Origin of the sequence: Rhodothermus bifroesti, assembly GCF_017908595.1 — a bacterium.
Lineage (GTDB): Bacteria > Bacteroidota > Rhodothermia > Rhodothermales > Rhodothermaceae > Rhodothermus > Rhodothermus bifroesti.
In genome coordinates, this window is sequence record NZ_JAGKTL010000001.1 from 1 (window position 1) to 115,343 (window position 115,343).

Below are 115,343 nucleotides of genomic sequence, written 5' to 3' on the forward strand. Positions count from 1 at the left end.
GGGCTTCGGGGTTTGGTGGTTGGGGGGTTGTTGTCGGCGTTGATGTCGTCGTTGTCGTCGTTGTTTAATTCGTGTGCGACGCTGTTCACGGTGGATGTTTACGAGAAGCTGCGGCCGGGTCGACCGGAGCGGGAGTTGGTGCGGGTAGGTCGTTTGGCCACGGCGGTGGTGGTGGCTTTGGGTTTGCTTTGGATTCCGATCATGAAGGTGATGGCCGAGTCGAAGGCGGGATTGTACGATTATTTGCAGAACGTGCAGGGTTTTTTGGCGCCGCCGATCACGGCGGTGTTTTTGTTGGGATTGGCAAGTCGGCGTATTAATGCGCAGGGAGCGGTTTGGGGGTTGGCGGTAGGGTTTGTGTTGGGGATGGGGAAGTTGACCTTGCAGTCGATGGTGCAAAGTGGGGCTTTGTCGGCTGCGACGTTTTTGGGGGCTATTGGGGCGTTTAATGGGTATTATTTTTCGGGGTTGTTGTTTTTGGTGAGTGTGTTGGTGATTGTGGGGGTGTCGCTGCGCACAGCGCCGCCGCCGGAAGAGAAGATTCGGGGCTTGACGTTTGGTTCGGTTGCTGCTCAGGACCGGGCCGATAGTCGGCGCACTTGGGACTGGCGGGACGTTGTGCTCACCACCATCGTGCTAGGCCTGGTCCTGGCCATCTACCTCTACTTCTCCTTCTGGGTATAAACTAAGGTCGCATGTAAAAACCCTTGGGGTGCCAGGCACCCCAAGGGTTTTTAGTTAACTGCTACTGTGCGCACCTGAAACGTCCACTGCACGCTTCCCTGGAAAGGATCTGCTTGCAGCACAGGCTTTTTTTCCTCAAACCTTACCGTCAGGGCCTGGGCTTCTTGGCCGGGCAGTGCAACCCACCCTGTTGCTGGTGCGCCATCGGTGCTGAACACCTGCAGTTCCAATCGGCGCCAATTCATTGCTGAGGTTGACTGTGCTAGCTCAATATGGGGCAGCACGGTATGATCCCGCACCAGCACTATGATGGGCACAGCTCCAGCCTCGATCGTATGCCAGCGCGCACCTTCATAGACTTGACCGCTTTGGTAATCGATCCAGGTGCCTGGGGGTAAGTATACCTGACGCGCTCGGGCGTTGTCTGCAAACAGTGGAGCTACCAGTAGCGCTTCGCCAAGCATGTATTGATCCTCAATGAGCCAGGAGGTAGGATCGTCGGGAAACTCAAAAAAGAGCGTTCGGAGCATGGGATGCCCTTCTGCTGAAGACCGCACCGCCTGGGCATAAAGGTAGGGCATCAGGCGGTACCGAAGCTCGACCGTCCGACGAAAGTCAGCCATAAAAGCGTCGCCATAAGCCCAGGGCTCTCGAGGCGGTGCGCCGTGGCAGCGCACATGCGAGCTCAGCACCCCAAAGGCCAGCCAGCGGCGATACAGATCGGCTGACGGCTGTGCGACAAAGCCACCTACGTCGTGGCTCCAGTACGTAAATCCCGAAAGGCCAAACGACAGTCCGCCCCGCAGCGTAGCTGCCATGGCCGAGTTGGTGTTCTCGGCATCGCCGCCCCAGTGCAGCGGATAGCGCTGGCTGCCAGCCCAAGCGCTGCGGGCCCAAATGAGGTGAGCTCCGGTGATACGTGTGGTAATCTCAGCAGCTGCTTGGTTATAGCGCAGCGGATATAGGTTATGCTCGTACCAGCCGGTTCGCCCCGAGGCATAGATCCCATTTACCGGTGCATCTTCGCCAAAATCCACCTTGATGGCCCCCACGCCCATGCGAAGCAAGGCGGCCAGCTTTTCCTGATACCAGGCTACAGCTTCTGGATTGGAAAAGTCCAAAACAGCGTCTTCAAAAGGCAAGCGTCCATTCTCGCTGCGCACATGCAGCCCTTTCTCTACAATCTCTGCATAGAGCGGATTTTTGGAAGAGAAATAGGGTAATTGCCAAAGGGAAATGTAAAATCCTTGCGCCTTTAGGTCCGCTATCATTCGGGCGGGATCTGTAAAACGAGAGGTTGAAAACCGATAATCGTTGCGCCAGTCGGTTTCAAACCATCCCGTATCTAGATGGATGACATCGGACGGAATGCGATGCTGCCGCAGCTTGGCGGCTACCTCGCGCACTTGTTGCTCCGAATCGTAGGTAATGCGGCTCATCCACAGGCCAAAGGACCAAAGCGGAGGCACAGGACTCCGCCCTGTTAAAGCAGTGTACTCTGAGAGGATCTGCTTTGGCGTGCCAAAAAAGAAAAACAAATCGAGCGTCTCATCGCCGGTATAGATCGTATTGAACTGGTCGAAGGTGTAGCCAAAGTCGAACGTGACGGGCGTGCTGGTGTGAACAAAAACGCCATATCCCTGGCTGCTTAGGAAGAACGGGATAGGCTTATACATGCGTTGACTCTGAGCGCCCATGCCATCGCGCAAAAAGGCCACAACTTTTTGACCGCGTTTGTTAAGGCGCGTAAACGATTCGCCTGTGCCGAAGAGCTTCTCTTCAGGGGCAAGTTCGAAGGTAGCGGCCGTCCAATGGCTTAGGTCTTCAGAGCGGCGAATGTAGCAAAACGGCACGCGGTCGAAGGCAAACGTGGCTGGCTCCTGAAGCGTCATCGTACGCGTAAGCAGGCGTCCGTCGGGTGCATAAAACGCAATGCGCCAAGGATCCCGGTAAAGCCATACCTGATAGCCTGCTGGACTGGTGAGCGTGATCAGGCTATCGGTCTGATGCACCTGCCAACGCGTGTCGCGGGGTACTGGTCCGGCAAGCATAAGCGACGGTGCATCGTCAGCCTGAGCTGCTCGCGTTAGCAAACGCAGTCGTACACTTTGCGCAGAGACCGGCTCGATGCTGAAAGGCAGCACAGGATCCTGGTCGTACTCGGTAGCTGGGAATTCGGTCGACTGGGCACGCACTAGGGGCCGGTCGATCTTACCAAACGAAAGGCTAGGCTGCCGCTCGTAGCGCTGCCAGCGCAGCTGGCCCTGCCCCGTCGCTGGATCAAAAGCTTCTGTACGTGCCGGAATGAAATAAACGGGGTCAAGCCGTTGAAAAGCCTCGCTAACGTCGACCAAATCGCCGCGCATGTTTTGTCCCATTCCCGGAAGGACTACCCCCAGCCCAAAACTTAGTACACACAGAATACGTCGCATGGTTCTAATGCATCAGGTTATGGGTTTAAGAGGTTTTTTTCCCTGCAAATAAAGACACATCGGTTGCTGGCGGTACCTATACCTCATGGAAACTACCAGCAACTGCCCGTATCTTAATTGCTGCAGGTGCAGCGCAAGTTAAGGCAGACAACATCAGCGTATGTCTACAGAACCTCTAATTTTGCATCGCGGTGGCCCAGTAGGCTGGATTGAAGTCATCTGCGGCTCGATGTTCAGCGGTAAAACCGAAGAGCTCATTCGGCGGCTGCGCCGGGCGCAGATTGCCCGTCAGCGGGTGGAGGTCTTCAAGCCGTGTATGGACCGCCGTTACAGCGAGACCGACGTGGTCTCGCACGACGAGAATGCCCTACGTTCAACGCCCGTGGAAACAGCTGAGCAAATTTTACTGCTGGCGGCTTCCGCCGATGTTGTAGGTATCGATGAAGCGCAGTTTTTCGACATGACCTTGGTCGACGTATGCCAGCAGCTGGCCAACGAGGGCAAGCGGGTGATTGTGGCTGGCTTAGACCAAGATTACCTAGGTCGACCGTTTGAGCCGATACCCCAGCTTATGGCCGTAGCTGAGTACGTCACCAAGCTGCACGCCATCTGTGCTGTCTGTGGTGCCCCGGCCAACCATTCGCAGCGCTTAACGAACGAAACGGGGCGTGTGCTTCTTGGCGCCGCCGATCGGTACGAGCCGCGCTGCCGCCGCTGCTTTCAGCCGCCCGACCGATCGGCTACGCCTGCAGCCGCCCCTTTGAGCACGCATGTGCCACCAACCCCTCCGATGGAGCCCTAATGTAGGGGCAGACATACGTGCAGATGCGCTCTACCCGAACAAGAGCGATTATATTCACAGCGTCAAAAGGCACCGCTGGCTGCCATTCCGCGCTCGGTTATGTCGTACGCCGCATCCGCCAACGCGTCGCCAACAATTTCTTGCGGTCCGCGCCGAAGCAGACAACCTCACCCCGATGGCGAACAGCCCTTCTGGCATAGAACCAAACGATAAGCAAAAGCGCCCGTATGATGCATCCGACTCCCGGCAGTATCGTTCGATGCCGTAACCGTGAATGGGTGCTGCTGCCCTCAGACAACCCAGAGGTATGGCTTCTGCGCCCACTCACAGGTACCGAAGAGGACGTGGTGGTGGTCCACAAGGGCCTGGTGAACCTCGTCGGCTACAGCCTTCCTTTTGAGCGCGTTGAGCCTGCGACCTTTCCCTTGCCAAAGGCCGAGGACGTATCGGACGCCCAAAGCGTGCATCTCCTCTGGCAGGCGGCGCGGCTCACCTTGCGCGAAGGTGCCACGCCATTCCGATCGCTCGGTCGCATTTCGATCCGCCCGCGGACTTACCAGTTTGTGCCGCTTTTGATGGCGCTGCGGCTGGATCCAGTCCGGCTGTTTATCGCGGATGATGTTGGTGTCGGCAAGACGATCGAGGCACTGCTCATCGCCCGAGAGCTGTACGACCGCGGCGAAATTCGGCGCTTCTGCGTGCTATGCCCGCCGTATCTGTGTGACCAGTGGGCCGTGGAGATAGCGCAAAAGTTCAACCTCGATCCGGTGGTCATCCGTTCGGGCACCGTAAGCCAACTCGAGCGCCAAGTGCCGACAGGAAAAAGCATCTACGAGTACTTCCCGGTCCAGGTGGCGAGCATTGATTTCGTCAAGACCGACCGCAACCGACACCAGTTTCTTCAGTTTTGCCCCGAGCTCGTGATCGTCGATGAAGCCCACGGCGCGGCTGACGCCCAAGGGCGCACCCAGCAAGAACGCCATGCCCTCCTTCGGGACGTAGCCAGGAACCCCGAGCGCCACCTCATCCTGCTCACGGCTACCCCGCATTCCGGCAAAGAAGACGCTTTCCGCTCGCTCTTGGGCCTCTTGTGCCCGGAATCGGCCCAATGGAACATCGCCAAGCTGGATGAACAACAGCGAGATATCCTCGCCAAGCACTTCGTGCAGCGCACGCGGGCCGACATCCTGTCCACCTGGGAACCTGTAGCCCCCTTCCCCCAACGCGAGCCGATGGACGAGACCTACGAGCTTTCGGACCGGTACCGTGAGCTCTTCGATCGCACCTACGCGTTTTGCTCCGAGATCGTGCGCACTGGCGAACGGCTCGAGGAGCGCAAACGGCGGGTCCGCTACTGGGGGGCGCTGGCGCTGTTGCGCTGTGTGATGTCCAGCCCGGCGGCAGCCGTGGCCACGCTGGCCGCTCGGACTGGCATGGCTGTGGAAGGCGACGAAGAGCCCGAGTTTTCCTCCTATGTGCTCGAGTCGACGGAGAATCGCACCGACGACGAGACACCCACCCTGCCGGTGGAAGCAACCGAGGCGACCCTAGCCGACACCGACCGACGCCGGCTCCGGGAGCTGGCTCGCCTGGCCGAGCAACTCCGCGGACCTGACCAGGACAGCAAACTTCGCCGGGCCATCGAAATCGTGCAATCCCTCTTGCAGGAGGGCTTTCATCCCATTCTCTGGTGCCGCTATGTGGCTACCGCAGAGTATGTGAAGGAACATCTGAAGCAGGCTCTTGGCCCCAATGTTCAGGTGGTATGCATCACCGGCCGCGTGCCCTACGATGAGCGGCAGATCAAGATCGCGGAGATCGACGCCGACCGACCGCGGGTCCTAGTTGCCACCGACTGCCTTTCCGAGGGGATCAACCTCCAGGAAAAGTTCAACGCAGCGGTCCATTACGACTTGCCGTGGAACCCGAACCGCCTTGAACAACGCGAAGGCCGGGTGGACCGCTTCGGCCAGCCGGCTAAGCGCGTGAAGGTGGTGCGCTTCTTCGGCAGGGATAACCCCGTAGACGGCGCGGTCATTCAGGTGCTTCTTGAAAAGGCGTGGCTCATCCACCAGACGCTAGGCACTCATGTGCCCGTGCCCCAGGAGGGCGAAAGCGTCCTTCAGGCCGTCCTCGAAGCCTTGTTTCTTCGGTCGCGGCGGCAGACCTCTCGGCAGTTGGCCCTGGACTTGGGCTTGCCTGAAGTGGAAGCCTTGCATCGCCGATGGGACCAGGATGTGGAGCGCGAGCGAATTAACCGCACCCGCTTCGCCCAGCGTGCCCTCAAGCCCGAAGAGGTGCAGCGGGAGCTGGAAGCCACCGATGCGGTGCTCGGCGACCCGGCGGCAGTGCGCGAGTTTGTGCTCGCAGCCGCCCAGCGGTTGGGCCTTTCGGTTACACCCGATCGCCGCTTGGGGGTTTTTCGGGTGGCTGTGTCGAAAGAAGCAATCGCAACTCTTCCCGAGGCGATTCGGTTGGCCCTACCCTCCGCCAGGACTGGCTACTGGCTCGTTTCGTTCGAGTCCCCAACCCCCGAGGGCGCCGAGTATCTGGGCCGCAACCACCGCTTCGTGACCGCCCTGGCGCGCTTCCTCTTAGAGGATGCGCTCGCCGGTCGGGAAAAGCTCACCGTTTCCCGTTGCGGCGCCATTCGCACCCGGGCCGTGAGCGCGTTGACCACGCTGGCGCTGCTGCGGGTGCGCTACCTCCTCCAGCTGCCCGAGAGAGCCCCTCTTTTATCCGAAGAGGTGCTGGTGGTCGGCTGGCGAGGAGGCGGAAATAGCCCTCTCCAATGGCTCGAGGACGACGAGGCGTTGTGCCTTCTTGCCAAAGGGAAGCCGGATGCCAACATCCCGCTGGCGGAAAAGCGCGAGCTGGTGCAACGGGCGCTGGAGCAGGTTGGCGAATGGCGAGGCACGAGTAGCGAGTGGGGCAGAGATAATGCTTTCCAAAAGGGGGTGCGAGAGCGGATTGACCGACGCGCTGGGCAACTGCTTGAGAGCCACAAACGGATCCGACAGGCGGTGTCCATGCGCGTGCGGGAGCTTGAAGTGAAGCCTCAGCTTCCGCCAGACCTTTTGGGCATTCTTGTCCTGCAACCGATGCTGCAGCCATGAGTACGTTTCCAGCCATTCATATCGAAGGCGGCCTGTTGGGGCCGGACATCCTCGATCAGCTCTTTTACGGCGAGCTTCCCGGGCAAAAGCTCCAGTACTTTGAGGTGGACGGCCGGCGGAGCCTGACGGACAAAATCGCCGAAGTTTTTGCCGATGCCCGCGCCCAGTGGGAGAAGTTCCACCGCCGGCTTGAGCATTTGCCGGAAAACGACCTGGCGACGTCCGTCACCCGAGACGCCTGGATGATCCCCTTCTTCAGCCTCCTGGACTACGAACTCCGGTACAACCCTCGCGCTTACGACGTAGACGGAGCAAGCTTTGCCATTTCCCACCGCGCCGGAGAAAACGAGGACGCCCCACCGGTGCACATCGTGGGTGCCCGGCAGGAGTTGGGACGGGTCGCTGCCACGGGCCGCCCTCGCCTCGCACCGCACTCTTTGGTGCAGGAGTTCTTGAACCGCACTGAGCAGCTTTGGGGCATTGTCACCAACGGTGTGACCCTGCGCCTCCTGCGCGACAGCACCTACATCCGCCGCCAAGCCTATGTGGAGTTTGACCTCGCGCAGATCATGGAGGAGCAGCGGTTCAAAGACTTTGTGGTGCTCTACCGGCTCCTGCATCGCACCCGCCTCCCGCAAGGTGTTGCGGACGCCGGCGAATGCTGGCTCGAAAAGTACTATCAGCATTCGCTGGAGCAGGGCGGGCGCGTGCGCGAACGCCTGCGCGACGGAGTTGAAGCATGCCTCAAGCGGCTCGCCAATGGCTTCCTCGCCCATCCAGCCAATGGAGAACTCCGGCAGCGCATCCTGGCGCCTGCCGATGCTACCCATCGTCTTTCCCCCGAGGAGCTTTACCGCCAACTCCTGCGGTTGGTCTACCGTTTTTTGTTCCTGCTCGTCTCCGAAGACCGCGGCCTGATCAGCACCAACCCTATCTACCGTGAGCACTACGGTGTGGGCCGGCTGCGCCGGTTCCTTGACCGCCGCAGCGCCTACACCGATCACGACGACCTCTGGTGCAGCCTCAAGGTCCTCTGGAAGGTGCTGGCAAACGAACAACTTGCTTCTATGCTTGGCGTCGCGCCGCTTAACGGCGAACTTTTCGAGACTCTCGATCTAGATGACTACACAATCAGCAATCGTGATCTTCTGGAAGCATTCTGGCATCTGGCGTATTACCGGGAACGCGAATCGCAGCCGTGGCGGCGGGTCAACTATGCCGCGCTCGACGTCGAAGAACTCGGCTCGGTCTACGAAAGCCTGCTGGATTACCACCCGCAGATCGACACCTCCGGCAGCGTGCCCCGTTTTGAGCTGGCCTACGGTTCAGAGCGCAAGTCCACCGGGTCCTACTACACGCCGCCGGAGCTCGTTCAAGAGCTCATCCGCTCGGCGCTAGAGCCGGTGCTGGCGGAACGCTTGAAGTCCACCAAAACTCTCCAAGAGAAAGAACGTGCCATCCTCTCCATCCGTGTGCTCGACCCCGCTTGCGGCTCTGGTCACTTCCTCCTCGCCGCCGCCCGACGCCTGGGCAAAGAGCTCGCCCGCGTCCGGACCGAGGAGGAGGAGCCATCGCCGGAAGTCCTCCGCGAAGCCACTCGCGAGGTCATCGCCCACTGCATCTACGGCGTGGACAAAAACCCGCTGGCGGTGGAGCTATGCCGGGTGGCGCTGTGGCTGGAAAGCCACGCCAAGGGCAAGCCGCTCACGTTTCTAGACCACCGCATTCGGTGCGGCGACAGCCTGGTGGGGGTCCTGGATGTGGCTGCACTGAGAGAGGGGATTCCCGATGCTGCCTATCAACCGGTGGGGGGCGACGACCGAGCGGTGGCTCGCGCCCTCAAGCAGCGGAACGCCCAGGAGCGGTCCGGCCAGATGGGCCTCTTCGGGGGCTCCCTAGAGGATGCGCTGCTAAGTGGCGCGTTGGCGGCCCTGGATGTGGAAGCCATACCCGACGACACGCCACAGGAAATTGCCCGGAAGGCAGAACGCCACAGGCAGGTCCAACAGTCCTTGGATCCTATGCGGAAGGCCGCCAACCTCTGGACCGCTGCCTTCTTCCAGGAGATGAAGCCCGGAGGCCTGGCCATCACCACCGACACTGTGAGGAGGGCGCTGGCTGGCCAATCGTTGGACGGCAGGGTTGCAGGCGCTGCCGACAGCCTGGCCCAGCGCCTGCACTTCTTCCACTGGCCCCTCGAGTTTCCCGAGGTTTTCGCCGACGGCGGGTTCGACGTGGTGCTGGGGAATCCGCCGTGGGAGCGCATCAAGCTCCAAGAGCAGGAGTTTTTCTCGACCCGTGACCCCGAGATCGCCAACGCGCCCAACGCCGCCGAGCGGAAGAAGCGCATCGACCAGCTGCCGAAGACGAACCCGGAACTCTGGCGGGAGTACCAGCAAGCCCTGCACGCCGCGGAGAGCACCAGCCGCTTCCTGCGGGGGAGCGGCTTTTACCCTTTAACCGGGCGGGGCGACATTAACACATACTCGGTGTTTGCCGAGCGCATGCGGGCCGTGCTACGCCCCGGTGGACGCCTGGGCATCATCGTCCCTACCGGCATCGCCACCGACGACACCAACAAGCACTTCTTCGCCGAGGTGGTCACAAAGGGGGAACTGGTGAGCCTATATGACTTTGAGAACCGGAAGGGTATCTTCCCGGCGATTCACCGCAGCTACAAGTTCTGCCTCTTCGCCCTGCGCAAGGCCGACGAACGCTCACGGCCCGCTCCTTGTCCTGGGTCCGCTGCCGAGTTCGCTTTCTTCCTCCACGAGGCCAGGGACCTCTCCGACCCGGAGCGCCGCTTCACCCTCACGTCCGAAGACTTCCGCCTCTTAAACCCCAACACCCGCACCGCCCCCATCTTCCGCAGCCGCCGGGACGCCGAGCTCACCAAACACATCTACCGCCGGGTGCCGGTGCTGGTGGAAGAGGCCAAGGGGGAGACTGGGAATCCGTGGGGGGTGAGGTTCCTGGCCATGTTCCATATGGCCAACGACTCCCACCTCTTCCGCGCCCGCGCCGAGCTGGAGGCCGAGGGCTTTCGCCTGGACGGCAACGTCTTCGTGAGAGGGGCCGAGCGTTACCTGCCCCTGTACGAGGCCAAGATGGTGCACCAGTTTGACCACCGTTTCGGCGACTACGCCATGCAGCCGGAGGGCTCCGAGAGCACCCAACTGCCCGAGGTTCCCCTGGAACGCCTGGCCGACCCCAACTACCGCGTGCTGCCCCGCTACTGGGTGCCCGAAGAGGAGGTGGAAGAGCGCCTACAGACGAAGGGCTGGGACCGGGGCTGGCTTCTGGGGTGGCGGGATATTACCAACACCACCAACGAGCGCACCGTCATCGCCGCCGTCATCCCGAGGGTCGGGGTGGGGAATAACTACCCGCTCATCATAACGAAGTCGGCGGTATCTTCCTATATTGGCGTAGTGCTGTCATGTGTTGCATTGGATTTCGTGGCGCGCCAGAAGGTTGGGGGAACACACCTTAACTTTTTCATCTTCGAGCAACTCCCGGTCCTCCCGCCCTCTGCCTTCGAGCAGCCCCTGCCGTTCCCGTGGGAGCGGGAGCCCTCGCCGCTGCCCCCTCGGTCCCGGCCGCCCACCGTGGCCGACTTCGTGCGCCCGCGGGTGCTGGAGCTCACTTACACCGCCTGGGACCTCCAACCTTTCGCCGAGGACCTGGGCTACGACGGCCCACCTTTCCGCTACGATCCCGAGCGGCGCTTCTGGCTCAGGGCCGAGCTGGACGCGCTGTTCTTCCTGCTTTACCTGGGCACGCCCGAGGAGTGGGAGAAAGAGGCCAGCCCGGAGCTCCGGGCTCTTTTCCCCACGCCCCGCGAGGCCGTGGCCTACATCCTGGACCAGTTCCCCATCGTCCGCCGCAAGGACGAGGAGCGCTATGGCGAATATCGCACCAAGCGTATAATTTTGGAGATATACGATGCCATGGCCGAGGCTCGGCGCACCGGCCACCCGTGGCGCTCAACGCTGAACGCGGAGGCACGCGATGACACAGGCGAGCTACAATCCTATGCGTAGGAACTGACATGAGGTTTATTGCTCTTCCGGTTGGACAAGGCGATGCATTCTACGCGGAGTCGGATGCTGGTTTCAAAGTGCTCGTGGATGGGGGCCGTTCCAGAACCCAATTGCCTCAGTTGTTTCGGAGATACACCGGTTCCTCCGGGGTAGATGTTCTTGTGTGTACGCACAACGATGCGGACCACACCGAAGGGCTTATCGGTTTTCTCGAGAGCGAATTGCTTTGCAGAGAACTGTGGCTTCCTGGGACCTGGCTAGAAACGCTTCAAAATCTCCCCAACGATCCAGGGGAAACAATCTTATTTCTCCGGGAGCAGTTGCTCAAAGCGTTGAAGCAAGGCTCTCTACCGGAAGCCCGGGAGGGCCGAGATTTCCAAGAAATTGCCTGGCGTTACGCTTTTCCCGAGTTCATCGAGCGCCGACCGATCAGGGACGATAGCCAAGCGCACGAAACGACAGAAGGTCATGATGCGCTTCCCCTCGACGCCTACCTTGACGAGAGCAAGATAGAAGCCTTGGAGGCCCATTTAGAGTTATTTGTAGATCCCCCTCTTTGGTATTGGTGGTTGGAGTACCCGTACTGGCGTTTACCTTCTTCAGTTGCGAGGTCCTGTTCTACGGTGGCGAAGGATGTGCGACGGCTTCTTGAACTGGCGCGGCTCGCTCTGAATCGTGGAATACCAGTGCGGTGCTTCCAACATGATCCACTCAATGTTGGAAATGTTACGGTATTCCCTGGTTGCCCACTGCGGCCGCTGAGCGCCAAGCCGTCCCAATACGTGCGTCCTCCAAAAGCCGCCAATACGGCATACATGTTTCAATTGGCACGTCTGACCACGGAGAATAAAGAAAGCCTGGTATTTTTCCTTGATGTGGGGAATGGACAGCCAGGAGTGTTGTTTACGGCAGACTCGGATTTGAAAGACGTGAACGTAAGTGATGTCCCCGCGTATAGCATCGCAACTGTGCCACACCATGGATCGCACGACAACCGGTTGGCTTACAGCCGTATCAACAAGCCGATGGTGTGGGTACGGAGCGACTGCTACTGTAAGAATCGTCCCTGCGCGGAGTTCCTCCGCGCTCCTGGCCGGCGATTCTGCACTTTGTGTCCGAAAAGCGGAAAACCCAGGCAAGCAGTTCGCCTCTATCAGCGGAAAGGTGTATGGGTTAATCTAAAGACCCGCCCGTGCGCATGCTGTTGAAGTGGAAGGAGGGAAATAGCCCGCAAACTCATCGAAATCGTCCTGTAGCCCCGTAAATTCACGTTGCTTCAGCATACGACAAGAATACGGGGTCGGCAAGTGGTCACTTGGGTCTTCGGAGACCGCAGCCAGGCCCTATGCCAAAAGCCTGGGGAGAGCATCCCCCAAGCCTATCGGTCATATCAGAGCTCCAGCGACTTTGGAACGGCTGATGCCTCGGTCTTTCCCCTGGAGGCACATCTGCAGATAGATAAGCAGTCGAGGCAATTGGCCCATATCGAGCGCTGGCATAACCCGTTACGGTACAGGCTGGCCCGCTATGACCAGAAAACATTGACTTTCTCCAAGTCCGAAGCGATGCATGAAGGGGTCACTCGATGGTTTTTTTCCCTTACTTACAACCTGAGCCATCTGTCATAAGTAGATCACCACCCCTGCTTTCATAGGCTCCGTTCTGCGATGTATTATCAAACTTTTGAAGGTTGCTCCCAAAACTGGAGTTATTGGGGATAGACCGGAGGAGGTTACGCCATGCATCCGAACCAGACCATACTTCAAAGCGCCGAAGAAGTGTTTAAATTTCTTATCCAAGAGGGAGGGCTTGATCCCGAAGGTTATGATAGTGGGCTCGTAGAAGAGCTTTGTAGTAAATTGAAATTGGATATTCTAAAGCTCTGCAAAGCTCTCCTGCACGCCTTTCGTGAACGAAAGATTTCACGTGACCGATTCATTAACACTTTCTCGAATGCCATCCGTGCGCGAGGGGTTTCAATTGAGCGGTTCATCGGCGCTTTCTTTAAGGCCATAGAACCTTACGCCAGAATGATGAACGAGCTTTGTGTTTTCTTCGTCCGCCATGGAGCGAGACGAACTAACGAAGGAATGCGAATGCTGTTCGATTTTGGGAATGGGCCGGAAGAGTTAGGATTCGACCTCCGCCATTTTCGTGAATGGGCTCGGGAATGGCGGCGTATCACGCAGCAAGTTGAGGTCTATGGCTGGGATTCTAGAACACTTTGGGGGCTAGCACATATCTTCCGTGACCAACTTCCTGGCCCCCATACCTGGGAGAACTTCTATAGCCGACGACCCCAGGGAACACGGGAGTGGCTTGATGCCTATTCTCAAGCCTATTCCCGTTATGGGAGCGAGGGACAGTGGCTTTTCCCCCTTCCAGAACCTCTTCCAGAACCACCTCGGGTTGATGTCCCCGAAATAGACACGTGGCTTGAGCGAGCCTGGCGTGTTTGGGAAAGCGTAGTTCGTGCCTATTCCGCTTTCGGCCCATCTGACTTAGAAGAGCAGGAAGAGCTTCGCCGTACCCTGGAGCTTCCCGACTTTGATAATTGGGATCCCAAGATGCTGAGGGTATTGAATTCAGACCGTTGGCCTGAGGTAATGGCGATAGGCCTTTATGGCTGGGCCGAAGACCTTCGTCGATTCCCTCTTGAGGACCGGCTTAATCGTGCACGACCAGCTTTGAATAGGCTGAACGATTTGTTTTCTCGAATCCCCCGCCAGACAAGAACAGTGCAGCAGCTGACACAAGCCCTCATAGAACTGCTCCATCTCCCTATCTGGAGGCGGCGGCATGAGCTTTACCAGGTCTGGGTGCTTACCCAGATTGACGAGGCCCTTAAGCCCTATAGGCCTAAAGTCCATCATGTAGACGGAACTCTGCTATTCAGCTTTTCCGGTACGCATGTGGCGACTGCTGAGTGTGAAGAGGGGAACCTCCATGTCTGGAGTGAGCTCCGTACCCCCCTTAAGAACCCAATTGGAAGGGGTCGGAAAAAAGGGATTCAACCTGACTATACGATTGCCCTGGAGCCGATCACGAATCCGCTATCGACCCGAGTTGTGGTGGAGACGAAGCAGTACGCAAGGGCCAGCGTCAGGAACTTCGTGGAAGCCTTAATCGATTACGCACGTGGACGACCTAAGGCACGTGTGATCCTTGTGAACTATGGCGCAGCTCCAGAGTGGATATTGGATTATGTGCCTGATGAGCTGCGCCAGCGGACGGTACTGTTGGGATGTTTCCGGCCAGGAGAGCAGAAAGTACTTACAGATTTCCAGCACCTTGTTCGTGAGGTTCTTCCGTCACCCCACCTTGCGGGGGCTACGCCCGAACGAGTGTTTGACCTCATCGCTGTGGATATCTCCGGATCTATGGAAAAGCAACTCGAGAGGGCCGAGGTGCTTGAGATGCTGAGGTGGGCCATTCATAGCTCCCCGGGGGCTTGCCTTCTCGCAGTAGATACTGAAGTCCGGCTTAGATTAAACGCAAGCGACAAAGCCCTGAGGCAGCTTCTGGCGTTGCCTCATAATGGTGGAACGAACCTCCCTCAAGCCCTTTCAAAAGATGATTATCGACGGGGCCTTGTTATCACCGATCAAGATGGGTGGCAACAATTAGAGAACAGTGGCCTCAAGCCCAAAATGGTCCTTGTACTTGATCAAAAAGCCTTCGTTTATGTCAATGCTGAGTGAGATGTAGAGAGATACCTTTCGGAAATCGCTTCGGGTCCATGACACGCCATGGGATGATCGATGGGGTCGGGAACTGGACAATACGCCTTCCTTTTTGCTAATGAGCGTTATCTAACCAGCGCTTGCAATCGACACACTCCGCGTGCGGTTGTAGCGTGGTCCGTTAGCAAAGCAGTTCGGTTTATAGGGATCCTGATAGAGTCGTTTTTTTTCGAACCTCAGAGAAAGTTTAGCTGTGTTGATTGATGGTGGAGGTTCAGCCCATGGCTTTCTTACCCAGTTCCCGTGCTAGCCTTTTATTTGCTCAAGCACTGCTTGAGATTGATGGTAAAAGGGACTGAGCGATACAAAGTAGGTTCAAAGATGGCTTTTTGACGGGGAACCTATTGAGGGCGCTTAAGGCGATGGGCGTACCATTTGCCCTGTGCGGTAGCACAACTAGGGTGAGTGCAGTGTGGGTGGGGTAGAAAAAAAACAGGTGAAGACGGCTTAGAGGGTCATCCGTTCCTGAGGCGTTGAGGGATTTTTATAAGGCGGTTGCGAGAGGGAAACACTTCACACAGATTGTAGAGAGAGGATTGACAGGCACTCACAAGGATCAGTTGGTAAAGTACCTTCGGGGGCGCAAGACAGGAGGTTGGCTGAAGCAACTCGTTCCTGATGGTACGACGTGCTGTGGCACTACTCCGAGTCGATACGGTATCACCCATTAGTTCCCTCCCAAGTGAGTGTGCGGCGGCCGTTTCATTGGAATAGAACTATCCGATGGTTCACGTCTGTTGTGGTGAGCGGACTGTTGTTGATCGCGGCATGCCGTGGGGCACCGGTAAAGAAAGTGTGGGAGGCAAGAGCAAGCCGGCCGTTGTGGGAGAGACTCGGGGGGGCCAAGAGATTCGAGTGATGCTAGGCGCACGTGGGTGAGGGGTCTCGTGCTGGGCTGAAGGTGGAGTGAATAGAAGCGAGGATGGTGGCGATGAGCATTCTTAAATTGCACTCAAAGATCCTGGCTAACTACCATGACTTCGTCGGCTCGTTCATCCATATCGGCGACGAGCGGGTGCGGGAGTTCGTGAGGGCGATGCTCGAGGAGAAGCAGCGGCCGTGGCCGGAGCCGTTGGTGCAGCTGTCGCCAGCGTATCGGCGGGACGCCACCGTGGACGAGCTGGTGAACGAAGGGACGTCGCCTCCCTGTTCCGCCGGCGCAATGAAGAGCGCTATGGCGAATATCGCACCAAGCGTATAATTTTGGAGATATACGATGCCATGGCCGAGGCTCGGCGCACCGGCCACCCGTGGCGCTCAACGCTGAACGCGGAGGCACGCGATGAGCCATAAAGATTGGAAGCTTAAAGCCCTGACCGACATCTGGACCGGTGATGCCGATCGCCAAGGCGAACGCCTGGTCCCCACCGGCCTCATGGGTTCCCTCCGCTGGTGGTTCGAGGTGTTGGTACGGGGGCTGGACGGCAAAGCCTGCGATCCCACCACCTTGGTACGCTGCCCGGATCATGCCGTCAAAGACCCGACAAAGGCCAGCCACCACTGCGTGGTCTGTGAACTGTTTGGCTGCACCGGCTGGGCACGCAAGTTCCGGCTGGTGGTGCTGGACACCGGCGGAAACATCATTCAAAAACAGATTGCCGCGGGCACGGAGTTTACCCTGCGCTTTATTCCGCTCCGTCCCATATGCGACGAGGAGTGGTGCCTGCTCGACTGCACCCTGCGCATTATTGCCGAATATGGAGCCATCGGGGGGAAGACGGTGCTGAAGCCGAGCGATCAATGGGGGCTCGCTGATCTAGGAGAAGAAGATTTTGCTGAGAAGAACAGCTCGGTTTGGGTAGAAAACAGTAGAGGTGGACTCCCTTTGCAGAAAGGCGATGTCATTAAATCAGTTAACGGCAAAACTGTTGGATCGCTCTCTGAGCTGAGGTCTTTGCTTTTAGACAAACGGCATGGTGAGCTGGTAAAGGTTACCGTTTTGAGAAAAGGCAGGGAAGAAACGATGCACCTGTGGGCAGGGAAGAGGCATCACCAAGACTTTGGACTTGTGAGCTATGTAGAAAGCCCTTCCAATCTAAACCGCGAGATCACCCGCGAACATCTGGAAGCATATTTTTCAAACAACCGTTGGCGCCGCGAACATAACGATCAGGATTTCTCCTGGGCCTCGCTCCGATACTTCTGGTGCGTGAAGGGTCGCTATCTGGCGCGGACGGCTCCTGATAAAAGCACCTTTAATCTGGTGGTCGGTAGAGATCCAAGGAAGCACTGCCGGGATTGTGGGAATATTCATGACCCGCCCCAGAAGTGCCCACAGACTAGTAGGCACCCGCGGCGCTATAGCGAGGAAAATCCAAAGACTGAATGGGAAAGATGGCTTGCCGGCCGCCAGCAGGAAAGCAAGAAGGTGTTCAGCTTCAAGCATCCTCAGGAAGGCGGGCGCACGTTCGGGTTTGTCAAGCCGAGGACGGTGGAGGTTGACAAAATGAAACGAAGGCTTCAGCAAGCGTGGCCTGATCTTGCGGACGGCGAGTTTCTGACCGACGAAGAGATTCTAAAGAGCCTCTGTGGAGGAATAAGGCCATGAGCTTTGACCTTTACGCTGAATTAAGCTCGCTTCAAGCGTGCCCCATGGATCGTTCCCTACCGAGTGGGTTGGCGGCGGGCTTTGTAGATGGATGTAGCGTCGCTTTCCACGAGGCCGAGATTAGACGACTACAGGCCGAAGGAAGGAAACGCCAAGCTCAAAATGATAACCAGAAAAAAGAGGCGCAGGATAGAAAAAAAGCAGAGCAGGAGAAGAACCAAGCGCGTAGCTGTTACATGACTCAGGCCACAAGGGGAACACTCAACCTCCCGCCCGAACTCGCGCTTACCCCTTGGCCGCCTAATCTCTTGCACCAAAACTGGCTCGGCCTGCAGGTGGACTTTGAACTCCTCACCCCCTGGTACTCCAAAGACGACCGCGTCTTCCACGTGCTGGACAACCCGGTGCGCAAGGACCGGGTCTTCGGCGTGCCGTTTATGGCCGCAGCCAGTTGGAAAGGAATGCTCCGCTGGGCCTGTCGGATGCAGGCAGGCTTGCAAAAGCACCTGGAGGAAGGCAAACGGTTTGAAGATTGGAACGACCCGCTTTGGATTCTACACCTCTTCGGCAATGAGAAAGGCGAAGAGCGGGATTTCCATCAAGGTGCCTTAATCTTTTACCCTACGTGGTTTGACAGGATCGGCTTTGAGGTGATCAACCCCCACAGCCGCGAGCGGCGCGCTGGCACGCAGCCGATCTACTACGAAGTAGTACCCGGTCGCAGACCGAAACAGCAAGAACGCGGCCAGCAAGAGGATGACCAACAACACCAGAAGAACCAAGACCAATTCGAAGAAGGCGGCAAAGGGGCGCTACATCTCCTCTACGCCCCCTGGCCGGGGATGAAGTCGGTAGCCGATCCCCAAGAATTCATCCCCAAGCTGCTGAAAGCCATTGAAAATCTCCTCACCACCTACGGCATCTCGGCCAAACGCACCGTGGGCTGGGGTACGGCAGAGATCCAAAAGTGGCGGGCCTTTCGCAAGGGGCAGGAACCCGTCTCATCCGACAGCAAGGATGACCTCTGGAAGAAGATTCAGGGCTGGTTTCAGGGAGGGCCGCCATGAGCACCTTTGATCCTGCCGAGAAACTGCGCCAGCATCGTCCGGTGCTTTTAGCCTGCGAGGCCATCGGCTGGCTGCACATGGCCGGCAAGGCGCGCATGGAGTTCCTGCGTTACCACGGCGGAGATAACGTCCAGTACGACGACCTCAAGTGGCATGACGCCGAGCAGCCGCCCTTTCCTTGGGACGCTCTCTTGGGCTGGGTCAAAACGTTTTCCGGCAGCACCATACCCAATAACGCTTGGCCAAGTTCGATCAAGGAATTCACCGAAAAGCACCGTGATCGGAATCCGGGCGTACTGGGCCTGCTCCAGGCCGGGCACGGGATGGCCTCGGGGATTGAGAAGAATCTGCCCACAAAGACTTCCGAGTACCTCGGCCAGTCCCTCCCCCACCTGTGGCTTTCTTCGCCCTTTGGCCACCCCAAGCGGAACCTCTTCGCCGATCCGCCCGACATCCTCCGTCCCCGCGGCTGGCAGCAGTTGGTGGCCGAGATGCACCGGGTGCTGAGCAATTTGGCGGCTCAGCAGGCTGGCGATGTGGTTCATTGGCGACAATGGCGCGACCAGGCCATTGGACCCGGTTCCTATATCCGGGAAGCCTTTCTCTCCACCCTTGCCGAAACCCGCTTGCCGAACAACGACGTGACGCTCTGGGACCAGTCCTACGTGGCCGCGGCGTTGTTCAAAAGCGCGGTGGCAGGAGGAATCCTGCAGGCCTCATCTTTCCCGTGGAAAGACGACGCCATCAAACAGAAAACCCGCTGGCGCTTGCTCACGGTGGCCATCGGTGCCGATCACTACGAGGCGCGGGCGGTGAAGATCGGCGACTGGACAGGGGCGCAAGCGACGCTCGACGAGTTCTTCACGCAAGTCGCGCAATTGGTTGAGGTTGACCTCGCCGTGGGAACGCTGCTCTACCGCGACAGCAGCGTGGCGGTGTTTTCGTTCCCAGGCGAGCGGTTTGATGAGAGCGTGCCTGCTTCATGGCTCAACGGATGGGAGCAGTATCTGCAACAAGAGGTTGATCGCATTGCTGAGGCTCTCCATCTCGAAACCCCGCCGCTGGTGCGCATGAGCGCACCCACCCGGTCGCTGGTGCCGATGGTCCAGGAACGGAGGGAAGCGGTCAAGGTGTTGAGTATCCCGGTTCATCGTTCGTGGAACATATGCCACCGTGTTCCCCAAGAAAGTCAGGGGCATATTTGCCCAGTTTGCCGGGTGCGGCTCAATGGAGATTCCACTAACAAAGGCAGGCCCTGCAAGGTGTGTCGTGAGCGGCGTGCCCATCGCCTCAATGACTGGCTGCACGGACGAACGGCTTACGACACCATCTGGTTCGAGGAAGTGGCCGACGCCAATAACCGCATCGCATTGCTCACCCTTTCCCTTGACGTGGAGCCGTGGCTCAGCGGCGAGCGGGTGGATAGCCTGCGGGCGCAGGCGATACCGGAGTGGAGTCGGTATAACCCAGTGCTCTTCGAATTCTGGCAGCGCGACGAAAACAAAAGGCGCCAGGAGATCAACCCAGTTCGGCCCTTTGATCTCATGAACAAATTGGTAGAGGAAATCAGAAAGCGATTTTATGAAGATGCCGACCGACTTAAGTTTCGAGAAGACGATCTTCTCCTGGCCAACTTACAGGAAGGATATCGACACGTCAGAAGGGCGAATCCGAAGAATAAGTCCGAATCCGATCCTGAGTATGAGGAACGTCTCTATAAAATCTTTTTCCGGGACATCGTCGAGGATCGCTCCGACGCCCTGAATTGGGATTCGCTGAACGACGATGAGCGCGCCGCATGGCTCACGCACCAGCTCTTCCGCAAACTTCCCTCCCCTGGCCGGGTGTATCGCTTCTGGCGGGAAGCCCAGGAGTTCTTTGAAGAACTGCTCGGGGAGTTTCGCCAAATCGCAGCCCGCAGCGCCAACCCGTGGCGGGTGCGCCGGTTGCTCATTATGCCAGACCAGAACAAAAGCGATAGAGGCTGGGAAGGCGGCGTGCTCTATGATGGGCGCTGGCGCGATGTGCAGTTCAGCCTCGTCTACGTGCAGGCGCTCAACGGCTTCGTCACGGCCTCGAACCTGGCCCGGCTGCTCAAGCCGGAGGAGCACGGTTCTGTCCTCAGAGGCCAAACGGCCCTTGTGGAGGAAGAGGATACCTTCGGAAGGGCAAAGACGCTGGTGATCGGTGCAGTCCAAGAGATTCCTCCCCCTTACTCCCATTTAGGCGTATATCACCCGGTGATTCCCTTAGACGTCTCTCCGCTGCGCTTCCGCGTGGTCGTGCCGATGGAAGCCGCTTCGGAATGCGTGGACCTGGCCCTGAGCCTTTGGAAGGAGCGATTCGCTCGGGTGTGGGACCGCCTGCCCCTGCATGTGGGTGTGGTGGCCTTTGAGCGCGCGTTGTCCTTCCAAGCCGTCATAGAGGCAGCCCGCAGTCTAGAAGATGCACTGACCAGCCAGAAGGAAAAGCCTTGGGCTATGACAAGCAAGGAAGCGTATGGCGGCGTGCTTACGCTGCAACTGCGCCGCCAAGACAGCCAAATGACGGTCCGTATGATGCCGCTCAGAATGCCAGACGGGCGGGAAGATGTATTCTACCCTTACCTGCGAGTAGAAGACCAGCAGCTGCGTTCCCCCAGGGACTTCCGTCACCCTGATGGTGCCCTCTACCGATACGCCGCTGACTTGCAGATTGGAGACGGTGTCTTCGTGGCTCCCGCGCGGGTGGCCACGCTGTTTATGGACTCTGCGGCTGCGCGCTTTGAGAAGATTGAGCCTTTCTACGCTGAGGACTGGCAAAAAGCAAGGGCGCTCTGGCAGCTTCTGGTGCGCGTGGCGCCCAGCCAGACAGCCCTGCAGCGCTTCAGGAGTGCACTAAACCAACTGGACCAAGCGTGGCGTCAAGGACCGGACCAAGCATCCGCAGACCTCTGGCAAGCCACTGTGCATGCACTCTTGGTTGAGCACCTGGGGGCCAAAGGCGCGGCGCTGGAAGAACTTACGGAGGCCGCCGCCAAAGGCCTGCTCCAGCACGTCATCCAATGGCATCTGACGGTCTTGAAAGAGACCCTGTGAATAAAGGAGGGTAAGCCCATGAGCAGTTTCAAACCATTCGTTCAGATCGGGATCGCGCTCGACCCGATTCACGTCGGCACCGGCGGCGCGCGCATCGGTCGCGTGGACCTGACCATTGTGCGCGAGCCGGCCACCCGCCTGCCCAAAATTCCCGGCTCCAGCCTGGCCGGCGTGTATCGGACTTATGTGGCGATGGCCGAGACCGAGGCAAAACCCAACCGCCAAGTAGACGGAAATACCTGGCCTTACTACCCCCATTGTGCCGGGCTGGGCCAGGGCGGCGGTACTTACCTCGGGCATTGCGGTCAGCCAGACTGTCCGGTCTGCACCGTCTTTGGCTTTGCCCGCGGCAAAGACCAAGCGGGCGGCTTTGCCGGGCTGGCGGCCTTCAGCGACGCGCAGGTGCTGCTCTTTCCCGTGCCCACCCGGCGGGGGCCGTACTGGGTCACCTGCCCGATGGCGCTGCGGCAGATCGGGCTGGAGGTGAACGGTGTGAAAGAGAACGCGGTGTATTTGGGGAACGCGCAGCACGTGGCGCAACAGGGGCAGCAGCCTCAACAACAAGCAGCACGACCTTCACCCAACAAGCTGAATTTAGGCTGGCTATTTTTGGAGGTGCGGCGGTGCCAACAGTTCAGCAAAGTGACGGACAAGCTGAGATCCCTGCAGGTGCCCGACTACATTCTTGACCGCATCGCCCTTCTGACCGACCAGCTCTTCATCCATGTCGTCAACAGCAACCTCGAGGTGAGGACATCGGTCTCCATCAACCCCGAAACGGGCGCCGCCGAAGATAAATTCCTTTTCTCTTACGAAGCCATGCCGCGCGGCACAGTGCTGGCCTGGGAGATCATTGCCAAGAACCCCAAGCACTTTAAGGTGGGAGGTAAGGACGTGGAGGTAACCTTGGATAGCGGGAAGATGGACGATCCGGATAAGGTCCACCAAGTCGTCCAAAAGGCCCATCCGTACCTAGAGCATCTCGGCATCGGAGGCATGGGCACGCGCGGCATGGGGCGGTTGCGGGTTCTTTATGCCAACCAACACCATGTGCAGAGCGAAAAAGTGAGCTGTGGGGAAGAACGGCAAGCTGCCAGAGCCGGACAGCCTGAAGCGCAACCAAAGCAGGAGGCAAGCCATGCATCCGCAAGCTAATCCGATCACCAACCTGGACATCCGCTGCGCTGAGGTCGGGCGACAGTTGGCCGCGATTCAGAATATCGAGGAGAAAGTTCTCAACGAGGCGCTCTCCGTGCTGGAAGAGCAAGGCCCCTACGCCATGTTCCTGTACGTCAAGGCGCGGCACGACAAAGTGGCCAACGACTTTCAGAAACATTGTGTAGCGCTTTTGAAGCAAGTGTACGACGACAGGACCCCGGCCAATGGGGATGCGCTGGAGGTAGTCAAACAACTGGCCGAAAACTTAGACGATCTTCTCTTCGCCCGCGATCTTTTACGTAATGCGCTAGGATACGCCCGGTATCACCTGAAGGCGAAAGGGAGCTAGCCATGGCTTGGTCGCTCTACCGCTGGGTGTGGCAGGTGGAATCGCCGTTGCACATCGGAATGGCGCCTGCAGGCATGTTGAACCGCACCCGCCTCTACGTGCCAGCCCGCACGCTCTGGGGCGCCCTCACCGCCGAGCTGGCGCGGTCAAAGGCGACCTCTTTTCCTGATTACAAGGGGATCGGCGAGAGACTTAAGAAAGAAACCCGCTTTAGCTATCTGTACCCTGCTGAAGAGGTGGATGGGGAGTGGAAAGCGTGGCTGCCACGCTATCGAGAAGGCAAGGGACTGGTGTGGGAGCGAGAAGATAGGGCCAAATCCGAAAAGAATCGCGCGTTCCGTATGCGCCTCCTGAGCACGCGCCCCGGTACGGCCATTGCGCCCGAGTCGAATACGGCCCACGAGGGCACGTTGCGCGAGTTTGAGGTTGTCGGTCCATATTGGCGAGACGAGATGGGCGGGCGCCCTGTGGCCCTGGTCGGCTATGTGTTCGTGCAGTCTGGGACCGGTGCCGCCGAAGACAAGCTGCAGCTCTGCGGGTCCCCGGTTCCGGAGGTGCTTTGGTGCGGAGGCGACACGCGCTACGGGCTGGGCAAGATCCGGTGGGTGGCATGCAGGAAGGTTACGGACTTCTTCGGCTGTCCTGTAGAATACGACAAGGCAGACCCCGTGGTGCAGCAGTCTTGCCGCATCTTAGCCCACGTCCCCGCCAATTCAATGCACATGCAGGGGGAATACGAGCTTCTGATCGGTTGGGATGATGACAAACTTCAAGCAGGCCCTGAGCTTTACTGGCAGCCAGGTACGGTTAGTAATAAACCCCTGCCCTGGAAGGTTCTCGAAGATGGGTATTGGGAAAAGGATCAGCAATGAGTGACCATAGTAAACAGGCGACCATTTTCGATTTGCACCAGAGCGTCCTCGCCGACTACCAGGACTTTGTGCGCTCGTTCATTTTGATTGCCGATGAACGCGCGCGGGAGTTTGTGCACCAAGCGCTAAAAGAAGAAGCCCAGCTTTGGCCCGAGCCGCTCCTCCAGCTCAGCCCGACCTATGCTGCTGGGGCCAGCGTAGACACGTTGGCCCAGGAGGGCCTCATTGCTGCCGAGACGGCGCGGGTGTTCCGGCGCCCTGATGGTGCACCGTTCCGCCTTTATCGCCACCAGGAAGAGGCTATCCGTAAAGCACTGGCCAACGAAAGCTTCGTTATCACCAGCGGTACCGGCTCCGGCAAAAGCCTATGCTACTTTTTGCCCATCGTGGATAACCTGGTGCGCTACCCCGATACCGGCGGACGGGTAGCTGCGCTGGTCGTCTATCCCATGAACGCGCTGGTGAACTCCCAATTTCAGGCGCTGGTGAACCTCAAGGAGCACTATGAACGCCGCACCGGCAAGCCCTTTCCCGTGACCTTTGCTAAATACACGGGCGAAACTACTAACGACGAGCGAGAGCAGATACGACAACATCCCCCGCAACTTCTGCTGACCAACTATGTGATGGGCGAACTGCTTCTGGTGCGCCCGGAGGATCAGCGTCTTCTTGATCGCACAGGCGGCGGTCTGCGGTTTCTGGTCTTTGACGAGCTCCACACCTACCGGGGCCGGCAAGGAGCGGATGTGGCCATGCTGGTGCGGCGGCTCAAAGAGCGCTGCGCGGCACCGAAGCTTGTACAGATCGCCACCAGCGCCACCATGATCGCCAGCCGTGAAGCTACATCCGCGGAGCGAAAGCAAGCCGTAGCCGAATTCGCCGCGCGCTTCTTTGGGCACCCGTTCACGCCTGAGCAAGTCATTGAGGAAACGCTACAGCCTTTTACCGTAGGCGGACCACCTGCGGAGGTGGAGCTCCAGGAGGCGCTTTCGGCGCCGCTACCGGAGGATGAAGCAGGTTTCCAGCACCATCCGCTGGTGCGCTGGTTAGAGTACGAGCTAGGAATCGAGCCGGAGCCAGACGGCGGCTTCAAACGCCGCACACCCAGGCCACTTTCGGAGGTGGCTAAGCGCCTTGCCGACATCACCGGTGCTAAGCTGGAGGAATGCGTCCAACGGCTGCGGGAGGTGCTGGTGCACAGAGGTAGTATCTTCGCCTTCAAACTGCACCAGTTCATCAGCCAGGGCCGCGCGCTTTATGCTACAATGGAAAACCCCAAGAAGCGTGCGTTTTCCCTGGAAGGCCAACTTCAGGCCGGTAACGAGAAGCTCTATTTCCCGCTGAAGTTTTGCCGCCAATGCGGGCAGGATTACTACCATGTGCTGCGCAAAGACGAGCGCTTTCTGCCTCATCCTCTAGGCATCGAACTGGAAGAAGACCAAAGCGCCGGCTATCTCATGCTGGCCCGGCCGGAAGGCGACTGGTCAGAAGAGCAGCTGCCCGAAGAGTGGCTCAACGCCAACGGTAAGCTCAAGCCCACCTGGCGGAAGCGCGTGCCCCAAAAGGTTTGGGTGCAACCAGACGGCGCGTTCAGCATTGTACCCCAGCCGGGCGCGCACGCCATGTGGTGGCAGCCTGAACCCTTTTCGCTGTGCCTCACCTGCGGGGAGTTTTACACCGCGCGTGAACGGGAATTCGCCAAGCTGGCCTCGCTCTCTAGCGAAGGGCGCTCCAGCGCAACCACCATCTTGGCCACCTCCCTCCTTCGCCACGCCGCCCTCACCCAAGCGGCCCGTGACAAGCTCCTGACCTTCACAGATAACCGTCAGGATGCCTCGCTCCAGGCCGGGCATTTCAACGATTTCGTTCACGTGGCGCTATTGCGTGCGGCACTCTATTCGGCCCTTGCGAAAGAAAAGGAGCTCACCTTCGACCGCATCGCCAAAGCGGTGGTTGAGGCATCGGGACTCACGATCGCCGATATCGCCAAAAATGCGGAGCTGGACCCGGGCTCCGCTGCCGCCCAAGAAGTCTGGCGCGTCTTCACCGATCTTACAGAATACCGCCTCTACGAGGACTTACGCCGGAGCTGGCGGGTGATCCATCCGAACCTGGAACAGGTGGGGTTGCTGAAGATAGAGTACCGCGGTCTAGAAGGGCTCTGCCAGAGCCCGGATCTCGCGGCTGTGTGTCCTCGGCTTGCGGCCGCGTCGACTGAAGAGCGAAAGGCGTTGCTGCGAGCTATCCTTGACCAGTTTCGCAGGAAGCTGGCGATTCAGACCCGCGTTCTGAACGAAACATTCCAGCAGCAGCTACGCAAGCGCTCCGAGCAGTATTTGAATGAGTTCTGGGGACTAGACCCGGACTACGACGAACTGCGCCCCGCCAGTTGGTTTGTGCGTCCTGGCAAATCCAACCGCGATGCTGGGGGCTTCAGCCTGGGCGAGCGCAGCCTGATCGGCCGGTTCCTCAAAGAGCGACTCGGCGTGAGCGGAGATGCGTACTGGCCAACCCTGGACCACCTTCTCGACCTTTTGGTGCAGCATGGGCTGCTCGCTCGCCTCGAACCGATTGACGACCACCAGCGCTATCAACTGGACGCTGCTTGCCTTCGCTGGTGCCTGGGTGATGGTTCGGCGCCCCCTCCCGATCCCCTTTATTCTCGTCGCGCGTCGGGCGGAGCTTATGCAGAAATTGCTCGAACGGTAAACCCATTCTTCCAACGATTCTACCAGGTGCAGGCCGCAAGCCTTGCGGCCCTTGAGGCCCGAGAGCACACGGCTCAGGTGGTGCGGCCCGGCGAACGGGAGCGGCGCGAGCGGCGCTTCCGCTGGGATGTGCAAGACCGCCAATTGCAGGCCGAGCTCGGCCGTCGGCTTCCGTATCTGGTGTGCTCTCCGACCATGGAGCTGGGGGTGGACATCGCCGACTTAGAGCTGGTGCACCTGCGCAATGTACCGCCCACACCCGCCAATTATGCCCAGCGCAGTGGTCGCGCTGGCCGCCAAGGGCAACCCGGGCTTATCGTCACCTACTGCGGTGCGCTCAACAGCCACGATCAGTACTTTTTCCAACGCCGCGCCGAGATGGTGGCTGGCAGCGTACGCCCACCCCGGTTGGAACTTGCTAATGAGGCCTTGCTGCGGGCGCACATCCACGCCATGTGGCTGGCCGAAGTACGACTGCCTCTGGGTCGTTCCATCGAGGAGGTCATCGACATGGAACGGGAAGATCTGCCCTTGCGGGAGAACGTAGCCCAGCAGATCCAGCTGAGTACGCAGGTGAAAGAGGAGCTTAAAGCGCGGGTGCGGCGGCTGCTAGAGGCCGACCAAGGGCTGCTTGCGGCGGCCGGCTGGTTCAACGACCAATGGATCGAACGCGTGCTTGACGAAGTGCCAAAGGCGTTCGACCGCGCCTTCGATCGCTGGCGGGAACTCTACCGGGCTGCCAGAAAGCAACTAGAAGCCGCACAATCAGAGTTGGTCCGCACCCGCATCCGTGAAGAGCAGAATCGTGCTCGACTTAAGCAAGATGAGGCAATACGTCAGTTGAACCTGCTGCGGCAGGTGGATGTGGCCCGCGAGGAAGGGGATTTTTACCCCTACCGCTATCTGGCCAGTGAGGGGTTTCTCCCCGGCTACAACTTTCCTGCCTTGCCTGTGCGTGCCTGGGTTCCGCGCGGACAGGAGGGTGAGTTCATCGCGCGACCGCGCTTTTTGGCCATCCGTGAGTTCGCTCCCCAGAACTTCCTCTATCACGAGGGCGCTCAGTGGGAGAGCGTAGCCTTCCAAGCACCACCCGGAGGGTTAGAAGAAAGGAAGAGCCGAAAACGGTTCTGCTACACTTGCGGTGCCTTCACAGACCCCGACTCCGACGTCTGCCCAGTGTGCAAGAGCCGGTTTGATGGCGAAAATAGCCTCGTCACCACCATCCTCGATATGCCCAATGTGCGCATGCAGCGGCGGGCCCGGATCACCGCCGACGAGGAGGAACGCCGCCGTCGAGGCTACGAACTTCAGACGTTCATCCAGTTTGCGCCAGAAACCACCGGCTACCGCGTCCAGGAAGCCGACGTCGTGAGCCGGGGGACGCCCGTGCTGCGGCTCATCTACGCACCAGCGGCAACTTTACTTCGGGTCAACCACGGCTGGCGCGGCGCTACCACGCCTGGATTCCTCGTGGACTTTGAGAGCGGAGAGATCATCACCTCCGAGGAGGGCGAAGCCAAGCAACCCGCTCGCCAGCGTCGTCTGGAACGGGTGAGTCTGGCGGTACACACGACGCAAAATCTCCTCCTCATTCGCCTACTGGCCACAGAATGGCGTCAAGACGACACAGTCGCGACAACGCTACGCTACGCCTTAAAACGGGGAGTAGAAGAGGCTTTTCAGCTCGAAGAGACGGAGCTTGCCGCCGAGGCTGTGGGCAGGGGAGAACATCGCTCCATCCTACTTTATGAAGCCTCGGAGGGTGGCGCCGGGGTGCTCCAGAGGCTGGTGGAAGAGCCAGGCGCCTTGTCTGAGGTAGCGCGCACCGCCTTGGAAATTTGCCACTACAACCTATCTGGCGAAGACACGAAACCCGAGTGCCATGCAGCCTGCTACGAATGTCTGTTGAGCTTCGCAAATCAACTTGAAGCGCTATCGATCAACCGTCGCAAAGTACAACAGGTCCTTTTGGATTTGGCTGAAAGTCGCACTGAGCTGCGCGTGCAGGGCCGGTCGCGGCAGGAACACCTGGCGTGGCTACGGTCCCTTACGGACACTCGCTCCGAACTAGAGCGACGTTTCCTCGCCGTCCTGGCCGAGGGCGGCTACCGGCTGCCCGATGAAGCCCAGAAGTCCATCGCCGAGCCCCGATGCATCCCTGATTTCTTCTACGAGCCCAACATCTGCGTCTTTTGCGACGGGGCAGTGCACGATGACCCTGCGCAAAGGGCTCGGGATCGAGAAATCCGCGAAGAGCTCATCCGACGCGGCTATCGCGTGATTACCCTACGCTACGACCAAAATTTGCACGAACAGATCAAGCGCTATCCAGAAGTTTTTGGCAGCTAACCAAAGTTTTTTTGGCATAACCCCCAAATTTATCCTTGTTATAAGGCAGGCCTCGTCATTACCCATCGCACCGCCGTCTGGAACCCGATAAAACCCTACCGGTGGAAAGTTTTTTGCTAGATGGATTCGCCGCTTTCCCAATCGATCAGTTTGCATGCAACCAGCGCTGCATCGTGAGGCCTTTTTGGAACGGCTGCAGAAGCAAAAGGCCTGGGATGTCATTGTGATTGGTGGAGGAGCCACAGGGCTGGGGGTTGCTTTAGACGCTGCAGCGCGAGGTTTTCAGACGGTACTCTTCGAGCAGCACGACTTTGGCAAAGGGACCTCAAGCCGGAGCACCAAGCTAATTCACGGCGGCGTGCGGTACTTGCGCGAGGGGGACTTTCGGCTGGTGCGTGAGGCGCTGCAGGAACGCGGTCGGCTCCTGCGCAATGCCCCCCACCTCGTATGGCCACGCCTGTTTGTGGTGCCTTACGGCCAATGGTGGGAACGGCTGCTTTATGGGGCAGGTCTTTGGCTCTACGACCGCCTAGCCGGCCAAGAACAGTTAGGGACCTTACGCAGACTCAACCCTGCCGAAACGCACGCGCTTATTCCTACACTGCGAACAGAAGGCCTGCGCGGTGGACTGGCCTACGTCGATGGACAGTTTGACGACGCGCGTTTGCTGGTGCACCTGGCTTGGACAGCCGCTGAGCAGGGGGCTGTTGTGCTCAACTACATGCCTGTCGAAGCGCTTATCGGCACACGTCGACGCCTAGAAGGGGTTCTGGTACGCGATGCGGAAACCGGTGAGCACTTTGAACTGCGCGGCCGCGTCATCATCAACGCTACAGGTGCATTTGCCGATGCCGTGCGTCGCATGGACAATCCAGAAGCATCGCCGCTGCTTGCCCTTAGCCAGGGAGTGCACTTGGTGCTTCCTCGTCGGTTCCTACCTGGCGAAGCGGCCCTGCTTGTGCCCCGCACCGACGATGGCCGCGTGCTGTTTGCGATCCCCTGGCACGGCCAAGTGCTCCTGGGGACTACTGACGAACCCGTAGCCCAGGCGCAGCTAGAGCCGACGCCTACCGAAGATGAAATCACCTATTTGCTCACGCATGCTGGCCGCTACTTAACCCCGGCCCCAACACGCACCGACATCCGTGCAGTCTTTGCGGGACTTCGGCCCTTGGTGCGACAAAGTAGGCTGCAAAACGACACCGCACACCTTTCCCGAGAGCATGTGATCGTCGTATCGCGCCGCGGGCTGGTCACGGTTACCGGCGGTAAATGGACCACCTATCGGCGTATGGCCGAAGAAACGGTCGACCGTGCCCTGCAGGTGGCTGGCCTACCGCACCGACCTTCTCCTACCGCTATGCTGCGCCTGCATGGCGCTACACCTCGCCTTAACCCTACCAACCCTTGGTACCTTTATGGCACCGATAGCGCATTGCTACAAGCGCTTCTGACCGCCAGGCCTGAGTTGAACACGCTACTGCATCCACGTCTGCCTTATCGCATGGTCGAAGTGGTCTGGGCAGCCCGCTATGAAATGGCCCGCACGGTCGAAGACGTGCTGGCCCGCCGCACCCGCGCATTGTTCCTGGATGCGGCTGCGGCACTCGAAGCGGCACCGGCCGTAGCTCGCCAACTGGCCACCGAACTCGGCCGCGACAACCATTGGGAACAGGCCCAGCTTCAAGCCCTTGTGCAGCTAATGCCCCATTACCTCCCCGCCCTCACCGCTACCGAAGCTTAAAAGCGTGCGCCCACCTGCATTCCACCAACACGTCATCTAAAAAAGCGAGCCGCCCGAAGGCGGCTCACACGCGTTGCAGCGGCAGCTGCACGCTCAGCGAATGCGTACAACCTGTCGAGAGATGATTTGATCATCGGTTCGGGCAACCACCAAATACAATCCCGACGCAACCGCAGCACCCGTATCGTCCCGGCCATCCCAAGCAATCGTATGGGTCCCCGACGTTAGCTGTACCAATGGCCGCAACACACGCACGCGCTGTCCTAACGCATTATAAACCTCCAAGCTCACAACCTGCGGCTGCTCAAGCTTCATCGTCACTTGAAGCGTCTCACCAAACGGGTTAGGAAAAGCCTCTACAGCACGCAAGCTGGCCTTTTGTTCTTTAGGCAAAAGCTCGTTGCTGGTAAGGCTTACCTGCAAAAAATCTCGCATGATCGGAAACAGGTCCGTGTTATCGAGCAAGCCCTGACCTGTAAGGCGGCCGGCAAACTGGCCGTTCACGTTGTCGTCGGCACCTACCCATACGTCTTGGGGCGTGTGATTCCCTGGCGTTGTGCCGATGGTACCTCCATTGCCGTTGACCATAGGATTGGAGCCATAAGCAATCACGATGCGACGGGCAGTAGGACCCGCAGGCTCTGGCCACAGTTTGCCTTGGAATTCCACCAATCGATATTCCGGAAACCAGCCGCCAATTTCGTCATCGCCGCGATCGATGTTTTCTGGAACAGGTGTAAAGCGTCCATCGGTTTTTCGGGGCTCCCGAGCATAGGTACGTATCCGCGTGCCATTCTCTTGAGCATCCTGGGCATCATGCAGGCCAACCACCGTAAATCCACCACATTCGTGGTCTGAAGTCACCAAGATCAACGTCTGGCCAGCCGAAGCGTCCTGCATCAGCTTTAACCCCTCTGCAATTGCATAATCGAAATCCAGCACCTCCTTGATCATGTAGTCTGAGCCGTAAACCCCTGTCAAGCGGTTTGTCCCTCCGTTGTAGACTTCCTCAGCGACAATCGCCTCCACATCAGCCACCACGGTATAACGCCCCTCGGCATAGCCGATACCGCCAGCATTGGCATGTTCCAGGTGATCAATACGACCGCCTTCAACCATCAAGAAAAACCCCTTGTCGCTTTTACGCTTAAGCACCTCGATAGCCACCATGGTCATTTCCCAAAGGGACGGCTCCCAGGGATAAAGCCGCTGGCGCTCAGCCTCATAGCTGCGATGCGAGCTGTTGAAAAGCCCTAGTAACTTGACCTCATTATTGGGGGTAAATTCGCCTAAGCGGTCCAAAATACCCAGCAGAGCATCGCGACTATTTACATACACATAGCCCCGTTGCTTGGCCAACGCAATCAAATCGACGTTATCGGTTCGCCGGCCGCTTAGCAAAATAGGATTGCCTTGGGCGTCGACTATAGGTTGGCCATTACGGTCACGCACGGTTGCATGGCCATGCACATTCGGATTGGTGCGGGGCAGAAAATGCCGAGCCCCACCACCCAGAATGACATCGAGCTCCACGCCTATCTTGGGTTCAGGCAACACCCAGTCTCGGGCAGGGTCATACCCGGGACCAGCATTAAAAATGGCCTCGTATTCCTCTTGGGTTGCAGAAATGTACTGGGCCGCAATGTAGTCTTCGAGATCGCGGTTCCAAATGTGCGACGCAAATGCAGCTGGGGTAGCATGCGTCACCCGTGTAGTTGTTACCAAGCCTACAGCATAGCCCGCTTTTTTGGCCGCTTCTAGGATCGTCTCCAACGGCGCGTTCGTTTCGGGGTCAAGCGAAATGTATTCATTGTCGATCTTGCCGCGCCTGCCTACGGCGTAAACCGAAGCCCCAGGGGCTGAATCGGTAATCCAGGAATTGAGCGAATGCGTGGTCACCATAGCATGAAAGCGCAGCCGATCTTGGGCCAATAAGCGGAAGTTAGGTTCATCGCTGAATCGGCTTCCTGGGCGCCCCTGACCTAGCGCCATGCGCGTAGCCGTACGTGGCGCAATGCCATGCCCATCGCCAATGTATAGAATAACGTGCTTGCGTGGCTGGGCCATTAAGCTTAGCGGCACGCAAAGCAAAAGCAACAGGTGAAAAATGCGTTTCATGGCCGTTTTGCGTTTGATGGCGAGTCGTTTGCTCCGCCCAAGCTTACACGACAACCACAAATCCGGTGTTAGGAAACCATGAGGGATCTGTTAGCCGGATATGGTCAAATTGTTAAACCCATTTGCCCATCTTGTCCTGACCTTGGCCCAAGGCTAAACTGGAAGCCACAAAAGAGATGAACAGGCTTCTAGCATGCAACGTACGGCATGGCTTTTCTTACCGCTGCTGCTTTTAGGATGCCGATCAACGCAACCCGTTGCGGTCTCCTTGCCCGAGCGGCTTCCTGGACCACCGGCTTGCTTACTGCCCTGGTATGGGGGGTGGATCATCGGGAGCGGGAACATGCTATGGTGGATTCGCGGCAATCGACCAAGCCAGCGTTGGGTATTACCAGCTTCCGTTCGCACCGCTACAGTCGACGCTAAAGAAACACTTTGGCTAGGCACCGAAGCTGGGCTAATGCGCCTAGATGCGCCTAATGCGTCGCCCGAACGCGTACCGCTACCTGCACTAAACCGCTTTCCTGCAGTAAGCGCGCTGTCGCTGGACAAGCAGCATCGCCTTTGGGTAGGAACTGAACGCTACGGCGTTTTTGCGCAAACAGATACTAGCTGGCACCCCGTGTTGGCTGTCGCGCCTGTTTATGCCTTAAGCACTACCGCCGACGGCACAGTTTGGGTGGGAAGCGGTATTGGCCTATTTCGGCAGACAACCAGGGGATGGCAGATCTACTCTGAAGAAGGAACGGGCAACCACGGCCTGCCGGATAACCTTGTTGAAAACCTCATCCCACTACCCACAGGCCTTTGGGTTATCATGAGCGAATCCATTAGCTTTTTCCCTATCGATACTACAGCCCAGCCGGTTGAATTCGCCTATCTTGGTCATCCTGGCAATTATATCTACGATGCGATAGACCTCCCCAATGGGAAGTATTTGCTGGCTACCGAGGAAGGACTCGTGCTACTTCGCGAACTTCCCCGCTTCGAAGCGCACACCGGCCTGCAAGAGCTGCGCGTGCTAGAACACGCCCTAGCCCATCTGCTTTCACCGCAAATGCTCGGCTTGCCCAAAGTGCAGTTTACCCGTCTTTACCGCAAAAAGCAGATGCTTTACCTAGCCGGTCCTACTGGGCTTTATCGGGTGCCGCTTAAGAAGTTGCAAAGCCATACCGTAGCAGCCGCAGGCCATTAAGAGCAACCAGTACGGTAGAACCCTCGTGTCCAATCACAGCGAGCGGAAGTGGTAACCCCTGAAGAAAAATAGTGGTAATCATCAAGATTATCGCACTAAAAGCAATTGCAAAGTTTATGCTCAGCGTCCGTCGGGTTGCCCGACTAAGCGCCAAAGCATAAGGCAGCTGTCGCAGATCGTCGCTCATGAGCACTACGTCAGCTGCCTCTAAGGCCACGTCGGTACCGGTACGGCCCAGAGCAATTCCTACGGTAGATGCTGCTAACGCCGCTGCATCGTTAACGCCATCCCCTACCATGGCTACTGCACCGAACTGCTCTACCAAAGCTTGCACCTGCACTACCTTTTGGGCTGGTAGCAGCTCTGCGTGCACAGTATCAACCCCTACTTGTCGGCCAATAGCTTCAGCTACGTGGCGATTGTCCCCCGTAAGCAACACTATGGAGCTAATGCCCAAGCGCCGGAGCTGCTGTATCACTTCCATTGCTTCAGCACGCAACGCGTCCGCAAAAGCAAGCCAGCCAAGCACTTCACGCTGCCCTGTCTGCTCACGCACGACCAAGACCGCAGTTTTTCCTTGGCGTGCCAGCGTTTCTAGGACTGCTCGCCCTGCGGCCCAGCCTTTGATCAAACTGTTCTGCTCCCAGGCCTCAAAGTAGCGCAGATTACCGATATGTATGGTTGCTCCTTCCACCACCGCCCGCACTCCCTGTCCTATCACTGCCCGAAAGCCTTCTGCTTCCGGAACTGTGAGCCTGCGCTGGCGAGCAGCTTCGAGAGTAGCCCGGGCTAAGTGATGTTCTGAGTATTGCTGAACGGCTGCTGCCCACTGTAACAACGCATCTTCGGAAAGCCTTGCTTCTAAAACACCCACCTGCACTAAACGTACCCGCCCTTCAGTGAGCGTCCCTGTCTTGTCGAAAGCAACAGCCCGCACACGTGCCAAGGCTTCCAAATAAACACCTCCCTTAAAGAGCATCCCCCGTCGCGCACCGGCTGCAATAGCCGAAAGCACAGCCGCCGGCGTCGAGATCACCACCGCACAGGGTGAAGCAGCTACCATCAAAGTCATCGCACGATAAAAGGCCTGGGTGAAAGGCTCCTGGAAAAAAATCACAGGGATTGCTACAGCCAGCGCTGTCACGACCAATACACCCACAGCATAGGGCTGCTCCAATCTATCGATAAGGCGCTGCACAACAGCCTTTTCGGTTTGAGCCTGCTCGATAAGCGCAATCATGCGCACCAGCGTCGCGTCGGAAGCCAAGCGCGTTACGCGCACCTCCAAATTGCCCGTTGTGTTGATCGTCCCCGCATAAACTTCCTGGCCAGGACCTTTATCAACAGGTATCGACTCGCCCGTAAGCGTGGATTCGTCCAAAGCACTCTCCCCACGGACAATCACGCCATCGAGAGGCACACGGTCCCCCGGCTTCAGCACAAACACGTCCCCCACCCGCACGGCCTCGAGAGGAAGCTCAACTGCCAAACCGTCGCGCAACACACGGGCCCGATCGGGCCGAAGCTGCATCAGCGCCTGAATAGCCTGGCGAGAACGCCCAAAAGCATAATGCTGAAGCATATTTGAGAGCGAAAACAAAAAGAGCAGCATGGCCCCTTCGGCCAGCGCACCGATCACAAGTGCTCCCAGCGCAGCCAATACCATCAACAGGTCGATGTCCACCGTACGTTGCCTAAGGGCCTTGACCCCGTTACGCAGTCCATCCCATCCACCAAAAACATAGGCAAGACCATAGGCCATAGCTGCCACAAATGGCGGTCCCTGCAGCCAATCGGAGAGCCAACCGACAACAAGCCCAGACAGCGTCAGCGCCACAAAGAGCACCTGGCGATGCATGTCTTTAAGCCCCAAACGCCCAACCATGCGCTTCCACTCAGCAGGCACCTAGTACATCCGTCATTTGCAACACCCCAGAACGACCGCACTTGCCACAACACCAGCTATTACCAGCAACCAACGCTCCCATCCGCACGCTTCACAACACTGCACCAGCCGCCCAATTGCTAAATCAACCCCTACCTGAACCGACGAACCCCACACAGACTTTTGCTCGACGCTCCATTAAAAACCTCGCGGCATTCCTAACGCCACAACGCGTCTTAGGATGCTGAAATAGAAAAATTTAGAGGCGATCCAAGTTCAACTTAACCCTTCCTACTTGCATGTACTTTTAAAGCCAACCGCGCAACTTTAAAATCGCAATGTGCTATGCGTCACGCTCGTCTTTATCTGGCAAAGTAGCCTTGGCATTCCCTCTGCATGGGCACAAACCGTTCGGGACAGCAGCTTTCATATGCCAACCTGGCTAGCATGCCCTGCTGCCAGTATGAGTACGGCACTTTTAGGTCTTTTTTTCTACTCCTGTGGGCACACTCGGATGGGTAGCCTATTTGGGCAATGCTATCTTTAATCCCAAAATCACAGGATTAACGATTGCAGCATGTGTTTAAGGTTTTGGATTTCTTGGCATCAGCGTTTAATTGCTCGGGGGTGGTCTTTGCTGGGATTTGGGGTGCTGATTGGCTTTTTAGGCTTCACCCTATTTCTTCTTGGGCTGTCGCTTGCGCTGTTTCAGGGCATGCATCCTGAAAATCTCGGCAATGCCTTAACCTATAGCTGGGGGGCCCTGCTATTTGTGTTTTTGTTACTATACTACATGGCTTATCGGCTTTCTCGTAAAACAGATTGGCACCGGGCTGTTCTTTGGCGCTATGCTAATTTGCAGGGCTATGCGTTTGCTTTTTTTCTATTCGAGCCTGGAATCTTGGGAAGCATAGGTCTATACGCTATAGGACTTGGGATAGGTTTATTGATGGTTTTTCCCTTATCCAAAGGACTTGCAGCTTTAGGGCTCACGCTTTTGTTTCTCATTGGGGTCGTAGCACTTCTTTTTTCAGGATGGTTTCGATGGGGGTTAAAGGCTCACGGCCGGAGAGATCTGCCTGTCGCCTTTATTCCTGTTTTTTGGATTTTAGGTCTCGTTGTTGTTGCCAGTAATGCATCTTCTGCGATGCAAGCATGGATGGGCCACATGCTTGCGTACTTGCAGTATGTACCGCTTTTGGGGCCTTATGGCGAAGCGATGGCGGCAGCATTGAGCGGTGCGTCGGTATGCAAAGCTGTCGCGGGCTTAGCAACCCATGTTACGGCAGCAGTTCTGATTGCCTGGGCACTTACGCGCGGCTAACCCATGTGCACGCGCTTTAGGCTGCTTTATCGGTTGCATTGCCGCTATCAAAAGCTATGGCCATTCCTTTTGGCCCTTGGGCTTATGGCGTTGCTGTTGCAACAGATCGGCCGCTATGCTCCTAAAGCGCACGAAACGCTACGGTTGATCTATGTAGTAAGCAGTACATTCGTCCTTTTTACCCCTTTTTTTCAGTGGTTTGTCCGCGATCAGGAGTGGTGCTGCTACCGCGTATGGGGGAGCGATTTGGCTGATCTTTTGCGCACGAAAAGCTACGTGCTGCTGCTCCGCCAGGGCATAGGGGCATTGGGGTTAGTGGTTCTTTGGCTGATTGTGCATCCAGCCTATGGGCTGCGTGATCTGTTGCCTATGGCGGCCGCCTTGCTGTCGGGCATAGGCGTAGGACTAACTGTTGGGCTTGCCTACTACCCAACTTATCGCTACTGGCTAGCCCAGGGAGCTTTTACAGCAGAGCTCCTGGCAGGATGGGCACAACTGCTTACAATAGGCATGGCTTTGCTCAGCTACCTTTGGCCTGCCGTGGTCCTACTGGTCGTAGCACTTTGTTGGCTCTACCACGCGCGCCTATGTGCTCGCGCCGCCCGTAAACTCGACATCCAAGAATTATCCCTTGATGCCCATGGATATCCCCGCACTTGAAGTCCATCAGTGCTCTAAACGCTTCCGCAGTCGAAAAGGCACTGTGCAGGCCCTAAAGGAAGTGACATTTCACCTCCCTCCAGGGGCATGCTGTGGTCTAGTGGGGCCCAATGGCGCCGGCAAAACTACATTGCTTCGCATCCTAGCTAATGTGCTAAAAGCAGACGCGGGGCAAATCTTCATGTTCGGCCAGCAGATTCGATGGGGGCAGCACAGCTACAAACGCCAGGTGGGCTTCATGTTGGAAGATCTATGCTTGATGGAGCGCTTAACGGGTCGCGAGCAGCTCACCTTAGCAGCGCACCTCTACGGACTACCACCGGTGCAAGCACAGCGCGAAATTGAACGCCTAACAGCTTGCTTTGAAGTCCACACCGCACTGGACCGTTGGATTGAGACGTACTCGAGCGGTATGCGCCGGCAGCTAGCTTTTATTCTGGCTTTGCTACATCGACCCCGGCTCATCGTGCTCGACGAGCCGTTTGAAACCTTGGATGCCCAGGCCCTTCGCACCGCGGTGGCGCTCCTGCAGGAACGCCACCGCGAAGGCGCAACGCTGCTTATTAGCGCCCATCAGCTCGGTAGGCTCGAACAGCTGTGTGACTATCTGATCGTGCTGCAACGTGGACAGGTACGCTTTGCCGGACCTTTGGCCGACTTTCGAGCTCGCCTACCGCAAACCACTAGCCTAGAAGCTGCTTACCTAAGCTGGCTAGCCCAGTTTTAACCTCAAAGCGTGCCGTTCAAACTAGGACGCCCCCTTGCTTGGTAGCAGCAATCTGGGGTTAGTGCTCGACGTCGCCCACCTCGTCTGCCTCTGGGATCAAAGCGCGACCGGCTTCGCGCTGCACGGTATTTGTAATTTCTGGGTGGCTGATGCGTCCGCCCAAATTTGCTGCATAGCCAACCACCCCAAAAGTGACAACCGCCACTACAAACAAGGCAGTACGCCAAGCGGGGGCTATTGGCCGCCGACGGACTAACATGACAAGCGAGAGCACTGCCAAGGCGATTGTCAGATAAACTGCCAGATTGCCTGCCTCCTCATGGGCTTCAATGGCATCGTGCGAGCGGCCAAGGGCCTCAACCATTTCTTCGGCACCATGGCCAGTGAAATAGGCTGCAACAGCCCCTAAACCAGCCAGCACAAACAGCATGAGCGCCACGCGCACGATGGATTCCTCACGTCGCCAAGCGCCATAGAGGCCTACAAGCAGGCCCAGCAGCACGCCAAAAAGCGGCAAGTGGTTGACCATAAGGTGAAGATGAGCAGTATCCAAAGGCAGCACAGGTTGAAGGTGGGCAGCGTTCATGGTGCGTCCAGGTTGGATTAACGGGAGGTATACGTTAGCTCTTGATCCAAAAAAGGCTCTAATTCAATGAGCCGATGGTAGTATTCTCGAAGCGCTTCATAATAGCGCTGCTCGCTCTCTAAAACAAGGCGTTGTGCATCCAGCAGTTCGATCAGGCTAACTTCACCTATTCGGTAGCCCTGCTCGAGCCGTGCCAGAAGCTCGCGCGATCGGTCGCGCACTTGGCGGGCGTAGCGCTCCACAATGGTGCGAGCAGCATCGTAGCCATGCCAAGCGGCTTCAGCCCGCTGTTTGAGCCGCAGCTGGAGGTCGCGCCCTTCCCAGCGTCGCGCTTCATACTGTGCTCGGGCTTCGCGCACGCGTCCACTTGCGGATGGCAGAAACCCAAGGGGCAGCGAAAGCCCAACTTGAAAACCTAAAAATCGATATCCATCCCCATAGTCCTGTGGATACAGGTCGAGCTGCAGCTTGGGCAAGATCGACGTGCGCGCCTGTCGCAGGTGAAAACGGGCTGCCTCGACCGCTGCCTGTTGGCTTCGCATCTCGGGTAGCTGTGCCAGCCGTGCTAATACGGCTTCCTGTGAGATCGTCACTGGGATATAGACGAGGGTATCGGGAAAGACGACGTCGTAGCGCTGCGCCTCAGGATCTAGGCCGATGGCCCGAAACAGCTCATAGCGGGCCTGCACGAAGTCTCGAGCTGCAGCTTCTAGGCGCGACTGCGCATCGGCCAGCTGAATCTCGGTGCGCACCACTTCTAGTTCAGTGGCTAGCCCAGCAGCAAGGCGCGCTTGTGCAGCTTGACGTAGGCGCTCTAGCAAAACCACTTCTTCTTGGCGCAGATGAAGAAGCTCCTGGGCGTAAAGAACATCTGTATAGGCACGCTTAACCTCAGCGCGAATGCGTGCCTCTTCAGCCTCAAGCGCGGCCTGCCAGGCCTGCTGCTCACGCACTACTGTTTGCACGCGGTAGTATATCGTCAGGGGAAAGTCAAAGCGTTGCACGAGCGTCCACCGCTGCTCAGCAAAGTGCTGGCCGCTTCCGATGCCCTCACGAAAAAAGTAGAGCTCTGGACTTTCGATGCCGTAAGCTTGCAGCTTGCGTCCCGAGAGTACTTGCTTTTGGGCTCGCAAGGCTTCAAGCTGCGGATGTTGGGCAAGCGCCAAACTAAGGGCAGCCCGGATATCCAGCGTGTCCGGCACAGCGCTATAAGCGGCCGCATGGGCAACCGCGCTGAAAAGCATTCCAAGGCCAACGAACCAAACGCGCATCGTGCTTTTTAGGTTTGTGTACCCATTACGGTTGCGGCAGCTTGCCCGTCTCCTTCCCATTCGGGTTCTGGACCACGGGGCGGACGATCATCCCGCTCCAGCCAGTCGTACAGCACCGGAAGCACACGCAGTGTAAGTAGCGTAGCCGTAATCAGCCCTCCGATCACAACCGTGGCCAGCGGTCGCTGCACCTCAGCGCCCGGTCCGGTGCTCAGGGCCATAGGGACAAAACCCAGGCTGGCCACCAAGGCCGTCATCAGTACGGGACGCAGCCGGTCGGTGGCTCCCTGCACTACGGCCTCCCGCACCGACAAACCCTGCCTACGCAAGGCGTTCAGGTGTGCCACCAAGACCACGCCGTTAAGCACCGCTACGCCAAAAAGTGCAATAAAACCCACAGCAGCGGAAACAGACAGGTACATCCCCCGCAACCACAGCGCGAAAACACCCCCGGCCAGGGCCAACGGCAACACCGAGAGAATCATCATCGGATAGCGCATCTGGCCAAACATAAGGTAAAGCAACCCCACAATGATCAAAAGCGCCATCGGCACCGCAATGTAGAGGTGGCGCATCGCCCGTTGCTGGTTTTCAAACGCGCCACCATATTCTAGAAAAACGCCCGGCGGCAGCTGCACGTGCGTCTCAATAAGCTGCTGGAGACGCGACACGTACGTGCCAATGTCGATATCCTTGAGGTTAATCCCAATAACCAATCGACGCCAGCCATTTTCACGCGCAATTTCCCGCGGGCCCTCTTCAGCCCGAATGTGGGCTACGCGGTGCAAGGGGATTGTACCTCCACCCGGAAGGCTTACGGGCGCCTCCAAAATAGCGGCAAACGTGTTGCGATAGGCCTCTGGGAAGCGCACCACGATGTCAAACCGGCGCTGCCCCTCAAAAACCTGGCCCGCCGGCATGCCACCTAAGCCAGCCTCGATCACTTGCTGCACGTCTTCGACGTTGAGCCCAAAGGCTGCTATTGCCTCGCGATCGATCTCGATATTGAGGTAGGGCTGACCAGAGAACTTCTCGACGTAAAAGTTATCGGTACCAGGCAAGGAAGGCAGCTGGTGGGCGATGCGCGTGGCAATGGCCATCAACGTATCGAGGTTTTCGCCATAAAGCTTTACAGCGATGTCGCTCCGGATGCCCGAGGTCAGCTCATCAACGCGCATTGCAATCGGCTGCGTAAAGTTGTAGGCCAAACCGGGCTCTGTCTCTAAAAAGGGACGGATTTGCTCAATGATTTTCTCCTTGGTGATACCGGGCCGCCACTCCTGGCGCGGTTTTAGGATGATCCACACGTCGGTCTGATGCACCCCCATCCAGTCATTGGCCAGATCACTGCGGCCGGTTTTGGGAACTACCGTCTGAATTTCTGGGATATGACGCACAAGCACTCCGGCTAGCCAGTTGGCTTTTTCGACCGAGCTTTCCAGCGTCGTGCTAGGCATGCGCACCTGCTCAATTAAAATGGAACCCTCATCCAGCTCGGGCAAAAATTCGGTCCCTAAGAAAGGCAGCAGCACCAAAGCGGCACCAAAGACCAGCAGCGCTACTGCTAAAGTACTCTTGCGGCGCTGCAAGCTTTTTTCCAGGAAACGCTGGTAGCGTGGACGTAGCCATTCCATCACGTAATTGCGCCGCAGACGCACCCCACGCCGAAACACCAGCGCTGCTACAGCCGGTACATAAACCAGCGCCAAAAGCAACGATCCCAACACTGCCGCAGCTACCGTAATGGCCATGGGGCGATACAGGATGCCTTCCATGCCCCGGAAGGTGGCAATGGGCACGTAGACCATCAAAATGATGAGCACACCAAAAAAGATTGGCCGGGCTACCTCGTGCGCGGCCTGCCGGAGCACAGCCAGCCGGCTACGGCCTTTATGTTCTCCCTCCAAACGATGCACCATGTTTTCCACCATCACTACCGAGCCGTCGACGATCATGCCAAAGTCGATCGCCCCTAGGCTCATCAGGTTGGCAGCTAGGCCAAAGGCCTTCATGCCAATAAAGGCAAACAGCATCGAAAGCGGAATAACAGAGGCCACAATGAGCGCACCCTTGATTTCCCCAAGCAATAGCAACAGCACGGCAATGACCAGAAACCCTCCTTTGATCAGGTTGTCCCTTATGGTGCCTGTGGTGCGCGCAATCAGGTCTGATTGGTCGTAGAACTTCTCGATACGGACCCCCTGAGGAAGCCTAGGGTTGATTTCGGCAATCTTTTCTTCCACGCGCCGGATGACCTCACGCCCGCTTTCGCCGCGCAGCATCATCACAATGCCGGTCACGACTTCTCCGCGCCCATCTTGCGTTACAGCACCCTGCCGGATTTGCTGGCCCAAGCGCACCTGGGCCACATCCTGAAGATAAACGGGCCGATCACCCCGACGGGCTACAATGATGCGCTCCAGGTCTGCAATGGTACGGATTTGCCCAAACCCCCGAATGATGTATTGCTCTTCGTTGTGCTCCAGGTAGTTTCCCCCAGAAACGCTGTTGTTTTGCTCGATAGCCTCAATGATGTCCCGAAGGCTTAAGCGAAGCGCCCGCAACTGCTCAGGGTTAACGATGACTTCGTATTGTTTAACAAATCCGCCAAAGCTGTTTACCTCAGTTACGCCTGGCACAGCCCGCAGCTGAGGAGCAATGACCCAGTCCTGGATTTCGCGCAGCTCAGTAAGCGAGTAGCCTTCGCCTCGAACAACGTACTGATAGATTTCTCCCAAGGCCGTAGAAATAGGTCCCAACTGAGGCGGTGATACGTCTGGCGGTAGCTGCGCACGCACGTCTTGAAGCCGTTGGGCGACCAGTTGGCGGGCAAAGTAGATGTCGGTGCCTTCTTCGAATTCGACTGTTACAGCTGAGAGGCCAAACTGACTAATGGAACGCACTTCTTTTACGTGCGGCAGGCCCGTCATGGCCGTTTCAATAGGGAAGCTCACCAGCTGTTCTACATCGTAAGGCGAGTAACGCCCAGCTTTGGTAAGGATGAGGACCTGAACTGGGGTGACGTCTGGCAGGGAATTGATCGGGATGTGCTGCAAGGCCGTCAGCCCTCCAAAGGCCATGAGGCCTACCAGCGCTAGCACAACGAGTTTCTGTCGCAGGCTAAAATCGATCAGGCGGTGCAGCATGGCTATTCCTCGGCAAATTCGGCATAGCGCAGGAGTGCCTTAAGGCTAAAAACCGGCTCCACCACCACGGCTTCGCCTTGGCGGACCCCCGCTAAAAGAAGCACCTGGCGTTCGTCAATGCGCCACACGGTAACGGGTCGCACCTCATAGGTATCGGGCGTGTGCTGCACAAAAACAATCGCCTGCTGCCCGTCGTAAGCCAAAGCCTGCAGCGGCACCACATAGACCGGCTGAGGCGTTTGAAGCTGCAGCCGCAATCGCACGCTTTGTCCTGGCTTAGGCCATCCTTGCCGCGTGTCGGAGATAATATTGACCACAACGGCACGACTTTCGGGATCAAGTGCAGGGTTGATCGTATGCACCTGAGCCTGCAGCACTAGCGAATCGGGCATCTGCAAAACCAGCCTGACAGAGTCGCCTGGCTCCAGCCCAACAGCGTCTTCTGGCGCCAAGAAGCCGCGAATATGCACCCGCGTCGGATTCAAAATGCGCATGAGCTCCTGATGTGCGCTTACGGCCTGGCCCAGCTCGACTTGGCGCTGATCCACATAGCCATCGATCAGCGCGCGAATGGGCAAAAGCGGCCGCTCCTGTCGGCCCCACTGCTGCGCTTCTTCAGGGGTGATGCCTAGCGCACGCAGCCGCACCTCAGCAGCCATGCGCTGCGCCTGCGCACGCACGAAATCAGCTTCGGTCCGGTCCAGCGCGCTCTGCGGCGAGAGTGCTTGCGCTACCAGCTGCTTGAGCCGCGCAAGTTGGCGCTCTAGGTAGGCTTCTTCGGCCTGAGCTTCAAGGAAATCAGAAACCAGCTCAGCAAAAGAGAGGCTTTCGAGCTCCAAGAGCACCTGTCCCCGACGCACTGCTTCGCCTTCACGCACCTGGAGCCGTGCAACGCGGCCATCTATAGGACTGGCGACCTGAGCCATCAGGCCAGGTGCTGCATACACCTCCCCCGGAATAACCACCTCGTAATAGGCCCGCTGATAAACCACCGGCGCAACGCGCACCTGAAGCTGACGCTGCTGCTCAGCCGTAAGGCGCAAGACCCGTGGCGCAGCTGAATCGGCTACCGGGCGCACCGAAGCAGGCGCTTCTGTAGCTTTTGGCAATAATTGCTCAACCGGCGCCTGCTGACAAGCAGCTAAACTGACGAGTAGTATCCACCAACGCATCGTTCATAAACCTTATGGCCAAGATTGAATCGATCCCCCAACGACCTAAGTTCTAAGAAAATGATTAAAGCAGGCTTAGCTTTCATTTAGAGTAAGCAGCTTTAGCAGCGCTGGCGCGTAAAAACAAGCAAAACTACAGCCCATGGCTGCCCGTTTATTGGTCGTTGAAGATGAAGCCAAGCTGGCAAGTCTTCTCCGCCAAGGCCTAGAGGAAGAAGGGTATGCGGTCGACTGGGTGCTCACCGGCGAAGAAGCACTGGCACGTTTAGAACATTTCCCCCCAGCTTTAATGATCGTGGACGTACGTCTTCCTGGCATCGATGGGATTGAACTGTGCCGTCGCGTACGCAGCCGTTGGCCGGAGCTGCCCATCTTGGTGCTTACAGCACTCGACGGTGTAGAAGACCGCGTGCGCGGCCTGCGGGCTGGCGCCGATGATTACCTACCTAAGCCTTTTGCCTTCGAAGAGCTGCTGGCCCGCATCGAGGCCTTGCTGCGCCGCAGCCAGCGCCAAGCCCTACGCCAAGTGCTTCGCGACGGGCCTTTAACGCTCGATCTACAAGCCCGCACGGCAAGCTGCGGCACGCAGCCCTTGCATCTTACCCCTCGAGAATTTGACCTCCTAGCCTACTTGCTTCAGCACCCCCTCCAAGCACTAACGCGCGCGCAACTGTACCGCGAAGTCTGGCACGAAAACTTTGATCGGGGGACCAACCTGGTCGAAGTCTACATCAACTACTTACGGCAAAAGCTCAAAGCGGCAGGCTGCCCAGGACGTATCGCTACCGTCTGGGGCGTCGGGTACCGCTACGAACCGGGAGGGGCGACACGATGGAAACCCTAACCTATTTGCCTTCTTTTCGCAGGCGCTTGCTAAGAAAAAGCGGGGGCATCCTCGTTATGGCGCTGGGCCTGGCAGGACTAGCCGCTTGGCTCATGGCCTATGTCTGGATTAATCAGATGGCGCGCTTGCCCTTGCAAAACGAAGCCCAGCTGGTCGCCCACGCAATTGTACAGGGGGGCGAGCTGCAGATCGAGGCGTACTATTGGGATGAGCCCCACCATCGACTGCTTGAGCGGCATATCGATCCATTTTTTTTGCAGGTCTTTGACGCGAAGGGTCGGCTGCTCCGCCAATCGGACAATATTGCCCTTCTGGGTGCACCCTATCCCCAAACGCTGCTGCACCCGCCTGTTGCACAGGAGCCCTTCTGGCAGCCGCTACGGACTTTTCGCATCGGCAGCCACACGCTCTACTACGTAGTTTATCCGCTCTACGACGCTCAGCAGCGCTACCTGGGTGCCCTGCAACTGGCCCGATTGGAGCCCGGTTTTTTAGCCCTCTATCGCCAAACAGCCCTTGGCATTGGCTTGATCTGGGCAGTGCTGTCTGGATTGACCCTGTTGCTCTTAGCCCTAAGCAGCCAGCGCGTGCTGGGCCCCCTACATCAACTCACCCAAGCTACAGCTGCGCTTTCGGCCGATCGGCTCCACGAGCCAATTCGGATTCAAGGCCCCTTAGATCGAGAAACCGCTTTGCTACTTTCAGCCCTCAACGACCTATTGCGCCGTCTGCATGAGGCTTTCGACGAGCTTCGGCGCTTTACAGCCAATGCCTCCCATGAACTCAAAACCCCCCTGACTATTTTACGTGGACAAGCAGAGTTAGCCTTGCGACGCCCCCGCTCTGCAGAGCACTATCGCGAAACCCTTCACAACATACTGCGCCAAACGGAACACCTAACCACCCTTGTAGAGCACCTCCTACTGCTGAGTCGCCTAGACCAACCCGAAACACCATTTTCGTTTACGCCGGTTGACCTATCGGCACTCGTAGCGCAAGAGCTTGAGCCGTTTCGGGCACGCGCTGCCGCTCGGGGAATCGCGCTGACCGCTGCTTTAGATCCGAAAGCCCAAACGATGGGGGTAGCCACACTGCTCAAGGAAGTGGTACGCAACGTGCTGGATAACGCCCTCAAATACACGCCGAAAGGCGCCATAGAGGTCACCGTGATGCGGTCTGGAACGCAAGTAGTCCTAGAAGTGCGCGACACAGGCGTGGGCATTCCTCCTGAAGCGTTGCCACACATTACAGAGCGCTTTTACCGCGTGCCTTCAACAGCGGCGGGCGTTGAGGGACACGGACTAGGCCTAGCGCTGGTAGCCCGCATCGTCACGCTCCACAACGGCGTGCTTGGGTTTGCTTCCCAAGTTGGCCAAGGCACCACCGTTCGGGTAACGTTACCCGCTTTAGCGATTGCTATCCCAGACCCTCAGCCTATCGACACCTAACTTCCCTGATACACTACACGCCAGATGCGGCCGCGTACCGAGTCGCTAATATAGAGCGCACCGTCAGGTCCAACAGCCAACCCCATGGGCCGATGCCGCGCTTCCCCTGTGCTCTGAATAGGCGTAGCCCCAGCAAACCCATCAGCAAACACTTCCCATGCACCAGAGGGCGTACCGTCAGGGTTCATGGGCTGAAAGACTACGTTATAGCCTGCTTGCGGCAGCGGCGCGCGGTTCCAGGAGCCATGAAAGGCGATAAAGGCACCGCTGCGGTAGCGTTCGGGAAACTGCGTACCGTTGTAAAAGATCAGGTCGTTAGGCGCCCAATGGGCAGGATAAGCCACCAGAGGATCCTCAAACTGTGCGCACCGCCCAACCGTTTGGCCGTCGCCGCCATACTCAGGCGCCAATACCTTTTTGTTTTGGATAGGGTCGTAGTAGCAGTAAGGCCAGCCAAAGTCATCCCCTTCATCTACCCGGAAAAATTCCTCAGCAGGCAAGTTGGCATTGTCCTCAGCGTCAAAGTACTCTGGCCAAAGCGTATTGAGCTGATCTCGGCCATGCTGGACGACATAGAGGGCGTTGGCCCATGGATTCCAAGCAATGGCTACCGCGTTGCGAATGCCCGTAGCATAGCGAAGGCCGTCCTGCTGACGTTGGCCCGTCAGGTTAGCGCGAAAGCGCCAGATACCGCCGTACTGCTCAAGCAGTGGACAAGGATCCATGCCTGGAACCCCACGTTGGCGATCACGCGACTGGCAAGCATTCGAGGGAGCGCCAATGTTGACATACACATAGCCGGCCTGGTCAAAAGCAAAGGTTTTGGCCGCATGCTGTCCCCGCTCGGGCAATCCGCCAGCAACCAGTTCCGGCGGTCCTTGAGGCACCAGCTCGCCTTCAACAAGCCGATAGCGCAGCAACGCTGTATCTGGCGCAAAGTAGAGATACCCATTCCAAATGTCGATGCCGGTGCCTGGAACTTCACCAAAGTAAGCGATCACGTCGGCTCGACCATCACCCGTAGTATCGCGCAAGGCAGCAATGCCATGGCCATTTTTCAGCTCCATTAAGGCGACGTAAATGTCCCCATTGTCGCGCACAACAAGGTGCCGTGCCCGTCCTACCTCATCGGCCACAACTTGAGCGCAAAAACCGGCTGGCAGCGTAATACCTCCGTTGTCAGGATCACAGCCCAGAGCCTGATCATCAGCCGGAGCATGCTGCGCATTATGGCATCCCAAGAGGAGTCCTAAACATCCAGCAAGCAAAAAAACGCGGACCATTGCTCACTCCGTAAACTTACACTCCAGATGGCAGGTAAAAAAGTTTGCTTTTTGCCGCTCTAAAAAACGCATGGCTACGGAAATATACAACACAACGCGCTTTTTTCTAGTGCTCACGCTGCTCTTAGGGGGATTAAGCTGCCGTACGCTGCGCGAATGGCAAGCATTGCGCCAGGTAGACTTTTACCTAGATCGCATTGACGAGGTCTATCTTGCGGGCATTAACCTCAGTACCATCCAGCATTACGAGGATCTAGAGGCAAGTCAAATCGCACAGCTCAGCCTGGCCCTAGCACAAGGAACCCTGCCACTACGCTTTCGGCTGTACGTTGTGGCTGTAAACCCGCGCGAAAATCGCGTTACAGCCCGCTTGGAGCGGTTAGAATGGACGTTGCGCCTGGACGAACGCCCCCTCCTGAGCGGGCTTATTGATCGAACCTATCGCCTCCCTCCAGGTGAACCCCAAAGCATTCCGGTAGACATCGAGCTAGACCTGCTCGATTTCTTTGAAAAAAATCTGCGTGACCTGGTCGAGCTAGCCCTGGCGCTAAGCGGTACCGAGGGCGTAACCAAACGGGTTAGCTTAACCGCCAAACCTTTTGTGCAAACCCCATTTGGCCCCTTGTCGTATCCGCAACCGATGCTTATCCTAAGTCGAGACGTGGGGACTACGCCGTAAGACGTATACATGCTGGGCTTTAAGGCGCATATCATATTAGGCGCAGTCGTCCTGCTGTGCTGGAGCGGATGTCTGGCCGATCTGCCTCGCGACAACCCAATGGATCCGCGTTCAGATCAATATGCTCCCCAGGGTCGCGTCGAAGGCATTGTTACGCGCCAATATCCTCCTTACCCTCCTTTGGCAGGGGTTCTCGTCTACCTCTGGCCAGAAACGGACACCATAGCGCAAGGACGAACAGCGCGCAGCAACACCGCTGGTCGCTTTGTTTTCAGTGAGGTTCCCCCTGGGCGCTACCGGCTTTGGGTACAGGCTGCAGGATACCGAGCGCTCCAAGACACGCAATATGTTGAAGTTATTTCCAATCAGACACTTACGTTAAACGTACGCCTGAACGCCCTACCTTATTTTGCCACCTATATGCTCACTACGGTGCACATCAGCCGCTGGTGGCCCCAGTCCGATTTATATCGGTTAGAAGTTGAAGCGCAAGTGATCGATCCCGACGACTTGCGGGATGTAATGCGCGTATGGTTAGAAATTCCCGCGTTGCAATTTTCCGATACATTGCAATCCACGCAACCAGCAGGTCGGTTTTTTACCATCATACCCGCTGAAGCTTTGCCGCTACCTTCGCTGCATGCCTTAATAGGCTATGACCTGTACTTAGGCGCCCTGGATCGTAACGGCGACACGGTCCACACGTCGGCCTTACGCCTTAGCCGCATCATCGATGCCGTACCCACAGCGCTAGAACCACGCGGACTAGCAGTCGTGGATACCACCCAACCTTTGCTGCGCTGGGAGCGTCTCGATATGCCTTTTCCATTTACTTATCGTATTGATGTGGTGCGCCGGGAAGCCGACCTGGACATTCCTGTGGTCACCTTGGAAAACCTCAGCGCTACCCGTGATTCGGTACGTATACCACAACCCCTAGCTTCCGGCGTATATTATTGGACAGTTTCTCTGGTCGATGCATTTGGCAACCGCAGCCGCTCCAAAGAAGCTGGATTCCAAGTTCCATGAGTGCACCCCCTACGATGCGGACTTCGTTTGAAGCGCTGGCAGAAATTGCGCTGGTAATCAACACACTTCGGGACCCCGAGGTGCTGTTGGAAAAAGTGCTGGAAATTGCCATAGAAACGCTGGAAGCGGAACGGGGCTTTATTCTGCTTAAAGCGCCGCAGTATCCTGAAGGGTTTGCCATACGGGCGCAGCGCAACTTCACCGAGCAACAACTGGGTGAGATTGTACGCATCTCGACCAGTGTTGTGCATGAAGTGCTGCGCACCGGCCAACCCGTACTCCTGTACGAAGCGCAACAAGACGAACGCTATCGCAAGGCAGAAAGCATCGTCATCCAACGCATCCAGTCGATTGCCTGCGTGCCGCTGCGCATTAAGGAACGCCTGATCGGGGCCATCTACCTAGACAGCCTTTCGCGCCGCAGCCCTTTTACGCGCGAATGCTTGCCTTTTCTAGAAGCTTTTGCCCACCAGGCGGCTGTGGCCATCGAAAATGCCCAGCTCTACCAGTCGTTGCGGGAGGAAAACCGGCGGCTACGCAGCGAAATCCAGCGCCTTCATGGCTTTGAAGGCATCGTAGGGCAAAGCCCGGCCATGCGCGAAGTCTTCGATACGATGGCCCGCGTGCTCGACACCGACGCTACCGTCCTCATTGAAGGCGAAAGCGGAACCGGAAAAGAACTGATCGCCCGCGCTTTGCACTACAACGGCGAGCGCAAACACCAACCGTTTGTAGCCGTTTTCTGCGGATCCCTACCTGACGAACTGTTAGAAAGTGAGCTTTTTGGCCACAAAAAAGGCGCTTTTACCGGAGCGCTAAGCGACAAAAAAGGCCTGTTTGAAGTCGCTGACGGCGGTACCGTGTTTCTGGATGAGGTGGGCGACCTAAGCCCACGCATGCAGACGGCCCTTTTGCGGGTGCTCCAGGAAGGGGAAATTCGACGCGTGGGCGACACGCAGATCCGAAAAGTCGACGTGCGGGTTATTTCGGCCACCAACAAACCGCTACGTGAACTGGTACGCCAAGGCAAGTTTCGCGAAGACCTCTACTACCGACTGAACACGATCCAGATCACCGTCCCTCCCTTGCGCCAACGGCGCGGCGACATCCCCCTTCTAGCCCATCATTTTCTCGATAAGTACGCGGTCAAAAAGCGCGCGCATATCAAAGGCTTTACGCCTCAAGCCCTTGAGGCGCTTGAGCGTTACCACTGGCCTGGCAACGTGCGTGAACTGGAAAACACGATTGAGCGTGCTGTAGTGCTCGCGCGGGGTGAGTTTATTACGCCCGAAGACCTGCGCCTGCCCGAAACCGACGGCGCCGATCCGTTTGAGCCCGACCTGCCACTGCACGAAGTAGAACGACGCGTGGTGCTGCGTACGCTCAAGCGGCATGAGGGTAATATTTCGGAGACAGCACGCGTGCTGGGCGTTTCACGACGCTGGTTACACTATAAACTGAAAGAATGGCACGTCCAGGACGCATAGCCGACCTGCAACCGTTTGCGGAGCTGGCTAGCGGCCCTACTGCTACGGTCTACAAGGCCTATCAGGCCTCGCTGGATCGCTTTGTACTGCTTAAAGTCTTGCACGCCGACCTGGCCTGCGAACCGGACCTAGCCGAGCACTTTGAAGAAGAAGCCCGCCTAGCAGCGCGCGTGCAACACCCTAACGTCGTGGCCGTCTACGCCTTTGGGCGTACCGAAGACCAGCTCTATTTGGTAACCGAATTTGTCGAAGGATGCTCGCTGCGCGAGCTGCTTCGCCATGGTCCGCTGCCGCTTCCGATTGCCCTGTACATTGCCGCCGAAGTCACCCGCGGCCTAAAAGCAGCACACGAGAAAGGCATCTTACACCGCGATCTAAAGCCTTCTAACATCTTGATTTCCCTGGAAGGCCAGGTTAAGCTAACTGATTTTGGCATGGCAACTAGCCTTGCCAAGGCTACAGGTGACGCGCTGCGTGGCACACCCGCTTATTTGGCTCCTGAGCTTCTTTTAGGCGAAGCCCCTTCCCCACAGGCCGATCTGTTTGCCCTAGGGGCTACGCTGTTTGAAATGCTGACCGGCGTTCAGGCTTTCCCTGGGGAAACGACCGGCGAAATCTTTGATGCGCTGCTGCACCACGATCCTCTACCAAGGCTACGTACGCTGGCCCGTGCTCCCGAAGCCGTAGTGCAGCTTTGCGCCCGGCTTCTGGCTAAGCAACCAACAGCCCGCTACGCCACCGCCGATGAGGTCCTACAAGCCCTTGCGCAGGTGCAGCACCAAGAAGGTTTTTGGGCCACGGCCAAGGAGCTGTCGCTGTATTTGGAGCATCCCGCATCGTTTCAGGCAGCAGCTGCATCCCCCCCAACGCTCCCCCCAGCTCCTACAGCAACACCTTCCAGGCGCTTGCGACGCTCCTTGTGGCTTAGCATCAGCCTTGGACTGCTCGGGCTGTCTATCATCACGTTCTGGAGCTTACGTGTAGGCCCTGTCGACACCATGGTGTCCCCCCCTGCCGACACCACGCTTACCCTGACGCAGGACACTGTCCCTTCCGAAACGCTAAGCACCGCACCCTCCAACACGCCTCTTCAGTCTGCGCTTGAGCCCAACTTTCCCGCTAGCCGTTCACCCCAAGACACCGTTGAGCATAGCCTCCCCACGAGTCCTCCTCCCTCATCGCTTTCTGCCACTACAGCACCTGCAGCACACCCCCCCAAAGCACGCTTGCGCTTGCAGGTTACCCCTTGGGCTTACGTCTTTCTAGAAAATGCTGGACAACTCGACTCTATTGGCGTTACCCCGCTAGATACTCCGCTTGCACTGACACCTGGCACCTACACCCTCTACCTACGCAATCCCGAGTTTCCTCCCCACCGCTTTTCCGTCTCCCTGCACGCTGGTCAAGACACGCTCCTAAACGTGTCGCTATGGGCACAGGTAGGACGGCTGTGGCTGGCGATCCACCCTTGGGCTTATGTTTACCTCAACGACCGTTTTTATGACGTAATGCCTCCTCAAGAACAACCATTGATTGTCTCGCCGGGTACGCATCGTTTGCGACTAGTGCATCCCTCACTGGGCACCATCGATACCCTGGTGCACGTACAAGCGGGCACTGAGCAAACCATCCAAATTGATCTTATGCGCCGTCCCTAAGGGCTGGAACGTTAATTGTCTTGGCATGCGTTATGCGAGCTTACCGACGTAAGTTTGTGCAAGGCCTGCGCACGCGCAGGGCAAGCGGTGCGCATTGGAGAGGTATGCCATGGGCATTTTGATCGGGTTCATCCTGCTGTTTGTTGTGGCCACGAGCCAGGCTCAGCCAGCTTGGCGCGAGCTACCTCCTATGCCAACACCTCGCTATGCTGCTGCTGCGGCAACCCTGCACGGCCGCATCTATGTTATTGGCGGTATCGGACTAGACGGGAAACCGCTCACTACCGTTGAAGCCTATGATCCTGCACTCCAAGCGTGGATCCGTGAAGTGCCCCAACTTGAAGAGCCCGTAGCTTTCGCTGCTGCCGTTACGCTAGAAGACAACCTGTACCTCATTGGTGGCATGGACGAAAATGGCGAAACGACCGATGAGGTATGGATGCTCGACTGGACGCAACGCTGGCAGCGCGTAGCCTCGCTGCAGCAGGAGCGACAAGAGCTGGCTGCCATAGCTTTTGGCAGCCAGATTTATGCTATAGGGGGAAGATCCCTTGCTGAAGGACCCTCCTCCATTGGTCGCCAAGTCCAGCCACGATCACTAGCCAGCATCGAACGCTACGATCCCCAGAAAGACGCTTGGGAAGTGCTGCCCTTCCCTATCCAGCTCGTGCAGCCCGTCCACCTGGCAGCAGCAACCACTTGGGAAGACAAGATTTACATCATCGGCGGTCTGAGCAACAACTTGCCCATAGGCATCATCCAACAATTTCGGCCCCTAACGGGCGAGGTCGTCCTCGACCAAACGTTGCTGCTCCCTTATGAGTGGTGGGCCGGGGCTGCCTTAACCTACCGGAATGCAATTCTTCTGCTTGGCGGATTAAGTGGAAAAGAAACAGGCCTGACTGCCGTTCAGGCCCTGCGCTGGACCGACAACGGCTGGCAGCTTGAATCTTTACCCCCGCTACGCCAGGCCCGCTTTAGCTTTGCAGCTGTGCTGCACAACGATACCATCTTCGTATTTGGCGGACTAGAGCAGCGAGACGGCAAACCGCTCAATAATGCTGAGGCTACTTCAGCAGCCGTACTGACCAACCGCCAAACGGAGACACTCCCCCCTGACTTCTGGCTGCAGCCCCCCTATCCGCATCCGTTCCAAGAGCAGGTTACCTTTACCTTTTCTTTAAGCAGCCAGCAAGCCGACAAGCCAGTAACGCTAACGGTTTACGACCTTTTAGGACGCCCTGTTGCTCACTTACTCCAAGGCGCCGTAGCGCCCGGAAGCCATGTGCTCGTATGGGATGGGCGCACAATGCTGGGATCTTCGCTTCCGGCAGGCGTTTATATCGTACGCCTGGTACAAGGCGCTTTTCACCAAGAGCGACTGCTTATTCGAGCTCCCTAAACGGCATGCAATGCTGGAAGTTTTTCGGATTAGCTAGCCTATGGATGCTAGGGGCCTTTCCCCTTCAAGCCCAACCTACGCAACCCTCCCCCACCCAAGTGCTTCAAGAAATCTGGCAGGCCTATCAGCAGTTGGACTACGGCCGGGTTGAAACCCTCACGCGCCAGGCCCTGCTCCATTACCAACACTATACCCCAACGCAGCTTGTCGAGCTGCATACGGTTCTGGCTCTAGTGCTCATGGCACGCAATGAGCCTGCAGAAGCTCGGCAGCATTTTGAGGCCGCCCTTTCCCTCAACCCTCAGTTGGAGCTCGATCCCGTCTTAGCCTCACCTAAGGTGAGGGATTTTTTTGAACAAATTCGTCAGGAACGCGCCCATCAGTCGGCTACGGAAAACCCACTTTCCTGGCGTTATGTGGTGCAACCCGACCCACGTCCCATGGCGGCCTTACGCTCCCTCCTCTTCCCTGGCTGGGGCCAACGCTACAAAGGACAAACGCAAAAAGGATGGTTTTTAAGCACCATTTGGGGACTCTTGGTGGGCAGTAGCCTGATTGCACACTTGGAATACAAATGGGCCTGGTCAGCGTACCTGGAGGAAACCAATCCCTTCCGCATCGAAGACCACTACCGCACGGCAAACCATTGGTTTAAAACCCGAAACACTTTGCTTTTGGCCACCGGCGCGGTGTGGCTATACGGCTATTTAGATGCCCTCATTCTTCCTGCTACCTCTACCCAAAGACTGCAGCTTATTCCCCAGATCAACGGGATGGAAGTGCGCTGGTCGTTTTAAAAAAACAAGCGCCCTGCTTTAGAGGGCGCTTGTTTTCAGTTCGGTTGGTGTGCCGTTAGAATTCTGCTTTAATCCCCAGGAGGAATTGTCTCGGCAGCCCAGGACGTAAGCCCGCGGGACGCCGGGAAGCAATGTAAACGGTATTGGTCAGGTTACGTACGCTTGCAAACAACTTAACCTGAGGAGCCAACCGGTAGTCAGCAGCCACATCCAACACAAAGACAGGATCGGTACTCTGGCTAGGTAAGAAGGCACCTTGACCAGCTTGCGTGCGCATGCGGCTGACGTACCGTCCGGTGACGTGCACCTCGGTCCGCGTCCCAATAAGGTCTAACGAAGTCGCTAGCTGATGATGTGGCAAATACGGCAGTTCATCCCCTTTGGCCACCCGCCCCCAGGGCTCAAACTGGCTCTGGAAAGCGTGCTCAAACGTAGCCTGACTGAGGGTATAGCTAAAACTTACGGGCATGCTGCGCACCCACGAGCCTAAGGGACCCAAGTCATAATAGGCAGCAAGCTCCAAGCCATAGGCTCGCACAGCCCCACCGTTAAACAAATCTCCTGAACCGGTGCCACCAACAGCAGTCAGGTCAGCCCCCAAAAGGTTTCGATAATCATGGAAAAACACCACCCCGTCCAGCACAAGGCCCCGGCTTCGATAGCGCATACCCAGCTCATAGTTGATGCTTTCTTCCGGACGCGCCCCTGGCGTCGCGCCGGGCGGTGCAAACCCCTTATGCACCCCCGCAAAGATGTGCCAACCCGCACGCAGCGCATAATCCACGCCTATGCCGGGAATCCACACCGCTACCGTATTGCGCTGCTTTTGCAGGGCCACACCGGTACGCTGCGGATCGTTCCGGCCATAATCGCTACGCTTGAGCACGATGTGTTCATAGCGCAGGCCCGGCACTACCGTCCACCGCCCCACCTCGAGCCGATACTGGACATAGCTCGAGACAGCATTTGCTTGCTCAATACGATTGCTTTCTGTGCCTGGCGTGCCGGCTTCGGTGAGTTTCATCACCCCTTGATCCATGCGATAGTAATCGCTCCACTGAAAGCGATCAAGCTGATCCTCATGCACACGCACCCCTACCTCCAAGGCATGGGACAAGGCAGGGCCTTCATAAGACCATCCCACAATGGTCTCTATACCTTGCGCATAGTAGGTGCGGTTGTTGGCTTTGACCTCCAGCGCCTGATCGATTGGGCTGGTCTGCCCAGTTACGATAGCATACTCGGCCGCATAGGCCTGAGGATTGGCGAGCAAATCCGCAATCCTTACCCAGGAAGTGCTGCTTGAAGCCCGCACCCGGTCCAGCTTGTACCAGTTGCGATGAAAATCAGTGCGGTAAAGCGTGGTGACCACGTCTACATTTCGAAGCGGGCGCATGACGTGCCGCAGTATGTAGTGCTTATGCTCGGTCGTCATCACATCCTTCTGCGACCCAGCATAGCGTCGAAACGGCGTGCGGGCAAAGTCATCTTCCGTCAATCCCAAATAGGTTTCATGGGACGTTTCTAAGCGCTGAACAGCCTTGAACGTCAACGCATTGTAAAATTTTGCCTCCGGGCGGGTTTGCAGCCGTAGCTTTACCAGATAATCTTGAATTTCAAAACCTGTTGGACCACCGCCATCGAGTTTTTTAAAGCCATCGGTGCGGGTCTGGTAGGTTTCTACCACAAACCCCCCGTGTGTAAAGGAATCCCCTAGATGCGCATGGAAGGTCCGTTCCTGCCGCTCCCCAACCAACAAATCCAGCTTGCCCGAAAAGCTGGAAGGGATCGGCGTAGAAATTAAATTAAGCGCACCGCCAGTAGTGTAGGGACCGTATTTGATCTGCCCGGAACCTTTACGCACCTCAATGGCATGCATGCGCCCTACCGTGGGAAAATAGTAAGCAGCCGGTGCCGCATATGGCGCTGGTGCTATCAACACACCATCCTCCATCACGGTGATCTTAGAACTCCGCTCCGATCCACTTCCGCGAAGTCCAATATTGGGGCGCAATCCATACCCATCTTCTTCCTGGACATTCACCCCAGGCACGCTTTGCAGCACACGACCAATATCATTAAAGCGAAAGCGCTCCAGCTCGCGCAGCGTCAACAGCTGGACAGCCCCAGGAAGACCCAGCAACGTGCCGCGCCCTTCGCTCAAGGTGGTCCGGCGCACTACCACGGCATCTAGATCAATCGGGCGCTCTTTAAGAACAAAACGCAACGTTTCGGTTGCCCCCGCTGCCAACTGCACCCGTGCGCGTACCGTCTCATATCCTACACTGCGCGCCACTACCACATGCTCACCAGGAGCAATGCCTGCCAGCAAGAAACGTCCCTCAGCATCCGTCACGCTGCCTAGCGCAGTGCCCTCAAGGTAAACATGTGCACCGGACAAAGGCTCACCCGTCTCACGCTGAACAACACCCTGAAGCTTGCCTTGCTGCGCCGAAACGTCAATCGCAAGCCCCCAAAGCATCAGAAAGCCCAAGCCATAGCGTAGTCCCAAACGCATAACCTACGTACCAAATGGGTTGCAGAAAACTTTTTCTCAAATTTAGATCTTGTCTTAATAAATAAAATCAAAAACTCCATGAAAAGCCCCTGTGCAATTCGCTACACGTACTGAGCTTTTCTTGCACAGTTAGGAAGAGCTGCAGCCTCTGCGCACGTCGTCTAGGCGATATGTCGCCTGGCACGCGATTTGCTTTTCTTTGGGTAGGGGGTGATCGACCCGTCCCGTGCCGGAAGCCGGGATAAGGGAGCAGACGAAAGGGGATCCCGGGGGATCCCCTTTCGCTTTTTAAGGAGGTGCGCTTAGCCCTTGATGCATCCCAACGGTCGTAGCTGGGCCACCTTACGTGAAATGCCAGCCCGATGGCACACTTCGACCACTTCAGCTACGTCTTTATACGCCTCTGGGATTTCTTCGTTAATCGTACGTAGGCTAGCGCCGCGCACAACAATGCCTTGCTTGCGCAGCTCGTCGGCAATGCGCCGGGATCCAGCCACTTTTTTGGCTTTCGTCCGGCTTAGCTGGCGACCTGCGCCGTGGCAGGTGCTACCAAACGTCTCTTCCATGGCCTGTGCAGTACCCAGAAGCACATACGAGTAGCGTCCCATGTCGCCAGGAATCAACACGGGCTGTCCAATACTCCGATAGACTGCGGGGATTTGTGGATGTCCGGGTGGAAAAGCCCGCGTGGCGCCCTTACGATGCACGCATACCTGGCAGCGTTGGCCATCTACCGTATGCTCCTCAATCTTGGCAATATTGTGGGCAACCTCATAAACGGTACGCAAGCCAATCTCTTCTTCGCGCATGCCTAGCGCTTCTACAAAAGCTTTGCGGGTGTTATGAGCGATGATCTGCCGATTGGCAAAGGCAAAGTTGATCCCACAGCGCATCGCCGCTAGGTACTGCTGGCCTTCTGGCGAGCGCAGCGGTGCACAGGCCAGTTGGCGATCCGGTAGGCGAATGTGGTACTTGGCCAGCGCCCGGTCCATCACAGCCAGATAGTCGTCGCAAATCTGATAGCCAAAGCCCCGTGAACCGGTATGAATGATCACGGTTACCTGTCCCAAAAACAGTCCCATCGCCTGAGCCGCTGCATCATCGTAGATTTGCGCCACATAGCCCACCTCCAGGAAGTGGTTGCCTGAGCCCAACGTGCCCAGTTGCTCCGCACCGCGCTCGTAGGCGCGCTCCGAGACCGCTGCCGGATCAGCCCCTTCAATGCGCCCGTTTTCTTCAATGCATTCCAGGTCGCTTGCTGTACCAAAGCCCTGTCGCACCGCCCAATGCGCCCCTTCGACAGCCACGCGCCGGAGCTCTTGTCGCGACACTTTTAACGCACCCGAAGCCCCAACACCTGTGGGGACGCGTTGGAAAAGCACATCAATGAGCCGCTCCAGATGAGGTTCTACTTCTTGGTAAGACAATCGACTCGCCAGCAAACGCACACCACAATTAATATCGTAGCCTACGCCCCCAGGCGAGATCACCCCTTCCTCTAGGTCAAAAGCCGCCACGCCCCCAATCGGGAAGCCATAACCCCAATGAATGTCGGGCATCGCCAGCGCATATTTAACAATGCCCGGCAAGTGGGCCACATTGACAGCTTGCTGTGGCGCTTGGTCCTCTTGGAGCTCACGCAAAATTTTCTCGCTCGCATAGATACGCGCTGGGACCTGCATGCCGCCCGACTTAGGGATCTCCCACAAGTAGTCATGTATTTTCTCAAAGCGCAGTGTGGTCATAGCTCTGCTCACGTTTCAATGCCCCGTGCTGTTTGTTTATACAGCCAGGCCAACCTTTCCGTTCAAACCCTTTTTGTTACTGACTTGTTGAACTACGCAAGCTGAGCAATACTTAAATTTGGAACCTATCTTTTAGGATAAACCGTTTCTCTAGGGTAAACCGCCCCTGTTGGTTGTCCCGCCTGTTCAGTTCACCAACCGGAAGGGAGATACATGCGCATCGAAATTCCCCGTGAGGCAGAGCGCTTTGGTGCCAATCATATTTTTGGCGTTCAGAAAGTCTATGAACTGGATTCGGGTTTGCGCCAGGATGCACCGGCTGCCGAAAATAGCGTCATTCAAAACCTTCCTTATGAGACGCTCTATGAAATCGAGCGCGACATGGCCGTTGTGGTCCCCATCCGTGATGAGCGACTCAAACTGTTGGAAGGCGTGCTGTTTGGCATCCCGCACCAGTGCACGGTAATCGTCGTCTCCAATAGCCGACGCGCTCCGGTTGACCGCTTTAAAATGGAACGTGATGCAATCGAAACGTGGTCTCGCTTTACCCAAAAGCGTCTGCTCCTTATCCATCAGAAAGACCCTTTCTTAGCCCGCGCCTTGGCTGAAGCTGGTTATCCTTACATTCTTGATGAAACCGAGCGCATCGCCGATGGAAAGGCCGAGGGCATGATTGCAGCTACCCTACTGGCACGGCTGCTAGGAAAGCGCTACATCGGGTTCATTGACGCTGACAATTACTTTCCAGGGGCTGTTTACGAATACGTGCACGAGTATGCTGCGGGCTTTGCCCTGAGCAACTCGCCCTATACGATGGTGCGCATCGTCTGGCATAGCAAACCCAAAGTCGTGCAATCGCAACTTTTCTTTGCCAAGTACGGCCGCACCTCGGTGGTAACCAATCGCTTCCTGAACCAGCTCATCAGTTATTACACAGGCTTTGAAACCGAGGTGGTGCGAACAGGCAACGCCGGTGAGCATGCCATGACGATAGAGTTGGCCATGCTCCTGGACTATGCCACGGGCTACGCCATTGAACCCTACCATTACATCGATCTGCTAGAAAAATACGGAGGCGTGATCGAAAGTGCCCACCCTGAAGTGATGCAGCATCAGGTTAACCTTTTCCAGATCGAGTCGCGCAATCCCCACTTGCATGAATCCAAAGGCGAAGCCCACATCGACGAAATGATCTTTGCAGCGCTGCAAGTGATCTACCACTCCCGCATTTGCCCAGAGCCCATTAAACGTGAAGTGCTGCGCGAGCTCTGTCGGCGGGGCATTCTTGCCAAAGGTGAAGAGCCTCCCTCACCCCGCATTTACCCCTCGCTGCTCCACGTGGACTTAGAAGCTTTTCTCAACGCCCTGTGGCGCGCGCCTTATGCAGAACAGCTGGATGCGCTGATCCAAAGGCCAAGCCATCGCCGGCACTTACCCCAACCCCCTATGGCCTCTGCCGAGGGAGATGGATCGTCAACCATTGCCTCTCCACATGAAGACTGAACATCCCCTTCCGATTATTTTCTCGGACCTGGATGGAACGCTACTGGACCTGCACACCTACGACCCTGGTCCGGCAGCTAGCGTATTGCAAGCCTTGCAGCAACAAGGCATTCCAATCGTATTTTGCTCTTCGAAAACACGCGCAGAGCAGCGCTTCTACCAACGCCAGCTCTCTGTGCACGATCCGTTTATCGTGGAAAACGGCGCTGCCATTTATATCCCTATAGGTTACTTTAGCTTAACTCCCAAAGGACACCGTTTGCGGCACTTCGAGGTGATTCCCCTAGGTCGAACTGCAACTGAAATTCGCCGCGCTTTGCATAAAATCCGCCAGGAAACTGGGCTGTGCTTCCAAGGTTATGCCGACTTAACGCCAGAAGCGGTGGCACAGCTGACCGGATTGTCTATAGAGGCTGCCCGCCGCGCCATGCGTCGGGAGTACAGCGAGACCATCGTGGTACACTTCGATCCAAAGGACTGGCAACGCTTTAACGCTGCGCTGGCTGCCCATGGCTTAGTTTGCTTTGCCGGGGGCCGGCTGCACACCATCGTTGGTGCCGGAACCGACAAGGGGCAAGCTGTCCGCCTCCTTACGCAACTTTACCAAAGCCAATACGGGTCCGTAGTAACCATTGGCATTGGCGACAGCCCAAACGATGCCCCTATGCTCCGTGTCGTAGATCGGCCGTTTTTGGTACAGCAACCCGATGGCAGCTGGGCTACGCTCGACGTGCCTGGATTGGTACGCATCCCAGCTATTGGCCCTGAAGGCTGGGTGCAGGTAGTACGCATGCTGCTTCCTGAACCCATCGTCTAAAGTTTAACCCTCTAGATAGGCCTCCAGCTGCGCGCGCAGCTGGCGAAACGACTTGCCATTCAGCAGCGGCATCGTCTCCCATTCGGCTTGCCAGGGCGGCAAAAGCAGCCGCGCAGGAATGTACTTCAAACGCACACTAGGCAGCACAACGACACGTGCAGGAAAAAATCGATGGAAACGCCAAAATTCGGGAAACACTTGGCGAAGCACCCGTTCCTTTGGAATACCCCGCAACATCAACCCGTGGAGTAGGGCCGGCGCGCAAACTTCCTCAGGAACAACAGCCTCCGGCTGCGCACGCCGACTGAGCACAGCTGCAGGAATACGCCCCCCTTCATCACCCGGATAACGCTGCTGCCGCAGCGTCAAATCAATCACCCAAAACGGTGGTGCAACAACCCAAGCATGCGGCACCTCAACAGCCTGCATATCAAACACGTAAAAATAGCGGGGTCGAATATCCGCCGGAATAAACGTGATTACGCAACCACCAGCAACTATGTAATTCCAAATGCCTAGCTCATCCAACAGCCGACTCATTAACGCACTCACCAAGGCACACAATCCTAAACGCCCATCCGCAACAAGCTCCTGACTAAGCCACCGCGCCACCACTGGAATCTGTCGCAAACAACGCTCCTGATAGGCAGCTGCTTGCGGTCTTTCTTCAACGTGCCGCGCGTAAAGCTCCAGGACCTCCGGATACTTCGACAGTAGCTCCTGAAATAGCTCTGATCGGTAGCACCCAGGCGCCTCTAGCCGCATAGCCGACCTGCCTGAAGAAAAGGATTCCGAAAAGAACGGCATCATGACTTGCTGCTACGTTGCCGCCGGTGAGTATAAAATCGGCCTGGGAAAGCAAAAATTAAAGCGCGCTATGGCCGTTGTCTCTACCTCAGCTCATTTTCCCTGGACTCAAACCCCTACCAACCTCACACCTCTGTCCGCAATGCTTTAACATAATTGGTCATCGACAGCGCGTGTGGGCAAGACGATGCAATCGGCAAAGATACGATGTTTGCACGCTTTACCTTCCAACAAAAAAAACCGGGCACGCTCTCCGTTGAGCGTGCCCGGCGGCGTCCTTCTTCGCGTGCTTACTTGATCGGATAGAAGTCGCGCTCGCAGTCGAGTCGAACGACCGCTTGAATTTGTGTCAGCTCTCTACGCAGGACCAGCCAGCGGTACTCAATAGCTCCACTTTCTTCATCCACAGCTACAAGAATGTCGCTCAGCGGCTCGGGGAAAGCGTCACTTTCCTGCACCGCAATGGGGCAAATCGGGAGCAGTATGTTGTGCGGGACGAAGTGACCCGCTACATATGCCTTCCCGGTGCGTTCGACGATGATAGCACCCTCCTTCCCCGCATTATAGGCTATCTGACGCAGCGGCAGCCCACCCTGGAGAATTTCATCGGGAGGATTGAAGATTGTGTGCGGGACCGTCAGCGTATCGGACCGCTGCCGCCACCAGTACGGTTCCATCGGCGGCAACACTGTTTTTATCTTGACCTTCGACGTATCCTTAGGAGCTGGCTTGAGTATACTTACAAAGTCGGTAGTCGAACCCTCGGGAACTGGCACTCGAACGGGAGCTTGCTTTGAGATTATACTGTAGATGTCCGACTCGCGCATTATCAAATATTCCTTTGCATACCCCGCATACGTCGGTGGCTCGCCATTACCAGGGATGGTGTAGACAAAGAAGCCGCCAGTGTAGCGAGATCTCGTCTCCTGCTCCTTGTCCGTAACAAGCGTGTCGCCAGGCCCACCGTACAAATAGAAGCCGCCTGCGTAGTAAGATCTCTTCTCCTGCTCCTTGTCCGTGACAAGCGTATCGCCAGGCCCACCATACACATAGTAACCGCCAGTGTAGCGAGATCTCGTCTCCTGCTCCTTGTCCGTAACAAGCGTGTCGCCAGGCCCACCGTACAAATAGAAGCCGCCTGCGTAGTAAGATCTCTTCTCCTGCTCCTTGTCCGTGACAAGCGTGTCGCCAGGCCTACCGTACAAATAGAAGCCGCCTGCGTAGTAGTCGAGTGTATCACCAGGCGATGTGCGAAACTCCGGCAAGCCTACATCACTGGGCCGAATAGGGATTACGGGCCCGCGGCCTTGTCCCTGCGGCGGTGCCTGACGGGTAACAGCACCCAGCGTTTTGCCACTTGCCCGCCCTGCACCGGAGGCAACGGCTTGATTGAGAACGTAGCCAGTGTACCGTGCTGACGGTGAAGCGTTGCTCGTATCTTGAAGCAGCGCTAAGGTATCCTCAGTCAGTTTCTGCGGTACCCGCACGCGCACAATCATAATGAGCGTGTCGCCGACGTTGGCAGGCAGATCGTAGGTAAGCTCCGCACCACCATCTATGAGTGCAGTATACGGAAGCTCCCATATCAACCCAGCGTACGGCGGCTTGACGGGGTCAACAGCCATCGCCGGAACGGAGAACCCTTCGATCTGACTGAATCCTTGATTGTCACCGTAAGGTTGTCCATTGAGCAAAGCTTGCACATGCCAGACATGCCCAGCATAGTTAGGTGCTGCTGCATCGGCACCGAGTGCATTGGCTTCTGAAAGCGAGGTCTGGTAGCTTGTGCCAGGCACGTCCACCTGAAGGCTCACAGGGTTACTCGCCATTGCCTGGGTGGGCGACTGCCCTTGGTAGCGAGGCTTGACTGTTAGGCGGTAGACGAGACCCGGCGCGGATGGACTGCTTGGGGTCCACTCAAACTGCACTAAAGGGCTTGGAAGCTGCGCGCCTTGGATGGGACGGATCAATTGGGGAGGAACAGCAACCTGTGCTACTGTCCCGACAGCCCCGAAGAACCACAGAGCAAGCCATGTGATGAAATGACGCATCATAGGCATCCTCCAATAGTTCAAGTACATGAAACATAATGAATTGCATCACCTCTATCTTGTCCACAAAAATTATTCCTTATCAAGTCATCCTGGACTTTATCTCAACAAACACAAGTTGCGCTACCAAGGAGCGATCAGCAGGTCTTCGCGCGCAATCCACCGCCCTAAGGCGTTAATCGCTGTGGGAATCGGCTTAGGATGAAAGCTTTGCTACTGCTATTGGCAGCAGGAAAAACAAGGCGCCATGTTTGTGCAGTGGCAAGCGCTGCCGTAAAAAGAGCGTGCCCGGTGGTTTTGGATCTTAGCTGCATCAACCCTCCCTTGTAGCCCTCCCACCCAAGAAAAAACCCCAAAATAGCGGTCTGGCCGAATCCCCCAACCCCTATCCCCAACGGTCTCCCCGAAGCGGTGTTATGTCCAGCTCAGGTTGCTTTCCTGCAACCAAAGCCGCCACCAGCTCGCCCGTAACAGCGGCCAGGGAAATGCCAAGCATAGCGTGACCCGTGGCCAGCAACAGGTTACTGCTGCCAGGAACCCAATCCACTACCGGAAGGCCATCGGGCGTGCAAGGCCGAAGGCCACTCCATACTTTGGCAGTCTCAAGCACAGGCCATCGAAGCATGGGCAAATACTGTTGGGCTGCCCGATAGATGGCCTCGACGCGGTGGGGCCGAATGGTCTGCTCTATGCCTGCGAGCTCCAGCGTACCTGCCAAGCGCAGCGCGTCGGAGAACGGCGTTACGGCCACTTTCGCCTCGGTGAGCAGTAAAGGCCGCTGGGGCATGCCTTCTGGAGGTGGCGTAAATGTTAGGCTGTAGCCTTTAGCTGGCTGGAGCGGTAAACGATACCCCACCATCTGAGCCAGTTCTACCGACCAGGCGCCTGTAGCAAGCACGACCACGTCTGCTTCAAAGAAACCTGCAGTGGTTTTCAGGCCGCGTACCCGTCGCCCTTGTCGCACTATTTCAGTTACGGTAACTTCTGACTGGCAGCATACACCGTGCTGCGTAAGGAAGCTTGCAAGCGCTGCCGTAAAACGATCCGGTTGCAAATGAGCATCGCCCGGGAAAAACAGTCCACCCTGCGCCTGCACCCGCGTACCCGCAAGCTCGATGAGACGATCTTTGGTGACCCATTCGCAGCTCATCCCCAAACGCGCGGCCTCTTGGGCCAACGCAGCACATTCCGCATACCCTTCATCCTGAAACACCATCAATAGGCCATCGGACCGGTAACCAAAATCGCCAATCTTTTCCTGGAGCATAGCTGTCAACGTGCGACTCCGCTCTAAGAGCGCTTTGAGCACCGGGGCATTGCGCTGCACATGACGTGCTGTAGCCGAACGGCCAAAATGCCACAACCAGCGGAACAGGTCGAGATCCCAACGCGGCCGAATATAGAAAGGGCTCCTCGAATTTAAAAGCCAACGCAACCCTTTACGCATAACGCCCGGTGCAGCCAGTGGAATCACGTGGCTGGGACTCACCAAGCCCGCATTGCCATACGAACAACCGTTACCTATTGCCCCTCGCTCGAGCACCGTAATAGAGCCTACACCTGCCTGGTGCAAAAAAAAGGCAGAGGCTAACCCTATGGCTCCACCCCCGACAATGACGACCGAAGGCATAGGCACGCGTAAGCTTATCCTTTAAAAATAAAATACACTGCTCCTAGAAGGCAGAGCGCAGCCCAAAGGTAATTCAACCGGAGCGGTTGTTGCATGTAAAACACGGCAAACGGAATAAACACGCTTAGTGTAATCACTTCCTGCAAGATCTTCAGCTGGGCCAGGTTAAAAACCGTAAATCCAATGCGGTTGGCTGGGACTTGCAACATATATTCGAACAGCGCAATGCTCCAGCTGACCACTACAGCCACATACCAGGGCCGATCACCCAAATGCCGCAAATGCCCGTACCAGGCGAACGTCATAAACACGTTTGACAAAACCAACAACCCAATCGTTTGCAGTCCAGGATGCATGGCATGTCTTCGGTTAGTGCCCTACCACAAAATGCCAGTCAACAATGAGGCACCCAAGCCGTTTCCTCTTGGGCATCCCTTTCCAAGGCGATCGGCTAAACATTTAGGCTAAAGCAGACCTGCAACGACAATTTTCATGCAAGCTTAACACTCGTCTTTTGAAGGTCTCTGCACAAAAACATAGTTTATCGTTCAATTGGGATATATACCGGTTCAAGATAAATTAACTCGATCGAAGTGGCTTGCAGTCTAGAAAATTATCCGCACCGGAGGCGGAATCTGCTCACCGGTGAATGGGTGTTGGTATCCCCTCACCGGGCGCAGCGACCTTGGCAAGGCCAGCTTGAGTCCCTGCCGGTAGCGACACGTCCTGTTTATGACCCCCAATGTTACCTGTGCCCAGGGAACGAGCGTGCTGGTGGCCATCGCAATCCCCATTACACCGAAACGTTTGTCTTTGATAACGACTTTGCTGCGCTGCGCCTAGATGCTCCGGCAGCGCAGGAAACCTTTGGCGACCTGTTGGAAGCCCATGCAGAGCGTGGCCTTTGCCGCGTTGTGTGTTTTTCACCGCGGCATGACCTTACGCTCGCTGAGATGGATACCGACGCTATCCGAAGGGTTGTCGAGGTTTGGACGACGCAGCATGCCGAGCTAGGAAGCTTTCCGGAAATTCGCTACGTGCAGATTTTTGAAAACAAAGGGGAAGTGATGGGTTGCAGCAATCCCCATCCTCATGGTCAGATCTGGGCGCAGGAAACCATACCGAATGAGCCATGGAAAGAAACGCTGCAGCAGCAAGCCTACTATAACCGCACGGGAAACACGCTACTTGGCGACTATCTGGCGCTTGAACTGCGCTTGGGTCTGCGGATCGTCTGCGAAAACGCACACTTTGTCGCGCTGGTCCCCTATTGGGCTATCTGGCCTTTTGAAACCCTGGTGGTCAGTCGCCGCCCTGTCCCTAGCTTACTTGAGCTCACCGAAGCCGAACGCCAGGGCCTAGCCGATATCCTCAAGCGTCTGCTGGTACGTTACGATAATCTTTTTCAGGTGTCTTTTCCGTACTCAGCCGGTTTTCATCAGGCACCGACCGATGGGCAGCAGCATCCAGAGTGGCATCTGCATTTGCACGTCTATCCGCCGCTTTTGCGATCGGCCACCATCCGCAAGTTTATGGTAGGCTATGAAATGCTGGCTATGCCACAGCGGGACCTGACGCCTGAAGCCGCTGCCGCGCAGCTTCGCAGACTTTCAGAAATCCACTTTCGCACGGAACCATCTGTAACCGCTTAACGACGATGTTTATCTGGCTAGACTGGATTGCTTTTGCGCTGTTTACCGCCTTGGTCATTGGCATTTCGATCTATGCGTCGCGCAAAGAAGAAACCGGGGAAGATTACTTCTTGGCGGGTCGTAAGCTGACCTGGGGAATTATCGGCTTTTCGCTCATTGCCGCAAACATCTCCACGGAACACTTCGTGGGCATGGCGGGACGCGGCTTTGAGCTGGGCTTGGCCATTGCCAGCTACGAATGGATGGCTGCTGTCACGCTCGTGCTGGTCGCCTTTTTCTTTCTGCCCAAGTTCCTACAGGCTGGCATTTATACCATGCCTGAATATTTGGAATACCGCTACAACACTGCAGCCCGCACCGTGATGACGGTTTTTATGATGCTGGCGTATGTATTTGTGGCGTTGGCGACAGTGCTTTACTCAGGTGCCTTAGCGATAGAGGCCATCTTTGGCATTAGTACACCCAAAGGCATCTGGATTATCGGTTTACTAGCAGGAATATACACGGTCTATGGGGGCTTAAAAGCGGTCGCCTGGTCCGAAATGCTCCAATGCATTATGCTCCTGCTAGGAGGACTGCTGGTAACGGTGCTGGGCTTTCAGGCCCTTGGAGGCGTTGGGGTGTTTTTTGAGCAGGCAGGCGATAAGTTGCACACGGTGCTTCCTTGGGATCACCCTGAAATGCCTTGGGTAGCTGTTTTTATTGGGGGGCTCTGGATTCCTAACCTGTTTTATTGGGGGCTAAACCAGTTCATCACGCAGCGCACGCTAGGAGCGCGTAGCCTTAAGGAAGGTCAGAAAGGCATCCTGCTAGCTGCTTTGCTCAAGTTGCTTATCCCATTCATTATTGTATTTCCCGGCATTATGGCCGCGCTGCTTTATCCTAACAAGGTTGCCCAACCTGACCAAGCCTATCCCATCTTAATTCGGGAGCTTGTCCCTGTGGGCGTGCGCGGGTTCATGCTGGCTGCCTTGATGGGAGCCGTAATGAGTACCCTGGCCGCATTGCTCAACTCTGCAGCAACGATTTTCACCGTTGATCTCTACCAGCGGCACTGGAAGCGAGGTCAGGCTTCTCCCCGCCAGCTAGTAACGATAGGGCGCCTGGCTACCACGGCTTTTATGATCTTTGGCTGCCTATGGGCACCAGTGGTTGCCAAAACCGGCAGTGTTTTTCAGTATATCCAAATGTTTTGGGGCTTCATTTCGCCTGGCATTACCGCAGCCTTTCTTTTTGGGCTTTTCTCGAAGCGTACGCCACCCGAAGCCGCTATTGGGGCGATGTTTCTGGGTATTCCGGTCTATGGCCTGCTGCTCTGGAAGTTACCAGAAGTCGCCTTTTTGCATCACATGATGATCACGTTTCTCGTGCTGGCTGCCTTTATGCTGATCGTTACCAAGCTGCGGCCGCTTGCCGAACCGCCCCGCCTGCCCAACACCCCGCCCATTTCCATGGAGACCGATCCTCGACTCCGCTGGCTAGGACTGGGCATTGTAGCTCTGACCGCCTCGCTTTACCTCCTGTTTTGGTAATGTTTAGGATGTGGCCTATGACACGCTCGCTTTTAATGGAAACGGTCCTCAACCAGCTATTAACCGCCTTTCAGCATTTTTTTGGAGATACCCGTCAGGTGATGGTTGCACGCGCGCCAGGTCGCGTCAACTTAATCGGTGACCATACCGACTATAACGACGGTTTTGTATTGCCGATGACGCTTGCGCAGGCTGTTTACATGGCCTTGCGCCCCCGATCGGATCGCAACGTTCGGCTCTATTCCCTAAATTTTGCTGAATGGGCTACGTTTTCGCTGGATGCCCTGCCGGGCAAAGGCACGCGCTGGGTGCACTACATCGGAGGCGTTGTGGCCGAACTGCACCGCCGCTGCCTACTCCCCTCCGGATTTGAGGGAGTAGTCTATGGGGATGTGCCGCTAGGATCCGGTCTGAGCTCGTCGGCTGCGCTCGAAGTGGCCACGTTGGTCACGCTCCAGAACATGTTTGGCTTTGCGATGTCTGGCGAAGAGGCTGCCCGGCTGTGCCAGCATGTAGAGCACACGTACGTGGGCGTGCATTGCGGCATCATGGATCAGTTTGCTTCCCGGCTGGGACGTGCAGGGCATGCGCTGTTTTTAGACTGCCGTACTTTGGCCTATCGCCACGTACCGGTTCAGCTAACAGACTGGATGTTTGTGATCATCGACAGCCAAGCCCCTCGAGCCCTGGCCACGTCGGGCTATAACGAACGCCGGGCTGAATGTGAAGCTGGCGTAGCCTTTTTCCAAAGCATTGATCCTTCAATTCGCGCGCTGCGCGACGTTTCGCCTGAGCTGCTCTGGGCCTATCCTAACCACCCTTCACCGCTTATTTGGCGACGCTGCCGGCACGTTGTCGAAGAAAACCGCCGCGTGCTTGAGGCTGTAACCGACCTAGAGCAAGGACACCTTGAGGACTTTGGCCAGTGCATGAACGCCTCACACGACAGCCTGCGCGACCTCTACGAGGTCAGCGCTTTCCCTCTCGACCTCATCGTCAACGTAGCGCGAAGCGTCGAAGGCGTGCTGGGAGCGCGCCTTACTGGCGCCGGTTTTGGAGGATGCGTGGTCGTACTCGTCCACCGCGACGCGTGCTCAACCCTGGAAGCCTGCGTTCGCCAGGCTTATGAAAAGCACTTCGGCAAACAACCGGCCTTCTACCCCCTCGGTCACAATATCACTGCGGAGGTGCTTTGGCGTAGTGCTTCAACCGACAGCGATGGCTGCGCCTCCGCAATCCCTTAAGGGGTTAGCATCACAGGGCCTAGGGCAAAAGCAGCCTTGCCTGTAGGACGCACGACCACTTGAATCCCTGCTATACGCGCAGGGTCTACGTGGGGCTTACGTACCGTGGCCTCCAGAAAGTACGGCAAAAATTGCGGATAAGGCCGCGGCAGCAAAACCAAAGGAACGGGGCGCAGCGAACGGAGCGGCACGGTGTAGTCACGCCATTTGCTATCGAGGCGAAGCGTCGCAGCCCAGGCGACGCCTTCGTCGTCAACAAGTGCAAGCTCCAACACCTGCACCCCTTCCAAAGCTCGAGCACGCACCCGTAAGGCTGCGACCTGTTGCAACTGCGCAGCCATAGCCCGCTCGACGCGGAACGCAAACACACCCGATTCTGGATCCGGACCCGACGTGGTAACTTCAAGGGCCCATTGGCCCGGCACGTCCGTCGGCACCGCTTCAACCGAAAAACGGAAATCTCTTCGGAAACGCGGTAGCAGCAGCCTAGTGACATCCCGGGCTGCATCAAACAACACCCAGGGCGCCCCAGGTGCAACCAGTATGGTCTGCCAAAAAGTGCGGCCTGCGAAATCCCAGTCTATAGGTGCACGCGGCTCACCCCCGGGAAAGGTGTACGCGTTTCCTGCCTGATAAAGCGTCACAGCGTATTCCAGCTTACCCGGTCGCAGCACCGAAGCAGGCAACACTGCCCGATAGCGATCGCCCCCCAAAGCTTCCATGCGTACCCCTTGAAAACCACGCCATCCTGCACGCCGCACATAAAGCCACACCGAATCGACAGGCCAAGAGGCCACAAGCTGCACTTTGAGCTGCGCAGAAGTGTCCGCTACGAGCACCTCAGGAGGCGTATGCACTACGAGCGGTGGTGCTTCGGGAATGGGGGGCACGTAGAAAGGAGCCGGCCGCAGCGCTACCGCATCGACCGCAACATGGCGGGCACGCAGCACATATACGCCTGGACGTATGCCAAACGTACCCTCATGAACAGCCGGACGATGCGTATTGCCCGCATTGAGGGGCTCTACCGTAAAGTCCAATCCCAAATCTGGCAAACGCACGCGCATCCGGCGCTCACGTGCCACCAAACGCGCCACAGACCGATGAAGACCGGTGGCACCAAACGGATCGGTAATCCAGAACGCATCAGGATAAACTTCAAGCCGCCACAGACCAGGCTGCAATCGATCCAAAAAGTAAGCCCCGGTCCCTTCATAATCCACAACAGGCGAGCTGCCTACACCCGCGATATGCCGGAGCTGGGCCGGCTGCGGTGGCATTGCGCTTGTCGTATTGGTGTAGTAAAACACCGTATCCGCGGCCATCACGCTTACGTCCTGGGTTGCATCCACCCAAAACGGCCCAAAGCGCGCGCTTTCGGGATACGTTCCCGCTGAGACGCCCCGTGGAAGCTGGCGAAAAACCTCTCCGGCGATCATTAGGCTGACGGCTTTCGAAGGCGTATAAACCAGGTTTACATAGTGCGTAGGATATTCTGTATTGGCATCAGCAATAAAAAGAGGATCGTAGGCAAACTGCGTCGCCCACTGGAAGCCAGCTGCACGAAAGCTGCGCGCCATGGCCGGATACATGTACGAACCGCCCACATCAGCTGCATCAAACTCATAAACCATGCGGGTTTTGTTCTGGCAAGCTGGAAAAGCTGCCGGAGGCACGAGATAACGGTCGACGTTAGGCAGCATGTTGCTTTCCAGCATTCGGCCTCGGACCAGTCCGGTCGGATACCACTGGAACGTGATGCCCTGAACATCTGCCTCGCAAACAGCTTGCCCGTGTGCCTCATGATAACCTTCGCTGATGTTGTAAAAAATCGGTTTGTTTAGCCCAGCTTCCCGTAGTGCCGCTACCAGTGTATTGATATACAGGCGAGTGGTATCGGGTGCAGTTCGGTGACAGGGCTCGTTGAAGATTTCAATCGCCAAAATGTCTGGATCGTCCCGATAGGACAATCCAGTGTACGGGTTAACATGTTGAATAAACTGCTGCAGATAATTTGCCTGAATACGCCAAGCAAGCGTATCAGCCGTAAGCTGACACTTCGTGTAGTTGTCTGAAAAGCCTCCGGTTTTAGGATCAGGCTCTGGATAACCGGTGCCCCACCAGGCGATAGGAGTAAGCACAATGGCAATACCCTGGGCTTTGAGCCGAGCGATGAGGTAGTCCAGCAGGTCCAAGTGCTCGTTCTCAACAAGATTACCTCGATGATCCGTAATCTCTCGGTCCCACACATGAATCCGGAAGGCGTCTAGGCGCAGCCGGGCTAGATGCGCAACGTCGGCCTCAATGGCCCGCCGCAAATCCACACGCCGCCGCTGGTGGGCCCTATAGGCATGCGCAAAAGGAGTGGTGTAGTTGACGCCGAATAGGGCGACCTCGGCATCGGTAGCTACCCATCGCCAGACGCCTTGGCTATCGACATACGTCAGGGACGATGCCCTTTCCTGCGCATAGGCTGAAGCTATGCTCATGCAGAGCAGCAGTCCCTTGAACCAAGCACTGCGTGGAGCCATATCCCTGTTATGATGGATAAAGTATCGGTATAAAACAAAATAAACCGGTTTTAAAAGTCAACACAAAAATTTATATCATGACCATAATGTGTTGCTGTAGGGGGACTATCTACACCGATCCCAGTAGATCGTGTAGCGTTCGTGGTGGACCTCGTAGAAGGGCTTAAGCAGCACGTCGGCAGGCTGACCCGCGCCAACGGTATGAAAACGCAGCTCACCGCTTGTAGCTAGCGGTTTGACCCAGGTCTCCACACGGTTCAGATCGCCACATAGGCGTGGTACAGAAGGGGCTGGCCAGTTGAAAAAGTCCCATTGATTCCGCGCGTAGGCTCCCCCTTCAGGTAATCCCCGATTACCAAAAACGCCGGCCAGCACGATTGGGCCATACAAAATGGCAAATCGATCTGGATTGTCCGGCATTGTCTCGACGTGCAAGCGTAAGGGTAGGGTAAGCTCAAGCTGATCTCCTGGATGCCAAAGACGATCTAGGGTAAGATAGCTTCCTGGGTGGCTCGCTAGCTGCTGCACTTCACCGTTAAGGCGCACCTCCAGACTTCCTTGGGCCCACGAAGGATGGCGCACCCGCACCACCAGGCGTTGCGTCATTTCAGGATTGAATTTCAACCGCACCTGATTGCTTTCTGGGAAAGCCGTTTCCAGGCGCACGGTTAGTGCCCGTTCTTTCCACGTGAGCTCTGAAGGAATAAACAGGTTCACATAGAGCGTATCCCCATTGTAAAAGTAAATGAATTCATTGTATTTGACGTGGTTTTCCATGCCCGTTCCGACGCAGCACCAGAATGCGTCCTCTGGGGTTGAATAGGTTTTAAAATGGCCGGGCCGAAGAGATACAAAATAGGTAAACATACCTTTATGCGGCTCTTGCGAGGCCAGGATGTGGTTGTACAGGGCCCGTTCATAGTAGTCGACGTAGCGCACTTTTTCGGGGTTAAGCGCAAAAAGGTGGCGCGTTAGACGCAGCATGTTATAGGTGTTACAAGTTTCGGCCGTGCGCTCATCGAGTCGACGGCTTAGGCTGTCGCGTGGGCCAAAGTGTTCGTTTTGCGAATTGCCCCCGATTACATACGTATGATGCTGCACTACCTCTTCCCAGAAAAACTCGGCGATGGCCCGCAGCGAATCGCTTCCGATCAGTTCATACTGTCGCACGACTCCGATCACCTTGGGAATCTGCGTATTGGCGTGGAGGCCGGTCAGGTTTGGGACGCCTCGGGCCAGTGGTGAAAGCACGGTGGCATGATAGAACTTCTGGCTTAGCTCACGGTATCGCGGATTACCCGTTAGGCCATGCAAATGGGCCAGCACTTCATTCATACCCCCATGTTCGGTCTGCAGCATCTGCTGCCATTGCGCCGGGGTTAGGTTTTTTGTGGTTTCATAAACCCAATCGGCCAAGCCTATAGCGATTTGTAGCGCCTGTTGACTTGCTGCGTACCAGTAGGCATCCAGTAACCCGGCGAACAGCTTGTGCAGGGTATACCAAGGTACCCAGGCGCCGTTTAAGGAAAAGGGCTTCGTTTCCCAGAGTTCACCCCGTGCAATTTCGGACCACAAACGCTCGCCTTCTGGAATAGCGCCAACATAGCCGTTGCCATGGGCTTGCTGAACTTCGGCTAAGGCTTGCACGATGTACGCAATACGTGTCTTTGCAAGGCTATCCCGCGTAGCTGCATAGTACATAGACAGGGCAGAAAGATAATGCCCTAAGGTATGTCCGGAAATGCCCAGCGACTCCCAACCCCCATACTCTGGCGCCTTGGAAGCTAAGCCCGCAAAGCGGCGGAATCGGCTAAGCAATCGGTCAGGATCCAGCGAAAACAAATAGGCCGCATCCCGCTGCATAGCCGCTTTGAATGGACTGTCGAGCAGCTGCACCGCCTCGAACGGAAAGGCAAAGGCCCGTAGTCGCTCTTGGTAACGCGCGTCGGTTTCTTTGGTTAGGGGCTGAGCGCGCAACGTCCCGGATAAGCTGCTCCAAAGCGTTATGCCCACCAAAAGGCAAAAAAATGCCCGCATAATTATGGAACCCATTGTTGCACAGTTTTTCCCTGGGCGGCATGAAACGTCACTTGCTGCACTTTTTTAGAAACGCAAAGCGTAGCACTGCTCTGCGAAAGATACCCACTGCCCCAGTACCGCTCGCGTCGCTCTACGCGGCCGGCAGGCAGGTGAAGCTGCGCATAAACAGCCTCAGATGGCCATGGCCAGCAGCTTACAGGAGGAGCGCTCCGGTAGCCCAGAAGATGCAGTGGGCCTTGATTTTGTGCTACCAGGTAAGCGGGTTCATTTTTAACCTGAAGGCGCACCAGCGCCTTTGCGTCACCGTCCACAAAAAAGCCGCTTTCCCTATGAGATACAGGGTGCAAATTCCCTTTGCCGTCTCCGCGCAGCCACAGCCCGATAAACGCATCATAACGGCCAGTTAGCACATCCGTAGCATAGTCATTGCCCACGGCCAAAAGATCCAGTGAGCCATCGCCGTCCACATCTTCGGCCAGGAGCCCAAAAATAGGAGCTACTTGCGCTGCTAAGGGTAGCGGGCGCACCTCAAAGCGATCGCCCTGATTTTCCAGATAGCTACTGGCTAGCTGATACGCCACGGCCACATAGGCCCCTTTTAATTGCGTTTCGTAGACCAAGTCTCTTAAGTGCGACCGAGCGTAGGTAGCATATGAACTCACCTGCAGTGCTCGGGGTAGCAAGACCTGCATGAAAAGCTCATCCATGCGCGGAACCAGCACTTCCCGACCCTGCAGATAGAAAGTCATGATCGGATCAATAAGCCCGTTTCCATCAAAATCAGCTGCATAAACACGTATCGGCTCTTGCCTAGAAGCGCGAAAGCGCGAGTTTAGTCCTGTATTTCCCGCCACATAATCAATATCACCATCTTGATCGAAATCGCCGCCAGTAATGCTATTCCACCAACCGTGGGTATGGGCTAAACCTAATGCTGCCGTGACTTCACGAAAGCGTCCCTCCTGATTTTGCCATACCCGAACAGGCATAAACTCACCTACTACAATTAAGTCAGGCCAACCATCGTTGTTGTAATCACTCCAGAGTGCATCGTTCACCATGCCTGCCTCACCCAAGCCAGGAGCGATATCGTTCGTTACCTCTACAAAGCGCCCCCCTTCATTGCGCAGTAAGTAACTGCGTCCAGGTAATGGGTAGCGCAGCGGTCGCATCCGTCCGCCAATGAACAGATCAAGGTCACCATCTTGGTCAAAATCGGCCGCTCGGACGACAGAGCTGCTTGTGCGTGCCTCCGGGAGAGCTAAGGGATCCCATATCAGTTGCCCCTGACCATCGTTGCGATACAGTCGATCTCGCAGATAGTCTGATCCCTCAGGGAACTCTCCACTACCGCTAGCCACAAGTAAATCTAGATCGCCATCACCATCTGCATCAAAAAACAATGCCCCCTGATCCTCCAGCATGGCTGTAGGGTCTATCGGGCCTGCTTTGAAAAAACCCTCAGGTTGCTGCAAAAACAGCCATCCTGCCTGGGCGTAGGTGCCCCCGACATAGAAATCTTCACGTCCATCGCCGTTCACGTCACCTACAGCCAAGCCAGGACCTAGCTGTGAAAACGTGCGTGGCAAGAGCGGCTGCCGGATAAAGTCGCTGTAAAGATCTTCAATATGGCGATACGGGGGCAACCGATCAGTGCGCTCTACCAACAATCCCTGAGGAATATCAGGAGGCTTAACGAACGCACCTGGTCCTTCAGGCTGATGCAGTACCAGCAGTGTATCGACTGGCAAACGAATCCATTTCGTTTGCTGCCCATTAGGCCAACGCACCTTGAGTGAGTCAATTTGTGCACACGAGCCCAACCCCAAATGCATCACATAATCAACCGACGACTGGTAACCTCGCACAACGTAATGCTGCTGCACCCAATGCAGGCTATCGCAATAGACTTCAACCCAAGCTCCTAAAGCACGTGTGTTGGGTGGGTGACCGCGCAAATCGAGCTGGACGTAATGCCCCTGCCCACCTCTGTTTTCGTAAAGCGCAATCGGCTGGTCAATCCGATTGACGATCACATCAAGATCGCCATCGCGATCCAAGTCTGCATACGCTGCACCATTAGAAAAAGAAGGGTCCGTAATCCCCCACGCCTTGCTTACCAACGCAAAGGTACCATCACCACGATTTCGAAAAACAGCGTCAGGCCGTGCCAGATCATACAACTCCCGAACCATGGAGATCAGCCGACGCTGCACCGAATCGGTACCTAACCGACGTTCCTGTTGTAAGACTGGGATCATGCGGTCTTTGATAAAATCCATGTCGATTACAGCTCGGCGGTAACCGTTGGTAATCCAGAGATCTCGATAGCCATCGTGATCGAAGTCCGCTAGCAAAGGGGCCCAGCTCCAGTCGGTAGCATCAATACCTGCTAGCTGTCCCACTTCACTGAAGGTAAGCTTCCCCTGGGCATTCAGCCCATGATTGAGCTGGAGGGTATTGCGCCAATACTGATAGTGATACCCTTCCTGAAGCATAGCTTGGTAATACCCAAAACTCGTTAGTGGGAAGGCCATCCTTTGGCGCTGGTCATGATCGGGGGGAAGCATTTCGACAACGACCAGGTCGAGCCAGCCATCGTTATTTATGTCAGCCAGATCGACCCCCATCGCTGAATAGCTGAAGTGTTTAAAGACCTGCCTGCCTACTTCTTTGAAGGTGCCATTACCCTGGTTTAGATAAAGGTAGTCGCTAGCCATAAAATCATTAGCTACATAGATATCATCCCAACCATCACGGTTAACGTCTCCTACAACAACACCCAGTCCCATACCTGGATAGCGAATACCTGCCGCTAAAGTCACGTCTCGGAATGTTCCATTGCCTTCATTATGATACAGACGATCATTTCCAATCCCATAACCAGTAGAATCAATAGGTCGAATTCGATTTGGTTGTAAATCAAGCATAGAATGATTAAGCAAATACATATCGAGATATCCATCTCTATCATAATCAAAAAAGACTGCTTGTGTAGAATAGCTTGTATCGGCTATACCATAGCGTGAGGCTTGCTCAGAAAAGGTTAGATCTCCGTTGTTAATAAATAGCAAATTAGCTCGCTCTTCAGGTGGATACATTCCTGAGCGGCAAATGTAAAGATCTAGCCATCCATCCTCGTTGATATCGACAAACGTAGCTCCTGTAGCCCAACCAGTGACAACAATTCCCGAACGTTCGGTAATGTCTTCGAAGCGTAGATTCCCTCGATTCAAGTAGAGCCTGCCAGATATCATATTTCCGGTTACGTATAAATCTGGCAATCCATCATTATTGATATCACCTACGGCTACACCGCCACCATTATAGAGGTAAAAAAAGGTCATGAGATTGTGACGTGCGTCTTCGTGAATGGTGTTCTGAAAGGTTAAGCCGCTCTCTTCGGGGTCACGTAGTACAAATTGCGAAGGCCTACCCTGTCGACAGCCCCATAGAATAAGCAGGAAGCTGCTTAGCTTAACGATAAGGTTAATTGCAATGCTTCTTGAGTTCCCCATGCTTCCTTCAAGACACCGTTTTCCAAGCCCGCAGCACCTGGCCCGACTGGCTTCGTCCAACCGCCCAACGACCTTGGGGCTCTAATACCAAACGTTCCTCTACACTACCTACGGTTAAAACCAACTCTGATCCTTCCACACGCCAATTCCCAAGCCTGCTCCACAAGCCGTTACTGCCGCATTGCTCTAAGCTACCATCGTCTTGAAGTCGCAGCCGTACTCCTTGTCCGTAATCCACCGAGTATCCCCACACCCCTGCCAGATCCAAAGCCGCTACTTCTAAAGCTTCTCCAGGATACTTTCCATCATAGGCCTCACCCACTACGGGCCAACCATTACGCCACAATAGCGATCGCACCTGCATCTTTATACGCCCCCCATCCAGCCCATCGTAAAAGTGATGCACAAAGAACCAACGCCCCTGACCATCTCGAAACACCCCATTGTGACCAGGCCCCCGTATGCGTCCATAGCTCTGCAACAAGAGCGTTCCCCCTCCTGTTAACATGGACCGACCTGCTTGATCTACATACGGCCCCGTAATCGCCACTGAGCGGCCTACCATCACCCGATAAGTACTCGCTGCTCCTTGGCAGCATGCGTCAAAAGAGACAAATAAATAGTAATAATTACCTTGCCGCACAATAAACGGCGCCTCAATGGCTCGTTCGATCGGGCGCTCTGCTAAGTGGTAAAAGGTAGTATAGTGCTCGTAGTCAGGATTGAGTAGCTTTCCCGTTGCCGGATCAATGCGATGCAAGTAAATCCCGCGCAGATAAGAGCCCCAAACCATCCAGGGGTTGCCTTCCTCGTCTAAAATGAAGTTGGGGTCAATCGAGCCATAGGGATCTTGATTAGGACGCGTCTCGACTACTTTACCTTGATCTTCCCAGCGATAATTTGGGCTATACGGATCTAATGTGACATTGGTAGCTACGCCAATAGCCGAATGTTGCTGACCTCCTGAGCAAGCATAGTAGAGGTAATACTTGCCGTTAAAAAACGAAATGTCCGGTGCCCAAGGGAATTGAACGCCTGCGATAGACTGCGCACACCACTGAGGTACATCATTAGGCAATACAAACCCAGCCAGTTGCCAATTAATCAAATCGGTGGATCGGCGAATAGGAATGCGGTGGCCTGTGGAGAACAAGTAAAATGCGCCTTCCTCTTCTACGTAAATCGCTGCTGGGTCATGCGCTGCAATATCACCTACTTGCACCAGCGGGGTATAGTCTGCTACACTTGCCGTGCATGTTTCCTCCTGTAGTTCTGGCTCTACCCCTTTGTCAGCACAGGCACTTACTCCTACAACCCCAAGGAAAGCAAGCCATCTAAGTAAAGTTTGCTTATAGCAGCGCATAGGCCTTCGCGTTACGCTCGTCAATCGTCCAAAGACGCCAAAGGCCAGCCTTCGCTATCCCAGAGAAGCGGTAAAATCCATAACTTAGGCCGCCCTTCATCCAAGCGGTCGTAGCCATGAAAAACAAGAAAATCTCTCCCTTCAAACGTATAGACCGCGCAATGACCTACTCCAGGCCAGCGTTCATTGCCCTCTAAAACGAGCGTGCCACCACCTTGACGCATGTCTCGCCCTTCCCGATCTAGATAAGGTCCCCGAATATCCCGAGCCCGCCCTACCACAATCTTATAGTTGCTACGCACCCCTCGGCAGCAGTAATCCCAAGACACAAACAGGTAAAAAAAGTCTCCTTTTCGAAAAAGGAATGGGGCCTCGATGGCGCCGTCACCTGGGTCACGCTCATCTAGCGTCATGGTGCGCGGACGAGCAGCCACCGTGTACCACTCTTGGGGCTCAGCCAGTCGCGTTAGCGAGGTGTCTAAACGGACCAGTTTGATTCCTAGCCAGAATGAACCAAACACCAACCAGGGCTGTCCTTTCTCGTCGAAGACCACATTGGGGTCTATCGCATTCCACATATCGCGCCCTGGAACCGAGCGCACCACGGGCCCATGATCTTCCCAACGATAAGCTGGGTCTGCTGGGTTTAATGTCAGGCTTGTGGCTACGCCTATGGCTGAGGTGTTTTTTGCAAAGGCCGATACAGAGTAAAAAAGGTAGTAGCGCCCCCGGTAGAAGAGCACATCTGGGGCCCAAATATGATTGCGCTGGCGGAATCCAGGCACGACTTGCTCGGTCCAGGCTGGAGCCTCAGCAAATACGGGTTCCAGGCGTTCCCACTGGCGCAGGTCTTTAGAGCGCCATTGGGAAATGCCACGACCGGTATGAAAAAGATAGTAGAACGAATCCTGGCGGATCAGCACCGGATCATGCACGCGGATGTCGATAGGCTGGGCCCCAAGCTTTCCTCCAATTGCTCCAAGGAGCACCAACCATCCGTAGCGAATTAGCATCGTATGCATCACGCATGCCTCCATAATCTGGAAGTGGGGTGGAAAGCATGGTCGACTTTCCACCCACTTTCCAGTGCTCCTGTCACCTTCACCGTTCTAGACGTCCGATCAACTGCGTAAAGGAATGGGGAGGGAAAGTATAGGTAAAGCGCGTACCATTGGCGCTAACGTCGGGTTTGCGTACCGTTTTGACGCGCTCGATGCCGAAGTCATTTTCCGCCTTAATGTCGGGCCCGTTGACTTCATAGACTTCAAAAGGCCCTCGGAAACGGCCTTCCTGAGCGATAAGCTCGGTTGTTATCGGCTGATCCTTGTGCCGGTTGACGACATTGATTACCAGCCGCCCATTTTCTTCATTATAGACTGCAGAAACGTCTAGGTAAGGAACGTTTTCCAACTTTGTGGTGCGTTCACCCAGGCCCAGGAAGAACTCTTCGGTGTCGTAAGTGGGACTATCCACAAACACATCCAGAGCTGTACCGTGCGCATTGCGTGCAAAAAGCTGAAAGGGGTAATAGATTGTCTGCTTAAACAGGCCTTGTTCGTTGGTAAAGATGGGAGCAATTACATTAACAAGCTGGGCTAAATTTGCCATCTTCACAATATCGGCCTGCCGAATAAAGCCATTCAAAAAACCGGCAATGACCAAAGCGTCTTCCAGATTATAGCGCTCTTCAAGTGCTCGTCGGCCCCGCAGGGCTTCACCGGTGCGTGCGCGATACCAAACGTTGTATTCATCCCAGGCAATGTAAATTGGACGCTCCCGACGTGAACCCCAGAGCACCTGTTGAATTAAGCCCTTTACGATTGCTGTCCGTCGCTCCATCTCTAAAGGCGTAGCGACGAAGTTGTAGTAGTTATTGTCAGGATTACCCACGTAAATGTGCAGGGCAATGTAGTCGATATGATCCTTCAGCTCTTCAAGCACAACCCGATTCCAATGCTGGGGATCTGCACCCGGGCGAAAATCAGACGAGCCTGCGGCAATCAGCCGAATGCTGGGATCTGTAGCTTTCATGAGCTTTGCCGCCTCACGAGCCTTTTTGGCATAATCTTCTGCACTGAGATGCCCAAGCTGCCAAAAGCCATCCATCTCATTGCCCAAGCTCCAGAACTTGATCCCATAAGGCTCTGGGAAGCCGTGCTGTTTGCGAAGCTCCGCGTAGTATGGGCCTTCCTTTACATTCGTGTATTCCACCCACCATTGGGCCTCTTCGATGGTGCCTGTTCCCATGTTGACCGTAAAGTAGGGTTCGGCCCCGACCTTCCGGATGAATTTCATAAATTCGTTTGTCCCAAACGTATTAGGCTCCAGGACGTGCCAGGCTAAATCCAAACGAGGCTTACGTTCGGGCCCTACACCATCGAGCCAGTGGTAATTAGAGACAAAGTTACCACCGGGATAACGCAGGATTGTCACGCCCAACTCACGTACCGCTTGAAGCACATCCCTGCGCAGACCGTCTTCATCGGCCAGCGGTGAACCCGGCTCGTAGATGCCCCCATAGACACAACGCCCTAAGTGCTCCACGAAACTGCCATAGATCAAAGGATCTACTTTGTCAATAACACGATCTGGATCAATTTTAATACGTGCCTGCTGGGCAGACGTCGGCATAGCCAGTCCTAATCCCAGCACTAATCCTATAAAACAAACGAGGTGGCGATACCGCATGGTCTTTCACTGTTGGATTCTGGTAGGGAACGGAGGGATAGTCTGCCGCTTCTGCCTGCCCGGCAGACTATCCCCTAGCTCTAGTAGCTTGGATTTTGCTGCAGCAGCGGGTTAGCATCCATTTCGGCCTGCGGGATTGGCAACCACTCCCTTCCTGGCGCATAGCCGTTGAATTCTGGATCACAGGCGCGTAACTCGGCCAATTTAGCTGGATTACTCAACCATCCCCAACGACGAAGGTCATCAAACCGTTTACCTTCACCAGCCAATTCCAAAAAGCGTTCACGTGCGATGACTTCCCGCAGCTGAGCCTGCGACATGGCAGCAAACTCAGCTTCCCGGTTAGGTAAGCGCGCACGATTGCGAACCATTTGGATGTAGCGTGCAGCTGTAGCCTGATCTCCTAGCTCATTACGGGTCTCTGCATACATCAAAAGCACATCTGCATAGCGCATTACTCGGATGTTAATTCCTGACCGCATATCAAACTCATTTCCACCCGGAATATCACTTTGGTACTTGCGCCAGTAAACCGAAGTTGTGTCGTTTCCGTAGAGCTGTTCCCACGGCACGCCATAGACTGTCATTCCTGGGCGATAATAGAACATCGTAGCATGAAGCCTTGGGTCATCCTGCCCATCTACTGTTCGTTCTTGCTTAAAGGTCTGATACAAGCAGCGTGTGGGATTGGTATCAGCCCATCCAAATCCGGGGGGTGAATACGTAATCGACCGTGCCTGCGTCTCGCCCCAACTTGGGTTAGGAGTCCCTCCCCATCCTGGAACGGTACCTCCTACCTCGCGTGAAAATTGAATTTCAAAAATGGACTCAGCATTGTTTTCTCCTTCATACCCCCCGTTCAGCCGAGGATCGTCGACAAGTTGATAAAGACCCGAGTCAATTATTTTCTTAAACTCAGCATCTGCCTCTGCATAGCGCCCCGTAAATAAATAGGCTACTCCTAGATAGGCTGTGGCCGCACCCCAGGTTGCTCGCCCAATATCAGCCTCATTAGTATACCGCTGGGGTAGTACAGTCTGCGCCTCTTTTAGATCTTGAATGATTTGTGCCCAGACTTGCTCAGGGGGAGCCTGAGGTTGGCGATATTGTTCTTCCTTTTCGGCAGGCTCTAAAATAAGCGGGACGTTATTGAACATCTTGACAAGATGGAAATAGTAAAACGCCCGTAAGAATTTAGCTTCCCCCAAAAGACGCGCTTTTAGCTCTGGATCCATTTCGATATTTGGAACATATTTCAAAACTTGGTTAGTGCGGTAGATGCCATTATAAGCATCGCGCCACGCTAAGAAAGGCCCAAACGAAGCCGCGTTAAGATTAAATCGACCAACGTTTTGGATTTCCCCCCATGGGCTATCCCCTACTGCATCGTCAGCTCGCAAATCTTGTAGGATATGCATAAAACGTCCATACATGCCATCAAAAGTGAGTGGTTCGTAACAGGCATTTACGGCCTTGATGGCATCATCAGCGGTTTTCCAGAAAGTATCTGTGGTGGGGAGGTTGGGATTGGTAAGCTCCAAAAAGTTACCATCACATCCAACCATCAAGCCCCCACATAGCAGTAGCAACAGTAAGGTTTGGGCAGCTTTCATAATCGACTCCTTCGATTTAAACCAGCTAAGCTCTTGGTTCTCCTATCCGGCTAGAAACTAAGCTGAACCCCAGCACGGATAATCCGCGGGTGGGGCCAGGCCCCTGTATCTGTTCCTCGGCTAAAGAGGGCATCATTTTCCACCTGAGCGCCATCATCACCCAAATCAGGATCAAGCCCGCTATAGCCCGTCAGTGTAAAGAGATTCTCCGCGCTAACGTAGACGCGCAAGCTGACCATACCTAGTCGACTCGCTAAAGAAGCCGGCAGCGTATATCCTAGGGTCACATTCTGTACGCGTAAGTATGATCCATCTTCTACCCAACGATCGGAGTCTCGCCCGTTACCGTTAGGATCCAAGTAAATAACTCTTGGCATTTTAGCATCAGGATTATCTGGCCTCCAGTGATCCTTTACAGTCTCAGCAGCATTGCCATATGCCTGCTGGAAACCTGCCTCCAACATGCGTCGCGGATGGTTAAAAATCTTGTTGCCATAGGTACCTTGCGCGAGTAAGGAAAAGTCCCACTGACGATAATTCAGACGAAAGCCCCAACCGTAATAGAAATCCGGGATAGCACTACCTAGCACCGTACGGTCTTGATCGTTAATGATACCATCACCATTTAGATCTTTAAAGCGAATGTCACCCGGCGCTGTACCTGGGGTTTGGTAGGCTAACCCCCGTTCACGGCAGGTCGCGCCAGTGGCATCCCGACAGATTTCGTCTTCGCTTTGAAAAATTCCATTCGTTACCCAGCCATAAATAGCACCGATCTCCCCACCCTCCTGAGTAATGCTTGCAAATCCATAGATTGGTTCACCACCGTAGCCAAGTGAGAGCACCTTGTTATTCCAAGTGGTCAGGTTGCCCCATAGCTCATAGTTCAGTGAACCTCGTTGACCGCGATAGGTAGCTGAAAATTCCCATCCCCAATTTTTAAGAGAAGCCGCATTGACTAAGGGATTTTCTGTAGAACCAACGGAGAGAGGGATAGGCACTCGCACCAAAATACCATCGGTAGTTTTATCATAGTAGTCGACCGTCAGTTGAAGGCGGGCATCAAACAACGTGGCATCTATCCCAACATCCCACGAGGTTGTCGTCTCCCACTTCATATTGGGATTAACCAACGTCACTTGAATAGCACCCGGTGCTAAGTTGTCATTAAAGTTGTAATGAGCATAGGTATTAACAACTGCTGCTGTAGCATAATCATCAATATTCTGATTTCCCAGCCTTCCCCAACTGCCACGAATTTTCAGATCATTAATAAACGGAATGTCAAAAAAGGGCTCGTTGCTTACGCGCCATCCTGCTGAAATAGAGGGGAAAATTCCATAGCGATTATTGCGTCCGAAACGGGAAGAACCGTCCCGTCGAATAGTCGCCGAAAGCAGATAGCGATCAGCAAAATTATAATTTAAGCGTCCCAAAAAAGATTGAAGTGCATTAGCCGATTTCCAATGAAAAACAGTTTTATTAGGATTACTACCGGCTTCTAGCGTTTTGAAATTGCTATTAGCATAACCTTGAGCATTTCCCCCAGTGTGTACATAATTTCCTTTTTCCCAAGTAGCACCACCCAAAAGTGTAAAATGATGCCTACCAAATACGCGATCATAGGTTAGCGTATGTTCTAAAAGCCAATAGACATACCGCCGCTTAAAGTAATCCAAAGTTCCATTCTGTTCGGTAAAGAAATATCCCATATCAAACTGCGGCACAAAAAGATAATCTTCTGATTCTGTAACATCTACAGCTGTATTAATCTTGTAAGAAAGGCCAGAAAATAGATCAATCTGACCATATAGGTTGAGTAGTCCTCGATAAGCATCGACAGGAGACTCTATCAAATTATTAACCCCAACTACATTTAGTGAAATAGCCCTATGAATATTGGCATCAGCCCCTGCATAGCCTCCCTTACGATTAGGATCATGGATAGGCAGCGTTGGAATTGCTACTAGCGTGTTCCGGATAATGGATTCTTCATGCCTCGTTTCTTGCCGCATTGTTTTGGTATGTACTAGATAAATGGATTCACCAAAGGAAAAGCGTCCGCGGCGATGATCCGAATTAACACGTAAAGACACCCGCTCAAAAGAGGGCGCATTCCCTACCATGGTGGGCTCCTGACGCAGATAGCCCCCCGCAATGCTATAAGTGCTTACTTCACCTCCGCCTGAAACTGTAAGATTATGACTGGTCATCAAACCCGGTTTGAAGGCCGCATCCTGCCAGTCTGTATCGACGTCGTCTACATAGAAAGGTGACGAAGGATCGTTTGCCGGCGCAGGCGGCCGTCCAGCATTCGCATCCATCTCGTTCATCAGCGCCTGATATTCTTCACGCTCCAACACATCCCAGCGCTGATAAATATTGGCTGCCCCGACCGAACCCTCATATTCCACACGCAACCCACGCTGACCACGACGCGTGGTGATAATGACTACACCATTAGCAGCACGCGTACCATAGATTGCCGCTGCCGCCGCGTCCTTAAGCACTTGGACTGATTCAATATCACTGATGTTTAGGTCAATAATCCGATCAACAGGAACACCATCAACGATATATAGCGGCTCATTGCTACCAAAGGACGTAATCCCCCGAATACGCACTTCGGGCGTTTCCCCCGGCGCCCCGCTAGAGGTAACAGCTACACCAGCAAGCTGGCCTTGTAAGGCGCCCGCCAAGGTTGGGGTCGAAAGCTTCTTGAGCTCAGCTGGATCTGCTACAGCTACCGCACCCGTCAGATCTACGCGCCGTTGGGTACCGTAGCCAATCACAACCACTTCCTCTCCCCGCAACACTGTGGGCACTAGGCGTACATCCACCACACTTCGGCCGGCAATTGGCTCTTCCCGAGTTTCATAGCCCACAAACGAAAACACCAGCGTATCCTGCAACGAAGGCACAACTAGGCGGTAACGACCATCCAGATCGGTGGCCGCTCCCAACGTGGTCCCCTTCACAACCACATTCACGCCCGGCAGCGGCTCACCACTGGCCGCATCCCGCACTGTACCCGATACCTGCTGCTGCGCCCATACGTTAGCGCTTCCAAAGAACCAAAACAGCCCAACCATCCCCATACACCACCCCAACCACTTTCCTCGATAAGCTTTTGCCGTCGTCCAGACTTTTTTCATCCAGACATCCTGGGACTTCAACGTGCTTCCAGCTTTCATAGCAGCGTGTCTTTTCAATTTTATTGATTATCTAATCGTTTATTCAGTTTTTCGATATTATAATATCATTTCGCTATTTCGTCAATAGGGGATAAAAAAATACCCTACACCTCTTGAAATACCGCTTTTTTGCAATGTCTAAAAGCTAGATAAAAATCAAAAGGATTAGATTATTTCGATTTTCACATTCTAATCCTTAAACCACTGTCCAACGGCGTTCGAATCTTTTAGAGGCTTGTGCTGTTAAATCGCAGCAGTTGCTGTCTATCATGAGCCTTTTTGCCTATGCCTGCAGAGCCAACCCCCCCCAAGCGGGTCACTATCTCTGACGTAGCCCGATATGCGGGCGTCTCAAATGCTACGGTTTCGGCCGTACTCAACAACAAAAGCACGGTCAAAGACACCACCCGACGCCGCGTCCTGGAAGCCATTGAAAAGCTGAACTATCGACCCAGTGGCGCAGCCCGCCGTCGCCTACAACCGACGCTGCACCGAACCATTGGCCTGGTGGTTAAGGAAGTAGACAACCCCTACTTTGCCGATATTTTCCTAGGTGCCCGCGAAGTGGCCAGCCGGCATGGTTACACGGTGCTGATCACGAGCTCAGAAAGCGACTTTGCCTCAGAACACCGCATCGTCGACCTGCTGGCTGACAAGGACGTCGACGGCCTTATTATTAATCCCCTCCTGGAAGAACAAGCCGACTTGTCCCATCTGTTTGAGCTCAAACGCCGGCATATCCCCTTTGTACTTATTGAAAACGTACTAGGCCTGCAGGCCAACATCGTGGACGTCGACAACGTGGCAGCTTCCAAAGAAGCTACACGCTATCTTATTGAAGGTGGACACGAACGCATTATTCACTTTGCTGGCCCTCGCTACTCGCTCCACACCGAAGAACGCATCGAGGGCTTCCGCCGAGCCTTCAGCGAGTCCAACCTCATCTTTCGGGAAGACATGATTGTCTATACCGGTGCGCGGCTGCGCGATGGCTACGAAAAAGGCCTGGAATACTTCCAGCAACACCACAATAACCTTCCTACGGCCGTTACCTGCTATAACGACCTGGTAGCCATTGGCCTCATGCGCGCCCTGCACTACCTGGGCATTAAGGTTCCCGATCAGGTCTCCATTATTGGCTACGACGATATCGCCATCGCCGAATACTTGCCTATTCCGCTGACAACGGTCCGCATGCCCAAAATCGAAATGGGAGCCAAAGCAGCCGAACTCTTAATCCGCCAAATCGAAGGTGCCAATGGTCGCGGTGGCCCGGATACCGTCGAACGCATCATCTTGCCGGCACAGCTTATCGTTCGGGCCTCAACTCGTCTGCTAAAGTAACCTGAGGCTCCCAAACAATCACAAAACCCCCATGTGGCGGCAGCGTAAGGCGCTGTACCCTTTCGTAGCGCAAGGGGACGTGGAGCAACAAGTCGCGCTGCGGCGCATCGATAAAGAGCGCTCCCGTAGGACTTCCTTCCAGAAAAGGTAACGTAAACTCCAGCACCTTTTCCTGCGCTTCGCCATTGATTCCAGCGACGTACCAGCGCCCGTTTGCATCCTTTCGGGCCAGGATGACAAACTTCCCAGGCCAACCTGCCACAAAGCGGGTTTCCTCCCAGGCTACCGGTACGGTACGTAAAAAGCGCTGTACAGCTTCGGGCACGTGGGCCATGCCTTCCGGCGTTTCTACAAAGTGCTGCACGCCCGAAGTAAACAAAACTGTGAGGGCAAGCTGAAATCCTTGCCTTGTCTGACGCAGAATTCCTGGAATACTAGAAAGGCTTAGCGGCGTGTAGTCCATCGGATCAAACACGTTCCGCGTGAAGGGTAGCATGGCTGCATGATTGGCCTCGCGATCGGCATCGGCTTGCGTAAAGGTGACAAATTCAAAGCCCCGCACAGCCTCCATCGTCATAAGGTGCGGATATGTACGTGCCCATCCGCGCGGCAACGTGCAGCCGTGAAAGTTTACCATCAAACGATAAGCAGCAGCGTCCTGTAAGATTTCATGGTAATAGCGAATCATTGAGCGTCCGTCACCACCAAAAAAATCTACTTTAACACCGCGAATGCCCATAGCTGCAAGTCGCGCAAACTCGCGTTGCCGGTCTTCCCGGGTAAGCAGGCGGCTTTTGGGCCGATACGTTGTGGTGTTCCAGTCGCCCGAAGCATTATACCACAGCCACAGTCCTACACCCTGCGTAGCGGCATACCGCGCCAGCTCCGCCAGCCGGTCGTACCCGATCGTTGAGTCCCAATTAACATCGATCAGCGTGTATTCCCAGCCCATCTTGGCTGCATAGTCAATAAAGCGATGCTGCACTTCGTAGGTAATAGAACTGTCTTTAAGGAGCCCCCAGCTCCAAGAAGCGCGGCCTGGGCGAACGAACGTTGTGTCTAGGGCTATGGCTGGGGCGGCTAGGTCAGTCCCCAGCGTCGACTCCACCAATGTTTTAAGATCACCTACCACAAGCACTCTCCAAGGAGTCTGCCAAGGCAGCGGACTCCGGGGCAAATATCCCTGTCCGGGGATCGCCTCTCGGGCATCTGGATAGCCAATTTGATAGGCGCCACCGGGCGCCTCAGCGCGCAGCCGTGCACCGCAAAACGTGCTGTCCACATCGGCTTCGGTAAGGAGCACCCAATGGGCACCTACCCGAAACAAGGCCGGAAACACCCATCCCGCACCCGTAGGCGAAGGCGTCCCAACCGGGATATCCTGCAGGTAGTATTCCTCGTAGGAAGGATTCGTCTGGCGCCAGCCGCTTTTCGGCTCAGCTAGGGGCTGGAGCCAAGCCCGCGCACTGTCGGGAAAATCAAAAGTCGTTAGCTCTTCAAGGATTTCTCGGGGGGCTGCATCGCGCTCTGGAAAGCGATAGCGAAAGGCCACGCCATCGTTCGAAACCCGAAAGCAAAGCTCAATCTGCTGCCCCATAGCATTTCGGAAACGGTACGTACGCTCATGAGCTACATAACGGTTAACGCGACGCTTGCCTACCCGCAAAGTATAGCGTTCCTCTATGGGCACGATCGGACTGACCGTCTCCAGTTGCAAGTTTTGGCGAAAGTCACCGTCCGAACGCAGCAGTCCCAACCGAGAAGGTTCAAGCACCGGTTGGCCATCCCGGAAAATCTGGTAGTACACTACGCCTTCGACGACCGCGACCCGAACTTCCAGACGGCCATCCGGACTCTTTATACCCTCCTCTGCTGGGCGGCAGGCTGCGATCCATCCTAGACAAAGCCACCCAAGGAGCAACCTGTAGGCCCAGGGTCCCATACCCGTCAATTCGGGTAAAACGTCAGTGCCACGACCGACTTGGCAGGCAGGCGCAGCTCATATACCCCATTACCGAGCTGTCGGTATCCGGTAAACGCGGTGGGCTGCACCCGGTTAGGCGCCTCAAACGTATTGTGCGCGTCCATAGCGTCGGCTGTAAGCACACGCCCGACAACCCGTGCTGGACGTGCCCCTTCAAGGCGACAATGAACCACCCGCTCCTGGTGGGGATCTAGATTGGCAATGGTCAGATGCACAGCCCCTTCAGCATTGCGCGAAGCCGAGGCATTTAAGGCTGGAATGGCTTCGTTACCGTAGCGGTATTCGCCAGCCTCTAAGGCAATAGGTACTAAGGTGGCATCCTGATGCTCCTTGTACAGGTCAAACACGTGGTAGGTGGGCGTTCGCACGATCGTGTCTTCGCCTTCGCGCGTTAGGATAAGGGCCTGCAGCACGTTGATGGTCTGGGCCAAGTTGGCCATCTTAACGCGATCGGCGTGATGGTTAAAAATGTTTAACGAAACAGCTGCTACAAGCGCATCGCGCAGCGTGTTTTGCTGTACCAGAAAGGCAGGATTCGATCCGGGCTCTGGTGCATGCCACATGCCCCATTCGTCCACAACCAGACCTACGCGTTTCTCTGGATCGTAGCGGTCCATGACCGCCTTGTGCCCGCGCAAAACGTTGTCCAAAAACAGCCCTTTCTTCAACCCCTGAAACCATCCCCACTCATCAAAACCGACTGCTGGTTCTTTGTCGTTCCAATTGCCCGTTTTTGAAATCCAGGTGTAATAATGCACGGAGATGCCCTGCATCAGCCAGGGATAGCGCCGAAAAACGTGGCGCATGAGCACGCTCGTCCAGGTAGTATCGGCATCAGCAGGGCCAGCAGCAACCTTGTATAGCTGATTACCGCTGTAATTAAACAAATAGGTGGCAAAGCGGCGGTAAAGGTCAGCATAGTGCTCTGGGTCCATATGGCCACCACACCCCCAGCTTTCGTTGCCTACACCCCAGAAAGGCACGCGCCAGGGCTTTTCGCGGCCGTTTTGCTTGCGCAGGCGCGCCATAGGGCCATCCTCGGCCGTCAGATACTCCACCCATTCGGCCATTTCACGGGGCGTGCCGCTACCTACGTTTCCGGCAATGTAAGGCTCGGCACCCAAGGCCTCTATGAGTTCCATAAATTCATGCGTGCCAAAGCTGTTGTCCTCCACAACCTGCCCCCAGAAAGCATTAAGGATCGGGGGACGCTGCTCCCGAGGCCCAATTCCATCTTTCCAGTGATACAGGTCGGCAAAACAACCCCCAGGCCAACGCAAGTTTGGAATGCGAATGTGCCGAAGGGCTTCAATAATATCTTGGCGCAGGTGCCAGCGACCTTGAGCATCCCGCTGCCAAAAACCCCCATAAATGCCATAGCCCAAGTGCTCTATAAAATGGCCGTAAATATGCCGGCTAATCTGCACCTGCCCTTGATCCGCATAGATCACCAACTGGTGCGTTGGGAGCGCTTCCTGAGCGCGCAATACCGCATGCGGAGATAGCCCGAGGCAAAGTAATACCCCTACAAGTAAGCGTGTACGCATCATGGTCACGAGCGAAAGGTTATCAGGGGTTAGTCCAAACTTTATTGGAGCACGCTAAAAGCGTAAACTGTCCGCGAGCGGTACGTCTCACCTGGGCGCAGCACCGGTGAGGGAAAATGGGTTTTGTTGGGGGAGTCTGGAAAATGCTGCGTCTCCAGGCAAAAACCCGTGCGAAGAGCGTAGACCCTCCCCCCTTTGCCCTGAAGCGAGCCGTCGAGAAAGTTGCCACTGTAGAACTGCAGACCTGGCTCCGTGGTGTAGACCGTCATTACCCGTCCCGTAGTAGGTTCGTAAACGCGAGCAGCGAGCTCCAACGTGCCCCGCTCTCGGCGCTGCAGCACGAAGTTGTGGTCGTATCCCCGACCACGCTGCAGCTGCACATCGGCAGCATGAATGCGGGCGCCAATGCGCTGCGCCTGTCGGAAATCGAAGGGAGTGCCTGCAACCGAAAGAATCTCTCCTGTAGGGATGAGCCGCTCGTCTACTGGGGTAAAGAAGTCGGCAAAGATTTGCAGCTCATGATTCAAAATGTCTCCTTGACCCGCCAAATTAAAATAGGCATGCTGCGTTAGGTTAACAATTGTAGGCTTGTCGGTCGTCGCCTCATAGTCGATCACCAACGCATTGGTATCCGTTAGCGTATAGGTAACCGCTACATGCAGCGTGCCTGGATAGCCTTCTTCCCCGTCAGGGCTCACGTAGGTGAAACGCACGCCAGATTCCGTCCCATTTGAAAACGGCTCGGCCTGCCAGAGCACCTTATCAAAGCCTTTGATTCCCCCATGCAAGTGATTGGGACCATCGTTGGCCGCCAGCTCATAGGTGGTGCCCTCCAGAACAAAACGCGCTCCACCAATGCGGTTAGCATAGCGACCTACGACAGCACCCATATAGGGATGCGGCTGCAAATAGCCCGATAGGCTATCAAAGCCCAACACCACATCGCCTAAAATGCCGGCCCGATCCGGAACGCGAAGCGCACGGATAATTGCACCGTAGTTTATCACTTCGACTTCCATACCAGCCGCATTCCGGAGCTGAAAAAGCTCTACCATGCGGCCATCGGGCAACTGCCCAAACGTTGAGCGACTAACCGATAATGCCGTTGTTTCCACAGACGAAGAGGTTTCGTGTGAAGGGGCGTGACAACCTAACAACCACCCCCCTAAGCATATCCATACCCAGTTTTTCATGGTACCCCTATGGAAAATTGATGCAAAAACGAGGCTCCTTACCTACGCGCTCACAATTTTTCACAAGACCCTCACGCAGACAATTTCAATTTATAAATCGAATCGTTTCGCAGAAAATAGTATCTATTCAAGTTCAAGTCAAGCCAACCTTGCCTAAGCAAAGGAAAGTGCGCTTACGCGCGGGCAACCCGGTAGAGCCATAGCGCCACGCCCAGAAAAGCCAGCACCCCCAACGCTTGGCTCATGGGTGCAAATTCTTCAGGGACCAAACGCAGCACTTCAGTACTCTGCGCCAAGGCAAACGGCACAGCCAGTAGAATGCCCATAAGCGCCTCCCCCGTGATTAGTCCTGAAGCAAACAGCACACCACGTGAGGATTCTGCGCCGCTGCGTGCCTTCCCTGCCATATAGGCCACCCATCCCCCCACAAAAATCGGTACAGAAAGCTCCAAGGGCAGGTAAATGCCCACAGCCACAGCCAACACAGGCATCCGAAAGCTACTCCCTCGTGCCTTCAGCCATTGGTCAGCCGCAATGATCGCTACGGCCAGCGTTGCACCTAACCCAATGATGGTCCAATCCAGGCTCCGATTAAAGACACCCTGGGCTACCGACTGCATTAGGCTAGCCTGCGGTGCGGCCAGCATTTGCCCGGGATCCATGTTAGGACGGGGCAAGACGCCCCCCAGGCCATAAGCGTTAAACAGCAGCTCCAGCACAGGGGCCACCACAAGGGCACCTGTAAGCGTACCCACGATCTGCATAATCTGCTGCTTATAGGGCGTAGCGCCTACGAGATAGCCCGTCTTGAGGTCCTGCATATTGTCACCTGCAATAGCAGCAGCACAGCAAACCACCGCACCAATCAAAATGGTCGTGGCTGCTGCAGTCACTGCACGTGAGGCATCGATACGTACGCCAAAGCCCTGTCCCAAAAGCAGCAAAAGCAGCAACGCAGCCGTCAAAATGGTCGCAATCGTCACCCCCGAAATTGGATTATTGGAGGAGCCGACCAACCCTGCCATGTAAGCAGCCACTGACGAAAATAGAAAACCAGCTATCAGCGCAAACAAAACAGCAAAAACGATTGTCATCCCATAAGCACCCCCGAAAAGCCCTAAACTCGGGGCATCAATGACGTGTAGAAAAACAACACTCAAAGGTAGGATCAAGACCAGCGTGCCGATGAGCACAAAAGGGATAGGCGTATCGCGCTCGGTACGCGGCACAGCGGTTTGTTGCCCTTGGCCTACAGCCCGAAATGCTTGCCAGGAAGCGCGCACGCCGTCGCGAAGCGGTTTTAACAGCGACAGTAAAGCCCAGATGCCCCCAACCGCCATCGCACCTACCCCCAGATAGCGAATCTTGCTGCTCCAAACCTGCAGTGCGGCCTCATAGCCCACAACGCCTTGAGGCAGCCCCTGCAGGGCGGTGTACAGCGGAATGCCGAAAAGCCAAGCTACCAAGCCGCCAGCAAACACCAACGTGGCAATGCGTAAACCAACAATGTACCCTACAGCCAAAAGCGCTACGCCAAGCTCACTGCCAAAACCAAATAAAGCGCGACCCACCTGTACGGCGGCGTCGACCGTGCCAGCGAACACCCGAAAGCCCGTCTGTAAAAGCTTGACTAACCCACCCACAACAGCAGCTAGGGCAATGTCGCGCACGCCGCGACCGCCTTGGCCACCAACGATAAGCACTTCCGCTGTGGCAATCCCTTCCGGAAAACGCAACCCTCCTTCTACAATGAGGGCACGACGCAGCGGAATCGTGAACAGCACGCCCAGAACGCCTCCAGTAGCCGCCACAGCCAGCGTATCCAAGTACGGAAAGCCTTGCCAATAGCCCAGCAAAATGAGCGCTGGTAGCGTAAAAATGACACCAGCTGCGATAGCCTCTCCCGCCGAAGCTGCCGTCTGGACGATGTTGTTCTCGAGAATATTCGCGCGCCGAAATAGCCGGAACACGCCCATTGAAATCACAGCTGCTGGGATAGAAGCCGAAACGGTCATGCCCACCTTCAGCCCCAGATAGGCATTCGCCGCAGCCAGCACAGCAGCCAACACAACGCCCAGTATCAGGGCCTTAAGTGTAATCTCTGGGAGTGAGCGCTCGGGAGCAACGTAGGGTCCAGAAGAGGATGGTGGCATCGCCGCTGGTTCCATAGCCGGATCGCTTTGTAAAAATCTAGCGACAAAAATACGTAGCAGTGCTTTAAACCCCCAAACGGCAGCCCTACTGGCAAAAAAGGCCTCAGGCATGTTTATTTAATTAGGAGATTTTTGTGCAACCTAAACCCGAATCGGCCATGAAGCTCACCTATTTTGGTCATTCTGCATTTCAGATCGAGACGAATGGCACAACGCTGCTGTTCGACCCCTTTATCACTGGCAATCCTCACACGCAAGGTATTGTAACGGCCGCGCAGCTACGGCCCGACGTGATTCTGCTCACCCATGCTCATGGCGACCACTGGGGCGATGCGTTGGAAATTGCACGTCGCACCAACGCGCTGCTTGTTGCAAACTTTGAAATTACCCAGTATGCCCAAAAGCACGGGCACCGCAATGTGCACCCTATGAACACCGGGGGTTCCTGGCAATTCCCGTGGGGACGCGTTACGCAGACCTATGCACGCCACTCTTCTTCTTTTCCTGATGGTACCTACGGCGGCAATCCAAACGGGTACATTCTGGAGCTTGAAGGGAAAGTGATCTACGACCTGGGAGACACGTGCCCCTTTGCCGAAATGGCCTGGTATGGCGAAGACTACGCGATCGATGTGGCCCTCATGCCGGTAGGCGACCTGTTTACGATGGGAACCGAAGGGGCCGTCCGCGCCGCCAAAATGCTCAAGCCCAAGCTAATCATTCCTATTCATTATAACACGTTCCCGCCCATTCAGATCGACATCGAACAGTGCCGGCAGCGACTTGAACAGGAAGGTTTTACGATGCGGGTGCTTAAACCTGGAGAAAGCCTAGTGATATAACCAAAGAGAAGGGGTGGATTTTTTTGCCAATTTTTTTAAATTAGGGGTAAGGGTTGCTTTCTAGTTACCTTACGCCCTCCACCACCCCTCGCCCCCTATGCATCGCCTTAAACTTCAAGCACTGGTCCGTTGGCCTCGCCTAGGCGGTGTGTGCTTGCTCCTTGGCGCAGGGCTCACGGCAACGGCAACTGCCCAGCATCCAACCCGTACAAGCGACGCCCTTTACCAAGGAGAAAGCGCCCGGCGCGTATTTTTTGATGGTTATGCGGTGAGCACAGAGCTGTACTGTTGCGCCCGCGCCCTCAACCCTGAAGGCGGGCCAACCAGTAGTGGACTATTTGGACTGCCAATTGGCCTGCGCTTTCATCTGACCTATGCGCTCAGTGATGTGCTGGACATTGGCACTGTGCTCAATGCTAGCAGCGGCACCAGCGGAGGCACCATGTCGCTCGACTGGATTCTCCTCAAGTATTACCAGACAGCCGACGAAGGCAGCTACGCTATTCGTCTGGCTGTTGACCCTTCGCTGGACGGCTCACTCGGTTTCCCCCAAATTGATTTGGCCCTACTTACGTCTTCGCTCCTCTCACCGGTCGTGGCGGCTACGTATGCCCTTGGCCTGCGCCGCGTGCGGGCGGGGTATGAACGCTGGACCCCGCTGCAGGCCGAAGAACCTACCGAAGTGCCTCTGATTACCGAACCTCTACCGCGTTTTGAAATTACCTATTTGCGTGCTTTTGGATGGGAGCTGCACCTGATGATGCAATATGCGCTACTGCTTAATCCTGCGCGAAGCAACGTATTTGTCGGCATGACAGGTAGCGCGCGCCACTACACGCTGATGGAATCGGACCGCGAAACCCGTGAAGTCCGGGCTGGCAAGCGCAGCGACGAAGCACCCGTTGGAGAAAGCACCTACAGTGGTGGTATCTTGTGGATGCGTGGTGGGGTTGAATATAACCGCCCTTCCTATCAGCTCTCGCCCTTTGTGGGTTTGCCTTTGCTGTTTTGGTCTTCAGAAACAGACGAATCTTCACCGCGCTTGCTGGCCGGGCTGCGCTTGACGCTGCGCTAACTTCAGAGGGGCACAATCTTCAACACAAGCAAGGTGAAATCGTCCTCATATCCAGCCTCACGGCCTGTAAACGCCTCAACCGCCTGGCGTACGGCCTCCACAATGGCCTGAGCCGAGGCATTGCGGTGTGTCTCGAGACACGCGAGCAGGCGTTTTTCCCCAAAGAGCTCTTCTTTAGCATTGGCCACTTCCGTAACCCCATCGGTGTAGAGCACGAGCACGTCACCCGGCGTAAGCGAAAGCTGTTCGGCTTCATAGTGTGCCTGCGGGAATACCCCCAGCAACAATCCTCCATGGGTAAGGGAAAGTACTTCCCCAGAGGCCCGCAGCAGTAATGGAGGATTATGGCCAGCATTGACGTACACAAGCTGGCGCGTTGTGGGCTCATATCGTGCCTGAAAAAAAGTAATAAAGCGATCTGCCTCGGTATTTTCGCAAACAACGCGATTGATGTGCACCGTGCTGGTTTCAAGCGACAGCGCTAGGGGTACGGCCATATGCAGACATGCCTGCAAGTTTGCCATCAGCAAAGCGGCAGGGAGCCCTTTGCCCGTTACATCGGCAATCGCCAAGCGTAGGCTGCCTCCAGGCTCCTGGAGCACATCATAGTAATCGCCGCCTACCTGCTGGCTTGTCCGTGCGCAGGCAGCCAATTCTACGCCGGGCACCTGAGGCAGCTGGCGGGGGAGCAAACGCTGCTGAATTTGACGGGCCAGTTGCATTTCGCGCTCTAGGCGGCGCTTTTCGACTTGCACTTCAACAAGCAACGTATTTCGAATAGCCGTGGCCGCTAGCGTGCCCAAAGCATACAGAAATTCTACTTCCTCTGGACCGTAAGGGAGGTTATTCATGCGGCGCCCAAGGCCTAGAATGGCTTGCGTTTCACCTTGCTGGCGAATTGGCAGGATAAGATAAAGCTGCAAAGCCCGCAGCCAATCCCATACGGGTGGTGCATCCTCCAAGAGCAAGGGGTGTTCCAATCGCGCTAAGTGTTCGATTTGCTCTGACCGCAGCGTTGTAGGCAACCCCCGTGCAGCCAGCACCTGAAATGAAGAAGGCCGTTCCGTTCCTTCCAGCCGAATGAGCAGCACGTAGCGATTGACCAAAAGCTGTCCCATGAGCGCTAGCGAAAGCAAATGCGCTAGCTGTTCGCGGTCGATCGTAGCATTGAATTCCTGGGCCAGCTCAAAGAGCGTATTGAGCTGCTGCAAACGCAGGTCTAGGTCACGGTTTGCCTGCTGCAGCTCTTCGATCAGCAAGGCATTGTGCAAGGCGGCGGCCGAAAGCGTGGCTAACGCTTGAATGAACTCCAATTCCCGCTTGGAAAAGCCTTCGCCCGTAGCCTTGCGCCCCAGCGAGAGAAGCCCCAACAGACGGTGACGAAACATCAAAGGGACAACTAGGCACAGGCTGCGTTGCCTGAGCACTTCAGGCACTTCGGCCTCAAGCAGCAAGCGGTCAGCGACGGGTTGTGGCAGCGTAAGCTCTTCACCAGGTGCCATACCTACTGGACCACGCACATCGGCTACGCGAAAACGCTGCACCAGCGGCTCCCAAAGCAAAACAACACCCCGAGTAACAAGCAATTTGCTCAGCGCGGAAAGCAGCAAGGTGCGCACAATGGCGTTGCGGTCGCCTGAAGTGCTCAGCAGCCGGCTGGCTTCGTAAAGCGCCCGCAGGTCGAAGCGATCGGTCATGTCCCAAACTTCTCTTCATCCAGATGAACCACCTCGGCCTTCAGCGCACGGCCTTCGGCCACGTACAGTCGCACGCAGGTTTTGATGCGATGGGGACCCTCACGCCCAGCTGCACCCGGATTGATGTACAACATGCCGCCTAGCGAAGGCACGCGCTCGATCTGCAAAATATGACTGTGACCACAGATGAATACGTCCGGCCGATCCTTACGCAGCTTAGGACCAACCCCACGCGCCCAACGCCCTGGATGCCCCCCTATATGGGTCATCCAAAAGCGCAACCCTTCAAGGGTGAGGTCGACCTGCTCGGGCAACCGCCGCCGCAGCTCAGGACTATCAATATTGCCATACACTGCCTGTACGGGCGCAATCTCCTTCAGGCGCTCTAGGATCTCAAGCCCACCTACATCCCCTGCATGCAGAATAAGATGGGCACCGCGCAAAACTTCAGGTAGCGCTGGATGGAAAAAACCATGCGTATCCGATAAAATGCCAAGAAGCATCACTGCTTTGATAGCTATCCTGATGACCTCAGGAGCTTAAAGCCCAAAAGTGCAAGCTTGCGTCCATCCCTTTCGGCACAAAGAAAGCAACGAGCCGCCTCAAGTTTTATCGGCATGAATCGCCTCGAAGACAGCTGTTAAGGCCAAGCGTTCCGCTTCGTCAAGCCTGTGCTGCCGACGGGCCATTACAGCCTCGGCCACGCGTAGCGCTTTTTCTAGCCGAAACGGCACATACCCTTCGCTGGGTGAGCCCCAGGAAAACGAAGGTACATAGCGTGCATGGAATCCTGGACCATAAAGATTGCAACTCACCCCTACAACCGTTCCTGTGTTGAACGTAGTGCCAATGCTTGTTTTGGTGTGATCTCCAATAAACACGCCTAAAAATTGGCGTCCTGAGGACTCAAACATGCCTAGCGCCTCATTGTAGAGGGTCACAGGACCGTAATCGTTGCGCAGGTTGGAGGCCGTTGTCCCCGCACCCAAGTTACACCAGCGACCGATATAGGCATGGCCCAGAAAGCCGTCATGGGCCTTGTTTGAGTAACTATGCACAATGCTTGTGTGCACCTCGCCCCCCAGCTTTACATAAGGCCCTACCACGCAGTTGCGCAGATGGGCACCAACGCGAACCTCAGCTCCCTCACCGATGGCGACCGGTCCTACGACCACAGCCCCTTCCGATACGATAGCCCCAGGGCCCACATAAATGGGTCCATCTGTAGCGTTTAAAATCGCTCCTGCCCGCACTACAGCACCGCGCTTTAGCGCAATTTGCGAACGTTCGACCAGCACTGCGCCAGGCTGGATGGTAACTCCTACTTCGGTCTGGCCTAAGGCAGTCCATGTAGCTTGATCACCGGCAAACTCCCGTTCCATCCAATCAATCAAATGCCAAAGCCGGCCAATGAAGCGCACGCCTTCAACGCGTTCTTCAGGCCCATCGTCAAGCCACTGCCGCGAAAGCAGGGCTGCCGGCAACGCACGTTTCAGTCCTTCAGGAAACCATGCAGCCACAACCGCATCGCCTTGCACAAACACGCGGGATGGCTCTCGATCGGCAGCTGCCCGTCGAATTCGCTCTAGTACTTCATTGGACTCAGCCACCACCCTTCCATTCCAAAGGAGCAGCCCCTTTTCTATATTGTTCGGGTTGACCGGAAAGTGGTAAAGGCGTGCTGCCACAGGGGCCACCGACGCGCGCGCATGTAAGCAAACCGCGGGGGCTTGCAGCAGTCTTAGCGTCCGCTCCAGTAGCGTTGGTAGTCCTAAACGTAAATCGTAGACAGGCCGGGTGTGAATCAATGGCGCCAAGTGCGCTACACCCTCATCTTCAAACACACAGATGCTCCAAGACATAATCAGAAGTCATTTTCTAGCAAGATAAGTATTCTCCTGCAACACGTGTAACTTTTGTTTAGCCCTTACGTAGCCTAAGCGCGGTTAACCCCTCTAACCTTCCGTAACAGGTCATGGCGCTTTTACTGATCTTAGGGCTACTTTTTACAACGCAGATCGACTCCACACAAGAAGAAACCTTGCCAAGCTCCTCCCCGCACCAAGCAACGTGCGACGCATTTTGGCCACTTGAGTGCCGAAAGCCTCGGTCAATGGCTGCGCTTGCAGGGGAATTTCCCCATCGCTGGCCGTTCCGGGAGTTAGCCTTGTACCACGCGCTGCCACCAGCGCGCTACAACCGCGTTGAAGGCTTGGTGTTCGGGTTAGCCACCAAGCCCCTAGAGTGGACCGAGTTCGACCGCGTACGCCTGTTGGGCCAGTTAAGCTATGCCTTTGCCCTGCGCCGGTGGCGCTACGAAATCGGTGGCGAAACCATACTAGATCCAGCCCATAACCCTGAATACGCCCTGAAGTTAGGTGGAGGATATTTTCGCAACACCGTAACCGAAGACCTCTGGAAAACTTCTCCTGTCGAGAATACCCTGGCCGCTTTCTTCTTTGGCCATGACTTCTATCATCTCTATTATGAAGTCGAAGGCTGGCAACTTTATGCGGTGCAGCGGCTTACACGCTACAGCCAGCTCGGTGTAGGCTTTCGTGCTGAAGCGCATCGTGCGTTGAGCCGACAAACGCGCTGGTCCCTGTTCAAACGCGAAGCCTTTCTGCCCAATCTGCCTGCTGAGGAAGGCCGCGAGCATGCGCTCTTACTCAGCCTTGATGCTGGTCGCGTTGTCAACTACAGGGCACTTCCATCGGGATGGGCTGTGCGCTTGTTGGCAGAATGGGGTCGTGGGCTGGGTGGCGATTTGCGCTTTGTGCGCTACCTTGGAGACGCCCGCCTCTATTTGTTTACTGGACACTACAGTCGGCTAAATCTACGCCTGCGGGGCATGTGGACCAGCGACAATGCACCCTTGCAAAAGCATGTGACGCTAGGGGGTATTGGTTCAGTGCGTGGCTATGCGCAAAATGCTTTTAGCGGTACCCGCATGGTATTGGGCAACGTGGAATGGACAATGCAGGGCGTCTCGCTGATCCCTGGCAGGGTGATTGACGACGTGGTGTTTCTGGCCTTTGCGGATGTAGGCTGGGTGAATGCCTTTGGCCACAACGCCTTTCGCATGCGTGACCTGCTGCCTTCGGCGGGTATCGGCCTAGGGTTCGATCATGGACGCAGCATGCGGCTAGAACTGGCTTGGCCCCTGCGCGATATGGGTCAGGGCTACCGCCCTTCGCTGTGGGTTCGGATCAGCCCGGCCTTTTAGGCGCGCCCTGTTGATCCAAATCCCCCGCTGCCCCGCTCGGTATCGTCCAGCGCAGCGCGCTCTTCCCAGGCGACCCGTGCATGGCGGGCCACCACCAGCTGCGCGATGCGCTCACCGCGGCGAATCACAAACGGCTCTGGTCCGAGATTAATCAACAGCACCTTGACCTCACCCCGATAGTCCGCATCAATAGTGCCTGGACTATTGAGTACCGTAACGCCATGCCGTGCAGCTAGGCCACTGCGCGGACGCACCTGAGCCTCGTAGCCAGGGGGCAGCGCCAGCACCAATCCGGTAGGAATCAACGCCCAACGCCCAGGCTCCAGAACATAGGGAGCCTCTTCCGGAATAGCTGCCCGCAGATCCATTCCGGCACTGTAAGGCGTGGCATAGGCCGGCAGCTCCAGGCCTTGGGCATGCGGCAGGCGCTGCACAGGAATCACCAAGCAATCGGCGTCAAACAAAGTATGGGATTCCATCCTATTTCGATAAACGTGATCAATCCACCTGACCCATCAGGCGTCGGACGGCTGGGCTCGCCAGCAACGCGACAAGCCCGGCACCACCCGTAATCAACGCAACGCTCTGGAAAAGCGCCGCTGGTGCCAACGTCTCAAGCCGCCCTGCAATCAGTCCCGCAAACAGATTCCCTAAAGCCGCTGCGATAAACCAAACCCCCATCATCTGTCCTACCCGGCCTCGTGGAGCCAGCTTCGTGACCGAAGACAGCCCCACTGGCGACAGGCACAGCTCACCACAGGTATGCAGAAAATACGTTACAACCAACCACATTGGCGAGACGGGGCTTTCGGGTGTGGCGTGCGCTGCACCCCAGGAAAGGACAAAAAACCCGGCAGCTAATCCTAGAAGGCCTAAAGCGAATTTTACAGGAATCGAAGGATTGGCTTGTCGCTGCGCAAGCCAAGTCCAAAGCCAGCCAAAAATCGGAGCAAAAAGGATAATGAACAAGGGATTGATGTTCTGCAACATGCTGGCCGGCATTTCCCAGTCGCCCAGTTGCCGGTTGGTGAGATCTCGAGCAAATAAGTTCAACGAAGAGCCAGCCTGTTCAAAACCGGACCAGAAAAGCGCGGCCAACACAAAAAGCCAGAGAATAACGCCCAAGCGGCGTTTTTCCAGCGCGGTGTGCCCCCCAAAGAAAAAGATGTACGCAAAAAACAGCAGCGTAACTACCACAACAATCACCCCCAGGCTTTGCGCCAGGGTCTCCAGCGCTATTGGGAAGTGGCCGGTTGCAATCAAGTAGCCCACCACTACAATGAGCGCGGCCATTACTGCAGCGCCAGTGTAAAAGCGACGTGCACGTCGTGCCAGCACCGCGGCATCTTCACCTGGCTCAGGCCGAAAAAGCCCAGCTTCCCCTAGGTATTTTTCCCCGAGCTTGTAGGAAATCAGTCCAGCCACCATACCCACGCCCGCTAGCGAAAAGCCTAGATGCCAATTATAGCCTTCGCCCAGCAGTCCGCATAGCGTCGGCCCAAGCACAGCGCCAATATTAATGCCCATGTAGAAAATGGAAAAGCCGGCATCTCGCCGCGCACCGCCCTCTGGGTAGAGCTCCCCGACGATGGTGCTTACGTTCGGTTTGAGCAGCCCTGTTCCGATCACGATGAAAAACAAGCCGAGGAAAAACGTCGGCTCGGCAGGAATCGCCATCGTAAAATGGCCCATTGCGATGATCACACCGCCGACAAAAACAGCCCGGCGCTGGCCCCAAAGCTTGTCGGCCAACCATCCACCAGGCAGCGAAAGTACGTAGACGAAAAACGTGTATAGCCCATAGATGGCTGCGGCCTTGCCGACATCGTATCCCAGACCAGGATTAGCAGCGGTCGTGGCTGTAGTCATAAACAACACTAACAGCGCCCGCATGCCATAGTAGCTGAAGCGCTCCCAGAGCTCCGTAAAAAACAGCGTAGCCAACCCTCGGGGATGCCCAAAGAATCCGCGCTCATAGGTCGCAGCTGCAGCCTGCATCTTTTGCGCTGAGGCACACATCGCAATACATCAGGTTTTGTCCTTGACGAGAACGTCTAAGCTTAGCAATTCTTTTGGACGAAAGAAACATGTGCTGGCGCTGGAACCGAGCCTTTGCTCTTTTTTAGAAGGTATTCGCTGTGAAGACGGTCTAGGGCGCCGTATATTCGCCCGGCGGTTTCATTTTCTCCAACGAGTGATCTAAAAGTTCGCATGAGCACCCCGCATGTCCAAGAAAATTCTGCGCTAGAACACGACACGCATGGACCGCGCACGCACACCTGCGGCGACTTGCGCGCTGAGCATGTAGGCCAAGAAGTGGTGCTAAAAGGCTGGGTCGATACCCGACGCGACTTAGGCGGTGTAATCTTTATCGACTTGCGCGATCGCTACGGGCTGACGCAGCTGGTCTTTTCCCCCCAGGACAGCATAAGCGCCTACCAGAAAGCCGAACGTCTGCGTAGCGAATATGTGATTTCGGTGCGCGGCATTGTGCAAAAGCGCACACCGGAAACCGTCAATCCTAAGTTGGCCACTGGCGAAGTTGAGGTGCGCGTGCGCGACTTGGTCGTGCTAAACACATCGGAACCCCTGCCTTTCCCGATCTCAGCCCACGAAGAAAAGCGCACGGCTGCAAGCGAAGACGTGCGGCTTAAGTATCGCTACCTAGACCTGCGGCGCCCAGAGTTGCAACGTAACCTGCTGCTGCGCCACCGGGTCTATCAGGTTACGCGGCGCTACTTCGATGCCCATGGTTTTGTTGAGGTGGAAACACCAGTCTTGATGAAGTCAACGCCCGAAGGCGCGCGCGACTTTTTGGTACCCAGCCGCTTGCATCCTGGAAAGTTCTACGCCCTACCTCAGTCGCCGCAGACGTACAAACAAATCCTAATGGTAGCGGGTTTGGACCGCTACTTCCAGATCGTCAAGTGTTTCCGTGATGAAGACCTGCGGGCAGATCGCCAGCCGGAGTTTACGCAAATCGACGTCGAGATGACGTTTCCCACCGAAGCGCAAATTTTCGAGCTTATTGAAGGGCTTATTCAGGCCATCTGGCAGGAAATCAAGGGCATAACCCTGCCGCGCCCCTTCCCGCGCATGCGCTATGATGAAGCGCTGCGCCGTTTTGGCTCTGATAAACCGGATACGCGCTTTGGCCTGGAGCTCCAGGAACTGGGCTCCGTGTTTCAAGGATCTGGCTTTCGGGTGTTTGAAAGCGTCCTGGAGCAGGGCGGAACGGTCGTGGCGCTGGTCGTGCCCGGCATGGGCGATCAAGGGCGTGCCTACATGGACCGACTGGACAAAGAGGTGGTACGGAAGCAAATTGGCGCCAGCGGTTTGGTCTACTTTAAGCTCCCAAGCGATGGGGGTCCGGTCTACAGCTCGGTCAAAGAGCACGTGCTTCGGCCAGAGGTGGTGCAACACGCCCTGACCGTCCTCCAGGCCCAGGCGGGAGATTTGGTCTTGCTGCTGGCCGGTCCTAAGCCCCAGGTCTATCTGCAAGCCGGAGCGTTGCGCCTTCATATAGCACGCGAGCAGAATCTGATTCCCCCGACGGGCGAAGGGCCTTGGCACTTCCTATGGGTTACGGATTTCCCGTTGTTGGAATGGGATGAGGAAACCCAACGTTACTACGCTATGCATCATCCCTTCACCTCGCCCCATCCCGATGACCTGGACAGGCTGGAAGTCGACCCCGGTAGCGTGCGTGCCCGTGCCTACGACTTGGTGCTCAACGGCAATGAAATCGGCGGAGGGTCAATCCGTATTCACCGCCAGGATGTCCAGCGCCGTATGTTTCGCCTACTGGGAATCGACGATGCAGAAGCCGAGCGGCGTTTTGGTTTTCTCCTTACGGCTTTTCGCTACGGCGCGCCACCGCACGGAGGCATTGCGCTGGGTCTGGACCGCATCGTCATGCTACTGGCCGGGGCCGGATCCCTTCGCGACGTCATTGCTTTCCCCAAAACGCAGCGAGCCCAGGAGTTGATGTCGAACACACCCGACGAAGTCTCGCCCGAACAGCTGGAAGAGCTGCACATTCGCGTTGTCCTGCCCGAAACGGCCTCCCCACGCCCTTAGGCGGGCCATGACCTACAGCGCGCCATTTTTGGCCCTCTTTGCCCAGCATTTCCGCTGGGCCGACTGGGAAGCCTTGATCCAGCAACAGGGATGGACCATCGACCGTCCCTACCGCAGCCGTCATCCACTGTTTCCAGAAATCATCTATCCCATCGACTATGGCTTTATCCACGGCACCCAGAGTAGCGATGGACAGCCGATAGACGTGTTTATCGGCCATGGGAATCAAGGACTGGTAGGCGCCATCCTAACGATCGATCGCCGCCAGAGCAAACGCGAAGTCAAGCTGCTCTACAACTGCACCCCGGAAGAGATCTACCTGGTCAACGGCTTTATTAATTTCAACCGTCAGCTCTTGGAAGGTTTCTTGGTCTTGCGCTACCCGATGGTGTCGCTTTGGGCATTGTCCTCTTGAAACGGTGGCGCCGCTACTTCAAAAAGGCGTTGCACAAAACTGGGCAAAGCAAAAGCTGCGCGGTGCAGCGTTGCATTGTAATAGCGGAGCTGCTCGGCAAATGGGGCAAGCCGGTCAACCGCTCGCTTAAAATCAAAATGTTCGACAGGATGCAGCCGTTTGCTGGCTAGCGTAAACGACCAGAGCCCCATAGGATAGGTCGGAATATGAGCTAAATACATGTACACGCGACCAAAAATGCGGCCTAGCATAGCATAAGCAGCTTGAATAGAGCGCTGAAACGTAGGATCAAAAGGCGACTCGCTTTGCGTAACCAGAATGCCGTCGGCTGTCAAAATCCGCGCGCAATCGCGATAGAACGCCTCGCCAAACAAACCCTCGGCAAAATCCACAGGATCGGTCGCATCAACGATAATGAGGTCATAGCTGGCCGCTTGGGCCTGTTGCACAAAGGCTACACCGTCGGCTACATGGATGCGCGCTCGGGGGTCATCGAAGGCCACACTAAGCGCTGGAAAAAACGCGCGCGAAGCCTCAATGACGACCTCGTCAATTTCAACCAGGTCGACCTGCTCGACGGTCGCGTGGCGCAATACTTCCCGTAGCGTACCCCCATCGCCTCCCCCTACGATCAACACCCGACGGGGATGCGGCAAAAGACACAGTGCCGGATGGGCAATCATTTCATGGTAAACAAATTCATCACGCTCGGTCAGCATCACCAAACCATCGAGCGTCAGCAGGCGACCAAAGGCATCGGTCTCCAAGACCTGCACGCGTTGATAAGCACTCTGACGATCAAACAGGACGCGTTCAACCCCAAAGGTGATGCCTGTGCGTTGTTGCCAAAATTCGGTGTATTGCAACTGATGTTGTTTGGGTGAGGCCATAGGCAATGCTGAAAGCTAAGACGGAAAAAGCGGCGTGCCACTCCCTTCCACGGAGCGGGCCACGCCGCCTACCCACAAAGCAAACTCATGCGGTTTGTTTTAAGCTGCAACCACTTCTTCGACCACAGGCTTGTGCGGCACGCGCTCTGGAAAGAGCCCGCGTTTAAGCTCCATACTCGACACATTCCGTGCCCTGAACCGCTCTTCCAAGTAGCGCTGGATGACCCAAGGGTCAATGGTTTCGCCGCAAGTAAAAATGTCCACAGCGGCATAGCCGTGCTCGGGCCAGGTATGGATCGCTACATGCGACTCGGCAATAACCACAACGCCGCTGACGCCGTGAGGACTGAAGGAGTGAAACGTGTCGGTGATGACGGTAGCACGGGACCGCCGGACACCTTCGATGAGAATTTCACGGATTAACGCTTCATTGTTGAGCACCTCCCGGTCGCAGTTGTAAAACTCGACCAAGATCTGCCTTCCGAGTGCTTGCATTGGCTACCCTCCTTTTGGTTTGCACCCCCCGTCTGCCACAAACGGGGAAACATTGTATGGTTCACAAACAATGCCTCCTGAAGGAGGCACCCCATACAACCGCAGTCCTGGTGAGCGAAGGGTAGGAGGACGCCGGAAGACGCTAAGTTACGCTACATGTCACGTCCTCTTTAGCTTACACACTCACCAGCCGCTAGCGCATCACGGTCCAGTCCTGCCTCCAACAGGACCTGCCGTGAAAAAACGCATTCAAAGAACGCGGGCTTTGCGGTTCAGGATCGCACCTGGTGGCAACAGGCCCTCCCCTGAAGGTGGTAAACAGCGCAAAACTACATTCCCCCCCACATTTTGTAAAACCCTCCAGCTGTCCTTCTGTATTTTTCACACGCCGCAAGGTTTCCTTGCAGGGGGACGGGTGAACGATCCCCAGCACGAGCTGTTCCATAATCTTGGCGACCAGAGCTTCCCAAACGAACCCAAATGACCACTAGCCCACATTTTCTCAAATCTTCATCTCTAATCAAAACTTTAAGCCAACCGTTGCGTTAAGACAACCTTGATACAAGTTGGATAGATAACCGTTGTATAGTGATTGATTTTAAGTGCAGCAACGGTTATCTTGGGGTTGCCACAACGAAGAACGTTGCTCAGCTATGAGCCGCCACGCCACAACGCAACTGCAAATTGGGCCTTTCGCTGCCGGGTGCTTTCAGCCGGCATGGATGTTGTCTGTTGGCGTGCGATGTTGCTGTATGGGCTGAGCGCATGCCTCTCCTTAAGTAGGCGGCTTAGCCGGGAACGCTCCCTAGAGCTGTGAGCTAAATCGCAAAGGCGTTTCCCGGGGCATTTTGCTTTATGGCGCTCGTTTCCCTTGTCCTACCCTTAGGGGTTGACGGTTACCATTCCCCACGAAACGTCCTATAGAACTGCTATGTCTGTTGAAACGCGTGTTCGTTATGGCCGTCGCGAACAGGAGCTCTCCTGGGAGCTGGTGCTCAAGCGCAACAGCATTGAGCGCCTTAAGCAAGAGCGGCCACCCTTGCACGTAGTAGAGGAATTGCCTGAGCTGATTGCGCGCGGCTACGAAGCAATCCCCGAAGAAGATATCGTCCGCCTTTACTGGTATGGCATCGCGCACGACAAGCCCAAAATCGGCACCTTTATGGTACGCCTTAAGGTGCCAGGTGGACTGCTGCGCCCGGACCAGCTGCGGGCTATTGGTGAAATTGCTGGCCGCTACGGCCGCGACTACGGCGAGCTGACTACGCGCCAGGGCATCCAGCTTCACTGGGTAGCCATGGACAAGCTGCCCGAAGTGCTGGAGGCCATTGCCCGTGCAGGCCTAACCACTGTTGGGGCTGAAGGCGACACGGTGCGCAACATCACCAGTTGCCCTGTCAACGGGATTAACCCTGCCGAGCTGTTCGATGTCCGCCCAGTCATCGAAGCAGCAGCCCGTTTCTTCTGGGGGAATCCGGAGTACTCAAACCTACCGCGTAAGCACAAATTCACGATAAGTAGCTGCCCCTATCAGTGCAATGCACCAGAGATTCACGACATCGCGCTAATCGGGGTGCACAAAGAGGGGCGCGTTGGTTTTGCCGTTAAGGTTGGCGGTGGACTCTCAGCCACGCCGCGCCTAGCACGTGACCTAGGCGTGTTTGTCCCTGTCGAAGAGGCTGTCGAAGTCCTGGCGGCCATTACCGACGTATGGCAACAAGACTTGCGCTACCGCATCAGCCGGGCCAAGGCTCGCATCAAGTTTTTGGTGGACGATTACGGCCCAGAGGGCGTGCGCCGATTGGTCGAGGAGCGGCTGGGGCGTAAGCTCGAAGATTTTCGCGCGCCCGATCCGCTTCCGGGAGGAAATCACCTGGGCGTTCATCGTCAAAAACAGGAGGGCCTGTGGTATGCTGGCTTTCCTGTGCCTTCAGGACGCGTCACAGGCACGCAGCTGCGCCAGATTGCCGATGTGCTGGAAGCCGTAGGGGGTGACATTCGCTTTACGCGCGAACAAAACTTCATTTTGGGGAACCTGCCTGAAAGCCGGCTCACATGGGTTTTAGATCGGCTTCGGGAGATTGGCTTTCCCATTGAGCGGCATCGCCTCTATGGCACCTCGACGGCGTGCACCAGCCACCAGTTCTGCAATTACTCTGTGGCTGAAACCAAAGAAAAACTGGACGAAATCATTGCTGCGCTTGAGGCCCACTACGGCGATGCGATTCAAGACCTAACGATTTATATGGATGGCTGCCCGCATGCCTGCGCACACCACTGGGTGGGCGACATCGGCTTGCAAGGCACGCGCACAGCCGGTCCTAACGGCACAAAGATCGAAGCCTACGATGTCACGTTACGTGGCGGGCTGGGGGTACATGCTGCCATTGGTCGCCCCATCCTTCGCCGCATTCCGTCCGAGGAGATCAGCGCAGCAATCGTACGTCTGGTAGGCTCTTGGCTCCAAGAGCGCCAGCGCTTGGGCAACCACTATACGTTTCAGGCTTTCTGCGAAGCACACGCCAACGAGGAGCTTCAGGCGATAGCCCTAGGTGAAGTTGTTCCCGAACCAGAAGCAGTGCAAGAGGTGAGTCTCATTCGCATCCCAGGGCCACTGCTGGAGCTGACCGAAGGTAGCGACGTGGTGGAGGTTAAAGCGCCTACCGTGCGTGTTGCACTAGAACAAGCTGGCCGGCGCTATCCCAAACTCAAAGCCGCAGTACTTACGCCCGAAGGCCAGCTCAACGAAGCGTTCAACCTATACCTCAACGAAGAAGACATCCAAAGCCTTCAGGGACTAGACACACCGCTAAAGCCAGGGGACGAGTTGCTCATTCTCATCGCAATGTCCGGGGGCTAATAGCGCAACCAACCGCAAGACGACTATGGCACGCCAACCGCTGTTTGACGACCTGGAGATTGGAGAAATTGCATTGCAATTGGATGACCAGGAGCCCGAAGACGTAATTGCCTGGGCCCTAGAGACTTTTGACGAAAACCGCATCGCCATCGTCACGGCCCTTCAGGCCGATGGTATGGTGATTCTGGACATGGCCTACCGTATCAAGCCTAACATTCGGGTGATGACGGTCGACACCGGACGCCTGCCTCAGGCTACTTATGACTTCTATGAGCAGGTGCGCACGCGCTATCCCAAGGCCCGGTTTGAAATCCTTTTTCCAGACTACCACGAGGTTGAAGAACTGGTGCGGCGACACGGCGTCAACCCGTTCTATAAAAGTGTCCCTCTGCGCTTGCTGTGCTGCCACATTCGCAAGGTGCGGCCGCTTATCCGAGCACTCAACCACCTAGACGCCTGGTTCACCGGCCTGCGCCGTGACCAGTGGGCCTCACGGGCAGCTATCCGAAAGGTCGAAATCGACCATGATCATGACGGCGTCATCAAGATTAATCCCTTAGCGGACTGGACAAAAGAAGACGTCTGGGCCTACATCGAGGAATTTGACGTGCCCACGCATCCGCTCTACGCCGAGGGCTACACGAGCATTGGCTGCGCACCATGCACACGCCCCATTCAGCCAGGTGAAGACGAACGTGCCGGCCGTTGGTGGTGGGAAACCAACGCGCCTAAGGAATGTGGCATCCACTGCCCCATCGAAACTGGGGGCTTCGAGCACGAAATGGAAGCCATCGTCGGCCACGGACACAGCACAAACGGTCACGCACACTAAAACGCTATGCCCTTAACTATCCCTGAAGCCGCTCAGGAGCCGCTGCATGTGGAGCTGGCGGCCTTCGTTGCCTCACTCCACGACGCAAGCACCCGCCAGCGTTACCAGCGGCTCCTTGATGCCGTCGCTACAGGCCAGGTCGAAGACCAAGCTCTCGAAGAAGCCCTGGAGCGTTTTCTGGAGATTGCCTTGCAGACAGGGCGCATTCGCCAGCAACACGGCGCGCACGAAGAAAAAGCCTTACGGGAGCTGTTTCTCCAAACCCGCCGTGGTAGTCAGCTTCGGGCTGCCCTCCAGCAGGTCAACGAGGCGCTCCGCGCGCTGCAAGGGCACACGTTGCGCGAGCTGACCTTCCTTCCCCACAATCCGGGCACTTACCGCCTGATGCTGCGCACGGACCAAGTCCAACTCACGTTGGAAATCAATGGACAAGGCGTTTGGGTTGAAAATCTAGCCGTGGGCTAATGGAAGCCTTTATTCCTTACATACAGGCCGTAGGCCGCGGTGAAAAACTTAAGCGCGACCTAACACGCGAGGAAGCGCGGCAAGCCCTAGAGCTCATCTTGGCAGGCAAGGCCACACCTGCCCAAATAGGTGCCTTTCTCATCACACAACGGGTTAAAGGCGAGACCGCTGAAGAAATCATAGGCTTTGTCGAAGCAGCTCGGGCTGTCTGCCATCAGCTTTATCCCAAGCTTCCCGACTTGCTGGATTTGGGCACCCCTTACGATGGCAAGGCACGCACGCCTCAACTGGCCGTTGCGATCGCGCTGATTACGGCCGCTGCGGGTCAGCCCGTGGTGCTGCATGGCGCACCTGACGTTCCTACCAAACGTGGCATTACGCCAGCCCATGTGCTTAGTGCTTTAGGCATCCCAGCCGATCAGCCTCTGTCGACGGTTGCTACCCAGCTTGAAACCCTAGGTATTGGCTACCTACACGCGCCGCGCTTTGCCCCAGCTTGGCATGCCCTGACCCCTATCCGCCAGCAGTTTGGGCTACGTACAGCACTCAACACGGTCGAAAAGCTGCTCAATCCTGCCAATGCCACTCGCTGCGTAGTCGGATTTTTTCACCGCAATTACCTGCTGCGCATGCGTCCGGCCATTGGTCGGCTTTTTCCAGGAAGCTGGCTGATTCAGGGCATCGAAGGCTCTATTGAGTGCCGTGCAGGACGCACAACCCGCCTCTACCCTGCCGATGCGGAAGGCAAACCCCTTGTGATTGAAGCCCCTCGGCTAGGGTTTGCTACATCGGACGACACCGTAGTGCCCCCTGATCCCCAGCTGCACGCTGAAGTGACCCAATCGATTCTGCAGGATCGCCCTTCGCCCTGCCGGGATACGGCTCTGCTTACTGCCGGGGTGTTGCTCTATTTAAGTGGCCGCGTCGATCGCCTAGCCGACGGGCTAGGGCAGGCGCGCGCGGTCTTGGCCGAAGGCAAAGCCCTCCGGCTGCTGGCCGACTGGCGGGCACTGTCGCAGAGGACGCCTTATCCCACAGAAGCTTCAGCCGCAACGTGACGCCCAAACATTAGCACCAGCCGTAGATGCGCGTGCAGCAAAGGCACCACATCAAGGCGCTCCATGCGTGCTTGCGGCAGCTCAGGCAGCCCAGGAGGGCTAATTCGTCCCATCCACAAGGCCATTTTTTCCGCGAGCAGACGCTCTCCTGGAAACTGGCCGGCTGGTAGGTGCGCTTGATAAAACGTTAGCATGCGCTCAAGGCGGCTGTAGACTTCCTGACCTGCAGCCTCAAGGTCTCGATGATCTTCACCCTCCAAAAGTACTTCCCCTAGCAGGTAATCCCGATAGGTCAACGGCAGCTCTAGCAGAGCCGCTACCACAGCCTGTCGCAGCGCGCTTGCTGCCTGAAGGCCGACTTCTAGAGCACGTGCTGTAGCAGTAGCCACCAAACACAATGTTTCTTCAGCAAGCCGTTCTGGATCGACGCCTTCCAGCGCTTCCCAAACGCGCCCAATAAGCGCCTGCGTTGCACTTAGCGTTCCAAGTGTAGCAAAAGCCGTCAGGCGGGCAACCTGCAACGTTGTAGAATTTTCTAAGGCCATAAAAACGAAGTTGTGGCTTTGGTACGTCCTTTGAAGTTGTGCGTTCAGAGTTACCCCCCTGCCTGCCCCACTACGTAGTTTATGCCTATACCCTCATTACAGGAAGAAGTTGTCTTGTTATTGGATAGTCTGGAAGTGGCCCTGTTAGAGTTAGCCACCTCTTCTCCCCAGGCTAAAGTGACTGCTTTACGACTGCTCGTGCGCGCCTCCCAGCTGCTTTCGGCCTACGTGCACATCCCAGAAGTGGCGGCGATGCACCAAGAGATCCAGTATCTCATCAGACATGCTGAGGCATTGCAGCCAGAAGACATTCAAGAAGTGCTGCAAACTGCCCGCAAGGCCTTAGAAACTGTAGCTGCACAGCTCCCCGCACTGCGCGTCCACATACTGGTGGTAGAACCCGACGTCGACAGTGCGGCTCTGCTTTCGACCATGTTGGAAACGCCCTACCGCAGCTTAACCCTAGTTGCAACGGCTAAAGAAGCACAAGCGCTGCTCTGCCGGCAACCGTTCCATTTGGTTATTACGGAACTGCTGCTTCCAGACTTGGACGGGCGCTCCCTGCTGCTTTGGATTCGTCAACAGCCCAACCTCAACACCGTTCCAGTGCTCCTGCTTTCCAGCCGCGCTTCGTCGACCATCAAGGCAGAGTGCTATGCGCTGGGCGCTGATGGTTTTTTGGAAAAACCCTTCGACCCGGCAATGCTAACCTCAACCGTAGCCAATCTGCTCCAACGCACACTCCTCCAACAAGGTGGCGATCCGCTTACAGGTCTGCCCGGACGTGTTATGC

At 56.1% G+C, this 115,343-nt stretch carries 78 protein-coding genes (1 of these 78 running past the window's edge); 43 read left to right on the top strand and 35 right to left on the bottom strand.

What is annotated here, in order from left to right:
- The coding region (locus J8E65_RS00005) for a sodium:solute symporter family transporter (RefSeq protein WP_279308389.1) at nt 1–684 on the top strand (684 nt) is incomplete at its 5' end.
- Nucleotides 685–734: 50 nt separating this feature from the next.
- Here the strand turns inward: J8E65_RS00005 and J8E65_RS00010 are convergent.
- Nucleotides 735–3,116, bottom strand: coding sequence for a glycoside hydrolase family 31 protein (locus J8E65_RS00010; RefSeq protein WP_237181468.1), 2,382 nt, complete (start codon nt 3,114–3,116; stop codon nt 735–737).
- A gap of 160 nt (nt 3,117–3,276) precedes the next feature.
- On the opposite strand from J8E65_RS00010, the gene J8E65_RS00015 reads away from it, so the two are divergent.
- The 3 genes from J8E65_RS00015 to J8E65_RS00025 all read left to right on the top strand — a co-directional run bounded on the left by J8E65_RS00015 (nt 3,277) and on the right by J8E65_RS00025 (nt 11,077).
- Entirely contained in the window at nt 3,277–3,918 is a 642-nt protein-coding gene (locus J8E65_RS00015) for a thymidine kinase (protein ID WP_237181469.1), read from the top strand.
- Between the two features lie 227 nt (nt 3,919–4,145).
- On the top strand, nt 4,146–7,034 hold the full coding sequence (locus tag J8E65_RS00020) for a helicase-related protein (protein WP_210373309.1): 2,889 nt from the start codon (nt 4,146–4,148) through the stop codon (nt 7,032–7,034).
- Entirely contained in the window at nt 7,031–11,077 is a 4,047-nt protein-coding gene (locus J8E65_RS00025) for an Eco57I restriction-modification methylase domain-containing protein (protein WP_210373310.1), read from the top strand. Before J8E65_RS00020 ends, J8E65_RS00025 begins: the two co-directional genes overlap by 4 nt.
- A 347-nt stretch (nt 11,078–11,424) precedes the next feature.
- Here the strand turns inward: J8E65_RS00025 and J8E65_RS12535 are convergent, their stop codons facing one another.
- Complete coding sequence (locus tag J8E65_RS12535; protein ID WP_262896810.1) at nt 11,425–11,547, bottom strand: hypothetical protein; 123 nt, start codon at nt 11,545–11,547, stop codon at nt 11,425–11,427.
- Between the two features lie 837 nt (nt 11,548–12,384).
- On the opposite strand from J8E65_RS12535, the gene J8E65_RS12695 reads away from it, so the two are divergent.
- From J8E65_RS12695 to J8E65_RS00080, 11 genes are all read left to right on the top strand, one after another.
- Nucleotides 12,385–12,705: an IS1 family transposase gene (locus J8E65_RS12695; protein WP_210373311.1), complete on the top strand. Its 321-nt coding sequence runs from the start codon at nt 12,385–12,387 to the stop codon at nt 12,703–12,705.
- A gap of 462 nt (nt 12,706–13,167) precedes the next feature.
- Nucleotides 13,168–14,778 carry a vWA domain-containing protein gene (locus tag J8E65_RS00035; RefSeq protein ID WP_210373312.1) on the top strand — a complete coding sequence of 537 codons (1,611 nt, stop codon included), beginning with the start codon at nt 13,168–13,170 and terminating at the stop codon, nt 14,776–14,778.
- Nucleotides 14,779–15,751: 973 nt separating this feature from the next.
- Nucleotides 15,752–16,021, top strand: a complete 270-nt coding sequence (locus J8E65_RS00040; RefSeq protein WP_210373313.1) for a hypothetical protein — start codon at nt 15,752–15,754, stop codon at nt 16,019–16,021.
- Between the two features lie 81 nt (nt 16,022–16,102).
- Nucleotides 16,103–17,368 (top strand): type III-B CRISPR module RAMP protein Cmr1, encoded by a 1,266-nt coding sequence (cmr1, locus tag J8E65_RS00045; protein ID WP_210373314.1) that lies wholly within the window; start codon nt 16,103–16,105, stop codon nt 17,366–17,368.
- Between the two features lie 236 nt (nt 17,369–17,604).
- On the top strand, nt 17,605–18,435 hold the full coding sequence (locus J8E65_RS00050; protein ID WP_210373315.1) for an RAMP superfamily CRISPR-associated protein: 831 nt from the start codon (nt 17,605–17,607) through the stop codon (nt 18,433–18,435).
- Nucleotides 18,432–21,512 (top strand): CRISPR-associated protein Csx11, encoded by a 3,081-nt coding sequence (locus J8E65_RS00055; RefSeq protein ID WP_210373316.1) that lies wholly within the window; start codon nt 18,432–18,434, stop codon nt 21,510–21,512. Before J8E65_RS00050 ends, J8E65_RS00055 begins: the two co-directional genes overlap by 4 nt.
- An 18-nt stretch (nt 21,513–21,530) precedes the next feature.
- The gene (cmr4, locus tag J8E65_RS00060; RefSeq protein ID WP_210373317.1) at nt 21,531–22,667 is read left to right on the top strand and encodes a type III-B CRISPR module RAMP protein Cmr4; all 1,137 of its coding nucleotides are present in this window, start codon (nt 21,531–21,533) and stop codon (nt 22,665–22,667) included.
- On the top strand, nt 22,651–23,019 hold the full coding sequence (locus tag J8E65_RS00065; RefSeq protein ID WP_210373318.1) for a hypothetical protein: 369 nt from the start codon (nt 22,651–22,653) through the stop codon (nt 23,017–23,019). Before cmr4 ends, J8E65_RS00065 begins: the two co-directional genes overlap by 17 nt.
- 2 nt (nt 23,020–23,021) lie before the next feature.
- Nucleotides 23,022–23,891, top strand: coding sequence for a hypothetical protein (locus tag J8E65_RS00070; RefSeq protein WP_210373319.1), 870 nt, complete (start codon nt 23,022–23,024; stop codon nt 23,889–23,891).
- Nucleotides 23,888–28,948, top strand: a complete 5,061-nt coding sequence (locus J8E65_RS00075; protein ID WP_210373320.1) for a DEAD/DEAH box helicase — start codon at nt 23,888–23,890, stop codon at nt 28,946–28,948. The genes J8E65_RS00070 and J8E65_RS00075 overlap by 4 nt, the downstream gene beginning before the upstream one ends.
- A gap of 154 nt (nt 28,949–29,102) precedes the next feature.
- Nucleotides 29,103–30,692, top strand: a complete 1,590-nt coding sequence (locus tag J8E65_RS00080) for a glycerol-3-phosphate dehydrogenase/oxidase (RefSeq protein ID WP_210373321.1) — start codon at nt 29,103–29,105, stop codon at nt 30,690–30,692.
- Nucleotides 30,693–30,785: 93 nt separating this feature from the next.
- On the opposite strand, the gene J8E65_RS00085 is transcribed toward J8E65_RS00080, so the two are convergent.
- Complete coding sequence (locus tag J8E65_RS00085) at nt 30,786–32,810, bottom strand: alkaline phosphatase (RefSeq protein WP_210373322.1); 2,025 nt, start codon at nt 32,808–32,810, stop codon at nt 30,786–30,788.
- Between the two features lie 193 nt (nt 32,811–33,003).
- On the opposite strand from J8E65_RS00085, the gene J8E65_RS00090 reads away from it, so the two are divergent.
- Nucleotides 33,004–34,005, top strand: a complete 1,002-nt coding sequence (locus J8E65_RS00090) for a ligand-binding sensor domain-containing protein (protein ID WP_210373323.1) — start codon at nt 33,004–33,006, stop codon at nt 34,003–34,005.
- Here J8E65_RS00090 and J8E65_RS00095 read toward each other — a convergent pair.
- A complete protein-coding gene (locus J8E65_RS00095; RefSeq protein ID WP_237181470.1) occupies nt 33,962–35,863 on the bottom strand; it encodes a heavy metal translocating P-type ATPase in 1,902 nt (633 codons plus the stop codon). The genes J8E65_RS00090 and J8E65_RS00095 overlap by 44 nt on opposite strands.
- 604 nt (nt 35,864–36,467) lie before the next feature.
- Here J8E65_RS00095 and J8E65_RS00100 point away from each other — a divergent pair.
- The 3 genes from J8E65_RS00100 to J8E65_RS00110 are packed head-to-tail and all read left to right on the top strand — an operon-like array spanning nt 36,468 to nt 38,601.
- A complete protein-coding gene (locus J8E65_RS00100; RefSeq protein ID WP_210373325.1) occupies nt 36,468–37,214 on the top strand; it encodes a hypothetical protein in 747 nt (248 codons plus the stop codon).
- A gap of 3 nt (nt 37,215–37,217) precedes the next feature.
- The gene (locus J8E65_RS00105; protein WP_210373326.1) at nt 37,218–37,874 is read left to right on the top strand and encodes a hypothetical protein; all 657 of its coding nucleotides are present in this window, start codon (nt 37,218–37,220) and stop codon (nt 37,872–37,874) included.
- Nucleotides 37,849–38,601: an ABC transporter ATP-binding protein gene (locus tag J8E65_RS00110; protein WP_237181471.1), complete on the top strand. Its 753-nt coding sequence runs from the start codon at nt 37,849–37,851 to the stop codon at nt 38,599–38,601. Before J8E65_RS00105 ends, J8E65_RS00110 begins: the two co-directional genes overlap by 26 nt.
- A gap of 58 nt (nt 38,602–38,659) precedes the next feature.
- On the opposite strand, the gene J8E65_RS00115 is transcribed toward J8E65_RS00110, so the two are convergent.
- The 4 genes from J8E65_RS00115 to J8E65_RS00130 are packed head-to-tail and all read right to left on the bottom strand — an operon-like array spanning nt 38,660 to nt 44,776.
- The gene (locus J8E65_RS00115; RefSeq protein ID WP_237181472.1) at nt 38,660–39,187 is read right to left on the bottom strand and encodes a hypothetical protein; all 528 of its coding nucleotides are present in this window, start codon (nt 39,185–39,187) and stop codon (nt 38,660–38,662) included.
- Between the two features lie 17 nt (nt 39,188–39,204).
- The gene (locus tag J8E65_RS00120) at nt 39,205–40,458 is read right to left on the bottom strand and encodes a TolC family protein (protein ID WP_237181473.1); all 1,254 of its coding nucleotides are present in this window, start codon (nt 40,456–40,458) and stop codon (nt 39,205–39,207) included.
- Nucleotides 40,459–40,466: 8 nt separating this feature from the next.
- Nucleotides 40,467–43,604, bottom strand: a complete 3,138-nt coding sequence (locus J8E65_RS00125) for an efflux RND transporter permease subunit (protein WP_210373327.1) — start codon at nt 43,602–43,604, stop codon at nt 40,467–40,469.
- A 2-nt stretch (nt 43,605–43,606) separates the two neighbouring features.
- Entirely contained in the window at nt 43,607–44,776 is a 1,170-nt protein-coding gene (locus J8E65_RS00130; protein ID WP_210373328.1) for an efflux RND transporter periplasmic adaptor subunit, read from the bottom strand.
- Between the two features lie 142 nt (nt 44,777–44,918).
- On the opposite strand from J8E65_RS00130, the gene J8E65_RS00135 reads away from it, so the two are divergent.
- Nucleotides 44,919–45,620, top strand: a complete 702-nt coding sequence (locus tag J8E65_RS00135; protein WP_210373329.1) for a response regulator transcription factor — start codon at nt 44,919–44,921, stop codon at nt 45,618–45,620.
- Nucleotides 45,621–45,676: 56 nt separating this feature from the next.
- A complete protein-coding gene (locus J8E65_RS00140; RefSeq protein ID WP_237181474.1) occupies nt 45,677–47,068 on the top strand; it encodes a sensor histidine kinase in 1,392 nt (463 codons plus the stop codon).
- Here the strand turns inward: J8E65_RS00140 and J8E65_RS00145 are convergent.
- Nucleotides 47,065–48,351: a PQQ-dependent sugar dehydrogenase gene (locus J8E65_RS00145; protein ID WP_210373331.1), complete on the bottom strand. Its 1,287-nt coding sequence runs from the start codon at nt 48,349–48,351 to the stop codon at nt 47,065–47,067. The two genes, J8E65_RS00140 and J8E65_RS00145, sit on opposite strands and share 4 nt — an antisense overlap.
- 70 nt (nt 48,352–48,421) lie before the next feature.
- Here J8E65_RS00145 and J8E65_RS00150 point away from each other — a divergent pair, with 70 nt between their 5' ends.
- The 6 genes from J8E65_RS00150 to J8E65_RS00175 all read left to right on the top strand — a co-directional run bounded on the left by J8E65_RS00150 (nt 48,422) and on the right by J8E65_RS00175 (nt 55,403).
- Complete coding sequence (locus J8E65_RS00150; RefSeq protein ID WP_210373332.1) at nt 48,422–49,030, top strand: hypothetical protein; 609 nt, start codon at nt 48,422–48,424, stop codon at nt 49,028–49,030.
- A 9-nt stretch (nt 49,031–49,039) separates the two neighbouring features.
- Entirely contained in the window at nt 49,040–50,059 is a 1,020-nt protein-coding gene (locus J8E65_RS00155) for a carboxypeptidase-like regulatory domain-containing protein (protein WP_210373333.1), read from the top strand.
- On the top strand, nt 50,056–51,546 hold the full coding sequence (locus J8E65_RS00160) for a sigma-54 interaction domain-containing protein (protein ID WP_210373334.1): 1,491 nt from the start codon (nt 50,056–50,058) through the stop codon (nt 51,544–51,546). The genes J8E65_RS00155 and J8E65_RS00160 overlap by 4 nt, the downstream gene beginning before the upstream one ends.
- Nucleotides 51,525–53,204, top strand: a complete 1,680-nt coding sequence (locus J8E65_RS00165; protein ID WP_210373335.1) for a serine/threonine-protein kinase — start codon at nt 51,525–51,527, stop codon at nt 53,202–53,204. Before J8E65_RS00160 ends, J8E65_RS00165 begins: the two co-directional genes overlap by 22 nt.
- A gap of 109 nt (nt 53,205–53,313) precedes the next feature.
- Nucleotides 53,314–54,606, top strand: a complete 1,293-nt coding sequence (locus tag J8E65_RS00170; RefSeq protein WP_210373336.1) for a Kelch repeat-containing protein — start codon at nt 53,314–53,316, stop codon at nt 54,604–54,606.
- Nucleotides 54,607–54,611: 5 nt separating this feature from the next.
- On the top strand, nt 54,612–55,403 hold the full coding sequence (locus tag J8E65_RS00175) for a tetratricopeptide repeat protein (RefSeq protein WP_210373337.1): 792 nt from the start codon (nt 54,612–54,614) through the stop codon (nt 55,401–55,403).
- Nucleotides 55,404–55,458: 55 nt separating this feature from the next.
- Here the strand turns inward: J8E65_RS00175 and J8E65_RS00180 are convergent, their stop codons facing one another.
- Entirely contained in the window at nt 55,459–57,921 is a 2,463-nt protein-coding gene (locus J8E65_RS00180) for a TonB-dependent receptor (protein WP_210373338.1), read from the bottom strand.
- Nucleotides 57,922–58,223: 302 nt separating this feature from the next.
- Nucleotides 58,224–59,666, bottom strand: a complete 1,443-nt coding sequence (locus J8E65_RS00185; protein ID WP_210373339.1) for an RtcB family protein — start codon at nt 59,664–59,666, stop codon at nt 58,224–58,226.
- Between the two features lie 213 nt (nt 59,667–59,879).
- Here J8E65_RS00185 and mpgS point away from each other — a divergent pair, with 213 nt between their 5' ends.
- Both mpgS and mpgP read left to right on the top strand, forming a co-directional pair.
- A complete protein-coding gene (mpgS, locus tag J8E65_RS00190; RefSeq protein ID WP_210373340.1) occupies nt 59,880–61,169 on the top strand; it encodes a mannosyl-3-phosphoglycerate synthase in 1,290 nt (429 codons plus the stop codon).
- Entirely contained in the window at nt 61,159–61,986 is an 828-nt protein-coding gene (gene mpgP / locus J8E65_RS00195; protein WP_210373341.1) for a mannosyl-3-phosphoglycerate phosphatase, read from the top strand. The genes mpgS and mpgP overlap by 11 nt, the downstream gene beginning before the upstream one ends.
- Before the next feature lie 3 nt (nt 61,987–61,989).
- Here mpgP and J8E65_RS00200 read toward each other — a convergent pair whose 3' ends face one another.
- The 4 genes from J8E65_RS00200 to J8E65_RS00215 all read right to left on the bottom strand — a co-directional run bounded on the left by J8E65_RS00200 (nt 61,990) and on the right by J8E65_RS00215 (nt 66,830).
- Nucleotides 61,990–62,796: a hypothetical protein gene (locus tag J8E65_RS00200; protein ID WP_237181475.1), complete on the bottom strand. Its 807-nt coding sequence runs from the start codon at nt 62,794–62,796 to the stop codon at nt 61,990–61,992.
- 287 nt (nt 62,797–63,083) lie between these two features.
- Nucleotides 63,084–64,847 carry a hypothetical protein gene (locus J8E65_RS00205; RefSeq protein ID WP_210373342.1) on the bottom strand — a complete coding sequence of 588 codons (1,764 nt, stop codon included), beginning with the start codon at nt 64,845–64,847 and terminating at the stop codon, nt 63,084–63,086.
- 382 nt (nt 64,848–65,229) lie between these two features.
- On the bottom strand, nt 65,230–66,474 hold the full coding sequence (locus tag J8E65_RS00210; protein ID WP_210373343.1) for an NAD(P)/FAD-dependent oxidoreductase: 1,245 nt from the start codon (nt 66,472–66,474) through the stop codon (nt 65,230–65,232).
- A gap of 14 nt (nt 66,475–66,488) precedes the next feature.
- Nucleotides 66,489–66,830: a DMT family protein gene (locus J8E65_RS00215; RefSeq protein ID WP_210373344.1), complete on the bottom strand. Its 342-nt coding sequence runs from the start codon at nt 66,828–66,830 to the stop codon at nt 66,489–66,491.
- Nucleotides 66,831–67,067: 237 nt separating this feature from the next.
- On the opposite strand from J8E65_RS00215, the gene J8E65_RS00220 reads away from it, so the two are divergent.
- The 3 genes from J8E65_RS00220 to galK are packed head-to-tail and all read left to right on the top strand — an operon-like array spanning nt 67,068 to nt 70,902.
- Nucleotides 67,068–68,126: a UDP-glucose--hexose-1-phosphate uridylyltransferase gene (locus J8E65_RS00220; protein WP_210373345.1), complete on the top strand. Its 1,059-nt coding sequence runs from the start codon at nt 67,068–67,070 to the stop codon at nt 68,124–68,126.
- Nucleotides 68,127–68,131: 5 nt separating this feature from the next.
- The gene (locus J8E65_RS00225; protein ID WP_210373346.1) at nt 68,132–69,658 is read left to right on the top strand and encodes a solute:sodium symporter family transporter; all 1,527 of its coding nucleotides are present in this window, start codon (nt 68,132–68,134) and stop codon (nt 69,656–69,658) included.
- 17 nt (nt 69,659–69,675) lie between these two features.
- Entirely contained in the window at nt 69,676–70,902 is a 1,227-nt protein-coding gene (gene galK, locus J8E65_RS00230; protein ID WP_237181478.1) for a galactokinase, read from the top strand.
- On the opposite strand, the gene J8E65_RS00235 is transcribed toward galK, so the two are convergent.
- The 8 genes from J8E65_RS00235 to J8E65_RS00270 form a co-directional block, all read right to left on the bottom strand.
- Nucleotides 70,899–73,433: a glycoside hydrolase 5 family protein gene (locus tag J8E65_RS00235; RefSeq protein ID WP_237181479.1), complete on the bottom strand. Its 2,535-nt coding sequence runs from the start codon at nt 73,431–73,433 to the stop codon at nt 70,899–70,901. The genes galK and J8E65_RS00235 overlap by 4 nt on opposite strands.
- Before the next feature lie 105 nt (nt 73,434–73,538).
- On the bottom strand, nt 73,539–75,485 hold the full coding sequence (locus J8E65_RS00240) for a glycoside hydrolase family 127 protein (RefSeq protein WP_237181481.1): 1,947 nt from the start codon (nt 75,483–75,485) through the stop codon (nt 73,539–73,541).
- On the bottom strand, nt 75,473–78,820 hold the full coding sequence (locus J8E65_RS00245; protein ID WP_210373347.1) for a VCBS repeat-containing protein: 3,348 nt from the start codon (nt 78,818–78,820) through the stop codon (nt 75,473–75,475). Before J8E65_RS00245 ends, J8E65_RS00240 begins: the two co-directional genes overlap by 13 nt.
- A gap of 178 nt (nt 78,821–78,998) precedes the next feature.
- Nucleotides 78,999–80,354: a family 43 glycosylhydrolase gene (locus J8E65_RS00250; RefSeq protein WP_210373348.1), complete on the bottom strand. Its 1,356-nt coding sequence runs from the start codon at nt 80,352–80,354 to the stop codon at nt 78,999–79,001.
- A 20-nt stretch (nt 80,355–80,374) separates the two neighbouring features.
- Nucleotides 80,375–81,376, bottom strand: a complete 1,002-nt coding sequence (locus J8E65_RS00255) for an arabinan endo-1,5-alpha-L-arabinosidase (RefSeq protein ID WP_237181482.1) — start codon at nt 81,374–81,376, stop codon at nt 80,375–80,377.
- A gap of 79 nt (nt 81,377–81,455) precedes the next feature.
- Nucleotides 81,456–83,042 carry an alpha-N-arabinofuranosidase gene (locus tag J8E65_RS00260; protein WP_237181483.1) on the bottom strand — a complete coding sequence of 529 codons (1,587 nt, stop codon included), beginning with the start codon at nt 83,040–83,042 and terminating at the stop codon, nt 81,456–81,458.
- Between the two features lie 80 nt (nt 83,043–83,122).
- Nucleotides 83,123–84,655 carry a RagB/SusD family nutrient uptake outer membrane protein gene (locus J8E65_RS00265; RefSeq protein WP_210373349.1) on the bottom strand — a complete coding sequence of 511 codons (1,533 nt, stop codon included), beginning with the start codon at nt 84,653–84,655 and terminating at the stop codon, nt 83,123–83,125.
- Nucleotides 84,656–84,705: 50 nt separating this feature from the next.
- Nucleotides 84,706–87,849, bottom strand: coding sequence for a SusC/RagA family TonB-linked outer membrane protein (locus J8E65_RS00270; protein ID WP_210373350.1), 3,144 nt, complete (start codon nt 87,847–87,849; stop codon nt 84,706–84,708).
- A gap of 285 nt (nt 87,850–88,134) precedes the next feature.
- On the opposite strand from J8E65_RS00270, the gene J8E65_RS00275 reads away from it, so the two are divergent.
- Nucleotides 88,135–89,193 carry a LacI family DNA-binding transcriptional regulator gene (locus J8E65_RS00275; RefSeq protein ID WP_210373351.1) on the top strand — a complete coding sequence of 353 codons (1,059 nt, stop codon included), beginning with the start codon at nt 88,135–88,137 and terminating at the stop codon, nt 89,191–89,193.
- Here the strand turns inward: J8E65_RS00275 and J8E65_RS00280 are convergent.
- The 4 genes from J8E65_RS00280 to J8E65_RS00295 all read right to left on the bottom strand — a co-directional run bounded on the left by J8E65_RS00280 (nt 89,159) and on the right by J8E65_RS00295 (nt 96,085).
- Entirely contained in the window at nt 89,159–91,135 is a 1,977-nt protein-coding gene (locus J8E65_RS00280; protein ID WP_210373352.1) for a glycoside hydrolase family 97 protein, read from the bottom strand. The two genes, J8E65_RS00275 and J8E65_RS00280, sit on opposite strands and share 35 nt — an antisense overlap.
- Nucleotides 91,136–91,140: 5 nt before the next feature.
- Nucleotides 91,141–92,727, bottom strand: coding sequence for an alpha-N-arabinofuranosidase (locus J8E65_RS00285; RefSeq protein WP_237181484.1), 1,587 nt, complete (start codon nt 92,725–92,727; stop codon nt 91,141–91,143).
- Nucleotides 92,728–92,765: 38 nt separating this feature from the next.
- On the bottom strand, nt 92,766–93,917 hold the full coding sequence (locus tag J8E65_RS00290) for an aldose epimerase family protein (protein ID WP_210373353.1): 1,152 nt from the start codon (nt 93,915–93,917) through the stop codon (nt 92,766–92,768).
- 173 nt (nt 93,918–94,090) lie between these two features.
- A complete protein-coding gene (locus tag J8E65_RS00295; protein ID WP_210373354.1) occupies nt 94,091–96,085 on the bottom strand; it encodes an OPT family oligopeptide transporter in 1,995 nt (664 codons plus the stop codon).
- 143 nt (nt 96,086–96,228) lie between these two features.
- Here J8E65_RS00295 and J8E65_RS00300 point away from each other — a divergent pair, with 143 nt between their 5' ends.
- On the top strand, nt 96,229–96,912 hold the full coding sequence (locus J8E65_RS00300; protein WP_210373355.1) for a metal-dependent hydrolase: 684 nt from the start codon (nt 96,229–96,231) through the stop codon (nt 96,910–96,912).
- 97 nt (nt 96,913–97,009) lie between these two features.
- Nucleotides 97,010–97,987 (top strand): hypothetical protein, encoded by a 978-nt coding sequence (locus J8E65_RS00305; RefSeq protein ID WP_237181485.1) that lies wholly within the window; start codon nt 97,010–97,012, stop codon nt 97,985–97,987.
- Between the two features lie 2 nt (nt 97,988–97,989).
- Here J8E65_RS00305 and J8E65_RS00310 read toward each other — a convergent pair whose 3' ends face one another.
- The 3 genes from J8E65_RS00310 to J8E65_RS00320 all read right to left on the bottom strand — a co-directional run bounded on the left by J8E65_RS00310 (nt 97,990) and on the right by J8E65_RS00320 (nt 101,546).
- Nucleotides 97,990–99,684 carry a PP2C family protein-serine/threonine phosphatase gene (locus J8E65_RS00310; protein ID WP_210373356.1) on the bottom strand — a complete coding sequence of 565 codons (1,695 nt, stop codon included), beginning with the start codon at nt 99,682–99,684 and terminating at the stop codon, nt 97,990–97,992.
- Complete coding sequence (locus J8E65_RS00315) at nt 99,681–100,187, bottom strand: metallophosphoesterase family protein (protein ID WP_210373357.1); 507 nt, start codon at nt 100,185–100,187, stop codon at nt 99,681–99,683. The genes J8E65_RS00310 and J8E65_RS00315 overlap by 4 nt, the downstream gene beginning before the upstream one ends.
- Nucleotides 100,188–100,286: 99 nt before the next feature.
- Entirely contained in the window at nt 100,287–101,546 is a 1,260-nt protein-coding gene (locus J8E65_RS00320) for a putative sugar nucleotidyl transferase (RefSeq protein WP_210373358.1), read from the bottom strand.
- A 251-nt stretch (nt 101,547–101,797) separates the two neighbouring features.
- On the opposite strand from J8E65_RS00320, the gene J8E65_RS00325 reads away from it, so the two are divergent.
- Nucleotides 101,798–102,910: a BamA/TamA family outer membrane protein gene (locus J8E65_RS00325; RefSeq protein WP_237181486.1), complete on the top strand. Its 1,113-nt coding sequence runs from the start codon at nt 101,798–101,800 to the stop codon at nt 102,908–102,910.
- On the opposite strand, the gene dut is transcribed toward J8E65_RS00325, so the two are convergent.
- Both dut and J8E65_RS00335 read right to left on the bottom strand, forming a co-directional pair.
- Nucleotides 102,907–103,389: a dUTP diphosphatase gene (gene dut / locus J8E65_RS00330; RefSeq protein ID WP_210373360.1), complete on the bottom strand. Its 483-nt coding sequence runs from the start codon at nt 103,387–103,389 to the stop codon at nt 102,907–102,909. The genes J8E65_RS00325 and dut overlap by 4 nt on opposite strands.
- Before the next feature lie 19 nt (nt 103,390–103,408).
- On the bottom strand, nt 103,409–104,929 hold the full coding sequence (locus J8E65_RS00335; protein ID WP_210373361.1) for a peptide MFS transporter: 1,521 nt from the start codon (nt 104,927–104,929) through the stop codon (nt 103,409–103,411).
- Nucleotides 104,930–105,121: 192 nt separating this feature from the next.
- On the opposite strand from J8E65_RS00335, the gene aspS reads away from it, so the two are divergent.
- Both aspS and J8E65_RS00345 read left to right on the top strand, forming a co-directional pair.
- Nucleotides 105,122–106,990: an aspartate--tRNA ligase gene (gene aspS, locus J8E65_RS00340; RefSeq protein ID WP_210373362.1), complete on the top strand. Its 1,869-nt coding sequence runs from the start codon at nt 105,122–105,124 to the stop codon at nt 106,988–106,990.
- A 7-nt stretch (nt 106,991–106,997) separates the two neighbouring features.
- Complete coding sequence (locus J8E65_RS00345) at nt 106,998–107,405, top strand: inorganic diphosphatase (RefSeq protein ID WP_210373363.1); 408 nt, start codon at nt 106,998–107,000, stop codon at nt 107,403–107,405.
- Here J8E65_RS00345 and speE read toward each other — a convergent pair.
- Together speE and speD are read right to left on the bottom strand one after the other, a co-directional pair.
- On the bottom strand, nt 107,369–108,295 hold the full coding sequence (gene speE / locus J8E65_RS00350) for a polyamine aminopropyltransferase (protein ID WP_210373364.1): 927 nt from the start codon (nt 108,293–108,295) through the stop codon (nt 107,369–107,371). The two genes, J8E65_RS00345 and speE, sit on opposite strands and share 37 nt — an antisense overlap.
- 99 nt (nt 108,296–108,394) lie before the next feature.
- Nucleotides 108,395–108,790 carry an adenosylmethionine decarboxylase gene (gene speD, locus J8E65_RS00355; protein WP_210373365.1) on the bottom strand — a complete coding sequence of 132 codons (396 nt, stop codon included), beginning with the start codon at nt 108,788–108,790 and terminating at the stop codon, nt 108,395–108,397.
- Between the two features lie 931 nt (nt 108,791–109,721).
- Here speD and J8E65_RS00360 point away from each other — a divergent pair.
- The 4 genes from J8E65_RS00360 to J8E65_RS00375 are packed head-to-tail and all read left to right on the top strand — an operon-like array spanning nt 109,722 to nt 114,005.
- Nucleotides 109,722–111,650 carry a MoaD/ThiS family protein gene (locus J8E65_RS00360; protein WP_210373366.1) on the top strand — a complete coding sequence of 643 codons (1,929 nt, stop codon included), beginning with the start codon at nt 109,722–109,724 and terminating at the stop codon, nt 111,648–111,650.
- A 25-nt stretch (nt 111,651–111,675) separates the two neighbouring features.
- Nucleotides 111,676–112,482 carry a phosphoadenylyl-sulfate reductase gene (locus J8E65_RS00365; protein WP_210373367.1) on the top strand — a complete coding sequence of 269 codons (807 nt, stop codon included), beginning with the start codon at nt 111,676–111,678 and terminating at the stop codon, nt 112,480–112,482.
- A gap of 6 nt (nt 112,483–112,488) precedes the next feature.
- Nucleotides 112,489–112,947 (top strand): hypothetical protein, encoded by a 459-nt coding sequence (locus tag J8E65_RS00370; RefSeq protein WP_210373368.1) that lies wholly within the window; start codon nt 112,489–112,491, stop codon nt 112,945–112,947.
- Nucleotides 112,947–114,005, top strand: coding sequence for an anthranilate phosphoribosyltransferase (locus tag J8E65_RS00375; RefSeq protein WP_210373369.1), 1,059 nt, complete (start codon nt 112,947–112,949; stop codon nt 114,003–114,005). The genes J8E65_RS00370 and J8E65_RS00375 overlap by 1 nt, the downstream gene beginning before the upstream one ends.
- Here the strand turns inward: J8E65_RS00375 and J8E65_RS00380 are convergent.
- The gene (locus tag J8E65_RS00380; protein WP_210373370.1) at nt 113,975–114,550 is read right to left on the bottom strand and encodes a hypothetical protein; all 576 of its coding nucleotides are present in this window, start codon (nt 114,548–114,550) and stop codon (nt 113,975–113,977) included. The two genes, J8E65_RS00375 and J8E65_RS00380, sit on opposite strands and share 31 nt — an antisense overlap.
- An 81-nt stretch (nt 114,551–114,631) precedes the next feature.
- On the opposite strand from J8E65_RS00380, the gene J8E65_RS00385 reads away from it, so the two are divergent.
- Nucleotides 114,632–115,343: the 5' end (the start) of a response regulator gene (locus tag J8E65_RS00385; protein WP_210373371.1), read on the top strand. 851 nt of this gene lie beyond the right edge of the window; 712 of the gene's 1,563 nt are visible here — the first part of the coding sequence; the start codon lies at nt 114,632–114,634; its stop codon lies beyond the right edge, outside the window.

Bases quoted from the DNA above. Each gene is read 5' to 3' on its own strand.
- J8E65_RS00185 (WP_210373339.1), bottom strand. From the start codon at position 59,666: ATGACCACACTGCGCTTTGAGAAAATACATGACTACTTGTGGGAGATC.
- J8E65_RS00235 (WP_237181479.1), bottom strand. From the start codon at position 73,433: ATGGCTCCACGCAGTGCTTGGTTCAAGGGACTGCTGCTCTGCATGAGC.
- mpgS (WP_210373340.1), top strand. From the start codon at position 59,880: ATGCGCATCGAAATTCCCCGTGAGGCAGAGCGCTTTGGTGCCAATCAT.
- J8E65_RS00215 (WP_210373344.1), bottom strand. From the start codon at position 66,830: ATGCATCCTGGACTGCAAACGATTGGGTTGTTGGTTTTGTCAAACGTG.
- cmr1 (WP_210373314.1), top strand. From the start codon at position 16,103: ATGAGCCATAAAGATTGGAAGCTTAAAGCCCTGACCGACATCTGGACC.
- J8E65_RS00315 (WP_210373357.1), bottom strand. From the start codon at position 100,187: ATGCTTCTTGGCATTTTATCGGATACGCATGGTTTTTTCCATCCAGCG.
- J8E65_RS00250 (WP_210373348.1), bottom strand. From the start codon at position 80,354: ATGCGCTGCTATAAGCAAACTTTACTTAGATGGCTTGCTTTCCTTGGG.
- J8E65_RS00275 (WP_210373351.1), top strand. From the start codon at position 88,135: ATGCCTGCAGAGCCAACCCCCCCCAAGCGGGTCACTATCTCTGACGTA.
- J8E65_RS00055 (WP_210373316.1), top strand. From the start codon at position 18,432: ATGAGCACCTTTGATCCTGCCGAGAAACTGCGCCAGCATCGTCCGGTG.
- J8E65_RS00300 (WP_210373355.1), top strand. From the start codon at position 96,229: ATGAAGCTCACCTATTTTGGTCATTCTGCATTTCAGATCGAGACGAAT.
- J8E65_RS00140 (WP_237181474.1), top strand. From the start codon at position 45,677: ATGGCGCTGGGCCTGGCAGGACTAGCCGCTTGGCTCATGGCCTATGTC.
- J8E65_RS00290 (WP_210373353.1), bottom strand. From the start codon at position 93,917: ATGAAAAACTGGGTATGGATATGCTTAGGGGGGTGGTTGTTAGGTTGT.
- speE (WP_210373364.1), bottom strand. From the start codon at position 108,295: ATGGCCTCACCCAAACAACATCAGTTGCAATACACCGAATTTTGGCAA.
- J8E65_RS00130 (WP_210373328.1), bottom strand. From the start codon at position 44,776: ATGCGTTGGTGGATACTACTCGTCAGTTTAGCTGCTTGTCAGCAGGCG.
- J8E65_RS00255 (WP_237181482.1), bottom strand. From the start codon at position 81,376: ATGCATACGATGCTAATTCGCTACGGATGGTTGGTGCTCCTTGGAGCA.
- J8E65_RS00070 (WP_210373319.1), top strand. From the start codon at position 23,022: ATGGCTTGGTCGCTCTACCGCTGGGTGTGGCAGGTGGAATCGCCGTTG.
- J8E65_RS00285 (WP_237181484.1), bottom strand. From the start codon at position 92,727: ATGATGCGTACACGCTTACTTGTAGGGGTATTACTTTGCCTCGGGCTA.
- J8E65_RS00020 (WP_210373309.1), top strand. From the start codon at position 4,146: ATGATGCATCCGACTCCCGGCAGTATCGTTCGATGCCGTAACCGTGAA.
- J8E65_RS00280 (WP_210373352.1), bottom strand. From the start codon at position 91,135: ATGGGACCCTGGGCCTACAGGTTGCTCCTTGGGTGGCTTTGTCTAGGA.
- cmr4 (WP_210373317.1), top strand. From the start codon at position 21,531: ATGAGCAGTTTCAAACCATTCGTTCAGATCGGGATCGCGCTCGACCCG.
- J8E65_RS00335 (WP_210373361.1), bottom strand. From the start codon at position 104,929: ATGTGTGCCTCAGCGCAAAAGATGCAGGCTGCAGCTGCGACCTATGAG.
- J8E65_RS00115 (WP_237181472.1), bottom strand. From the start codon at position 39,187: ATGAACGCTGCCCACCTTCAACCTGTGCTGCCTTTGGATACTGCTCAT.
- J8E65_RS00325 (WP_237181486.1), top strand. From the start codon at position 101,798: ATGGCTGCGCTTGCAGGGGAATTTCCCCATCGCTGGCCGTTCCGGGAG.
- J8E65_RS00040 (WP_210373313.1), top strand. From the start codon at position 15,752: ATGAGCATTCTTAAATTGCACTCAAAGATCCTGGCTAACTACCATGAC.
- J8E65_RS00090 (WP_210373323.1), top strand. From the start codon at position 33,004: ATGCAACGTACGGCATGGCTTTTCTTACCGCTGCTGCTTTTAGGATGC.
- J8E65_RS00145 (WP_210373331.1), bottom strand. From the start codon at position 48,351: ATGGTCCGCGTTTTTTTGCTTGCTGGATGTTTAGGACTCCTCTTGGGA.
- J8E65_RS00120 (WP_237181473.1), bottom strand. From the start codon at position 40,458: ATGCGCGTTTGGTTCGTTGGCCTTGGAATGCTTTTCAGCGCGGTTGCC.
- aspS (WP_210373362.1), top strand. From the start codon at position 105,122: ATGAGCACCCCGCATGTCCAAGAAAATTCTGCGCTAGAACACGACACG.
- J8E65_RS00065 (WP_210373318.1), top strand. From the start codon at position 22,651: ATGCATCCGCAAGCTAATCCGATCACCAACCTGGACATCCGCTGCGCT.
- J8E65_RS00260 (WP_237181483.1), bottom strand. From the start codon at position 83,042: ATGCGGTATCGCCACCTCGTTTGTTTTATAGGATTAGTGCTGGGATTA.
- J8E65_RS00380 (WP_210373370.1), bottom strand. From the start codon at position 114,550: ATGGCCTTAGAAAATTCTACAACGTTGCAGGTTGCCCGCCTGACGGCT.
- J8E65_RS00240 (WP_237181481.1), bottom strand. From the start codon at position 75,485: ATGGGTTCCATAATTATGCGGGCATTTTTTTGCCTTTTGGTGGGCATA.
- J8E65_RS00050 (WP_210373315.1), top strand. From the start codon at position 17,605: ATGACTCAGGCCACAAGGGGAACACTCAACCTCCCGCCCGAACTCGCG.
- J8E65_RS00150 (WP_210373332.1), top strand. From the start codon at position 48,422: ATGGCTACGGAAATATACAACACAACGCGCTTTTTTCTAGTGCTCACG.
- J8E65_RS00210 (WP_210373343.1), bottom strand. From the start codon at position 66,474: ATGCCTTCGGTCGTCATTGTCGGGGGTGGAGCCATAGGGTTAGCCTCT.
- J8E65_RS00365 (WP_210373367.1), top strand. From the start codon at position 111,676: ATGGCACGCCAACCGCTGTTTGACGACCTGGAGATTGGAGAAATTGCA.
- J8E65_RS00320 (WP_210373358.1), bottom strand. From the start codon at position 101,546: ATGTCTTGGAGCATCTGTGTGTTTGAAGATGAGGGTGTAGCGCACTTG.
- dut (WP_210373360.1), bottom strand. From the start codon at position 103,389: ATGGAATCCCATACTTTGTTTGACGCCGATTGCTTGGTGATTCCTGTG.
- J8E65_RS00180 (WP_210373338.1), bottom strand. From the start codon at position 57,921: ATGCGTTTGGGACTACGCTATGGCTTGGGCTTTCTGATGCTTTGGGGG.
- J8E65_RS00170 (WP_210373336.1), top strand. From the start codon at position 53,314: ATGGGCATTTTGATCGGGTTCATCCTGCTGTTTGTTGTGGCCACGAGC.
- J8E65_RS00175 (WP_210373337.1), top strand. From the start codon at position 54,612: ATGCAATGCTGGAAGTTTTTCGGATTAGCTAGCCTATGGATGCTAGGG.
- galK (WP_237181478.1), top strand. From the start codon at position 69,676: ATGACACGCTCGCTTTTAATGGAAACGGTCCTCAACCAGCTATTAACC.
- J8E65_RS12535 (WP_262896810.1), bottom strand. From the start codon at position 11,547: ATGACCTTCTGTCGTTTCGTGCGCTTGGCTATCGTCCCTGATCGGTCG.
- J8E65_RS00225 (WP_210373346.1), top strand. From the start codon at position 68,132: ATGTTTATCTGGCTAGACTGGATTGCTTTTGCGCTGTTTACCGCCTTG.
- J8E65_RS00075 (WP_210373320.1), top strand. From the start codon at position 23,888: ATGAGTGACCATAGTAAACAGGCGACCATTTTCGATTTGCACCAGAGC.
- J8E65_RS00245 (WP_210373347.1), bottom strand. From the start codon at position 78,820: ATGACCTTTTTTTACCTCTATAATGGTGGCGGTGTAGCCGTAGGTGAT.
- J8E65_RS00105 (WP_210373326.1), top strand. From the start codon at position 37,218: ATGTGCACGCGCTTTAGGCTGCTTTATCGGTTGCATTGCCGCTATCAA.
- J8E65_RS00370 (WP_210373368.1), top strand. From the start codon at position 112,489: ATGCCCTTAACTATCCCTGAAGCCGCTCAGGAGCCGCTGCATGTGGAG.
- J8E65_RS00375 (WP_210373369.1), top strand. From the start codon at position 112,947: ATGGAAGCCTTTATTCCTTACATACAGGCCGTAGGCCGCGGTGAAAAA.
- J8E65_RS00305 (WP_237181485.1), top strand. From the start codon at position 97,010: ATGCATCGCCTTAAACTTCAAGCACTGGTCCGTTGGCCTCGCCTAGGC.
- J8E65_RS00095 (WP_237181470.1), bottom strand. From the start codon at position 35,863: ATGCATCGCCAGGTGCTCTTTGTGGCGCTGACGCTGTCTGGGCTTGTT.
- J8E65_RS00200 (WP_237181475.1), bottom strand. From the start codon at position 62,796: ATGATGCCGTTCTTTTCGGAATCCTTTTCTTCAGGCAGGTCGGCTATG.
- J8E65_RS00025 (WP_210373310.1), top strand. From the start codon at position 7,031: ATGAGTACGTTTCCAGCCATTCATATCGAAGGCGGCCTGTTGGGGCCG.
- J8E65_RS00270 (WP_210373350.1), bottom strand. From the start codon at position 87,849: ATGAAAGCTGGAAGCACGTTGAAGTCCCAGGATGTCTGGATGAAAAAA.
- mpgP (WP_210373341.1), top strand. From the start codon at position 61,159: ATGAAGACTGAACATCCCCTTCCGATTATTTTCTCGGACCTGGATGGA.
- J8E65_RS00135 (WP_210373329.1), top strand. From the start codon at position 44,919: ATGGCTGCCCGTTTATTGGTCGTTGAAGATGAAGCCAAGCTGGCAAGT.
- J8E65_RS00110 (WP_237181471.1), top strand. From the start codon at position 37,849: ATGCCCATGGATATCCCCGCACTTGAAGTCCATCAGTGCTCTAAACGC.
- J8E65_RS00085 (WP_210373322.1), bottom strand. From the start codon at position 32,810: ATGAAACGCATTTTTCACCTGTTGCTTTTGCTTTGCGTGCCGCTAAGC.
- J8E65_RS00010 (WP_237181468.1), bottom strand. From the start codon at position 3,116: ATGCGACGTATTCTGTGTGTACTAAGTTTTGGGCTGGGGGTAGTCCTT.
- speD (WP_210373365.1), bottom strand. From the start codon at position 108,790: ATGCAAGCACTCGGAAGGCAGATCTTGGTCGAGTTTTACAACTGCGAC.
- J8E65_RS00160 (WP_210373334.1), top strand. From the start codon at position 50,056: ATGAGTGCACCCCCTACGATGCGGACTTCGTTTGAAGCGCTGGCAGAA.
- J8E65_RS00295 (WP_210373354.1), bottom strand. From the start codon at position 96,085: ATGGAACCAGCGGCGATGCCACCATCCTCTTCTGGACCCTACGTTGCT.
- J8E65_RS00165 (WP_210373335.1), top strand. From the start codon at position 51,525: ATGGCACGTCCAGGACGCATAGCCGACCTGCAACCGTTTGCGGAGCTG.
- J8E65_RS00100 (WP_210373325.1), top strand. From the start codon at position 36,468: ATGTGTTTAAGGTTTTGGATTTCTTGGCATCAGCGTTTAATTGCTCGG.
- J8E65_RS00080 (WP_210373321.1), top strand. From the start codon at position 29,103: ATGCAACCAGCGCTGCATCGTGAGGCCTTTTTGGAACGGCTGCAGAAG.
- J8E65_RS00015 (WP_237181469.1), top strand. From the start codon at position 3,277: ATGTCTACAGAACCTCTAATTTTGCATCGCGGTGGCCCAGTAGGCTGG.
- J8E65_RS00310 (WP_210373356.1), bottom strand. From the start codon at position 99,684: ATGACCGATCGCTTCGACCTGCGGGCGCTTTACGAAGCCAGCCGGCTG.
- J8E65_RS00345 (WP_210373363.1), top strand. From the start codon at position 106,998: ATGACCTACAGCGCGCCATTTTTGGCCCTCTTTGCCCAGCATTTCCGC.
- J8E65_RS00360 (WP_210373366.1), top strand. From the start codon at position 109,722: ATGTCTGTTGAAACGCGTGTTCGTTATGGCCGTCGCGAACAGGAGCTC.
- J8E65_RS00155 (WP_210373333.1), top strand. From the start codon at position 49,040: ATGCTGGGCTTTAAGGCGCATATCATATTAGGCGCAGTCGTCCTGCTG.
- J8E65_RS00035 (WP_210373312.1), top strand. From the start codon at position 13,168: ATGCGAATGCTGTTCGATTTTGGGAATGGGCCGGAAGAGTTAGGATTC.
- J8E65_RS00205 (WP_210373342.1), bottom strand. From the start codon at position 64,847: ATGATGCGTCATTTCATCACATGGCTTGCTCTGTGGTTCTTCGGGGCT.
- J8E65_RS00125 (WP_210373327.1), bottom strand. From the start codon at position 43,604: ATGCTGCACCGCCTGATCGATTTTAGCCTGCGACAGAAACTCGTTGTG.
- J8E65_RS00265 (WP_210373349.1), bottom strand. From the start codon at position 84,655: ATGAAAGCTGCCCAAACCTTACTGTTGCTACTGCTATGTGGGGGCTTG.